This window comes from Rhizobium ruizarguesonis (assembly GCF_012349115.1).
GTDB classification, from domain to species: domain Bacteria; phylum Pseudomonadota; class Alphaproteobacteria; order Rhizobiales; family Rhizobiaceae; genus Rhizobium; species Rhizobium ruizarguesonis.
In genome coordinates this window covers 1-105,220 of the sequence record NZ_PQIG01000072.1, presented here as the reverse complement: position 1 = coordinate 105,220, position 105,220 = coordinate 1, and the positions used below count along the sequence as shown (strand labels likewise).

Sequence of the window (105,220 nt, the reverse complement as noted above, 5' to 3'; positions counted from 1 at the left end):
CCAAAGTGACACTTCTACTTTGCACACAAACGGACATTCCAACTTCCCCGCCACAATTTGTGTAGCCGGGTACATTCTATTTCCAAGTGCGACATGCTTATAAAAACAATGGCTTCGCCTTGGAGATATATGCATGTCCCTTTGCTATTCGCAGCTCACCTTGCCTGACCGCAGACGCCTATTTCACCTCAGAGAACGCAAGGTTCCCGTCTCGGAGATTGCCCACCAGCTCGGCCGTCATCGCTCGACGATCTATCGCGAGCTTAAGCGCAATACGTTCCAGGATCACGACTTTCCGGAATATAGCGGCTATTACAGCGGTATCGCCAACGACATGAGCAAAGAGCGCCGACGACGGTTGCGCAAACTCAGACGCCATCCGCATCTGCGCGACCTCGTCATCGACCGGCTGAAGGCGCATTGGTCACCCGAGCAGATCGCTGGCCGGCTTCTCGCAGATGGCGTCAGCCCCGTGCGTATTTGCCGGGAAACGATCTATCGCTTCATCTATTGCAAGGAAGACTATTCGCTCGGGCTGTATCAGCACCTGCCGGAACGACGTCGCAGGCGCCGGCGCCGCGGCGCACGCAAGTCACGCGACGGCTTGATCCCGCTTGACTGCAGAATCTCCCAACGCCCTGATTTTATTGATGATCGATCACAGTTCGGGCATTGGGAGGGCGATCTCCTGATCTTCCGGCGTGAACTCGGAGAGACCAACGTCACCTCGCTCGTCGAGCGCAAGAGCCGCTATACCGTGATGATCAAGAACCGCAGCCGGCACTCGCGGCCAATCATTGACAAGATCATCGATGCGTTCGCACCTTTGCCGGCCTTCGCCCGCCAGAGTTTCACCTTCGACCGCGGTACCGAGTTTCGCGGCTTTAGGGCTTTGGAAGATGGGATCGGCGCCAGAAGCTGGTTCTGCGATCCCAATTCGCCCTGGCAAAAAGGCGCTGTCGAGAACACCAACAAGCGCATTCGACGCTTCATGCCAGGCGATACGGATTTGTCCAACGTCGCTCAGCAGCAGCTCGTCGACCTCGCCCATCACCTGAATTCGCTCCCAAGAAAGTGCTTGGGCTACAAAACACCGGCGGAGGTCTTCATGGCGCATTTGCGTGAATGCGGCTAATCCCCTACCCTTCACACGCCCATGTTGCACTTGGCGTAGATTCTCGAAGCCGCAAAGTTAAAGTGTCCTGTTTCTGCAAAGTTGGAATGTCACACTTCCCAGGTTTGGTTACGCTGATGACGACCTCACGTTCACGACGATCCAAATGCGCTTCACACGCGCCTTGCAACCGGAGATCTGCGATGGCATTCTTCTTGACGTGCCCGACCTCGCGCTCGCCTATGGCACGCCGCCCGCGTGATGCGGTGCTGCGCAACCGAAGTGGTGGCTCAGCACCGCATCACGCAGTCAGCGCGCAAATGCAGCAACCAAAAACCGTCGGAGCGAGCTCGAATTGGTTAATCCTCAAGCTTGTGAAGCGAGTTCCGATTGCACGACCTCGAAACGAATCGTCGCGCCCACCCGTAAGCTGATCTCGTTTACAGAGTTTGCTACCAATTCTACGAGGCTCTCGAGCGAATGGATTCGTTGATTGTCTCCAACTAGTGTGAATTTTCCCAGGAACAACAAGGCGCACACTTTGTCGGGCCGAGCGCAGAAGACCAATTTACTGCCCTCGGCTTCTAGCACCAGGAATGCGTCATCGGATGCCATTCCGGGGAACATTTCGTAAGCTCGAGACAGTCTGGATCGGATTACAGCATATTGCTCTGATGTTTCAATGGCACCGACCAGGGACAGGTATGGCAATCTGGTCGAGCTCCGCAACCACACTTCAGTTCCGTCGGCTTTTAGAAACATAAATATCTCCGCCGTACCTTAGAAAGTAACAGGTCTTGAAGCACTCCGTGCTTCAGATCGAGAAGAACATGGTTGAGTACATGACTTTACCTCAAAGCATATTCGGCCACATGTCCTCATGTTGTTTCGTGCCTGTCCGGGTCCTTCCAGGTTCTCCATTCGTAGTTACGAAGGACGATATAGCCGGGGCCAGTTCCTATTACATAGTTTGGGTTTAGCGGTGTTTTGCCGAGCGGGGTGCAGATTACGTATTGCGGTACGGCAAAGCCGGTCGTGTGCCCACGCAGGCTTTCAATAATATGCATGCCAACATTGATTGAAGTTCGGAAGTGCTCAGCGCCTCGCACTAGGTCGGCGTGGTATAAATAGTATGGCCGCACGCGTGCAATAAGGAGTTTGTGGACCAACTCTTTCATAACCTCGACAGAGTCGTTAATTCCTTTCAAGAGCACCGACTGATTACCCACTGGCACTCCCGCTTCGAGCAGCCGTTCGATCGCCAATTTCGCTTCAGACGTGATTTCATTGGGGTGGTTAAAGTGTGTATTGATCCAGATGGGATGATACTTTTTGATCATCTGGCAGAACTGGGGCGTGATCCGCTGCGGCATCGTCACAGGTACTCGTGTGCCGATGCGAATAATCTGAACGTGAGGAATTTGCCTGAGGCGTGACAGTACATACTCTAGCTTTCTATCAGAGACGGTCAGCGGATCGCCTCCGCTTAGCAGTACGTCCCGAATCTCTGGACGCTCGGCAATGTACGCTATACCTCTGTCAATTAGCGCTTGGTCACTGACCATTGACTCTCGGCCCGCGCGAATCTTTCGTGAACAGTGCCTGCAAAAGGTGGGACATAAGTTCGTAAGATAAAAGAGAACGCGGTCGGGGTACCTGTGAACGATGCAAGCGACGTCAGTCTTTCCCTCCTTCCAAAGAGGATTTTCGGAATCAACGCCGGACTTGTGGAACGAAGGAAGTTGGTCAATATGGAAGATGTCGTCGAGTTCCTTGATGCTCGGAATTGCCTGTAGCCGGATGGGATCGTTCGGATTGTCCTTTTCTATCAGCGATAGGTAATAGGGTGTTGCCCGGAAAGAATATCGCTCACCCACCTTATGGAAAGCTTCTACTTCATCGGGAGTGATGTTTAGCTGCTCCTTGAGCGCCTCCAATGTGGTGGCGCTGTTTGCAAGCTGCCAACGCCAATCATCCCAAGCCGTCGGGTCCGTCGTCAACATATGATATCTCCGGTTTGAGTTTCTGTTGGTGGTATTGAGCATCCAGGACGAAGGGTCCCTTCCGCAGTGAGGTCTGGAGCAAACCTAACATTTTCCTTCGTTCCTCAGTTCAAAGTTACCGCCACCTGGACCTACTCAGCTGCATCTCGTGCGGCATCTAGTCGAACGACCACAATCGTTTTTTTCAGTCACGTCGCTCGACGGAGAAGAGATTGTTACACGACCGTCAAGTTCCAAGCAGCCTCCCGCTACCCTGTTCACCCGGGGATGGCGCGACTGCCCAATCAACTAGGTTCAACGCGCGGTGAAGTATCGCTTCGGCTTCTGCGTGGTTGGTCGAAGCGGCAATAACATGTCCAATTATGTCTAGATAATCACCTTTCCTGACAAGAGAGACTCCCGGGTCAACATAGAATCTAACCTCAGCAATACCTGGTACAATCTCCGCCAGATCGGTACCTCTGATGTGAGCCAGCGTGCCGTCCCGATCAGGTACGAAAAAATGGGCTGCCGCGACGCGGGATCGGCTTTTATGCAGGTCGCACTTTTCCCCAATAACAAGGCTGATGTGTTGTTCGATGACATCTAAACCGTAGGCCAACTGAACCAGCCGAGAAGTGGTCCAACCCGGAAGCCGTGGGTTGACTTCCATCACGACCGGGCCTCGTTTTGTCCCGCGGAGTTCAACATTTGCTGGCCCCCAGCCGAGGCCGAGTGCTTGCAAGCATCTCAACGAGACATCCGTGATACCCTCGTGCTCCTCGTCAGTTAGCTGGGCTGGAAACATGCTTTTACGAGGAACGAAATGAGGCGGGGGCCCAAATTCGCCTGAACCAATCGCAATGACTGCGTTCCCCATTGTAACAACGTCATAAAAAGGCCCTTCTACGAACTCCTCGACAAGTATTGTCGGCGAAGACCGCCAAGGGAAAGCCCCTCCCAGCAGATAGGTTGTGTGTTCGGCTAACTCAGCGGCATCGCGACATAATCGGACACCGCTGCTTCCGTTTCCAACTGCGGGCTTAACAATAACCGGGAACCCGATGTTAGCGGCAGCCCTATCCACAGTCATTGCACTAGCTGCCCATCGAAAGGTCGGCACTGGCAGGCCATTTTGCGTCAGGAGCTGACGTTGATTAAATTTGTCGCAGCAACGTTCGATCAAAACGGGGTCCGGGCCTGGTCGGTCGAAGCACCGGCATAGCTTTCCGACCGTCACGTTAACCGACTCGCCGCGGGTCGCAAAACCGACAAACCCGGCAATATCATAGGTCGTAGCCAGATTGAGGCACTCACGCCTCACCGCATCGAAATCGTCAGTATCGACCATTATCGCCTTACCGCCTTCCGCCATAAGGTAGTCATACTGCGTTGGATCAGCCGCCAGGGTAATCGGTTGAAGTCCACGACGTCGGGCGGCCTGGACGTACAGCAGACCATTACTTCTCGACCCTTCAATGAGTACGAGTGCTTTTGTTCGCATTGGGCGTTGACCCTCCATCCGTCCGAGGCTGTATCCGAGGGCAAATTCGCACTGAATTGTCTCTAGAGGTTCCCATTTTTCCAAGGTTCGCGTATTGCATCGCAATTTACTGGCCACAAGAGTGTCCTCTGCGTGAGTAAATAGATGACGTAGTCTAGAACACCTCAGCTGTCGGTAGCGTTCTCTCGATATCGGAAAGAAGTAGCGGCAGTTTAGACGCCAAATGCTGATTGTTCAGATCTATAAGCCTGAGAAAATCTTGGTCGTACATAGTCACATAGTTGAGTTTCGGGACCGCGCATTTCGACAGCACCGGAATTGACGAAAGGTCCACTATGGTGCGTGGCTCCAGTCGCAGGAGGGCGCCTTTTACAGCCGCTTTGTAATCTTCATTTAAATCGGCGGTTGCGATAACAGCGCATGATTGCAGCTCTCGCACGCCCCCAATCTCTTCTGGACGCATGATGGCGATTCCCCTGTCAGAGGAGGTCCGGAGGCGTCTGCGGAGTTTTTTAGGATTCCGCGTTACGACTACAGTGGAACAGAACCGATCTGCCACTCTAGTACTGATCAAGTCGCGCCCCAGCATACCTGCCCCAATCATGTAAAGACGGCCGGGTTCCTCTATCCCCTTAAATTGCTCGGCTATTAAGTCGTAAACAATTCGATCATAGTTGAACGGTGCGATGAAGTGCTGTCGCACTCGCGATGCGCGACCCACACCTAGTGCCAGCCGTGCGATCCGAGAAATTGGAAGCGCCGGATCAAGGAGCGCGACAGCATTCGAAACTTGCTCGCTAACATAGGGCTCCCCCAGGATCTGGGATTTAGCACCGGAAGAGATCTCCGCGAGACGCTTAGCAACAGCCCTCGCACCTTTGACAAGCGCGCGCGGAAAACCAGAGAACAAAAGATCTATATTTCCGAGCGCAGACTCTTCGCCATAGACTTCAACGCGCAGGCAGGTTGTAATTAAAAGGATCCCGCTTTTCGCTAAATCGATCGCCATTGGTTTGATCTTCGCTGAATGCTGCGCCATTTGAGATGGCGACGTCATTTCGTGATCAACGTAGTGCCCAACGATATCGGTCATCGTTTCAATCCTGATCTCGGCTGAGGGTCTAGGGTTATCAGAGGCGCTTGACTCGAAACTCCAATGGACCGCGCCTCTGATGTAGATGTTTTCTCAAGCTGTCACTTCGCGCAGCGGTGGCTCGTGTTGGTCTCCTTTCAGGCATCAGTTGGCAAAGAACTGCTAGGTCCCCTTCGCCTCAATAGCGTCTACAAGTCGCGAGAGCGCGTGGACGTAGGCGGCGCATCGCAGGGTTATGTTCTTGTCCTTCGCACACGCCCATATTGCGGCTCCTTCCTCTTCCATTTTCGTCTTCAGCCGGGCATGTATGTCCTCGATGGGCCAGTAATAGCCTTGGCGGTTCTGTACCCATTCGAAATACGAGACAGCGACCCCACCCGCATTCGCGAGGATATCCGGAAGAACGACGACGCCCCTGTTCTTGAGGATGTCATCGGCCTCCAGCGTGATCGGGCTGTTGGCGAGTTCGAGAATGGTCGGAGCCTTTACATTGGCAGCGTTGCCCGCGTGGACCATGTCCTCCAGGGCCGCCAAAACGAGCAGGTCGCAATCGACCGGAACCAGTTCGTCGGCAGCAATTCTCGAGACACCGTCTGAACCCGCGAAGCTGGTAACGCTTCCGTGGCGCTCTTTAGCACCAATCAGCTTTTTGATATCGAGGCCAGCCGGGCAATAGATCGCACCCTTTGAGTCAGAAACAGCCACGACTTTGTATCCGGCGGCTTCGAGCAAACGCGCTATGTGATATCCGGCGTTGCCGAAGCCTTGGACTGCCACTCGCGCTCCCGGCACTAGTCCGAGCTTCTTCGCCAGGAATTGGAGGAGATAATAGCCGCCACGGGCTGTCGCATCATCACGCCCAAGTGAGCCGCCAAGGCTGATCGGCTTACCGGTGATGACCGCAGGGGTCACCTCGCCCACGATGGAATCGTATTCGTTCGCCATCCACGCCATGGTCATCGCATTGGTGTTGACGTCAGGCGCCGGGATGTCCCGGTTTGGTCCGATGACCTTGGCGAAGATCTGGACATAGCCACGTGCAAGGCGCTCCAGTTCAGTCTCGGATAGACAGTGAGGATCAATCTGGACGCCGCCCTTGCCGCCACCAAACGGCAGGTTCACCACTGCGCACTTGATAGTCATCAGGAAGGCGAGCGTCTCTACTTCATCTGCCGTTACACTTTGGTGATATCGGATGCCTCCCTTGGTTGGGCCGCGGGTATCGTCATAGCGGGAACGCCAAGCCCGTAAGTGCTTGTGGGAGCCGTCGTCCATGCGAATCGTCAGACGAGCGTGCGTGGTCTCTAGCGGGAACTCCAATCTTTCGAGAATTTTCGGGTCGACGTTGAGGTGCTTGGCCGCTTCAACAAGACGTGTCAGGGCCTGCTGCAACATGGTCTTCGAGCTCATTGGGCGTATCCCCCAATTCGGATGATCATGGGTATCCGTGGTACGTGATGGTCCACGAGGGCCGCTAGCGTGTTTTGGGACGTAGTGGACTTGCCAATTCCGCCCTTTCCATAGAATGCGATCTGACGCAGAGCTGCCATGCTTAGAGTTCCTTCATGTGTTCGAAGCAATGCGGTTATCCCGCAACGCGGATGCGGCGGCCGTTCCGCTGCCTCGCAATAGCTCTCAAGATTCGTGCCAAGCAGGCCGATTGAGATGACGGACAATAATTTGCTGCGATTCCAGTTATGTGGGCGGAAAAGGCGCGCGAACGAGGAGGCAGCCTTTGTCGCCGATCTGACAAAGGTGACGACAGTGTCGCAAATTATTCATGCGTCTGAAGGACCACAGCTGGCGCTGGCTCAATGCAGCAAGTCGCGTCAGATAAAGTGGCTTCGGCTTGTTCATTTGGGGATACGGTAGCCCAACCGATCAGAACGGCGTTGATACGACGATTGAGGCGCGGAAAAGCCAAGACCTCGACGCGCTGCGGCAGCGTTCGTGAACGGCCTTCGATTGATATTTCCAGCAAGGGTTTCTCCACGCTTCTGGCAATGATTCTGGTGGCGCCGCAACAGCAGCTAAAACGCTTGTCCAACCTCACTAGGCGCCCGCAGCGTTATTTTCTCGATCGCTCTGCTTCTGATCGCGCATACGGGTGTCGCTAGTCAGATTATCAACGGTAAACCGAAGCTCGATACACGCCCACCGCACCAGAACTTCAGTCCCCGTGCTATCTCCCGGGGCCGGCTCGTATCGCAGCTATCATGGAGTTGTCCGACCTGAAGCCTATCGAACCGCCATCCGTTCGCGGTGGTGATCGGGGCGGATTGCGACACGACATGTCGGCAACCCTACAAAACCCTCCGCATAGCGACAACGAAACATGTGCAATCTCGAAGGCTTACCGGCGCAACCTGATTGGCACGAGTAGTGCTCAGAGTAAGCCGGGTCCCTAAAGCCCAAATCCGATTGGGAGCTTAAACGACTATGCACATCGTGGTCTGTATCAAACAAGTCCCGGGCTTCGGACGCCTGGTATCGTCTTCGTCGGGACGCAGACAATTGACGGCGACACGGCCCCGGTCTGACCGGCATCGGAAGGAGGCCGAACCTCCAGCAATCGACTTACATGGCGAGGAGCTCTGGAATGGCCTCGTGCTGCATCTGCATTAGACCTCGGCATCTTCCCGTCACGACGGTGACTATCGTCACGCTCTCAGAAGAAAGAATTCGCAATGTCACGCACCCGCAGAAGCCATTTCAGAAGACGAGATCACCAGCGTTTGTTGTCCAACCGATGGAACGAGCGCCGCTCTTCGAAATCGGAGCAACTCGAGCTGATACTTGGCCGGAAGGGCTCATTCCTCGAGCACGAAGCGGCCCATAAAATACTGTGGAGCATAAAACATGGCCTCTAGTTTAAATCTCGGCTCTCCAGCCCCGCCTATCAAAGTGCAGAACTGGCTGCGCGGCGATCCGCTTTCCAACTTCCAGCTCGGCAAGATATACGTCGTTGAGTTCTTTTCGACTACCTGCGGTTATTGCGCGCCGGAGCTATCCGACCTGGCGAAGTTGCACAAGAAATTCATCGACATGAGAGTTGAGTTCATTGGGATCGCAGCAAGTGAGGAAGCTGCAACGGCTGACGACGCCCGAGCCCAGGTGGACGCGTCCATAACCAAATCGCTTCCGAATACGAACATCCGGATGGGATTCGACCACTCAGGCGAAATGGATGAGGATTGGCTCAAAGCCAGCTTGTCGTTCCACGTTCCAAAGACGTTCGTTGTCGACCGAGACGGTAGCATCGCCTTTATCGGTGATCTGGTTATGCTCCAGGACGTTTTACCAAAAGTGATTGACGGCAACTGGCGCGCCAGCGCGGAAGCAAAGAATGCCGAAGAGGAGCGGATTGCTGAAGGCGAAACTTATGCTGCGCAGATTGTTTCATGATCGAGTCTCGGCGGCGATTGAGATTAAGAATTGGAAGGCGGCGCTCTCGGCGATTGAGGAGGGCATCAACCTGAACCCGGACAGCATCTTCTTGCGGCGCAACTTTATTGGCACGAGTAGTGCTCAGAGTTAGCCGGGTCCCTAAAACCCATATTCGACTGGGAGCTTAAACGACTATGCACATTGTAGTCTGTATCAAACAGGTGCCGGACTCTGCGCAGATACGCGTCCACCCGGTGACAAATACGATCATGCGCCAAGGCGTACCGACCATCATTAACCCTTACGACCTGTTTGCTCTCGAAGAGGCACTACAAGTTCGTAACCGCTATGGGGGCGAGGTGACTGTTCTCACGATGGGGCCGCCCATGGCTGAGCAAGCGCTACGCAAAGCCCTCACCCACGGCGCAGATCGCGCAGTGCTTCTCACCGACCGCCACTTTGCTGGATCTGACACGCTGGCGACCTCGTATGCTCTTTCTCAAGCAGTAGCGAAGATTGGCGAGAGCTATGGGGCGCCAGATATCGTCTTTACCGGAAAGCAGACAATTGACGGCGACACGGCCCAGGTCGGGCCCGGAATTGCAAAGAGGCTGAACCTCCAGCAACTGACTTACGTAACGAAGATTGTCTCCATTGATCCCACTTCGCGCGAGCTCATGGTTGAACGACACGCGGAGAGCGGCACGCAGATGCTGAAGAGCACGTTGCCGTGTCTCATCACCGTCGTGGAAGGTGTCAATGCAATCCGCCGGGGCTCTCTCGATGACGCCTTCCGTGCCGCGCGAAGCCCGGTTCTTAAATGGGGGGCCGCTGACGCCGGCATTGGGGAGTTGACCAAATGCGGCCTAAGGGGATCGCCGACGGTCGTGAAGCGAGTATTCGCTCCTGGTCCTCGCGCCGAAAAAGCTATGCAAATGGACATTAACGACAAAACGTTGGCCGAGGTCGCCGCGGACACGGTCGCTGCAGTTTTTGCCCGCGAGCCTGTTTTGGAACGCAAGCTCACGTCCCATGGCAATCGGTGAGCAGCGAGGAGTAGATTTTGGTCGCTAGAAAAAATGAAACGCCGGCAAACGCGGTCGGCCGCGCCAGCTCAGGGAAAAAGCTGCTTAAGTGTTTCGAAGATCACCGGCACGTCTGGGTCTTCATGGAACTTGAGCGCGGCAAGGTTCATCCCGTATCGATTGAACTCCTCGGCGAAGGCCGCAGACTAGCCGATAAGCTGGGCGTCCAACTGGCCGGGGTAATCCTCGGTTCGTCTGAAGGCGTGGGGACCAAGCCGGCGATCGAAGAGGCCTTCGCTTACGGAGCCGATATCGCCTATCTGGTAGAGTCGCCCCTCCTCGCAAACTATCGAAACGAACCCTTCACCAAGGCTTTGACGGATCTGGTCACTACTCACAAACCAGAAATTCTCCTTCTCGGCGCGACCACGCTCGGCCGCGACCTCGCCGGTGCTGTAGCAACGACCTTACAAACGGGGCTTACGGCTGATTGCACCGAGCTGGATGTTGATGGAGATGGTTCACTCGCAGCGACGCGGCCAACTTTCGGCGGGTCCTTGTTGTGCACGATCTACACGCTGAACAGCCGGCCACAAATGGCAACGGTGCGGTCCAGGGTCATGGCGACGCCGCAACGTGCGGATAAGCCAATTGGGCGCGTTATCCAGCACGAACTCACAATGGTCGAGGAAGCGATCGTCACCAAAGTCCTCGCATTCCTCTGCAACGACGGTTCTGAGCAATCCAATCTGGCCAACTCCGACATCGTGGTTGGGGGCGGACTCGGCCTCGGCGCTGCAGGAAACCTGCAGCACTTGAGAAACCTTGCAACGACGATCGGCGGGGGAGTCGGGTGCTCGCGGCCACTGGTCCAAAAAGGCTGGATGCCTGCTGATCGACAAATTGGTCAGTCCGGCCATACCATTAGACCTAAGCTCTACATCGCGGCGGGAATATCTGGCGCGGTCCAGCATCGCGTTGGCGTCGAAGGAGCCGATCTGATTGTCGCTATCAACCTCGACCAGAACGCTCCGATCTTTGACTTCGCCCACATCGGCGTTGTCGCTTGCGCGCTGGAGTTCTTGCCGGCGTTGACAGAAGCTTTCGCCAGGCGAATGCCACCGCACAACTCTATCAAGGGTATGGATCGAGGAAGGCTAGATGACCAAGAGTAAGTTCGACGCGATCGTCATTGGTGCCGGTATGTCCGGCAACGCCGCAGCGTATTCGATGGCTCGTCGCGGTCTAAAAGTGCTGCAACTGGAGCGCGGAGAACATTCGGGCTCTAAGAATGTTCAGGGGGCTATATTATATGCGAACATGTTGGAGGCGATTATCCCAAACTTCCGAGATGACGCTCCCCTGGAACGGCATCTGGTCGAGCAACGATTCTGGCTAATGGATGACTCGTCGCACACGGGCGTGCACTATCGCTCTGATGACTTTAATGAACTGAAGCCAAACCGGTATACGATCATCCGTGCCCAGTTTGACAAATGGTTCTCATCCAAGGTGCGCGAGGCGGGCGGCACAGTCCTTTGTGAAACGACAGCGACGAAACTTGCTCGAGATCGGAGCGGTAGTGTAATAGGCGTTTACACGGACCGAGAGGGCGGTGTGATCCTCGCGGACGTAGTCGTCCTCGCTGAGGGCGTGAACGGACTGCTTGGAACACGAGCCGGCTTGCGCGATATGCCGAAGCCAGAAAATGTGGCACTCGCTGTCAAGGAAATGCATTTTATGCCGGAAGAGGTCATCGCAGAGCGCTTCGGCCTCAACGGTAGCGAAGGCTGTGTGATCGAAGCCGGCGGCACGATCTCACGCGGAATGGCCGGACTGGGCTTCCTTTATACCAACAAGGAGTCGATCTCGGTGGGGATCGGCTGCCTCGTCTCCGGTTTAGCGGAAGGCATGGAAAATCCGTACCGCCTTCTTGACGCCTTCAAGCATCATCCCTCGATCCGACCATTACTGGCCGGATCAGAGATCAAAGAATACGCCGCGCATCTTATTCCTGAGGGGGGCTTCAAGGCAATCCCCCAGCTCTTTGGCAACGGGTGGGTCGTCGTGGGCGACGCGGCGCAACTAAACAATGCCGTGCATAGGGAGGGGTCGAACCTTGCGATGACATCCGGCCTCATGGCGGGTGAAGCGATCTTCCAGATAAAGAGCCGTGGCGGTCTGATGACGAAACGCAATCTCTCTCTCTATAAGGGCATACTGGACAAGTCGTTCGTCATGAAAGACCTGATCAAACACAAAGATCTTCCAAGCCTCCTCCACACCGACAGTCACAATTTTTTCATGACGTATCCAACGCTTATATCTCAGGCGGCGCAAAATTTTGTGCGCGTCGACGGTGCACCTAAAATCAACAGGGAGAAGGCCACAGCTGCCTCCTTTATCAACGCACGATCCCGTTGGGGGTTGATTAGCGACGCGGTCCGCTCCGCCGTATCTTGGCGTTAAAAGGAAAATTCGATGAAGGCGACCACCATTGAGCGCATTGAGGATAAGCTGTACCAAAACCGATATCTCGTCGATACTGGACGCCCACACATTACGGTGCGGCCGCATCGGTCGCCAAGCCCAAGCCTGCTCGCCTTGACGCAAATCTGTCCGGCCAAATGCTACGAGGTGAACGAAATTGGTCAAGTGGCGATTGTTTCGGATGGCTGCTTGGAATGCGGCACATGCAGAGTGTTATGCGAAGCGAGTGGCGACATAAAGTGGAATTATCCCCGGGGAGGGTTCGGGGTCCTCTTCAAATTCGGATGAGGAGTCCCTACCTCCGGCGGGATAGCAGCGATCGATGCAGCTGCATTAGCGGCGGCGATTGAATGTGCATCCACTCAACCTTTCGAAAGGCTAATTTTTGCGCCGTCGATAACACGTATTTTTAACCTAGGAATATGCGTTAGCATATTTCGCGCACCAGGGTAAAAAGCAGTGCACCCTCCCCTGTTTGTAGGCATGATTAAACCAGAGGCGCGGCTCCATATTCTCTACGACATCTCCAAAGAGCTTATCTCTTCTTTTCCTCTAGACAACTTGCTGAAGGCTGCCATGAACGCCCTCGTCGAGCATCTGCGATTGCGCGACGGCGGAATCGTGATTCACGGCTCCGGAGGAGAGCCTTGGATAAACGTACGGGCTCCCATTGGGGACGACGTTCGCTCACGTTCTCTGACGATTGAACAGGCGGACGCAATAAATCGTGTCATCGCTAGCGGTGAGAAGCACTTTGGGAAAAATTCTGTCGTTCTCCCCGTTAAAGTAAACCGGAAAGCAATCGGCGCGTTGTGGATTGATTTCGCGCAGAAAAGCGGAGCTCAGGACGAAAGCCTTCTGGCAATGATTGCCGTCCTGATCGGCTTAACCTGCCAGCGCGATCGCGAATTGTGCAGCGACGGCGGCTCAGTCGCCGAGGAACAACAAGCGGGACAGATTCCGAAAATCAAGCCGAAGCCTCATCCCGCCCAACTCGATAAAATCGACTGGATCGTCGGGGAGAGCCCCGCGCTCAAGAGGGTATTAGCCACCACCAAGATCGTGGCCGCGACGAACTCCGCGGTGCTCTTGAGAGGAGAGAGCGGCACTGGCAAGGAATGCTTTGCAAGAGCAATACACGCGTTATCGATACGGAAAAGCAAGGCGTTTATTAAGTTGAATTGCGCCGCGCTGTCGGAAACCGTTCTGGAATCCGAATTGTTTGGCCATGAGAAGGGGGCTTTCACTGGCGCTCTCCTTCAACGAGCTGGACGTTTCGAGCTGGCCAATGGCGGAACGCTATTGCTTGATGAAATTGGCGATGTATCACCACAATTCCAGGCGAAGTTATTGCGCGTGTTACAGGAAGGCGAATTCGAACGTCTCGGCGGAACGAAGACATTGAAAGTAGACGTTCGAGTTATATGCGCTACCAACAAAAACCTTGAAGTGGCCGTCCTTCGAGGGGAGTTCAGAGCCGACCTCTATTACCGGATCAATGTGGTGCCGATCATTTTGCCGCCACTTCGGCAGCGCGACGGAGACATTTCGCTTCTAGCGCAAGTGTTCCTCGATCAATTCAACAAGGCAAATGATCGAAATTGCGACTTCGGGCCGTCGGCAATAGACATTTTGTCGAAATGCGCCTTCCCCGGCAATGTTCGCGAGCTGGACAACTGCGTTCAAAGGACCGCCACTCTCGCCAGTTCAAATACCATCACTTCATCGGATTTTGCCTGTCAGCAAGACCAGTGTTCTTCGGCGCTCCTCCGGAAAGCCGACGGTGACGGTATTGGCAACGACGCGATGCATGGTCTCAACCCGCGAGATACAGTGTCGGGTGGACTGGGCGCCCGCGCAGGCACTCCCAGCGGTGCCGCAGCCACAATCGAGGCAGCGGGCCTCACTGAGCGTGATCGGCTGATCAAGGCAATGGAGAGGGCTGGTTGGGTACAGGCCAAAGCGGCTCGTATCCTGGGTAAGACGCCGCGGCAGGTCGGCTATGCGCTACGCCGGCATCGTATCGATGTGAAGAAAGACTAAGCGGAGAACGATATGAAGAACGTCGTAAGCTTTGGTTGAGTCGCCCTAACGACTTCGGGCGCGATCCTGTCTTGATTTCTACAAAACATCTCCGGCAGCAAGCGGGAAAAAGGGCGGTAAAGGCGACATAAGCGCTGAAACAACAATGTCGCGTCGACCGGAATCTCTCTTGCTTTTGGAGTTGTAACCTTTCCTCAACAGTGGAACAGTGCGATGTGGGAACCGGAAATAAAGGTCGGGACGACCAGCAGTGCCCCCTCCCACCGGACGCCGATGGCTCCCGCTATGCCCGGTGGCCGCGTATCTTCGTCCTGTGGCCTTCCGGTGACGGATGACAAAGATGCGCGGATCTGGGAGAGAATTAAAGATCATCCCTGCTTTTCAGAGCAAGCCCATCACTATTTCGCGCGCATGCATGTCGCGGTCGCACCTGCGTGCAACATCCAGTGCAACTACTGCAATCGCAAATATGATTGCACCAACGAAAGCCGTCCCGGGGTCGCATCGGTAAAGCTAACTCCCGACCAGGCACTACGCAAGGTGCTTGCCGTCGCCAGCAAAGTGCCCGAGCTTTCCGTAATCGGCGTTGCCGGACCGGGCGACGCTTGTTACGACTGGAGGAAGACCGTAGCGACGTTTGAAGGAGTTGCGAGAGAAATACCTGACATCAAACTATGCATCTCCACCAATGGATTGGCGCTTCCGGATCATGTCGATGAGCTAGCTGACATGAATATCGATCACGTGACGATCACTATCAACATGGTGGATCCGGAGGTAGGGGCGAAGATCTATCCATGGATAATTCACGGACATCGTCGATACACTGGCATAGAAGCTGCCAGGATCCTTCACGAGCGCCAAATGTTGGGTTTGGAATTGCTGACCAAGCGCGGCATCCTCACCAAAATCAATTCGGTTATGATTCCAGGCGTCAATGACACGCACCTCGTCGAAGTTAACCGATGGATCAGAGACCGCGGCGCATTCATGCACAATGTGGTGCCCCTGATTTCCAAGCCTTCGCACGGTACTTATTACGGTCTTACGGGTCAGCGTTGCCCGGAGCCGTTCGAACTGAAGGCACTTCAAGATTGTCTCGATGGCAACGTTAAGCTTATGCGCCACTGCCAACAATGCCGGGCCGACGCCATCGGTTTGCTGGGCGATGATCGCGAGCGAGAGTTTGCCCTCGACCAGATCTCCACCAAAGTCGAATTCGACACCAGCAAGCGCCAGGCCTATCGCAAGCTGGTCCAGCACGAGCGAGGGGATCAACTGTCAGCAAAATTGGACGCGAACAAAGCAGTCCAGTCACTGGGTTCTTCGGGAACCCTTGCTGTTGCCGTGGCGACTAAAGGTGGCGGCCGGATCAACGAACATTTCGGTCAGGCAAGGGAACTCCAAGAGTATGCAGTCTCACGAAAGGGGATCAACTTGGTGGGACACCGCAAGGTCGAGCAGTATTGCCTCGGTGGTTTAGGCGAGAAGGCCACTCTCGATCACACTATCGTTGCACTCGACGGCATCGACATTCTGCTTTCTTCCAAAATCGGCGATTGCCCAAAGAAGCGGTTGGCAGAAACTGGCGTGCGAGCCAGTGACGCATTTTCCTATGATTACATCGAGACTGCGATTGGCTCGCTATACGCCGCCGAGTTTGGCGGCAAACCGGCGATGCCGACGGCTTTAGACCCCTCTAATTGAATCAGGAGCTAAAACATGACCTTCAAGATCATTATATCCCAATGCACCCAGTGCGGCGCTTGCGAATTTGAATGTCCCTCAGATGCGATCAGTTTCAAAGGTGAGGGATATGTTGTGGATTCGAAAAAATGTACCGAGTGCAGGGGTGAGTTCGACACGCAACAATGCGCTTCGGTGTGTCCGATGCCGAAGACCTGCGTCCCTGCCTGATCGTCACCGGACTAAAGCGCGAAGAATGGGAAGAGCGCTCAGTGGTCTCCTAGGCGAACATGAGGTTAAAAATTCACGTACCACCAATATCCCATCCAGTGAGCGATGCGCGCAACCTGAGTAGCCGACGTGGGCCCCGGAACGGATGCCGTCCAAATCTCAGACAGAGCAATAAGGGAGATATCTGCCTGGGCGTATGTCGTACTGAACTAACAGGCTTTGATAACGCTCGACGTCCGGAGCTCCAAAGCCGCCGCAACGAGAAGGGACATGCATGAGAGTGACAATCAGCAGAACTGATGTCGGCTTATCGGTCTATATTCACAAGAAAGACCTTGAGGAACCGATCATTTCGGTTGAGCACAAAAACCTATGGGGCGGCTTTATTTTGCTGAAAAATGGATGGCGGATAGCCCTCCCCGAGCTATCGCAGAACAGGCGCCTGCCCGTTACTGTCGACGCGAGGAGGCTATCCGGTTAGCGTGTGGGCCGGTTGATAGATGAGCGTCGATGCCAAGCGCAAGCGGGCATACACCCCGAATAGGGGGCATCGAGTTCCCGATCCTTTGAAGGCGGCCATCGGCAAGAGGCCGCCCGTAAACCAGGAGGAATCCGACATGACCCAACTCAACGACACAACACTTGAGAAGCTCGTGGACCGCATCTTTGGCGACCTTGGCGGTGCATTCAGCGTGCCGCTGGTGCGGATCGGCGATGACCTCGGCCTCTACAAGACGCTGAAGGAGATCGGACCCGCGACGGCCGAGGAGGTTGCCGTGGCCGCTAGATGCGCGCCTCGCTATGTGCGCGAGTGGCTGGCAGCGCAGGCGGCTTCGGGCTATGTGCACTACGAGAATGGCCAGTTCTCGCTCACGCCGGAGCAGGCCTATGTGTTTGCTGAACCCGACAGCCCGTTCAACCTGATTGGCGCGTTCGATACCGCTGCCGCGATGGTCGGAAATCAGCCGAAGGTGCAGTCTGCCTTCAAGACCGGTGAAGGCGTTGCCTGGGACGACCAGGCTGACTGCATGTTCTGCGCTGTCGCGCGGCTGTTCCGCCCTGGTTACGTCAATGCGCTGGTCCAGGAGTGGCTGCCGGCGCTCGATGGCGTGATCGCCAAGTTAAAATCGGGTGCAACGGTCGCCGACGTCGGATGCGGGCACGGGGTATCAACGGTGCTGATGGCGCAGGCCTTTCCCAACTCCCGGTTCACGGGTTACGACTTTCATTTGGGCTCGATCGCGGCTGCGAAAGCGCACGCTGAAGCGCACGGTTTGGCGAACGTGCAGTTTGAAGTGGGCCGGGCGCAGGACTTCGACGGTAGGGACTTCGATCTGATCACCTGCTTCGACTGCCTGCACGACATGGGCGACCCGGAAGCCGCGGCGTCTCATATCAGAAAAGCGCTGAAGGAAGGCGGCACCTGGATGGTCGTCGAGCCTTTGGCGGGAGATACCCTTGAGGAGAATATCAACCCGGTTGGGCGGCTCTACTACTCCGCCTCGACGATGATCTGCGTTCCCACCTCCCTGGCGCAGGAGACGGGATTAGCACTTGGCGCACAGGCGGGAGAGAAGCGATTGACGGAGGTGATCCGGTCAGGCGGGTTCACACATGTCAGACGAGCAGCCCAGACCCCGCTGAACATGGTTCTCGAGGCGACCTGATGATAAGGAGTGGCGCGTCGGGGTCCAGCCAGATGGGTAGGCTCTCGGTGCAAATATGACGCCGAAAAACGGATAGCCCTTGAAATTCGGGCTATTTTTGCACGTTTGAGGCAGATCCGGTTGTCGCTCTCCAATTCCCTGCTGGACGAGCGAAAGAGCGGGCGAGCCCGCCTCATTGGCCGCACGCGCTTCCGGGGATTGTTCCCTCTTCGCGCACAGCTTCCGTTGGAGTTGCGATCTTTTAACAGGAGCTTTCCGTTTAAGCGACGGAAAGCCTTCTGGCGACTAGCGATGTGCGAAGTTTCATGGCCGGCTTTTCAATCAGCGCCCATGATAGAGCGGCTAATGCCACGGTTCCGACCGGCTCGACGATCCAGAGCCACCAGTGGCCGACCCGTCCGATGGCGATCAGCGTGTGCATGACGAACATATGGTAGAGGTAGATCCCGTAAGAGAGATCCTGCCTGCGCAACAGGTTGGGGCGCGGAAATGAGTACGCTGCCGACAGGACTAGACCGGCGAGAACAGCGATTCGGAATGCATCGACAGGCGCCGCATTGTTGATGGAGATGAATGCAGCGGACGTTCCTGCTACCCACCACGTTATCGCGAGATGAGTTGCCAGCCACCACAAGAGCTTGCCTTCAAAGATCTTGCTGACGCGATGCCAGTATAGCCGAGCAAGAACTCCCATCGAAAAAATCCAGAAAGTCGGGCCCGCTGTCACCGACAGGAACGGATTGTACTTGTCAGTTATGTTGAAGTGCTGCGCCAAGACCCAAGACCCGAGAGCGGCGACGGCAACGACTAGCGCCCCTGCTCGTTTCCACCGCCGCCAAATTTCCAACAGCGCTGGCAGGGTGAGGTAGAACGTCAGTTCCACCGTCAGCGTCCACAGCACCCCACTTGGGTCCGAGGCGCCGTAAAAGCCGCTCATCGTGTAGGGCTCGTAGGTGAAGTAGACCGCCCAGATTCGTGCAGCTGTCAGGATGTAGACCGTGAAGTAAGACAGATACTGCAAGATGCCAGTGACATTTAATCCCCCAGTCACCAGCAGGGCAAATTCCATCATGGCGATGTTGACGAACAGTGCAGGAAAGATCCGGAGCGACCGCTTGACGAAAAAAGAGGCCGCAGACGATGAGCGGATGTAAGAATCCGTTACTAAAAAGCCGCTGATTACAAAGAAGATCGCAACACCCGGCGCCGAAAACAACAGATTGAAGACGGATGTGCCGTCTAAAGAATCGCCCAGGTGAAGCCAATTCCACGCGTGGCTAAGCATCACTTGGCAGGCGGCAAAGAGCCTTAACAGGTCAAAGTTGTTCCGGTGGCCGGATGAGTGTTCATTGGATGGTCCCATGAATGTCCATTAGCGCCGGCAGATGCCGCGCAACCTTTTGGCGTTTATTGAGAACAGAACTCGGTGTAGCGGTGGACGGCTTTGTTGTCTGCAGCTCTGCCGTCAGATCGGTTGCCCTCGTTCGGCAACAACATCAACGATTACATGCTGATCCGGACGGTGGGGTCAAGGCACCGCTTACAGTCAAGTGGCATTCATCACCGCATTAGTCGCCGCCGAAGCAATGTGGTCGACACGAGGAATGGTACGACTATGTAGATGCAGAGAACGCCGATATGCAGGCAGACATTGGCGATTGGTTGGCCCAGCATTGTCGGGCGGATAAGATCTATCGAATGTGCCAAGGGCAAGAAGGCGGCTATCTGTTGGAATGCTACGGGCAATTGGTCTACGGGAAACACTGCGCCTGACAAAAACAACATCGGTGTGATGACAAGGGTTTGGTAAAATATGAAGTAATCGTAACTGGGCGCGAGGGCAGTAACGACCATTCCAAGGCTCGCAAACGCTAAGCCAGTGAGGGCGATGACCGGAAGCGCATAGAGAAGACACAACCAGTGAGTGTATCCCAGCATGGCGGCGACGATACCAATACCGGTGCCCGCTAGCGCCGCCTTAGTTGCTGCCCATGCCATTTCCCCAACGACGATATCCCCTAGCGTGAGCTGTGTGTATAACATTGCTTCCCAGGTGCGCTGGCCCTGCATTCGGCCAAAGGCCGCATAGATAGTCTCGAAGGTTGCAGCAGTCATCGCGCTTGTCGCGATCATTCCAGCCGCCAAAAATGCAGTGTACGATACGCCGTCAACGCGCCCCACCATCACTCCCAATCCAGCGCCGAGCCCGAATAGGTATATTATAGGATCGGCTAGATTTCCGAGAATGGATGCCAGCGCCGCTTTTTTCCAAGCCAGATAGTTTCTGCGCCAAACTGCGAGCCAGTTCAAACCGCCGGCGGGTAATGTTGCTACGCCCATCGTCTACTTCTCCATCTCGCGTCCGGTTAGCCGCAAGAAGACATCCTCTAGATTTGGTGGACGCTCCAGCAAGCGCAGGCCCGAATATCCACGCAGTTGCGCGCGCACCTGCTCTGGATCAGGCGTGTAGCAGAACAGGGTCTCTCCGCTGATTTCCAGTCGCCTAGCGTTTGGCCTGATCAAAAGACTAAGCTCCTGCGGATCGCCACCATAAATTTCGATCACGGGACAGCCAATCTGCTCCTCGATCAGGGCATGCGGTCGGCCTTCGGCGATCTTTTGCCCAGCTTCAAGTACGCACAGCCGGTCGCACAACCGCTCAGCCTCTTCCATGATATGGGTGGTCAGAAGAATTGTCTTACCTCGTGCCAACAGCGATCGAAGTCGTTCCCAGATCAAGTGGCGCGCGTGTGGGTCGAGACCAGTGGTCGGCTCGTCCAAAATGAGTAGCTGCGGGTCATTAATGAGCGCACGCGCCAAAGTGAGGCGCCGCTTCATCCCTCCAGATAGGTCTGCCACACGCATATTCGCCTTGCTCTCAAGTCTCGCAAATTCAAGCAGCGACGGGATGACCGCTTCGATTTCTCGGGTGCTCATGCGGAAGTAGCGGCCGTATACTAAAAGGTTTTCGCGGACCGTGAATTCCAGATCGAGATTATCGAACTGAGACACGATCCCGATTTTCGCTCGTGCCAAGCGAACTTGACCCGGTTCCCGTGCTCCGAGTACAGTGATTGTGCCTGCACTTGGCGACGTCATCCCTAGGATCATACGGGTGATCGTACTTTTACCTGCGCCGTTCGGCCCTAAAAGACCAAAACATTCTCCGGCGGCGATAGTAAACGACAAGTCATTGACGACGACTTTACCACCATATGACTTCGAAACGCCGGCCAGATCGATTGCAACTGGGGACAATGCGCCAGAAGGCGAATTCACTGCCTTGCATTTCGAACTGCCCTGCCGCTCCGATAGGATGAGATGATCCTGGTGCGGATCAGCGATCGTCGTCGTCAAATTCGCTAATTGCCCGTTCATTTCTTGTCCCAAATTTTGAGCTGCGGCGGCGCGATCATCACTCGCCACTATAGGCAATTTCAGATGTCGCCCGCCCTGGCATTTTGGTGGCGCCCTGCTGACCAACAGTGGGCGCAGTAGCGACTGATCCGCGCGACAGCCAGTCGCTATTGGACAAGGTACAAAGGGCATAGGCCTTCAAGGGAATTAAGAGAAAGATGTTCACGAGCGTGTGGAGAGCAAAACCCAGAAACCTAAGTTCGCGGGCGCGATAGGCAGCCACGCTGCATCGTACAAGAGTCATGGATCCGATCACCAGGATCGTCCACCATGGTACTGTGGCGGTCAGCGCAAACTGGCCAATACCCGTCAATACCGACAGCGCAAGAAGCAGAAGGCCGCCATTTTGCCCGATTACGTCCAGAGTGAGATACCGATCGAGGCCAGGCAGTATGGGGAGCGCAAGCAATGTATCCCGAAAAGTGCTGCGTGCCCACCGTAGTTGTTGACGCAAATAAACACCCATTGTGTCAGGAACGACTGTCGCCGCGATGGCGCTCGGAACATACTCAGTTCGAAAGCCTGCGCTCAGCATGAGAATCGTCAAATGGCGATCTTCACCGAAGTCACTCGGCTTGCCGCGATAAAGCTGCGTCTCGTACTGATCGAGCAGCGAAAGCATAGCAGACCGACGGTACATCGCACATGGGCCGCAGCAACACATAACTGCACCGAAGCGAGCTTGTGCCGCGCGCTCCTCGTTACAGGCAAGCCAGTACTCCATGTCAATCAAGCGAGTTAGCCAGGTGTCCGCCTGGTTACTGGCTTTCATTTGGCCCATCACCGCACCGACCGTTGGATCGCGCATCTTGTGGGAGAGCTTCGAAACGACGTCGGGGGCGATCGTCGTGTCTGAGTCCACATTCAAGATGAGGTCCCCAGAGGACTGGGTTATAGCGGCGATTTGCGCTTTGCGCTTTCCAACATTTTTAGCGAGAATTGTGAAGTTGAATCTCTCATCGTCTGCATAGGCAGCGCGCTGAGCCTCCACCGCGTCGCGATTTTTGGAACCGTCGTCGACTACATAAAAACGCAATTTTCCAGCGTAATCCTGTTCCGCGAGAGACGCGAGGCATTCGGAGAGAACGATTGGGTCCTCATTGAAGCACGGCACAATGACATCAACGCTTGGTAGACGGGTGGTTTCGACGTCTTTCGCAGGTGTTGTTGGGATCGTTGTCCGCCTAGCATGAAAGACCTGCGCGCTCTTGTAAACGGTGGAGAGCATTGCATAAAGTGAAACGGCGGCGATGCTGGTTGTTGCGAGCAGGGTCATGGTTTCTCGTTTGTCCAGTGTTTCAGGGAAGTGAACGAATTTCGAATCCGCGGCTATGCAGTGCCGGAATAATTCGAGAGAGTGCTAACAGCGTCTGGTCCCGCAGTCCGGCAAGCGAGCATTGCTCAACCTCATCGGGAGGACACCCGTCGTGCAAAAGCACGATTGCCCCAGGCCGAGCAGCATCAAGCACCTCATCAACGATCACGTCGACGCCCGGGCAAGACCAATCTCTAGGGTCGGCCGACCAGTGCACGGCTCCAAGTCCAGCCCTCAACGATGCTGAAAGAACGTCTTCAGTCCAAACCCCGTAAGGCGCTCGTAAGTGCCGGACCAAGGCTTGGGGACAGGCCGAGACAATGGCTTGATGCGCCTCGTCTATTTCACGTTTAACATCCTCGGGACCGCAGGTGGCAAGATCGGGATGCGTCATGGTATGATTGGCGACATCGTGACCTTCCGCCACAATACGTCGGATGAGTTCTGGGTGATCCTTCACGTATGAACCGATGGCAAAAAATGTCGCCGGGACGCGGTGCTCAGCTAGAACATCCAGGATTTGCGGCGTGCAGAATGGATTAGGACCATCATCGAACGTCAAGTAAACGCAGCGATCTTCCTGGCCGCTTGTGTGATTGACCAATACTTCGCTCATATAGGCAGGCCGCTTCATAGTTCCGACCCGTTTCGTTCAATCAACGAGCCCGCAGGCCACTCCGTCATTGGACGGTCGAGGGGAACTACCAAAACGAGGACATCTTCAGTGCGCGTGGCTGGCAGGTCGGAATGCGCGTCTGGAAGCGTTGAGCGCACACGTAGCCCGGTCATCATATTGGCGGTACCGTCTCGGCAGTATCTTTCCATATGATTCCGCATGGCGTGGCGAACTGTTCCAAAGGCAAATGGAACGCTCAACTCGCGCAGAACCGGAAACATAGCGCGGACCGAGTGGGCGATGCCTAATCCCTCTAGATCAGGCCGCACTCCGTACAGACCTAGCTCGGCCACAAGCAAATCAGTCGTGCCGACCTTTATGAAACGTCGTAACACGCCCATGTGGCTAGCTACGCCGCGAGAGTCGTATGCGATTGCGCGGCGTTCGGGCCTCGCACCACCCCAGCTTCGCCCAGTCTCGAACGGCTTGGCATTGAAAGCTCCCGTCGGCCCATAGGTCTTGCAAAAAAACTCAGCGAGTTCCGCGTGGTCTGAGGCTTCCAGCTCATTTTCCCAGCATATTTTCCATCGCACTTCAGAAGACATGCAAAAAGCTCCACATTGTTTCTTCACCCAGCCACGATCAAAGGTGCGCGTGATTGTTGCGCATCACTATTGGATTGCCGGTTTGACAATCGAGCGGTTAAGAGAATTAAGAATTCAAATCGGGCCCCTGCCCGGCATTTCGTTTTTTCGTTCGCGGCCTTGATATTGATCAAGTTCCGGCTTTTCTATAAGCGATCCGAAAGATTGGTAAAATTGATTGTTTGGATGGCAATCATCTATGGAATGGATATAAACTTATGCGTTTTAAAGGCCTAGATCTTAATCTTCTTGTAGCGCTCGACGCTCTAATGACCGAGCGCAAGCTCACAGCAGCGGCACGCAGCATCAACCTCAGTCAACCCGCGATGAGCGCTGCTATCTCTAGGTTGCGCGACTATTTCCGCGACGACCTTTTTATCATGCAGAGACGGGAGCTAATTCCGACCCCGCGTGCAGAGGCACTTGCCCCCGCTGTTCGCGAGGCCCTCTTGCATATTCAGCTTTCCGTCATCGCATGGGATCCAATAAACCCTGCGGAGTCCGACCGCCGATTCAGAATTATCCTTTCAGATTTCATGGCCTTGGTCTTCTTCGAAAAAATCATAGTGCGCTTAGCTCGGGAGGCGCCAGGGGTCAGCTTCGAGTTGCTGCCACTTGACGACGATCCCGAGGAGCTTCTCCGCCGCGGGGATGTTGATTTTCTGATCCTACCCGATCTATTCATGTCTGGCGCCCATCCGAAGGCAAGGCTTTTCGAAGAGAGACTGGTGTGCGTCGGCTGCTCCACGAACGAGCAGTTGCAAGGGAAGCTCTCCCTGGAGCAATATATGTCCATGGGACATGTTGCGGCTAAGTTCGGACGTGGTCTTAAGCCTTCCGTTGAGCAATGGTTATTGCTGCAGCACGGCCTCAAGAGGCGTATTGAACTCGTCGTCCCGGGGTTTAACTTGATCCCGCCGTTGCTGTCAGGCACTAATCGAATAGCAACCATCCCCCTGCGGCTGGTCAAACATTACGAACAAACTATCCCCCTGCGGATTATTGAGCATCCTTTGCCACTTCTTTCGTTCACTGAGGCTGTCCAATGGCCGGCTCTTCACAACTCTGATCCTGGAAACATATGGATGCGCGAGATTATGATCCAAGAGGCTTCGCGCATGGAATCCGAGGCCGAAAGTTGTACGTCTTAAGCGACCCCCGGGGTCATTTCACAGCCGCAGTAGTTAGACGGGCGCTGATCATTGGAACCTATGCATTCGGTCCCCAAACGAGGCATCACGTTACAGGCAGGCCCCGCTGCCTCAGCTCATCTAGCGATCGAAGCCATTGTGCCGAGAGCCATCGTTTCTACCTGAAAAGGTGCCACTTGTTTGCTTTCCCTGGCTTAATGCAAAAGTGATCAGAACTTTATTACTGTCACTTATGTTCGGCTCATTGCTGAAAACCAGCATCACGTCGCGGCGACTTCACCGACCTCCCGCACATGCTTCCGGCGCCGCACTGACAACGCGCCGGCCCGGGAAAGCGGCCAAAGCTCAATACTTTCGAACCGCGTAATCACGCTTTTCCTGGAGGGTTTGCAACTGCGCCGGCGCATGAATTCAGCTGCGGCAATGCCCGAGCCACAATCCATAGCGTGGATGCTTTTGATCCACACAATCAATTTTACCAATTATTCCATATGATCCATAGCAGGGCAACCGCGCGGTGACGTTCCGGTAAGTTTATCGGTTTCTGTCGTCACTTCGCAGACGAGCCGGAACATCTTCCGATGTTAGCAGCAATTAGATCGAGCCTTCTCGCAAGGCCGTCGGCTTGTCGAAATTAGGCATGATGGAAAGGAATACAAATGGCTGATCAACTCACACTGGAAATTATCAGTGCGATCAATAAGCTCGTCAAAGCTGAAAACGCCGAGAGAACGACCGTAGCGCTCGGCGAAATAACGACTGACACTGAGTTGACTTCGCTTGGCATCGATTCGCTGGGTTTGGCCGATGTCCTTTGGGATCTGGAGCAAATCTACGGCATTAAGATCGAGATGAATACGGCCGATGCCTGGTCGAACCTCAACAATATCGGCGACGTGGTGGAAGCCGTCCGTGGCTTGCTCACCAAGGAGGTCTGAATGGACAGGCGCGTCGTTATCACCGGATTGGGCGGACTGTGCGGACTGGGCACCGATGCTTCCTCTATCTGGACGGAGATGCGCGAAGGCCGCTCCGCCATCGGCCCGATCTCAAACTCAGAGATTCATGAGCTGAAGGGGATGATCGGGACCGAGATCAAGGTGCTGCCTCAACACGACATTGATCGCAAACAGCTCATCTCCATGGACCGTTTCAGCCTGCTTGCCGTGCTTGCAGCTAAAGAAGCCATGCTACAGGCCGGCCTTTCGTGCAATGAAGGAAATGCCCACCGTTTCGGCGCGACAGTGGGCGTTGGCTTTGGCGGCTGGGACGCTACCGAGAAGGCCTACCGCACCCTCCTATTGGGCGGCGCGACCCGCACTGAGCTATTCACTGGGGTAAAGGCAATGCCTAGCGCGGCTGCCTGTCAGGTAAGCATGAACCTCGGGCTGCGGGGGCCAGTCTTCGGTGCCACCTCTGCCTGCGCCTCGGCCAACCATGCGATCGCTTCAGCGGTAGATCAGATCAAGCTCGGTAGGGCGGACGTTATGCTAGCTGGAGGAAGCGACGCGCCACTCGTGTGGATCGTGCTTAAGGCATGGGAAGCAATGCGCGTACTCGCTCCAGATACTTGCCGGCCATTCTCCGCCGACAGGAAAGGACTAGTTTTGGGCGAGGGTGCGGGCATGGCCGTGCTGGAAAGCTATGAGCATGCCGCCGCCCGCGGTGCAACGATGCTTGCCGAGGTCGCCGGCATCGGCCTTTCCGCCGATGCCTACCACATCGCTGCACCAGCTGTGCATGGGCCGGAGGCGGCGATGCGCGCCTGCCTTGTTGATGCGGGCCTAAATGCTGAGGACGTGGACTACCTCAACGCCCATGGCACCGGCACCAAGGCCAACGATCAGATCGAAACGATGGCGATTAAGCGCGTCTTTGGTGACCATGCTCGATCGATGTCCATCTCTTCCACCAAATCCACTCACGCGCACTGCCTCGGGGCAGCAAGTGCGCTCGAAATGATTGCTTGCGTGATGGCGATCCAAGAAGATGTCGTGCCGCCGACTGCCAACTATCGCGAGCCAGATCCTGATTGTGACCTGGACATCACGCCAAATGTGCCCCGGGAGCGTAGGGTGCGCGTGGCCATGAGCAACGCCTTCGCCATGGGCGGCATGAATGCTGTCCTTGCGTTCAAGCAGGTGCAATGAAGTGGGATCGTCACGATTGACCCCTTGTAAGGCCAGCTTCAAATGCCTGAAGCAGGCGCCGCCGATTCCCGTCAGCAAGGTTTCGCTGCAATTCCCCAGATACTCTCGCGTCTGAAAGATGTTCCTCCGCGCAGCCACGTTACTCCGCTTTCACCACGTGTCGCGGGGAGCTGGTGCCTGGCTATTTTCGTCGCCGGAGCTCTCACTCGGCTCGCCGGTCGACTAAAGTTGATGCCTCATCCTTTTCTGCCACGAACAAGGAGTGTTACTATCAATTCCACCTCCGCCTGCGCCCGACATCGTGCCAGGTGCTAGCTAGCTTGATCGCGAAGTAGTCGCACTCAAGTACCGTCATCCCACGAACAAGATCTGAGAAGAGACGATGACACGCAGCCAAAAAGAAAAAATGCTGGCAGGCGAAATGTACAACGCAGCGGACCCCGAGATCCAAGCCGAGCTGCTCCTCACCGGGGCTTGGCTGAAGCGGTACAATGACACGCTGGGCGACACCGCCGAGCGGTGGAATGCGCTCCTTTTAGAACGATTGGGAGCAGTCGGGCTTGGAGCTGTTATTCGTCCGCCGTTCCACTGTGATTACGGGTTTAACATCCGGATCGGAGCTTGGGTTTACATCAATTACAACTGCGTCATTCTTGACGTGGCAGCGGTGACTATCGGTGACGGAACCGCAATAGGCCCTGCTGTGCAGATTTATACCGCGGACCATCCACATGATCCAGAGCAGCGCCAGGCTGGACTGCAGTTGGGACGACCTGTCAGCATTGGCAGGCACGCCTGGATTGGCGGTGGAGCAATCATTCTCCCGGGGGTGACGATTGGCGATCACGCTGTCATTGGCGCTGGTAGTGTGGTGACGCGAGATGTTCCTGCAGGAAGCACGGCCATGGGAAATCCAGCTCGGGTCAGGGCTGGTGGACGATCGCCGAAATCATAAAAGCAGGCGTTGGGGTAAATCCGGCCGTAAGGGGGTAGTTTCTTTGCTTGTGCGAACGGAACTTCTGGGCCGCCATGGCCCTTGCGGTTCCAACTGTCGGCACTTTCACTCCGACGCAAATCTCTTTGCAAATGCGGCTGGGCAGTCGAGCTGACCGGTTCGTGATCACGTTTGCAGGCAAAGGGGCAATTACGACTTAGGGTCAACCCGTAGACGCAGACCGCTTCACCTGTAGAAAAACGAATTGTTTTTTCAGTCCGTGGGCACAATGAAAGACAATTCGTCGTGTCGAATGGACATGCGCGCGCGGCATGTCGTCGGCAAATCCCAATTCCTGTTGACTGGAACATCTTTGTCAGAGGCTACGCCCATCATCAGGGCGTAGCCTATCTGTCGACACTTTGCAGAAGGCATCATTCGCTGCGTGCAGCGTTTATCGAACCTATGAGTACGCCGCATCCATGACGTGGATGATAGCTATCGCAACAATCAATTTTACTAATCTGTTTAGATTTATTAGCACGCGCTGGAGGACACGCACCGAGCGGCGTCCGCCTTCCTGATTACCGGTCGGGGGCTCTTTGGCAGATGGGTGACGAGCATGTGTGGGATTGTTGGCATAGTGGGACGGAAGCCCGTGTCGGAGCGGCTGATCGAAGCCTTGGAGCGACTGGAATATCGCGGCTATGATTCAGCCGGCGTTGCTACGATCTTCGAGGGAGAATTGCACCGACGCCGCGCAGAAGGCAAGCTCGTGAACCTTAAAACGAGATTGAAAAAAGAGCCCCTGAGCGGCACCGTCGGCATCGCCCACACGCGCTGGGCGACCCATGGCGCACCGACAGAATGCAACGCTCACCCGCACTTTGCCGATGGCGTAGCCGTTGTTCATAACGGCATCATCGAAAATTTTTCCGAGCTGAAGGACGGATTGGCGGAAGTAGGGGTCAAGTTTACGACCGATACGGACACCGAGGTGATTGCACATCTCCTGACAAAATTCCGTCGGGATGGCATGGGATGTCTTGAGGCCATGCAAGCCATGCTGAAGTGCGTCAAGGGCGCATTCGCTCTTGCCATTTTGTTTGAGGAGGATCCCGCAACCATTATGGTGGCGCGCAATGGGCCACCGTTAGTGATAGGCCATGGCGACGGTGAGATGTTTCTAGGCTCCGACGCGATCGCTCTTGCTCCGTTCACCAATGACATCACTTATCTGCACGATGGCGATTGGGCTGTTGTAGGCAAAGCGAGTGTCCAAGTTTTCGATACGGAAGGCAAAGTCGTTACGCGCCCGCGGCACATATCGATCGCTACCGCCGAGGTGATCGGCAAGGGCGGTCACCGGCATTTTATGGAGAAGGAAATCCACGAGCAACCCGAGGTCCTCGCCCGTGCTCTTGGTCACTACATCAATGTCAACGAAAATCATGTCAAAGCCATTTCGCCCGACATCGGGTTTGCCAGGGTTGAGAGCCTCGCAATTTCTGCCTGCGGCACTGCATACCTTGCGGGACTGATTGGCAAATATTGGTTCGAGCGCTACGCACGCTTGACGGTAGAGATTGATGTGGCCTCCGAATTCCGCTATCGAGAAATCCCATTGTCGCCACGGTCGGCAGCGCTCTTCATCTCTCAATCTGGTGAGACGGCAGACACGCTTGCATCGCTCCGGTATTGCAAAGCACAAGGTCTGAGAATTGGTGCTGTCGTCAATACCCCAGAATCAACAATTGCCCGCGAGGCAGATGCCATCTTTCCGATCCTCGCCGGGCCAGAGATCGGCGTTGCTTCTACCAAGGCATTCACATGCCAGCTTGCTGTTCTCGCTGCGCTAGCCATCGGCGCGGGCAAGGCGCGGGGCACAATCACGGACGACGAGGAACAAGTGCTCGTCCAAAGTTTGGCGACGTTGCCGGGCGTTATGCGACGGGTGCTGAACGACATCAAGCCGAAGATCGAGCTCTTGTCACGGGAATTGTCGAATTACCGCGACGTGCTCTATCTCGGCCGCGGCACGAGTTTCCCATTGGCTATGGAAGGTGCGCTGAAGCTCAAGGAGGTCTCCTATATCCATGCTGAAGGTTATGCAGCAGGAGAATTGAAACACGGTCCGATCGCCCTGATCGATGAAAATATGCCAGTCATCGTCATCGCGCCACATGATCGGTTCTTCGATAAGACTGTCTCCAATATGCAGGAAGTGGCCGCCCGCGGCGGCCGCATCATTCTGATCACCGACGAGACGGGAGCTTCGATGTCGAAACTCCCCACCATGCACACTATCGTATTACCCAATGTCGAGGAGATTATCGCGCCGATGATCTTTTCTCTGCCGCTACAGCTTCTTGCGTATCACACGGCGGTGGTCATGGGGGCAGATGTGGACCAGCCGCGGAATCTAGCTAAGTCAGTCACAGTCGAATGATTGTGACGATTGGTTAAATCGCAACTCGCTCCGAGAAAATCCACGACTTGATCAGTCATCAAATAAGTGAGGTCGAATGCACGAACTTTCGCTCGCCGACGTGCCGTCGCGAATTGGCCAGGAACTCGGCAAATCCGAATGGATCACCGTTGATCAAACTACAATCGATCTCTTTGCCGACGCGACACACGATCATCAATTCATCCACGTGCACCCGGAACGCGCGGCAGTCGAAAGCCCGTTTGGTGGCACGATCGCTCATGGCTTCTTAACACTCTCGCTTCTGTCGGCGATGAACTTCAGCGGCATGCCAAGGATCCGCGAGCAGACCATGGGCCTTAACTACGGCTTAGACCGGGTGCGTTTCATGTCACCGGTCAAGACCGGCAGTCGTGTGCGCGGTCGCTTCGTTCTCTCTGAATGTCAATTTCGCGGCGCAAGCATGCTGGTGACCACCTACGAGGTGACGGTCGAGATCGAGAACGAGAACCGACCGGCACTCACTGCCAATTGGATCACGATCATTCAGTTTGACCCGAACGACAGGCCTAAAGGGATTTGACGCCAGCCCGCGCCAGTTGCCTGGTCTACGGATAGCATCGCCATGGACCTACGCGCTGTTTTGCATTAAGCGTCTGTTTTCCCTTACGATCGTGCCTTGCGAACGCCTATTGCTTTCGGCAGGTTGATTAGACTTGCGCCGCAAGCAAAGCGGCAGACTGCATGATGCGCAACATCTTGGAAAGCGTTGTCAGCGAGATGACTAGGCTCGTTCAACGTAAATGATTGTTGAAGTAACGGCGGTTGCTCATTTCCGGCCGAGCAGATCACCGAAGCCTGTTGCCAACGCCAGTATGTTGACGACAGTACTGGTAACGGCAATGCCAACCTTCCTCGACGGAAGACGCACCGCCACCGAGAGGATGTGACCGCGTGGGCCCCTCGCCATGCGCAGCCATCAAACGGGAAATAATCCTGCTAAGGCCCTCAACGCGGACTTTCACTAAGATGGAATTGCTTCGCGGGCCTGTACAGAAGACGGACGCTACGCCGGCGTCGCTCCTGATACCACGCCGGTCTTCAGCAGCAGGGCCAACTCCGCCAGCATCTCACGATCCTCTCGACCAGGGTCACGTCTTTGCGGTTGAACAACGCCGACATTGGACAGCACGCGACCGGCCATTGGACCTTGTTCACGTGCCGGTGCATTCGATCAAAAACTACGTCGTTTCTATTTTAGGTACCGCGCCACGTTAGAAAAGAGAAGCGCCCCAAGGGTGGAACGCTCCTCGGATCTTCGAATTAAATGAAGCCGAAATTTTCCGCCGTAAGCGAGGTAAGATCCGACATGTCGTGCAGATTGTCGACATGAGCGAAGGCATGCGCGTGGTTCGCAGAATCGACATAGGCTAGTGTCGCACCGTGAGTTTTGCCTTCCTGACCGAGAGTTTTTTCATCATGGTAGACAATGATGTCACCGCGGGCTTCGCCGTGAATAGCGGTCGCGGCGGCAGAGCTAGACGTGAACCCTCGATCAGTGATTACCACAACGTGCTCACCGTGCGCGTTCGCGGCCTCGCCATTGTAGAAAGTGTCCACAAATTCGCCTGGGAAACCCTTCGAATGGTTGACGAAATTTGCGCCAAACAGATCCCCTTTACCAAAGTCACCGGCGTCCAGGACAAAACGGTCTTGCTTCGGCTCGAAATCCATCACGGTCGTATAGCAGTGCGTTGTGCCAACCATAGGGTCGTGGAACCGAAACACGAAGGCGTCACCGTCTTCGCCGCCATTCAAAATGTCTGCGCCGTCACCAGCCACAAGGGTATCCCTCCCGGGGCCGCCGTCGAGCCGGTCGTCGCTCTCGCCGCTATGCGGTATTACGCGGGGCGCGTAGGTGGTGTCGCTAAACAACAGGTCGTCATCATCACCAGCAAGGATTGTGTCGGAGCCATCACCGGCTCGGATAATGTCATGGCCCCGACCGGCCTCGATCCTGTCGTGGCCGTCATGAGCCCGAATCAGATCATCGCCGCCGCCGGCTTTAATCCAGTCATTGAAATTGCTTCCATCGATTATGTCATTGTCATCGGATCCGTAAATAAAGGGGCTGTTATCAGTGCCTTTGAACATCATCGCATATACTCCTTATGAGGCAGCCTGCGCTGCCAGCACCCCTTATGTTTTCCAGGAGCGAATTAGTGAAATCCATTGTTTTGATATGAACGATTTGAGTGACGGATGCCGCAATGTTTATCTCGGCCGAACGGTGCGCCTTTTTTCGTGGGCCGGCAGAATATGAAAACTACTTGGGGCTGTGACAATCGGCGGCCAAGCAGCGGCAACAATGTCCGCGACACCTCGTTGACGAAGGCGAAAGCTTCCTCCCTCGTATAAGCTGCAGACGTAATCTGCACAGCACCTGATCTCAAGGTGCTTTACAGATCGAAAACCTCAGCTCCAGGCATGGAGCGGTGGCTTCTCACCATTCAGGAAATACTTACCCAAAATGGCGTACTTCCAGCGGACCGGGTCGTGCAGAGTATGGGTGCGGGCGTTGCGCCAGTGGCGATCAAGCCCGTGCTCTGCAAGGGTCGAGCGCGTTCCTGCCAGTTCGAACAACTTGTTGGTAGCCGCAATCGCGATTTCAGTTGAGAGGATCTTCGCTTCGGCGGTAACGATCTGGGCTTCCGCAACGGTTCCCGCGTTCGGATCGATGATCGCCCGGTCAATGGCATAACCTGCCTTTTCAAGCAGCGCCTGCGCCGCATGCAGTCTTAACGTCAAGTCCCCGATCGCCTGGATTGTGTAGGGATCGTCCCAAGCGTTGTCGACGCCGGAATCCACCCAGGCGCGGCTCTTGGTGCGCACAAAGCTGACGGTCTCGTCAATCGCGGCTTGCGCGATGCCGGTATCGACAGCCACTTGGATAATCTGGAAGATCGCTCCGTCGGCGGTCGGCACTTCATATCCCTTGTAGCCAGGCACGAGATGCGTCTTCGGCACTTTGACATTGTCAAGCAGGACCGTGCCCGACAGCGTGGTACGCTGGCCGAAGGAGGACCAGTCGTCGATGACGGTCAGACCAGGCGCACCGCGCTCGGCAATTGCGTACCAGGCCCTGCCCTCGTCATCCAGTGCCACGATTGGCACCAGATGCGCGAGCAGCGCCCCTGACGAATAGAATTTCTTGCCGTTGACGACGACATGATCGCCGGCATCGACGAATTTGGTCTCGAAATCCACCGCACGCTTGGATCCAAATTCGGAGAAGGCATTGCCGAAGCGGGTTCCTTTCAGCACTTCCGCGAATAACAGTTGTTGCTGAGCTGGGTCGGAAACCGTGCGGATTGCTGCCACGACGCCAAGATGGTTCTGCGCAATCTGTCCGATCGACGAATCGGCCGCCGAGATGACCTCGACCACCTTCGCAAGCGTCGCATAAGAAACTTCGGGACCGCCGAAGGCCTTGGGCACGTTGATAGACCAAAGCCCGCTCTGGGAAAAGGCGTCCAGTTCCTTGACCGGCCAGATGCGGTCGCGGTCGCGCGCTGCTGATTCCTTGATGAACTCGGTCGCTAGTGTCTTGGCGATGGCAATCGCCTCTGCGTCAGTCTTGATAATATGGGCTGGCTGCGACGGGCGTGGGACAGGTGGCACGGCCTTTGTTGCATTTTCGGTATTTATGGTGGGAAGGGTCATAGTGGTTTCTCCTCTTGGATTGGATTAGCTGACAACAGCCGGGATGGAGGGAGCCACGGCCTTTTGGCCGAGGTAGAAGGACTTGATGTCGTCGCGCGCCCGCAGATCGTTCGCATTGCCAGTGAGGACGGCAACGCCGTTTTCGAGAATGATGGCGCGATCGGCATATTTCAGAGCGACGGCAGAGTTCTGCTCCGCCACAAGGATGGAAAGACCCTCTTTTCGATTGAGGTGGCGAAGTGTTCGGAAAATGTCCTGGACGACGAGCGGCGCCAATCCCATGGATGGCTCGTCGAGAACCAGGAGGCGCGGCCGTGACATGAGGGCCCGGCCGATCGCCGTCATCTGTTGCTCGCCGCCCGAGGTCAGGCCGGAGAACGCGCGGCGCTTTTCCTTCAATCTGGGAAAATGCGCGTAGACTTTCTCGATATCTTCGGCGATCCGCGCGCGTGTGCTGCCACGGCCCAACCCACCAGAGATAAGGTTTTCCTCGACCGTCAGACTGCGAAAGCAATGGCGACCTTCAAGTACCTGCACGAGACCAGCGCGTACCAAGGTACCGGGGCTTGTGCGTAGGACATCGAGCCCGTCAAACCGGATACTGCCTGAAACGACCTGCCCACGTTCGGCTGGAAGCAGGTTGGACAGCGCCTTGAGCGTTGTCGTCTTGCCGGCGCCGTTGGCGCCGAGGAGTGCCAGGATTTCACCGCGCACCAGATGGAGGTCGACGCCATCGAGGGCCGTGATGGCATGATTGTACGTTGCTTTCAGACCATCGACGGCAAGCAGAGCAGTGTCGTGACCCATGATCGTGTTCCTGTCCATGCCTGAGAGCTGCAATTGAAAAAGGAGAAGGCGCGAGGCTGGTTGAGAGGGAACAACATCCATTCCCGCGCCTTTGCTTGAAGCCGCGCCGGCCGCGCGCGGCTTCAAAGGATCAGTTGGTCGCTGTTTCGGCGTCTGCCGCCGTACGAAGCTTGATGCCCTTTTCCGCAGCGTAAGCCTCCGACGACTTTTCGATGATCGGACGTAGCAATGCCCAGTCCGGCGCGATCCAGTCAGAGACGACGTTCCACTTCTTCCCATTCCACTGCTGGAACGTCACGTAGCCGTTGCCCTCGTGGTTGTCCCAGGTGACATTGATTGAGTGGAACAGGCCCTTGGCGCCGAGCGCCTCGACACGCGCCGGATCGAGCTGCAGGTGTTCAAACCCCCAGCGGACCTCGTCGCCGGTCAGCGTCCGCTTGCCGAACTTCTCCTGGGCGATACGGATCGCTTCGACATTGAGGATGCCGTTGACGATACCGAGATTGTGATAGACCGAGCCAATGCGGTTCTTATCTTCGAGATCGCCCTTGCCGGCGTCGTAGATCGTTTTGACGATCTCCTGAACGACCGGATATTCGGCTCCCGACGCCTGGGTGGTAATTGCCGTATAGCCCTTGGCGGCCTCGCCAGCGGGGATGACGTCTTCTTCTGAATTGGACCAGACATTGCCGATAATGTGGTCTGCCGGGAAGCCGACCTTCGCTGCGGTCTTCAGCGCGACCGGGTTCATCACGCCCCACCCGCGCAGGACGACGTAGTCCGGCTTGGCGCGCCGGATCGTGAGCCACTGCGACTGCTGTTCGTTGCCGGGATGCGGCACCTCGATCTGCTGCAGTTCGAAACCGTATTTCTTCGCCAGCAGTTCATAGATCGGAATGGTTTCCTTGCCATAGGGCGAGCCGTGATAGAGAACGACGATCTTCTTGCCTTTCAAGCTTTCGAGTCCACCCTCCTTTCCCGCGATATAGTTCACGATGCCGGACGTTTCGCTGTAGGGATTGAGAAGCAGCGGAAAGACGTAAGGGAAAACGCGGCCGTCGGTCGAATCGGTGCGACCATGGTTGATGGTGATCAGCGGCACCTTGTCTGCGGTGATGCGATCGATCATCGCATAGGCAATGCCGACGGAGAGCGGGTTCCAGGCAGCCACGCTCGGGTTGCTCTTGAGGCGCTCGTACGCTTCGACGCCACGCTCGACCTCATACTGCGTTTCAGCTTCCGACCATGTCAACTTGACGCCGTTGACGCCGCCGTCCCGCGTGTTGATCAGATTCAGATAATCAATGAAGCCACCGAAGAAGCCGGTGCCGCCGGCAGCATAGGGGCCGACGCGATAGCTCTGGAGCGGGAAGTATTGTTCATCCGCGTGGGCCATCGGCAGCGCCACCGTAATGGCGAGGCTGGCGGCAAGAGCCACGATCTTGAATTTGGCAAGGATCGTCATTTTTGGACATACTCCGGGTATCGACCGGGCAAGGCGCCGGTTCGGGTTGATCTGATGAAGGCTGTTGGTATTTCAGAGCTTTGAAGGCTCCGTTTCGATCAGGACCGCACGATCGCGGCGCCGATGCGTTTTCGAACCCGGTCCCAAAGCGCGACAAGCCCATCCGGTTCGAGGATCAGAAAGAGAATGATGAGAGCGCCGAGCACGATGCGCTGGCTCATATCGAGCACGCCCGAATTGAAGATGTCGCCGAGCAGGAACGAACCAAGCCGCGACAGGACTAGTGGAAAAACAACGATCAACGCCGCTCCAAAAAAGGCCCCCCGGATCGAGGCAAGCCCACCGATGATGACGATGAACAGGATCTGGAATGAGCGGTCGAGATTGAAGCCGGCAGGCTCGACCGTGCGGAGATAGGCGAAGGCCCACAGGACGCCGGCAATTCCGATGATGAAGGAGGAGACCGCGAAGGCCAGAAGCTTGGTCTTCAGCACCGGCACGCCAAAGATCCGCGCCGCTGTCTCGTTGTCGCGCACGGCAATGAAATTGCGGCCGGTCTGCGAATTCATCAATCGATAGGTCAGCACCGTGAGGACGGTGACCACCGTCAGCGCTAAATAATATCGTCCGACCGGACCATCGAAGACAAGGCCGGAGACCGAAAGCTGCGGCGCATCGATCACGCCGGATGCGGAATCGTTGGAGAACCAGCTGAATTTGGTCAGCGCCCACTGTACGAAAAACTGCGCGGCGAGGGTCGAAACCGCAAGGTAAAAGCCCTTGAGGCGCAGGCTTGGGAGGCCGAACACCAGGCCGATACCGGCGGCTGCGAAACCCGCAAGAACCATGCTGACGATCAAAGGCAGACCGTCAACGCGAAGGTTGAAATTGAACGCGGCGAAGGCGCCAACCGCCATGAAGGCAGCACTTCCAAGCGACACCTGCCCCGCATAACCCGTCAGGACATTGAGACCGAGGCCGGCGAGGCTGAGCGCCAGGAACGGCAGCAGGATAGCCTCGAACAGATAGTCGGACCCGAGAAGCGGCACAACGACATAGGCAATGGCAAGCCAGGCCAGTGGCGTCGCCCAGCGGGCGGGGAAACTGTATGCCGGAAGATCATGAGTGATCGTGGACATCGGTCAGACCCTTTCCACGAGCTTCTGGCCAAACAGGCCGGAAGGTCGCACGAGGAGGAAGGCGAGCGCGATGACATAGGCAAACCAGCCCTCGATACCGCCGCCAAAATATTCACCAATATAGACCTCGGCCAGCTTCTCGGACGCACCGATCAACAGTCCGCCGACGATCGCACCGAGGATCGAGTCAAAGCCGCCGAGCACAAGAACAGGCAGAGCCTTCAGGACGATCAGCGACAGGGAGAATTGCACTCCGACGCGGGCTCCCCACAACAGGCCGGCGACCAGCGCCACTAGGCCTGCAGCCGCCCACACCGTCGCCCAGATCCAGGGGAGCCTCAATCCGACGGTGAGCGCCGCGAACTGGTCGTCGGCGACGGCGCGAAAACCAAGCCCGATGCGGGTGTAACGGAAGAAGAGAGAAAGCAGCAGCACCATGGAGGCGGCAACGACGGCTGCGAAGATGTCGAACTGACTGATGTAGACACCACCGACGTCGAACGGCACGTCCTCGATACCGAGGTCAAGGCCGTGCACCTGCGTGCCCCAGATCAGCTGCGCCGCCCCCTCGATGATATAGGAGAGGCCAAGCGTCGCCATGAAGAGCGTGATCGGCGGCTTGTTGGTCAGCGGCCTTAACACGGTGCGCTCGACTGCTATTCCGATAACGACCATGATCGCGAAGGTAATAGTGAATGCCAGCGGGAAGGAAATGCCGCGTTCCGTCAGGCTGACGAAGGTCAGCGCCGCGAACAGAAGCATCGCCCCTTGCGCAAAATTAAGAACGCCGGATGTCTTGTAGATCAGCACGAAGCCGATCGCGACCAGCGAATACATGACGCCGGACAGAAGGCCGCCGACGAGGACCTCGGTGAAGAACAGCCAGTCGAAATCAGCCATTAGATGCCCTCCCCGTTTTCGTTCTCAGGGGCGACACCGAGATAGGCATCGATCACGCGCTGGTCGCGCTGGACCTCGTGGGGCGTTCCATCGGCGATCTTGCGGCCGTAGTCGAGCACGGCGACGCGGTCGGAGAGATCCATCACGACCCCGATATCGTGCTCGATCAGCACGACGGTGGTACCGAACCTGTCACGGGCGGCGCGCACGAAACCGGCCATCTCGTTCTTTTCCGTCGCCGTCATGCCGGCCATCGGCTCATCGAGCAGCAGGATATCGGGCTCGGCCACCAGCGCGCGTGCCAATTCCACCCGCTTTTGCAACCCATAAGGCAGTGTACCGGCCAGACGATCGCCGACATGCGAGAGGTGGAGGAACTCGAGCACGTTCAAGGCCCGACTGCGGGCATCCGTCTGTTCCGTGCGGGCACGACCGAGGCCGACGATCTGTTCGATGAAGCTCGACCGCGTCGTGTGCGCCCGGCCAATGACGACATTTTCTAGAACGCTCAAGCCCTTGAACAAGGCCAGATTTTGAAACGTGCGGGCAATACCCAAACGGGCGAGCTTCTGTGTCGGGACCTGGGTGTAGAGGCGCCCGGAGAGCCGCATATGACCACGATCCGGTCGGTACACGCCGCTGATCACGTTGATGATTGAGCTCTTGCCCGCGCCGTTCGGCCCGATAATGGCGAGGATTTCTCCCCGACGCGCTGACAGATCGATGTCCGTCAGGGCGACGACACCGCCGAAGGACAAGGTCACCCCGACAAGATCTAGAATTGTCTCACTTGTGGTCGCTTGCCGCTCGCCGTCCTGGCGCGGCTGACCGTCAAGTCCAGCCAAGTGCTCCTGTATCTCCGGCGGAAAAGGCGCGGAACCCAGCGATCCAAAAGCCAATGTCATCGTGCGCATGCCCCCGTTTTCCATTACGCCCAACCGGTAGCTTGTTGCGCAATGTCCCGCCCGCAGGTGTCGCCATCTGCGGCTCCGTTATTCCCCGTGGCGGCCGAAAACCGGCCGCCTGTCTCATGCTGACTTATTCTGCAGCAATTGCGCTCGAAGCTTCGGCCTCTTCGATCGCCCGCACCAGCGGGATCACGTGTTTGCCGAAATACTCGACCTCTTCCTGGAAATGCAGGAAGCCGAGCAGGATGAGATCGGCCCCGGCACGCTTTAGATCGACCACACGCCGCGCCACCTGCTCCGGCGTACCGATCAGGTTGGAGCGGAAGCCGTCATTATACTGGACCAGATCTTCGAAGGAGGATTTCGCCCAGTTGCCCTCGCCTTCAGGCGATGCCTTTCCGGCATTCTTGACCTCGTGGCCAAAGGCATTGACCGCGTCCGGATTGGCCTTCTCGATGATCTCGGCAAGGACGGACCTTGCCTCTTCCTCGGTCTCGCGGACGATGGCGAAAGCGTTGACGCCAACGCGGACGGAATGACCGTTGCCCTTGGCCTTGCCCTGAATGTCAGCTACCTGCTTGCCGATTTCCTCTGGCGTGTTGCCATTGGTGAAGTACCAGTCGGAAACGCGCGATGCCATGTCGCGCGCGGCGCGCGAGGAGCCCCCCTGGAAGATTTCCGGCTGCGGATCGATCGGCTTGGGCTTCAGCGAATAATTGTTGAAGCGATAGAAATCGCCGTGGAACGTGAAATTATCCTCGGTCCAGATACCACGTAGCGCGCGGATGAATTCCTCCGAGCGGCGGTAGCGCTCGTCATGATCTAACCAGTGCTCGCCGATCGCGTGGAACTCGCCGCGGAACCAGCCACTCACGACATTGACGGCGACACGGCCATTGGTGAGGTGATTGATCGTGGCAATCTGCTTGGCCGCCAGCGTTGGGTTCCACGGTCCCGGCAGAATGGCCGCGATCACCTTTAGTGTCGTCGTGGATTCCAGCAGTGCATGGCTAAAGGAGACCGATTCATGCTGGAACTCGGCGCCGTAACCGGCGGTGAAGCGAATCTGGCTCAGTGCGTAATCGAAGCCGCTGGCCTCGGCGATCTGCGCCAGCTTTCTGTTGTACTCGATCGTCCAGGTGGTGCGTTGCTCGATGTTGGAAATGACGAGGCCGCCCGAAACATTGGGCACCCAGTATGCAAATTTGACCGGCTCTCTACTGGCATAGGACATGGCACTCTCCCTTAAAATGACTAAGCTGACGCGGCGACGGCCGCTGGGCGGTTTCCATGGGCGCGGTCGGCAGCGGCGTTATTGGAGACCGGCAGCACCTGCGCGAGTTCTGAAACGGCGCGCTCGATGCGCTCGCGAACCGCAGGGCTGGTGATCTCATAATTCGCGAAATCGATTTCTGTGGCGTAAATAGCAGTCGGCAGCGTCAGCGCGTTGAAGAAGCCGAACAGCGGGCGCAACTGATGTTCAATCATCAAACCGTGCAGCGGCGTGCCGCCTGTGGCAGCTAGAATAACCCGCTTGCCGGTCAGTGCGCGGTAGTCAACAAGATCGAAAAGATGTTTGAGAGCGCCGGCATACGATGCCCGGTAGACCGGCGACCCGACAACCAGGACATCAGCCGCCTCGACGGCGTCGATAATCGCACGCCCCGCGGCATCCAGCTGGTCGGATCGAAGCGCCCTGAAGAGAATGGGAGCAGCGTCAAACAGCTCTATGGTTCGGCTTTCGAGGCCCAGCTTCGATGCCGCTGCAACGACGACGGCCTCCACAACAGAGGCAGTTCGCGACGGCTGCTTGACATTGCCCGATAGACCCAGAATTTTCATTTCGCAACACCTCATTTGTTGTCATAGTCTATATATTTAATATACTAATGATAACGACGGGATGCTAATATTCCTTCCAGTTGTGGAATTCTGATCCTGAAATCGAGCATGCGGCCAAAATAATAACTAAGCTGCCCGTGCGCGGCGCCCTATGTGGCGTGACTTCGGCGCGCCATTGGCCACGAACCGGTGTGCTGAAGATAATCGTCTTATAGGAATTCGAACCACCGCCAAAAGTCTAAGCGGACGATTTCCCCTTAGGTGCCTCCGTTCCCTCGAACTGACATTTGAGATCTGATCTGCTGGTCTTGAAGGGAGTCGAACCGGTGGCTCGTTAGAAGAATTTCAAGGCACTAATTAATTGGGTTATATTGAGATGGACAGGCAACACGATGTCGACTTAAAATTGACCCGGCGCCGGGTCAATTCATAGCGGATATCAACATCGTAGCTTGAAGGCGCTACCTCCGCGCCACCATATCGCTGAAGTACCTTTGGCCGCAGCAATCGCGTCCGTTGGCCACAATAGCTTGAACCACCTTCCCCGTTCGATGCGGGCTCTGCGGTAAGGGTACGTTCGCGCTGATAACGGCTTGCTGCCGCACAGTCTTGCGAGCAGCCGAGCTACGCCATCCAGGATAGCCTATGTGCTCGACGAAATCGTGCAGGTTCGCCGCAATACCAAGGCTGCCAGACGTTTGTTGATGCGTCTGCTAAAAAACCAGGGCATGGTGCCGAGGCGCATGATCACTGACAAGCTCCGCTCGAATGGAGCGGCAAAACGTCAGGTCATGCCGGGTGTTGAGCATCGCTCACACAAGAGCTTGAACAACCGGGCGGAGAACTCGCATCTGCCGTTTCGAAAACGGGAACGAATGCGCCAGGGATTCCGATCAATCGGGAGCCTGCAACATTTTGTTTCGCTGTTCTCCGCCGTTCGCAATCTCTTCGTTCCAGATCACACAAAACCTTCTGCCAACCAAATTCGCAATCACCGACCGCATGCCATGGCCCATGGGAAAAGCCGTCAGCGGCCAGCTCGTCTGAAAACTGTCCGCACGGGCCTTGATTCGTGCCCATGCTCAAGGCTTCAGACGAGTTCGTCAGAAGCGAAAGTTGAGGCCCGCCTTGATTACATTATCGTTGAGGTCGGACTTCGAGCCGATGCCTGCGCTCGGGGTCGGGACGGCGTTGTTAATGACGTAGTTGTACTCGATCTTTGCCGACACGCCGCCCGAAAACGCGTGCTCGACGCCGCCGCCGAAGAGGTAGCCCTGTTTCCAGCTATCCGGTCCGGATTTCCACTTGTCCGATCCGGATGCGGGGCGGCGGCCCTCGAACTCGGTCGTTGTGACGCCCGCGGTGCCGTAGACGAAAGTGCGGTCAAAGCCCAGACCAGCCTTCGCCTTCGCGGCACCGCGGAAGCGGCTTTCCACCTTACCGCCAGGCACACGCACATCGTTGTTCATGTAAGAGCCTTCCAGTTCTGCGCCGAAAACGCCTGGTCCGGCCTGGAAATTGTAACCTACCTGAGCGCCCACCGCTGGGGCGCGATCATTGTTGAACGGGTTGAATTTGGAGGCCGCGACACCTCCGTGAAGACCGGCGTAAGCCCCGGCCCACGAGAAGGTTCGCGGTGCGTCATAAGAGGGGGCGCTCGGAACGCTGTGGTCAGCTAGATCGGCCGCCGACGCGCCGCATGCCAATAGGATCGAGACGCCCACGGAGAAGATTTTTCTTTTAATTAGCGACATATATAACTCCATAACGAGCGGAAACTAACATCCGGTGCTGGGCTGGACGCCCAAAGGTCTGCAAACCCCGCCCGACCCGCGATAGCCGCGGAGAGGGCATCATGAGCTTCCATGAGAAGAGCCAGATCGCTCGACTGGATCAAGTTTCGCATCGCGTCCGTTGGGTCTTGTGTCGACCCGACGCTTTTTGGGACATAGGGGCGTTGTCCCCTGCTGTGCCGGAGCCTACCTCCTGGACCATAGCCCCGGACGTTCTTCCCTGCGACAGCCCTTCGCCTGTTGAATATTCCAGCGTTGTCACCTTCATAAGCAGACTCTCTACAAATACGTGATTCAAGACAAGGGACGCAGAGGATATATTTAATATTATATTCGTGTAGTCTATGTAAAAGAACGGTAATGCATTGATAGTTCACCAATAATTGGAAAAATATACAAAAATATATTTACAAATATATTCTGGTTTATTTTCCAGCTGGTGGCACTGGCGCCAAACGGTTTGCCGACGACGATCCCGTTGGCGAAAACGCGCACGTTTATTCGGGCGACCAACTTGACCTGAAAGATGCGCTTTTTGGTTGTATGTATCAAGGGTATCTAATATGGTTTTTAGAGTTTAGCCGCCCACCGAACTGGGCACTCACTGCTTAGATGTGACGACGTTAATCTTGCGCCGAACCGGGAGGTTGTCGTGAAGGAAGAATCCTCAACGGTCTCGAATCTGGTGTTCGATTTCCTGTCAGAGTCAGCCAGTGCAAAGAGCAAAGACGATGTGTTACTCTTACTTGGCAAAATTTCACAATATTTCGGGTTTAGTTATTTCGCGATATCCGGAATCCCCTCGCCTCCGGAGCGAATTGATCCCTATTTCGTTTTGGGCAATTGGTCCGCCGGGTGGTTTGATCGCTATCGTGAAAACAACTATGTCCACGCCGACCCCATTGTACAGCTTAGCAAGACATGTGATCACGCATTTGTTTGGTCGGAAGCTCTGCGAGATCAAAAACTCGATCGGCAGAGCCGTCGCGTCATGAATGAGGCACGCGAATTCAAGTTGATTGACGGCTTTAGCGTTCCTTTACACACTGCCGCTGGGTTTCAATCGATTGTCAGTTTTGGAGCGGAAAAGGTAGAGCTCTCAACCTGCGACCGAAGCGCGCTCTATGTGATGGCGGCTTACGCGCACAGCTTGCTCCGCGCCCAAATTGGGAATGATGCCAGTCGAAAAATTCAGGCCTTACCCATGATCACAACGCGAGAGCGCGAAATCATCCATTGGTGTGCCGCAGGCAAAACAGCAATAGAGATTGCAACGATTCTCGGACGATCCCATCGAACCATCCAAAATGTCATTTTGAACATCCAGCGAAAGCTCAATGTGGTTAATACACCTCAGATGATTGCCGAAAGCTTTCGTCTCAGAATCATTCGCTGAAATATATGGAGTTTTCGGGCACTTCAAAGATCGGGCCTATTGGATCACGACAGCCATCACGATCAGATAGTAGCCCCGTTGAAATGCAGAGCTAAATTTGCGCCTGAATTGATAGACAGGCGCAACACAGTTTTCGGTAGGTCGAGCAGACAGGATCCATTGGGTGGCTGCGAGGACGTGCTTTGAATTTGTTTCCTCAGAAGTCGTCCAATGACCACCTACCGCCAGACGGCCCCCCCGAATTGACCAGTCGCGTCTTTTGGGGTGATCCCCGACAGATCGCAGTGGCTGGCATTTTCTGGTCGGGCAGCTTGGATTAGCCGCGCACTTTTGACCGGCGCATTTATCATGCAATACGCGTTAAAGCGTGCAGGTAGCCCAGGCAATGTATTCGCCAGGTTACCATTTGGTCTGCAGTTGACGCTTGCCCCCTCCAAACGTCCGGATGGATCCACGGGCTCACCGCTGAAGTCGCATGTTTTCCCGGTTGACGTTCCCGGATTTCCAAGCGGGCCGGCAAGCGTGACGCCGCGGATCACAACGCCAGTTTCTACGGGCTTCGCCGCGACCTTGCCTTTTTGGTGCTCCTCAGCCGCGGCTCCCTGCGCGAAGGTGACGGTCAGGGCGAAAGCAGCTAGGTATCCGAAAGCTCTCAAAGTGGCGGTCATTAAGCTTCTCCTCTTTTGCCGGCCGGCAAGATGTCGCTTCCGGACCGATGTCTCTGAATCGAATGAAAGGATCTGCGACCCTCTTAAGTTACCGAAACTTGATCAGGTAGTTCACGGCCACGTTCTTGGGACGCGTCTCAAGAGCTGTGCGTGCCGGATTTTCCGGTGAGCCTGTCGATTTGCTTGAAATGGAAGTTCCGGCGGCACTGCCCTGTTGCGAAATTCCCGCCGGCGTCGTTATCTCATAGGGATGCGCATGAACTTGCAGAGCATCGCATTGGAGTGATCCAACAACATTTGCAACATTATTGCCAGTTGGATCTAGCCGTCGTTTCGCGTCAGGGTCCATACCGGCACCGGCATCGAAACCACGCAGGAACAGCCCACGGTAGTCTGGAATCCGAAATTCCAGATCGGCCGTAGAATTCCGCTCTCCATAGAGTCCGCCGAGAACGGCGTAGAGTTCTGGATAGGCGGCTGCCCTAAGATAACGTCCGTCGCAAAGCATCCATCCCTGGGCTTCGATGTAGCTGATAGGAGCTTCCGCATTTGTACCCGCAGCCACGCCAGAGCTCGCGCAGGATGTATTGCTCCAGATTGTATTGACCGAGCTCGAGATAGGGGCAACTTGCCCCGCAAACGAACACACCGCACCGATTGGAGGCCCTGCAAACATCTATGGTTCCTCGGTCAAGATTGATGTGTGAGTGAAGGAGTGCCACTTATCAGCAACAAGAGGCACTCCCATGCATCAGTTCCGACCTGACCGGCGGAGCTGAAGCCAATTCACCTTGCCATCAAGCCGGGTTGACATCCCAGGTATTGTCCTCGTGGAGCACGCCTACGAGATTGAAGACGGCAGAGGGAAACTTGGCTTCACTGGTCTGGGTGATCGTGTCGATACTGAGCACCGAGCCGATAGACACATTCGTTCCCGCCGCAATCCAATAGCTCGGAGTCGGCGTGAACGTGTGGAACAGATTGGTGCCCGCTTGTACAACATAAGTTCCTGTTCCGGACATGCCGATGCCCACGGAGAACCGATTGTTTGGCACATTGCCAGCATCGTTGATGACCAGTGATCCTGCAGGATCCGCCTTGATCGGCACGGTCAGGCCGGGTCCACCACTTAATGAAAAAGTAGTGGTGTTTTTCCCGCTGGGGCTGCAGTCCTCCACCCCGGAGGCAAAAAAGTCCACGCCAGGAATCAGTTGTCCCGTGTCGCTCCAGACGAAATTATAGGCGAGCTCCCAAGTGAACTTGATTTGATTGCCAACCCGAATTTGATACGGAGAGCAGAACCATGCCAAGGAGAAGACATTGGCAACAGGTTGAGGCATCTTTTGATAGACATAGAAGGTCCAAGGTTGCGCCGATTGATTCTTCAACAATAACGAATATTGCGTTCCTTGGGCAAGCGCCGCGCTTCCCGGCTGTGATGCACGGGCATGATCCGTCATTTCCTTGTCTACGTAGCTGACATGCAAGGACATTTGATTCTCCCTTTCCGCTGATTTTCTGTCTTGACGCCAGGACTGATCCAATCGTTTGGACCGCTTCTTGGCCCAGCTCCAACTGAGGCGAGTGTTATTGGAGACACCAATTCAGCTATAATCATTTCTAGGTGACGTAAATGAGTAGATATACTCCCTGACAGGCCGCCACTAACCCATAGGCATGCCCCCGAGACCCGGGACGGTAAGAGCGGTGGAAGCCTATTTGGTCGGTAGCGGATAAGCATCGGCCGAGATGGTTTTCTAACGTGATCCCATCAACGAAAAGCGGCCTGAGAGGCGGCTTGATCGAGCCTTAGGCGTCTTTGACGCACACCGTATGCTCTGCAAATTTACTCTAGAGCGTTTCAGGTTTTGACGGAAGCGTATCCGGCATTGGCGAAGTAGTTGCTGCATTCGCTGGGCTCGATGGTTGTGACGAGGTGTCCGATATGGCGCCAGGTGTCATTGATGGTTCGCTTCTGAGCCAGGCGCATCCAGTGCTTGATTTTGGCGAAAGCCTGTTCGATCGGATTGAGGTCGGGGGAGTATGGCGGCAAGTACCAGAGCCGTGCACCAGCGTTGCGGATCATCTGACGGATGGCGACCGACTTGTGGGAGCCGAGATTATCCATCACGACGATGTCGCCGGGTTTGAGCACCGGTACGAGTTGCTGCTCGACATAGGCGCGAAAGCACTCACCGTTGATTGGTCCATCGAAGACACAGGGTGCGGTGAGCCGATCGCAACGCAACGCGCCGAGGAAAGTCAGGGTGCGCCAATGTCCGTGCGGCGCGAAGCTGCGCAGGCGTTTGCCCTTCGGCCCCCACCCTCGAAGCGGCGCCATGTTGGTCTTGATCCAGGTTTCATCGATGAAGACCAGCCGTCTTGGATCGAGGCCAGCCTGCCAGGATCGCCAGCGCTGTCGCCGTCGCGCGACGTCAGCGCGCGCCTGCTCAAGGGCGAACAGTGTTTTTTTTGAACCGCAATCCCTCACGCCGCAGGAACTGCCACACCGTATCGTGGGATACCTTCACCCCTCGCGCGGCCAGCTCTTCCTTCAACCTGTGCAGTGACACATGCGGCGTCTGGTTGATCCGCTCCACGATAAACGCCCGATGCGGCTCCAGAACCCGCTTGCGGTGGCCGCCCATCTTCCCAGGCGCCACAGATCCGCTCGAACGATAACGCTGCGACCACTTTACCGCTGAAGACACGGCAATACCGAACCGCGCCGCAACCGACCGGCAGCTCTCACCGGCTTCGATTGCAGCAACAACACGCTCACGAAGATCATTGGAAAGAGGTCGCGTCATTCGATGCTGGCCTCCACTCCAGCCAGCATCTTGAATCACAAAACACACAAAAACGGAATCCCTTCCGATTCAACTAAATCCGGATACGCTCTAGCGGTATGAGATGATGGCATTCTTAAGCCCGTTTTGGCCGATCTTTCCGTTACCGCTATTTCCCATGCCGCGGGGGATTGTTTGGTTTCAAACCATGGTAGCGCGACGAACGACGTTAATCATCCGCGACCTAGCTCAGAAATGAGTATTTCTACTCATTTTGAAGGACAGAAAGATCGCGCATAGTGATCCCCGGGGGTCAGGAAGCGATGATGAAGATTTGCATTGGGGACTCTCGGGCTAACGCCGTAATCATGGAGAAAATCTGGCGATTTCGACACCAGCAATTTGTGGAGCGACGTGGGTGGCAGGCATTACGCAAGAGTGACAGACGGGAAATAGATCAGTTTGATCACGATTGCGCTATTCATTTTAGCGTTCTCAAGAACGATACGGTGATCGGGTATTCTCGGCTCCTTCCTACGGTGCAGCCACATCTTCTTTCAACCGTCTACCCGCAAATCATGCGGGGCCAAAAGTGGCCAAGGTCGCACGACGTTTTCGAATGGACGCGGTGGGCGGTTGCAAGCGGTGATGAAAAGATTGACGGGGTTCCAGTATCGCGTGTTTTGATGATCGGGTTGATGGAGTTTTGCCGCGTTGCTGGCATCACCTCGCTTATCGGCGAGACGCACCCAAAGCTGATAAACACCTTGCGCGCCAACGGGTGGCAAACACACATCCTCTCAGAGCCTAGCATTTTCGAAAACGAGTTAGTCGTGCCACTCGAAGTCATCCCCTCGTCCGCCCCCCAGACGTTGTAGGCAACTAGCTAGCATAGGAAATTCCGCTCGATGTTTGAACCTTACGGCTCAGGAAGTTTTGGTCACCAATTCGCCGCCAGTCCGGCTCATAAGCGCACACAAGTCACCGCCTGGAATTCTTTTGCACAAGCGGTGCTACATCGCAATCAATGCTTAGGTCAGAGAGCCAGTCACGTAGCCGCCCGGATCGATTGTAGCCTAATGATTCCGCAGCCTATGCCACCCTAGAACGGTATGGGACAGTCAGTGTAACTCAGTCACTCGCGTCATTGGCACCCCTTTAGGGGAACGGCGAGGAAAGCAACCAACGGAGAATCATAACATGGAAACGATAACTACCCGCAAGCCCGTTAAACTCATCGGTGGCGAGTTGAGCGTGTTTGCCAAGGCGCCGCGCGTCGGACCGACCCCTTCGACCACAGAAATTGCTGCCATGATCAAGGGGGGGAAACCGGGCGACATGGACAAACTCGACGTCTAAGTCTCATCCGTGTGACCGTCGCCAAGGCGGCGGTCACTGCCCCTTTAGATTTTCATCAACTAGGCGATCACCCATGTTCAAGGGAACGATTGACCGAGGTCATCTCGAGTGCGTGGATGAACCGCTGATCCCGTCGTCATATCCCAACATCTCTATCAAGATCCTGGACCATCCTTTACTCGAAAGCTTCCGTTGGGACACCACTGATCAAATCATCCTGATCTGCCGCGAGCGTTCCGCCGAAGCGAGTGGGCAGGTTGTGGCACTCAGGGATTGGCCGATAGAACGAGCACATGATTTCTGTGCTTTTGGGCAATGGCCATTGGACTATCAGACAATTTCGATCAATCGCCATTCCGGCACGGTGACCTTCAGCGCCGGACATGGAGGTGTTGCGCCACTTTATCTGAAGGTCAGCGGTGAGCGCATTGATCTCTCCTGGTCGATAGCGGACTTTTATTCGGGCATGACTCTCGCTGACGTCGACACGGACCGAACTGGCCTGCGTCTTGTCGGGACGCTCCCCTATGCAACAACCACGATGTTTCGCTGTGTTTTCATGCTGACGGAGCGCGCGTCACTTTGCATCAGCAGGACGGGAGCCGTCGAGACGAAATATCCCCCTCCGGCACCGTATTTCATCCCGACCCCGCTTGTGGATGGGGCCGATGTTGCCGCCGCAGCATGCCGTTTGATCGACGCCCTGCTGCGTCGCTGGCCGCTCACGCCCGCCCTCACGGCTAGCGAATTCAGCGGAGGATTGGATTCGGCAGTCGTTGCCGCCATTTTGGCGGAGCAGCATCCTGACGCCCTGCAAACCTATGCCTTGGAGGTCGAGGGGCCAGCTCGAAGTCAACAGACTTCGAGGCGCGAAATAGCAATCGAGCACTTTGGCTTCCACGATCAAACGCTGCGTGTTGACACGATACCAATGGTTCCGTGTGGGTTCAAGGTGAGTAGCGACTACGTCCCAGCTCCCTACAATGCCGATCTGCAGCGGCCTCTCCATCAACTATTGAAGTCGCTCGCAACTGCCTCAGCTCCACGGGCGGTCGCAACTGGTACAGGCGGTGATGAGTTGCTAATGGCCCATGCTTTCGAGCAAAATCACGAGCAATTCGCTCGTAATATTAGCGATGCATTCCTTCCTGAGATCCTTCCCTCCGCCATGACACTGGTGCTCAAAAGCCGATTGCCCGACTATGCAGCAAGCTGCGATCGGGCACCCTTTCCTATTCTGCCGATTTCGGTACTGGAGGCACACGCCGCGCGGGCTCCTTTGTTTGCGAGCCATGGCATATGGCCAATTAGCCCATTCGCCCAGCCGGAAGCCGTACGATTTTATCGGAGTTTACCTTTAGCCTGGAGGCACGAAAAGGCGCTGCATCGCCGGATGTTGGAACGGCTTGGATATCCCAAACGGTTCTTCGGCGTTTCTATAAGAGAAAATTTCGAACACTATCTGACCGGCTCGCTGATTATCGGTGCTAGCGAGATCACTAGTCAATTATCCCGTCGTTGCCTGCTGCATGAACTGGGACTGATCGATGCTGACCGCCTGATCGCCACAATAGACGACATCCGATACGATTCTCCGCTTAGCGAGCTCGGCTCTATCTTCCACGCGATTAACGTTGAACACATGCTTCGGCGAATTGACGGAACTTGAAGGAGATCACCCGCTAACGCAGCGGGGACTTCAACACGCCTGCAATTAGAAATCCGTGTATCGCCACGGAACAAGGCGGATGGGTTCGCCGGCACTTTGAAAATGTCGGGCTTCTGGAGCGAGACTTATATGAACATTTGCCATTGCTTTATGGCGTTGCGTGGGCGGGATTGGCAGATGCGCCTGCCATGATCTGCCTAACAGGACCGAACAGTTAGGGCTTGATCTTAGCATGCAGTCACGACTTGATGTAAGGTCGCATCAACTGCTTTGCCTTTTGAAAAGATCCGCTCGTTCGTCAGGCGAGCAAATCAGCTACGAGGCAATACTAGCAATCGCCTCCAGGAATGCATCGATCTCTTCCTCGGTATTGTAATAATGTGGCGACGCTCGCACCACGGGGGGGAGTTGTCGCGTATAGGCGTCGACGGGTGTACTAGAAGGAGGGGAAACTGAGACGTTGATTCCCTTGCCAGTCAGATAAGCCATGACCGATGACGAGTCCCAGTCGTTGACAGTGAATGAGATGATGGAAGCAAGGGGCCTCCCGAGATCATGCACGGACACGGCTCGTATACCCCGCAAGCCTTCGCGAAGCTTTGACGAAAGGTGATTGCAGCGCTCTTCGATATTTTCGAGCCCAATGTCGAGCGCGTAGTCCACTGCTGCCCGCAGGCCGAGACGAACCGAACAGTTCTTCTCCCATGTTTCAAAACGCCTGGCATCAGGGCGCAATTCGTATCGATCCGGACCAGTCCAGGGCGCGCCATAGAGGTCGATCATCGCTGGCTCGATCTTATCCACGAGTGATTTACGCATGTACATGAATCCCGTTCCGCGTGGCGCTCGGAGAAACTTCCTGCCGGTAGCAGTCAGGATGTCGCAGCCGAGCGCGTTGACATCGATCGGGATTTGACCCGCAGCTTGGCATGCGTCGAGAAGATAGAGGATGCCGTTTTTTCGCGCTATTCGACCGATCGCTGCTGCTGGATTGATAAGCCCGCCGTTGGTCGGGATCCAGGTAACCGCTATCAACCGAACGCGATCATCGATCATTTTCGCCAGTGCGTTCGGATCGAGGACCCCAGAAGCGTCATTCGGAATGACTTCGATCGATACGCCGGTGCGTTTGGCAACCTGCAGAAAGGCGATGTAGTTGGCTGCAAATTCGACACTTGCCGTCAGGATCCGGTCTCCAGGTCGGAAAGAGAGGGAATAGAAGGCGCGTTGCCAGGCGATCGTCGCATTTTCAGATATCGCAATCTCGTCGCGGCCACAGTTTACGAATGTAGCCAAGCTGTCATATGTCCCCTCCAGTAGAGAGTTGGACTCAGCTGCGGCTTCGTATCCGCCGATCTCGCCTTCCCGGCTTAGGTACCCAACCACCGCTTCAATAACAGGGCTCGGCATCAGCGCAGCACCAGCATTGTTAAGGTGGTTTCTGTTTTTTGTGCCGGGGGTATCAGCACGCAAGCGAAGAAGGTCCAAAGTCTTGCGAGCGTCGCGGCTGATTTGCGACATGAGGGGTTCCTTCCTTTGATCGAGCGTCAATCTTGTTGACGCAATCGGCGTTGTCACGGAAGCTGACAACTTCGCAACCCGATGTGCAGAATTGAGCGACGGGACGTAAGCGTCCGCCAATTCGGCCGGCAAGAGCGCTCCGCGCAGTCCGATTTGCGAAACTTCACGAAGACCAAGGTGAGTTTCTCAGAAGGCGTTGTTCGTCTCGACGTACCAGCTCTTTCACGAATTGCTTTACGGCTCTCACTCTTGGAAGATAAGCTAGATCCTGGTGTGCTGACATCCAGATCTCGCGCTCGCCGCTCAGTTCGTCGAGCACTGGAACGAGACCCAGGTTTAGACTGAGTGCGAATTCGGGAAGCGCTACGATGCCTGCGCCCGCAGACGCCGCGAACATCTGCGACATCATGCTATTTGAGCTGAACGCAATTTTTGGGGTGGGTACGAGTTCCTCTAGCCAGAGCACGCTTTCAAGCTGAATCAGCTCCTCGATATAGCCAACAAAGCGGTGCTCGCGAAGATCCGCCGCTTGAGAGGGAACTCCATTGCGCTCAAGATAAGCCTGCGAAGCGAATAAGCCAGTCTTGAAACGTCCGATCAGCTGACTGTCCAGAGAAGTTCCATGGGGCTTGAAGAAGCTTAGGAATAAATCCGCTTCCCGGCGAGCGACCCGAACCGTTTGCGGCGACGTTACAAGCTCGAGGTCAAGATCAGGGTGCCGGCTACTGAGTTCAACGAGGCGCTCGGAGAGATAAAGCGTTGCGATGCCTTCCATGGTGGCTAATCTGACTGTGCCGCGTATTTCGTCACGATTGCTTACGTCGCTGCGAAGAGCATTCACGCCGTTCTCGATTTCCTCCGCTCGCCGCATTGTAACCAGGCCGGCCGGTGTCAGCAGAAGTCCATCTTTGGTCCGTTCGACGAGTGCACTGCCAACCGTATATTCCAGACGAGCAAGTCGACGAGATACGGTGGAGTGGCTGACTTTCAGTTCGCGAGCGGCGCCGGTCATGCTCTTGCACCGGACAACGATGAGGAAGAGTTTGAGATCGTCCCAATCAAGATGATCGATTGCAGTCGCCATGCTACCTCCGTCTATTTTTGCACAGGGTAGTGCATCCTATTCGGGTTGGCTCGCAAATTCGTTTTGATAGTTTCAAACGTGCTGTGCCGCTATGTGTGGTGCGCAGTGAAGCAAAATATCTTGCGGAAACGCTTATCGCCAGCAGGTCGCACTACTTGAACCTACCTTGGGAGAACGCATGTCCAGACGAACTGTGAATGCTTCAAACGCTGCGGCAGTGGGACCGTATTCGCACGCGACATGGGCCGGCGATCTTCTGTTCTGCTCCGGCCAGACACCGCTAGACCCCGGCACCGGCAAACTTGTCGACGGAAATGTAGCCGACCAGACACGCCAGTGTTTCGATAATCTGTTTCAAGTCCTTGAGGCAGCGGGCCTGGGGTCGGATGATGTCGTATCCGTCAATGTCTATCTCACCGACATGGGTGACTTTGGCCAGATGAATGAGATTTACGCGACGCGTTTTTCATCGCCCTACCCGGCCCGCACCACAATCGGCTGCGCCAGCCTGCCGCTTGGAGCACGCATTGAAATCGGTCTAACAGCAAAACGGCAATCTTGAGCCTGCTTTTGCCGAGCTAGTCGAGATGGCTGATGGCGAGCCTTGATCAGTAGAGGAATATAGATGGGAAACATGAAATTCTGGGCCGCCGCTGCTCATATTGCCCCCGTCTATCTCGATCCTGGGGCCAGCGGGGAAAAAGCTTGCTCGGTGATAGCAGAGGCTGCCCGAAACGGCGCATCGCTCGTGGTATTTTCGGAGAGCTTTCTTCCCGGTTTCCCTGTCTGGGCAGCACTTTACCCGCCCATTCAATCGCACGAACATTTCAAACGCTTCTTGAAAGCTTCGGTGTACATTGACGGCCCGGAAATTGAGCGTGTGCGAAAGGCCGCCTCCGATAACGGTGTTTTCGTTTCAATCGGTTTTTCCGAGCGCAACCCGGCAAGTGTCGGAGGTTTGTGGAATAGTAATGTTCTGATTTCCGATACCGGCCAAATCCTGATCCACCATCGAAAACTGGTCGCAACCTTCTTTGAAAAACTAGTTTGGGATCCGGGCGATGGCGCAGGATTGGTCGTCGCAAACACGAGAATCGGTCGCATTGGCGGCCTAATTTGCGGGGAAAATACAAATCCGCTCGCGCGCTATAGTCTGATGACGCAGGGCGAGCAAGTTCATATAAGTAGCTATCCGCCGATCTGGCCCACTCGCGTTCCCACAGAAAGCGACAACTACGACAACCGAGCAGCCAACCGCATCCGTGCCTCAGCGCACTGCTTCGAGGCCAAGTGCTTCGGGATCATCGTGGCGGGGCACCTGGACGAAGTCGCACGCAAATCCATTGCCTTGCATGATCCTGCGATCGAAGCGATCATGGATGCCAGTCCGCGGGCCACTAGCTTTTTCCTAGGGCCGACTGGAGCGGCAACTGGTGACGAAATGACCGACGAAGGTATCGGCTATGCCCAAATCGATCTGGACGACTGTGTTGAGCCGAAACGATTTCACGACGTCGTTGCTGGTTACAACCGATTCGATATTTTCGACGTCACCGTGAACCGGATGCGTCGAAACCCAATCAGATTTTTGGAAGGCCGCGCTGAGGACGCTCTAACGAGCCCTGAGGCCGTGGCCATGCCGGAGTAAAGGTGATGGCGCGGACGGGTATGCACATGACCAAGAAGGGTTTCTCCTTCCAGGGCCCTGCCGACGGCGTTCATGCCCTTAAATCGTGGATCACCCCTGAAGATGATCTTTTTCTGGTAACGCATATGGGGTTCCTGGAGATCGACCCCGAGCATTGGCATTTGGATGTCGATGGCCTCGTGGGTAACCCGACGAGATTGCATCTGTCTGACCTTCAAGCAATGCCACAGCGCGAGTACATGTCGGTTCACGAATGCGCTGGAAGTCCGCTTGCTCCGACAGTGCCTAAACGCAGGATCGGAAATGTAATTTGGAAAGGTGTGCCGCTGTCGCTTGTTCTGGAACGCGCAAAGATCAGCAGCCATGCGTCCTACATCTGGACTTCCGGCCTCGAGTGGGGCGAATACGCAGATGTTGGAGAAGCTTATCAAAAAGACCTGCCGATCGGCAAAGCACTTGCAGAAGAAGTTATCCTCGCACTTGAGATCAACGGTCGGCCACTCACTCCCGAGCGCGGAGGACCGGTTCGACTGGTCGTGCCAGGTTGGTATGGTACAAACTCCGTAAAATGGGTTGGTTCGATCACGGCTGCGGATCGGCGCGCAAGCGGCGCCTATACGACGCGCTTCTACAATGACCCTGCGGCGTCGGGGATGAAGCCGGTTTGGGGCGTCGCCCCGGAGTCCGTTATCGTATCGCCGTCCCCAAATGATCTGCTGTCAGCGGACATGCCAACGAAAATATGGGGCTGGGCTTGGGGAGATCACCAGATCTCCAGCGTCGAGGTCAGCGTGGACGGTGGAGGCTCCTGGCGGACTGCCTCAGTAGGGCCGCGCGAAGGAAGGAGTTGGCAACGGTTCGAGTTGTCGTGGACCCCAACATCAGGCCAGAATATCTTGCTATGTCGGTGCACGGATGAATGTGGGGCGGGACAGCCGCTGACTGACGCGAGAAATGCGGTGCACACGGTTAAAGTTGAAGTTGATCCTTGACCCGGAGCCCACTGCGACATTGGGATGGGCGTCCACCGACGCACGAAAAAATCGAGATTTCTCGATGAGCCAGCGGCACTACGGTCTGCCAGATCGACAGGACAAGAGCTTTCCTGCGATCGGGTGGAACAGAGGCGGTAGCCCGCCGTCACACCGGCCCACGCATGACAAAAACCGCCTATTGAACGGCCGAGGCGATGATCGCGATCATCGCTATAGATCAGCAGTTGTCGCAGCACCTGTCCGCGCTTGTCATCCGATCATTGGCGACACCAGGGCGCTTGTTTTGGAATGCGGACTGGTATCGTCATCATGGCCACCCGTCTTTCCCCTAGTCATCACGGGGTGCATTTCGTTTGTGACTCGATTGAGAAAACCATGCGCAAGAGCCCTCACTCCTGCCAAATCTGGGAGGCTCGCTGCCACGACCTCTTCGCCGATGTCCTCGGACTACCTACAATCTGGATACCTCATTCGTACGCCGATTGTGGGCAATATGGGCCCGACGAACACGCCTCGCTTTCTGTCACTCGCAAAGAAATTATGAAAATGACCGGTATTTTTCTCGACATCGGCGAATGTGCGTCGGCTCGTAGCTGCCATGGGGGAGTAGGACATTAATCGGATGTACCTTTGCTGAATCTGCTGCGAGACTGTTCACCTCTGTAGGTACGCAACCGCCGGCGCGATAGTCTAGCGTCGCGCGCCCAACGATTCTCGCGGCGACAATTGCGTTCGTCGAATGTGCACGAATAGTAGCTGACCCTGCTACCTCATCCGGAAGACCAGATTCTCGGGAAAACCTTTCGCCTCCCAAGGCAGCGTGGTTGTCGTCGAACTTGTTTCGACGGCAGCCACGTGTTGTGGCTATGAGACCGCCTGTGTCGCGGGGATAAAAGTATCAATGGTCCGGGAGCGAGCGCCGGTGACTGGCGCGATAAGAATGCCGTTCGTTGTTGCTTTGCGGTGTGTCGCTCGCCCAGCGAAACTAGTCGGATCCACCGCAAGGGAGCCAGAATGTCATCGTTTCCGACCTGCCGAGAACGCTTTTTGTGCCGGCCGAATATAATGGTGGCCCGAGTAAGCCGACTTCGGCGTAACCGGTGTTCTTCCCACGCGTTCTCCTGTCAGCGATCTGTGTTCGACTTTCAATACAAGAGCGAAGGAAGTGTCTTCGAGACTCCGATTCTGCCAATAAATTCAACTCACTGGCGATCGGCGCGATGGTGACGAAATACTCAATCCGACCAACTTTTCGGAGTTGTCAGATAGAGGGGAACTTTTCGTGCTGCTTGAGGGAGTCATAGCCGTACATGACCACTTCGAGCTTTGGCCATCACCAACGGAGATTGTCAGCTCGAACATTCGCGGACTCAATCAAATCTTGAGCTCGCATGAGAAAGACTATATTGTTTCGAGTTTTTTATTTGACGATTAAAGTATAAAGTTACGCTAGTGCGATTGGCCAAATATATAAAAAAATATATTATTGCTATATATTGATCTATGGCGGAGCGCCGTCTAGACCTGCTCAACACGCGCCAGGGGGACTACCCTGGTCAGCGACGGGAGGCTTAGATGAACCGACGTGACAAAATGCATCCAAACAAAGCCAGGCGTGATAGCCCGGAAATGAGGCTCGCCTTCCTCGATTGCGTACGTGTGGTTGCTCCACGGGGTGCCATACGCTGGCCGGCCGCACGGAACGACCATCTGAATGCGCTTCGCGAAGTCGCAGATAGCGGAAGATATTATCGGATTAACCGTCCGGTGGTGACCGGCACGGAGCCGAGCCTTGAAAAATTGCCGACATTGCAACAACCATCTGCCGAATACGAGGCAAGCATAGGCCTGGGCCTAACCAAGGCACTTCTCGCCACCAACCACGAACCGGAACGAATGGGTCAGATCACATGGTCTCTTTCAAAATCTGAACGTGTCTTTGATTGCGCTGGAGGTGATTCTGACAACGGCGAAACCATCGCTACTGATGGACAAGTCGAGGCTCTCGCGAGCCGCGGATACATCAAACCCGCCGATGCCTATTGTCGGCTGGTTGATAGGGATAACCGATCGGCAAAATTACTCATTGACGATGAGGCCGACGCACGTCCACCGAAGAGCTGCCATGAACATGTAGATTTCGAAAACTGCCACCACATTGATGGCACTTGCAGGCCTTGGAGACACGGTTCGCTTAAAGCCGGCCGCTTACGCGAAATACGACAGGCGGTAGACATCGGACCAGCGCGCCATCCCGAGGCAGCCTTGTGCCTATGGCATTGAAATTAGCGGCAGAATGCGATAGCTGCCAATTACGGCCGCGGCTGTAATACAGGTGGTTGATGCCGTATCTGGTTCGGGCGCGAAACGCGGTGCCGGTGTTGGAAGGGCCGACTAATTCGACCTTCAATTCGAAGCGACCGTCCGGTCTCAATGCAAGAAGCTCCTGTAGGGTCCTTGAAGGATATCGACAGAGGAAAACTATCAAATGCGGTGTTGCAAGAACGCCCCCCAAGGTCGTGGGGGTGACCCAAATTTTTCTACTGAACCAGAACCTGCAAAGGCCGATATTGCCTACGAGGCTATTCGACGAATTCTCCACAGTAACGGTCGTGTGCCGGGGCAACATCTCAGGGAACAGGATCTAGCGTCTAAGCTCGATCTTGGTCGAACGCCAGTTCGCGAAGCACTTCAGCGGCTTGCAGCTGAAGGGAAGATCCAATACATCCCTCAAAGAGGCTTTTTCACGAGGCCGATGTCGGAAAGAGCTCTGTTAGATTTTTATGTTGTCGGACGTGAGACCCTGATCTCGGCATTAAATCGAATGCGGCCGCAGGTCCCAGAGAGCTGGACCGTGACGGATAAATTGTCCCCTGACGAACTTGCCTTAAGGGCAGAAGCGATATTCACTAAAATCGCCCAAGAAGCATCGAATTGCGAGGCTTGCAAAATCGTCCACCGATTCTGTTTTTGCACTCACCCTTTACGAATGGAAATAACTGCGTCGGAACTTCGGCCCGCGTTTGTCGAAAGCCTCGAGAAGCTAATTGCCGCAATGTCTGAACTAGGCACGGCAACGACCCTGGTGGAGTCCGCGTTGGTGAACCACCTTGATCTAGAACAGGGTGCCGTCTCAAGGATTGTACAAGAGGTGAACGAACGTGGATTAACAGGGTTTCCGGGGCCTGCGAAAAGTTTGTGACATCGCAACCGTCATCTCGACGAAATGATCCTAATCAACGAGCTTGAAGAATTTTGTCGAGTGCCGCGCATATCTGCGGCTGCTGCGGGCAATCCAAAAGCCGACGTCGGCATCACCTACCAGCATTTTAATGATGTTGCCAAATCAAAGAGGCTGCCGCCATCGCTTCAGCATTCCAGAATACAGCGCCGGCAAAGCGAAAGGTGCTTGTGTCCTATCGAGCGACGCCCTCCGCAGGTTTCCATTTGCCGCGGCTGCCCAGGCCAGCTATGATGATCGAGCGACGTTTTCAGCCGAAGTGCTAAAGGAGATCGTGCCAAAGATCATAACAGCCAACGGGATCGACGCTGCGACCTTGAGGACAGAGGTTATGCCAGGCGGGTATCTCCTCAAAACCAATGCATCGCTTCAGACCGAGGGTGATCTCGATGACGCCGGGGCGGGTCGACTTGCCGGCTCCCTGGGCTACGTCTTCCGCCAATATCGCGTCCTTACCTCTCGCCTCAACGACACGACAGGTAAGACAGGCTTTGTTGTCGTGCGGTTTCCGCAGGGCAGCCTTAACGCCACCGTCGCGCAGAGATTCTTCGAGGCAGCGGACGCAACGAAAAAAGGCTTGGGCGGCGGATATGCCGTGTTCGGTGACGAGCAGATCTTCCTTAATGCAACGAATTCCGAAGGAAAGCCTTATAGCGGACTCGATGACGCAAGCTTCCAAGACGGATTGAGCCGCGCAGCCGTATCGTTTGGCAGCCCCAAACCAATGGTTTCTTCCCTCGGCAATGCGACCGCGCGCTTTATTGGGAATGATTGGCAGAGGTCAACAAGAGGCGAGGACTATCAAACCTTGCTCGGTGGATCGGACGGCGAGTTAGTGAGAAAGCTCGACGAGATCAGCAGGTGTTATGCATTCCTCCTCGCGAAGACAGCCGACAGCAAGGGCTGGGCCAAAGATGAATAAGGGCCGGACGAGGACCTACGCTCAAGTCGCTTAGCGAGTTCAAATGGCATTTCGCAAAACGGATCTCGCGGTCGATACGATTTTGAGTGATCGTACGCTGGCCACCTGGGGCCGCGCCGGAGAGAATCTCACTGCTGCAATGCTCGAGAAATTCAAGACGGCTTAATCCTGCTTTGGTTCTGGAATATCTTAGCGCGGCGACGTCACAGCTTGAGTGGTCACCATCTTTGCTCGATCTGGCTCAGACATTCGCTGCGCAAGCAGCCGGGATTGCGGCATCGCGGTAGCTGAAACTGATGGCGTCTGATCGCCGTTGGAACAAATGAGAGTCGTCCAACATCGCTATTCAAAGCGTTCGATATTGATGCGGATCGCATCACCAGCCACCGATTTTACATTCGACGGAGGATTGCCAGGACGAGCCGTGCCGCAGGGAGTCCTTATCTCGCCGGAAAGGTACTGGCCGCTGTTGCAGGGCAGCATGGTGACGTCGAGAAAGTCGCTCCTCTTCAGGGAATTCTGATACGCTATGACTTCTTTCATCGACAAGGGGTTCGAGAAGATCGTCACGCCCTCAAATCCCGGTAGCGCCTCAATTGGCTCAATCATGGGCGATGTCTGACCGGGCACTGCTGCAGCGCCAATAACCCATGGTCCAACCGATCCGAAAATGACAGATTTCGGACGATCGGCTGGCGTACCAGAGCTGAAAGGAGAATGCGGGAACCCGCTGTCGAGCACTGCCTCATCCCATTGGTAAGCTGTAAAAGCTAGAAAATAGGTATACGGCGCAAAACGGTCGATGCGCACTTTGCCGTCTGGAGTAAAGGTATAGTAAATCCACTCTGTGCCGGAGAATGCCCCTGTTGGCCCCACGACGTTCATATCCCAGGGCTTCTGCCACCATGCAATAGACGCCATGTCGCTTTGAAGCAGGCTTTTCGCAAAAGACCACTTTTGACCATTCGGATTGGGCGTGGCTCCCAACGCGAATGATAGGTAAGCATCGTTCGAATTAGAACTTAGAAGCGATAGGGCGCTACCGCCATTAGGAGCGGTATTTTCACGGGTCTTTTCGACCAAAAGGACAGTGAACCCCGTGTCCGGTCTGATCGACGCGCTTTGACTAGTCACGATTGACGCGTGCGGTGGAAAGTTGAAGGAAGTCTTGTTGGTATAGAAGTCAAATGCCTGCCTCGTATCTTCGGGCACCGGATAATCCGCTTCTGCCGCCGAGTCGTGGATGTACAGCTTTGGAAATTCCCAGAAAATTGGCAATACCTTCGGTGTGAGCGTCTGAGATACTTTGTCCGACGCGCTTCTAAGACAATTGGCTTCATTGGTGCATAATGCCCCTTGCCCTTCGCCAGCGACAAGACAGCCCAGCGTGGAAAACAATAGGAAGAATTTCATTCCATTATTCATCAAAACAATCCCGTTTTTGGAAGCGGAGGTCTTGCTCTAGCGCGTGAGCTCGGTGGTGTTGCGGCGCCCTATCTGGCGCAACATATCGCCGACAACGTCGGGCCAATCAGTGGTGATAAGATTGGTACGATTGACGATCGCCATCTCCGGATCTCCTCGGTAATCTGGTACGATCCCTCGTTGAGCGGTCGATTTCGGATCCGTGTTGTGGTCGAAGCAGCATTTTCCGGCGCTGTTGGCGACGCCCTCTGGAAAGTAGTTACTTTCATGATAGGTGGCGAAGCCCTGCTTCTGGTCGATATAGTCGAAATATGCCTGCAGACCGTCACCTTTATAGAATTGGTTCATTTCAAACTGAATGGAGAACGGCGCCACATTCCATTGATCGTAGATTGAGTCCTCGTGGGGATCGTAGCTGGAATCCTTCACATTCTCGTCATCCGGGTTTTCGACGACAATTAGCCCGCCAATGAGGTTGGGGTCGTAGGTCGTCCGATTTAAAATCGTGCCGACATCCACCGCATCCTTTGCTTTGAGCTTGAATACAACGGCTTTGCTGAGTTTCGCATTTCCCTTGGTCGCGAGAATGTCAAGGCAGCGTTGCATGAGCTCGATGGGATCAGTAGGGTCCTGATCATCGACTGCCGCCTTGATATCGACGATCATCACGTAGCCATGACCATCATCGGAGACATATTGGGCGAGTAGATCGAGCGCGGCAGAGAACGTTAGGAACTTCGCCTTTCGCCCTTGTGAATCCGTAAAAACGCGGCCATGTCGGTCCCGTAGATCGGCCTGTCGTAGCTGCGAAAAGTTCTGATTATATAATAGGCCGCTTCCAGTTGACTCGCGCTCAATCCTGTAGTCGTGAGATAGAACGACTTCATTGTCAGCGGTGAAGCGGGCATCGACTTCCACGCTCTCGATCTGCGAATTCCAGGCGTCTTGCAAGGCATAGGCTGAATTCTCGGGATAGATCTCCCAAGATCCGCGGTGCGCAGATAGCAGGACCAAGTCATCGTCGGGTTTCGGCAGCTTAAACATGTTTCTTGTAATCGCACTTACAAGATATGGTGAAGGCTTTACCGGAAGCAGCGCCTCTGCTTCGGCATAGGATGGAATAGCGAAAGCAAAAAAAGAAGTCAAAATGAGCGATGCCCGCAGATCCCGTCGGCCGCCGAGGTAACCAAAACGCGAGGCGTAAGAATTTAGGATCGCTGATGCTACGTTGTTGCTGGTGTGCATAAGGTTTCAGAACCTTTCGATGAGAATTTGGGTAGCTCGCTACGTTGTACGGCCTGTTCCTGGGGCTTTTTGCAACAGCACGAACCGCCTCAGCAGTGGCTAAGGCCTGGGCTGGGAACGAAAGAGGGGAGATGGCCTCGCTACGCGATGGGATTTGTTAGCCGACCGCCTGGTTCCCCCCTTGCTCTATGGCTGTAATAACAGGCTGTTCGACATCAAGATGATCCATAAAAGCGGAGCCTAACAAAGGCGTTGCGTTGCCGGGTCGCGACATAGCGTACTCAAGGGTTGAGAGAGTTTCGGTGAAAGCAGCTTGGAGCTCGACACGATTATTTTCATCCTGGTGCAGCGGTTCTCAGGTGAGGAGGCGTTGGCAGGGTTTTCTCCATCAAAGCTGCTGCGCCATAGGGTGTTTGGACGCAATCAATTGCCTGCCAGCCGCTCTTTTCGTAAAGAACTCGCGCGTCCTCCGTTATCAAGAAAAGGCTTTTGTAACCGAGGCGCGATGCTTCGTGCTCCAGCCGCTCGATCAACAACGTGGCTATCCCTTTCTTGCGGTGAAATGGATGGACAAAGAGCGACTTAAGCCACGGGGATAGATGAGATTTTCCATCGAAATCACGATCAGCCAACGTGACCATCCCAACCGGCAATGCGTTTTCAATGGCAATCAATGTTAGCGGTATCGAATTTTTTGTTGCTGCTTCAAACTCGCCCCACGTTTGTTCGTACGAGCCATTTGATTGACAACCCCATTGTCCGAAAGTCCAACTTGCGCAAATGGAAATGAATTTCGGAAGTCTTTCTAGGTACTCGATCGTTACCGGAGTTGCAGCTACCATTGGTTTCGCGGTCATAGTATCTCCATTCTTCTGGCGGGCCGAGCAATCGAGCGAGGATCGGTCAATTTGAGGTGAAGCCCGTGCACCAACCGATGCTATCGGATGCCACGATATATCCTGGACGGTGACGCTGCGATTCAAGACGCTTCGCCTGAGCGCAACTGCGTGATCACAAAGCTGCTAAGATTTGTGGCAACGCCGTCATGCGGCTAAACAGCTTTGTGGCACCTGCCTCCATCAGTTTGTCTCCATGCCCAGCAAGGCAATGAGAGCCACCCACGAAGCCAATCACCATCATCCCGGCTGCCACTGCCGCCTGAGTTCCAGCAACGCTGTCTTCAATAACGAGACAACTGCCAGCCGGTGTGTTCATATTCTGTGCTGCAAACAGAAAGAGATCCGGCGCTGGCTTACCACGCGCAACTTGCGATGCGCTGAAGACATGGGGCCAAAAGAAATCATGCAGGTCTGTGACTTTAAGAGCCAAGCAGAGCTTCGCAGCATCACTGTTCGACGCCACGCACTTCCTTAAATTGATAGCTTCCAAGGTTTGCCGAACGCCGCTGGTTGCACGCAGATCACGAGCATATCGATTTGCAACTTCGGCCATCACACGTTCATGATGATCCTCCGGTAGGCGCAAGCCGCCCTCGGATTCTATGACTGAATAACTTTGCTGGTCAGTCATTCCTATGAAGCGATCGTTATACTCTTCAGCGGATATGATATAGCCACATTTCGCCAAAGCTTCGATGTGCACCCTGGTTGCGATAAGCTCGCTATCGACGAGAACCCCGTCGCAGTCGAAGATCAGTAATTCCGGACTTTTTGAAAAAGACATACAAGGAGTCCTCGTTGTAGAATCGCTCTGAGTTTTGTCCCAGCGCAGCTTTCAATCTTCCGGGCATTGAGCAAAGTATGATTGAAAAGGATCGGATGTTGACCATTGCGGCACTGGGAAATTGGTGCGACGCGCGAGGCTCAGCCAGAAATTGCTCCTGCGGCGACCTTCGGACCTTGCTTATGAAGAGCATTCCAAACCTTGTGAAACGCCTCTGCATAAAGCTTCATCAATTCGCCATCGTTGGGTGGCGCAATCTCGGAAACGTAAAACATCGTATCCAAGAGTTTCACTGTATTCGGAAAATCGGCGGCCTTCCAGTTGTCGCGAATGTCTGGAAGATATTCGAATACGGGCTTCGTGAGCCAAACACAGATAGGCACGCCTTCGGCCTGCAGCGATTTCACCACGAAATCCCTTGCAGCCGGGCCTGGCGCGAAGCCAAGTGCCGCAGGTTCGATCCGGAGGGGAAAGTTGAGCATCGAATGGTCGCAGTCAGATGGGTTGAAAAGAGGAAATATACCCACAAGCTCGCTGATCATCTCCCATAAAAGCTTGCTATTGTCTCTTCGGATTTGCAGTTGCGTATCCATCTCAGTGACCCGCAAGTTCGCTATAGATGAAGAGAATACGTTGGGCCTGTAGTTGTACCCTTGGGAATAGGGCGAGAATATTCGCGCTCCGCTCCGAGACGAGCTGGACAGCGATACGCGATCAACATGTGCAATCAAGTTGGCGTCTTCCGTGATGACAAATCCTAGCTCCCCAGCCCCAAGGTGCTTGGCGCCGTTTCCGGATAGAGCGAGTGCGTCTGCATCAAGATGCGCACCGTCGACGATTGGTTTCGCGGCGCCGATCGATTGGCAGATGTCGTCGATCACAGCAATGCCTTGAGCTCGCGCTGCAGACCTCGCGTCGGGGACGAGAACATTGTTTCCGAAAAGGTGAGTGACTAAAACTGCAGCCACGTTGGGGCCGAACTCTTCAGCGGCGGCGCGCTGATCAATCCCGGCCAAGTTCATGTCGACATCAACGAAGACGGGTTGAAGACCGCTGATCGTGATTGGCCCTACCGCTCCCGGCCAATTCAATGCTGCGGTAACAACTTGCTCGCCTCGCTCTTTGACGTAGTCGAGCTCGATGTGAATGGCTGCCGTTCCGCTGCCGACAGCGCGCACTTGCCACTTCCCGGTCCACCTTGCAAGGCTTTCCTCCAAACCGCTCACAATTGGATGATTAACGCGGTGATATCTTCCACCATCCACAACTCCACGCAGGGCATCCGAGTGCTTCTTCTCCGCGGCGGGCCAAGGTGTAACACGTCCCTGGGGGACCACAGGCTTCCCACCGAAAACGGCGAGCTTCTCGACTGAGAAAGCACCAGTTGCGTTGCGAGTTATGAGCCGTAGTGCACCGAATCCGTTCATCTCGATCTCCAATCATGCTCATTAGAATGCTGATCAGCCCACACAAACGCTAGCACTGCTTTCCCAGGTATGATAGCTCAAAATAAGTATATAAAAAAGTATATGCTAAATTATATTCAAGATACGCGAGATAAAATAAGTATAATATTCGATTCTGTCGTGTATGGTCAGGCAGCTGCTTGGGCGTCACCTTGGTCAGCTTCTGCACGGAGCGCTTGGGATATTTCAATAGTTTTTAACGATTGGGCGGACAACTAAGATCACTGAATGAAGGCTTGGGACGGGAACCGGCCAAAGTTTCCCGTAAACGCCAGGTGCCGATCATAAGATGCGTTGGAAGAACAGCACATGGCCCCCAGATCATAACCCGAGCCTCACCAGATTGCGAAGAAGCGGTTAGCCCCCTGATAGTGCTGGCCGTTGGCGGCGCAATTGGTTCGGCCAACAGGATTGGATGCTATGGACTCTTTGATAAGAAGACTCGAAGCTCACCGACTGGGAGAAAGTGAGGGCAGTTCTGACGATCGCCATAAAGATGAGAGCGCTAAGGGTATAGTACCGGCCCAAAAACTGATTCCAACGCGAACCTTGGGCCCTGCGAATCGGGGCCGATTGCTGCAGGCCTTGTACGACATAGGGCCATCCAGCAGGGCGGACCTGGCCCGCCTTGCGGGTGTGACTCGAGGGACTATCGGAGGGATTGTGCAGCCCCTGATCGATCAGGGTGTTCTTGCGGAAGGAGAGGTGATCCCTCCCAACGAAGCAGGCGGCAAGCCGGCTACCAAGTTGTGGTTTTCCAAGGATGCAAGGCCAATATGCGCGGTGCTCCTGATGCACGACCGCGTGAGTGCTTGTTTGGTCTCTTTGGAGGGCAAGGTCTATGCTCAACACGCCGCCGATTTTCCGAAGAACCTTACACACCCCACCGACGCATTCCGAATTATAAGCACCTGTGTCGAAGAAACCATCGCATCTGGCAAACCGATCTTAGGGATAGGTGTAGCAGTTGCAGGAATGATCAATACGGAGACGGGCACAATCGTGACCGCCAGTCTCGGGCCATTCCTGGACGGCTTACCGCTCGAAGCCGAGTTGCACAAAAGGTTCGGCGTTACCGTGTGTGTCGATCAGGATACCAGAGCCTTGCTGGTTGGGGACCGATGGTTTGGACAAGGCCGCGGTCGGAGAAACTTCGCCTCCGTCCATATCGGCGAGACTTTGGGTGGAGCGCTTTACCTTGATGGGCATCTCTATCGGGGACCCGCAGGTGCAGGCGGCGAAATCGGTCATACGACCGTAGACATCAAAGGTCGGATATGCCAGTGCGGCCGACGTGGATGCTGGGAAACAATCGCCGGCTCGAAGTGGTTAACGGACGAGGCCAAGGTTAGGCGGTTGCCACAACCGCACTCCCTGGATGTGAGCCGATTATTGACTCTGGCCAACCACGACGTCCCAGGCGCACGAGAATTACTTCGCGACTACGCGTTCAACATTTCGGTCGGCCTGGCGAACCTCCAGCAGTTCATGGCGCCCAATTTTATCGTTATTCACGGCGACATCGTACGAGGGGGAAACCCCATGCTTCATTTAATCCAGGAAAGCTTCCGGGAATTGGTATTCCATCGCCCGGGCGATGAAATTGCCCTTGCTTTCGGAGATAGCGAATGCCTGGCGGCTTTACGCGGTGCCGCCAGTCTGCTTCTTTCTGAATTGCTGAATTTTGTCATCTAATGGCCTCCGCAATACGATCCTCAGGAAACGTCTTAAGTGGCGCCAAGGTGGGCTGCCTTTGAAAGCATCTGGCAGACGGTAGGTAGTTCTTATAGGTGGCTTTCGAACCTAAAGCACCGTCCGCTTAATCGGACGCATATCCTGGGGCTTTGAGATAGTTCCAGCATTCGGTTCTGTTGAAGAGATTGCAGATTGAGCGAGAGCGTCGGAGAGGGAATCGAAGGTTCTTGCGGCTGCGGCGCGCAGGTCAGCCTTGATCTTGGAAAATGCATCTCCATGGGATTGAGATCGGGCTGTAGGGCGGCAGAAACAGTAGCCCGGCTCCTCGTTTAACGGCCTGTGCCGCGCTGTGTGCTTTTGTGAACGACGAGGTTGTCGAGAATGACGAGATCACCGGGTTCAAGTGTTGGCGAGAGCTGTGTCTGGACATAGGTCTCGGACGAGACGCGGTTCATGGCGTGATGGATGATCCACGGCGCGGTCAGGCCGTAACAGCGCAATGCTGCGATGAAGGTCTGCGTCCCCCAATGCGCGAACGGAGCATCCATTCGCAATCGTTCGCCGCGCAGGCAGCGTGACCACGTAGCCGGACCATCTTCGTGTTCACGGATGTTTCGTCAATGAACAAAAGACGATGCGGTTCCAGTCGCATTCGTGGCTGACGCTTGCCGATCCAGACGTCACGGTCCAGCCGCACCGTCGCGCGTGCGCGTTCGACGCCATCAGGGCTTGTTTAATATGTGAGCCCGTGGGCCACCAGGACACGCGACAGTGACGAGTGGAACCCGAACACCATCCGTGCCATCAAGCTTGTCAGCCGGTTCCGGCATGGTGATGTCGGGCTTGCGCTCGACCTCAGCGGTAACCGGCGTTCCACTCCCACATTCCTCCCTTCGCCCTAATCTGTGATCGGCTTTCCATGGACGAGCGAAGGGAGTTTCTCCATGGAGAGTACAGCTCGCGCACATTACCCGGCCACCCGTAAGCCGTCATGAGGTCGAGTGTCCGGGGGTGGAAGCCGGCGACTTGCCGGTTGAACGACTGGTTGATCTGGGTAAGGATCCGCGCTGCGATCGCGGGAATGTCCTCCACCCGGTCCTTGAGCGCCGGCATGTGGATCGGAAAGGCCGCGAGCCGGTAATGAGGTCGCGACGAAACCGGCCGGCCGCCACCTCGGCGAGCAGGTTGCGGTTGGTGGCCGAGATCACCCGGACATTGACCTTGCGTGGCCGCAGGGCGCCCAGCGGCCGGATCCCGCCCTCCTGCAATACGCGCAGCAGCTTGACCTGGAAGGCGGGCGAGGTTTTCGCCGATCTCGTCGAGAAAGATCGTGCCGCTGTCGGCGAGTTCGAAAAGGCCGATACGATCCTGATAGGCGCCGGTATAGGCGCCCTTCTTGCAGCCAAAGAGCTCGCTTTCGAGCAGGTCATCCGGAAGGGCGCCGCAATTCTCCACAACAAAGGATTTTTCGGCTCGGGCCGATTCCTGATGGATGGCGCGCGCCAGCAATTCCTTGCCGGTCCCCGAGGCACCGGTAATGAGGACCGAGACATCGTAGCGCGCGGCGCGGCGGGCGAGTGTGATGGGGCCGACCAGCGGGCTGTCGCCGCGGTGAACGATGCGGTCGAAGCCGAAGGACTGGCTCTGGCTGCGGCGGCGATCGCTGATGACCTTCTTGAGCGCCTCGCTCGCCGGCTTCACCTCGATGCGCATATCGGTGACTCGTGCTGCAGACGCCAGAGATTGGCGCTTTCGCGAACGCAGTCGATCAGTTTGTCGGGGCTCCACGGCTTGGTGATATATTGGTAGATGCCGGCATTGTTGACGCCCTCGATAATGTCGCTGGAATCGGTGTAGCCGGAAATGATGATGCGGATCGTGTCAGGCCAGAGTTCGCGCACGCGCTTCAAGAATTCGACGCCGGATTCGCCGGGCATGCGCTGGTCGCACAAGATCACCTGCACCATCTCGCCTTCCAGCACTTCCTCGGCTTCCTTGGCGTTGCGCGCGCCGATGACCTCGAATTCGTCGGACAGAACCCGCTGAATCGCCTCGATCGAGCGCACCTCGTCATCGACGACGAGAACGGTAGCGTGCGGGTTCGTCATCGCATGGTCCTCCCGCGGTCAGCCTCGTCGCCGGTTGCACGGTGGATCGCGAGCGTGAGGGGCGTGCGCGACTTGGGCGTCTTGCGGATAAAGTTGTAGCGCGCCACGTGATAGCTCGGATCGAAGCCGTAGAAATTGCGCCGCATGCGCCGCAATTCCTCCTCGCGATAGGCGGCAAGCGGTTTCTCGGCCTCGTCGCGGCCGCGCCGTGCCTGCTTGGCGGCAATGCGTCCGGCAAGTTCGGGAGACGCCGCGAGTTCCGCGACGGCGCGGTGCAATACCTGCTCGGCAGCGTCGATATTGCCCGGCAGGCGCCGAGTCGCGAGCCCAAACTCAAGGGCCTCGTCGATCCCCATCGGCAGCCTCGCCTGCATTACGCGGCGGGCGCGATCCTCGCCGACGCGGGCGGGCAGGAGATAGGTCCAGTATTCCGAACCGTAAAGATTGCCCATGTCCTTGTAATGCGGATTAAGAATGACGCCCTCGCGCATCCACACCTCGTCGGCAGCGAGCGAAAGGAAGACGCCGCCGGCGCCGGCATTGCCGAGCACGGCGGCGATCACCAGCCGATCGTCGGTCACGATGATCTCGCGCACCAGCTCGTTCATCGCGTTAATGTTGCGCCAAGATTCGTCGGCGGCGCTGTCGGCGCTCTCGATGATGCCGAGATGGATGCCGTTCGACCAGCAATCCGCGTCGCCCTGCAGCACAAGAACCGGAAGCGCACGCGCCTTCGCCGTCACGATCGCTTCCCGCAAAATATCACAATCCTCCGACGACATCGCACCGTTGTGGAAGCGGAACTCGAGGACGCCGACACCATTCTCCTCGCGGTAGCGGCAGGGTTGCGGCCGCGCCACGATCGGCAGAACGTCCGCGTCTACCCCAAGAAGCCGCAGCGCCGGCAGTTTCAGGCTCCGCGCTTCCGGCCGGCGAAGATGGGCGACCCAAAGCGCGCCTTCGCGGAAGGCCATGGCCACCGCCTGCCGTGACCGTCCGACCAGAGTGCCGGGCGGCCCCGCAAGCCCCTCCGCTGGCTCGGCGTCGAACACCAGGAATGTCTGGCCGACGATCGTCAGCAACGCGCCGGGATCTCCGTCCGAGGCCCGGATTATCCGGAGCGCTTCCTCGGCGGAATGAAGCGCGGGATCGAGCATGCGGTCGGACTTCCGGCAAGCGGACCGCTCGCGCCCGCGGCCCCAATTGGCCGGCATGACCGGACCTTCCCCGCGCTCGATGCGACCGAGCGCCTCGAAGACGCAGGCGGTGGCCGCCTCCGTTACCTCGCGGCGATAGAGGCTCGATTTCCGCGCGGGGCGCATCGGGAACTCCCGCCACGCCCAGACGGGGCCGGCATCCATTTCTTCCCGGGCCTCGATCAGCGTCACGCCCCAGCGCGCCTCGCTTTCGAGGATCGCCCAGTCAAGCGCACTCGGTCCCTTGTCGCCCCGGATGCCTGGATGAACGATCAGACAGAGCGTCCGGCGCCAGACGTCGGCCGGGATCGGCCGCTTGAGGAAGGGGGCAATTATGAGATGCGGCGAGAAGAGTGCGACGGCCTCGCGGGTGAGGTCGTCATGGATGTCAAGTTCGACCGACACTTCGTGTCCTGCCCGCCTCAGATCGACATGCAAGCGCTGGGAGAGCGAGTTGAAGCTGTGGCAGAGAAGCAGGATGCGCATCGTCCGCCCTCAACAGATCCGGGGCAGTTGTTCGCCCGAAAGCCAATCGACGATCCGGCCGCCGCCGAACGAGGTCACCATCTGCACGAAGTAATTGTCATCGGCCACGACATGGCCGATCAACGCCGCCTCGGCTCCCAGCGGATGGGCGTGGATCGCCGCGAGCACGGCGTCCGCGCCCTCCGGCGCGACAACCGCCACCAGTTTGCCCTCGTTGGCGACATTGAGCGGATCGAGGCCGAGGAACTCGCAGGCGGCCGCCACCTCGGGCTTCATGGGAATGGCTTCCTCGTCGATCCGGAAGCCGACCCGCGACTGGCTGGCGATCTCGTTCAGCGTCGCTGCGATGCCGCCGCGCGTCGGGTCGCGCATCAGCCGGATATGCGCGCCGCCGGCTGCGACCATGTCCGCCACCAGCCCGTGCAGCGCCGCGCTGTCGGAGACAATGTCCGTGTCGAATTCGAGGTTCTCGCGCTTCGACATGACGGCGACGCCGTGGTCGCCGATCGAGCCGGATATGATCACCGCATCGCCGGGCCGGGCGGCGTCCGAGCGGAGGTCGAGCCCATCCGGAGCCATGCCGATGCCGGCCGTCGAGATGAAGACGCCGTCGGCCTTGCCGCGCTCAACCACCTTTGTGTCGCCGGTGATAATCGGCACCCCCGCCTCGCGGGAGGCCGCGCCCATGCTGTCGGCGATGCGTTCGAGATCGACGAGCGGGAAGCCTTCCTCGATGATGAAGCTCGCCGAAAGATAAAGCGGCACGGCGCCCGCCATGGCGATATCGTTGATCGTGCCGTGGACGGCAAGCGTGCCGATATTGCCGCCAGGGAAAAACAGCGGAGAGACGACATACCCGTCCGTCGTCATCACCATGCGGCCGCCCGGCACCGAAAAGGCCGACTGGTCATTGCCGGCCCGCAGCCAGTCATTGTCGAAGGCCTTGTGGAAGATGCCCTCGATCAGTTGGCCCATGGCGCGCCCGCCCGCGCCATGCGAGAGATCGATGCGGCCGTTCGCGACATCAAGCTTGCGTTTGTAGGCCTTGATCATCATGTTCATGCGACCGCTCTCCGCGCATCAACCTGCCGCACCTTTTCGCGGAAGCGGCCATAGGCCCAGTGCGCCGCGCAGGCGCCTTCCGACGAGACCATGCAGGAACCCATGGGTGTGTCCGGCGTGCAGACCGTACCGAACAGCTTGCAGTCGGCCGGCTTCTTGACGCCGCGCAGGATCGCGCCGCATTCGCAGGCCGGATTGTCCTTCGCGGCGGGCGTGACCATCGAGAAGCGTTTTTCGGCATCATAGGCCGCATATTGTGGCCTGAGCCGCAGCGCGCCATAGGGCACTTCGCCGAGCCCCCGCCATTCGAAGCTCTCCCGGAGTTCGAAGAAATTTGCGACCTCCGCCTGGGCCTTCTCGTTGCCGAGGGCGGTGACCGCGCGGATATACTGGTTTTCCACCTCATGGCGGCCATCGTTGACCTGCCGCACCAGCATCAGGATCGCCTGGATAACGTCGAGCGGTTCGAAACCCGCCACCACCACCGGCTTGCGGAACTCCTCGGCGAAGAACTCATAAGGCTCGGTGCCGATCACCGTCGAGACATGGGCGGGACCGATAAATCCATCGATCTTGATCGTGCCGAGCTTTCGGACATCCGGGCTTTCGAGGATGTTCTGGATCGCCGCGGGCGTCAGAACGTGATTGCAGAAGATCGAGAAATTGCCGAGCCCCCTGGCGATTGCCGCCTTGAGCGCGAGCGCGGTCGTCGGTGTCGTCGTCTCGAAGCCGATCGCGAAGAATACGACCTCGCGGTCGGGTTCGGCATCGGCGATCCGCAACGCATCGAGCGTCGAATAGACCATGCGGATGTCCGCACCGGCCGCCTTGGCCTTCAACAAGCTCGAACCGTTGGAGCCCGGTACTCGCATCAGGTCGCCATAGGTGCCGAGCGTGATTTCCGGCCGCATGGCAAGCGCGATCGCAGCATCAATGCGGCCGATCGGCAGGACACAGACGGGACATCCCGGCCCGTGGATCATCCGCACATTGGCGGGCAGCAGGTCCTCAAGGCCGTAGCGGGAGATGGCATGCGTGTGGCCACCGCAGAATTCCATGAAGTGATAGGAGCGCGCGGGGTCGGCGAGCGCGGTGATTTGCCGGGCAACGTCCTTGGCGAGGCTGCCGTCGCGATATTCGTCGATATATTTCATGCCGCATCTCCCATCGCAGCTTCGCGGATCAAAGCCAGCGTCCTCTCCGCCTCCTCTGGATCGATCTTCGCCAGGGCATAACCGACATGGAGGACGACATAATCGCCCACCTTCACATCATCGACGAGCGCCGTCGAAACGATTTTCGAGACGCCGTCGAGCGTGACCTTCGCCATGTTGTCGGGCAGCAATTCCTTAACCTGGACAGGTATGGCTAGGCACATGTCCGGTTCTCCTCGATTGATGCATGTTCGTTCATGATGACCTGCCGCGCATAGGCGGCCTGGCCGAGCGCGATACCGCCGTCATTGGCGGGCGCGAGACGCGGCAGGCTGGGCTCGAGGCCACGCTCCCTCAGAGCCCGCGCGAGGCCCGCCGCAAGGACGCGGTTCATCATGCATCCGCCGCCGAGCGCGACCTGCCGGGTGCCGCGCGCGGCCGCGCCCCTGGCCGCCCAATCCGCGAGACCCGCGATCAGCGTGCCGTGAAAGACGTCGGCGGCATCGGCGCCGCAAGGACGACCTTGTTCAGCGAGGTGCAGGATGAGCGGCCGGAAATCGAGCGTACCATCCCCAATCGAATATCCGCCGGCAAGGCAGCGCGGTGCCCGAACCAGCGCCTCGAACTCCATCGCGGCCTGCCCCTCGTAATCTTGCACGAGGCGAACACCCGCTATCGCCGCGGCTGCGTCGAACAGCCTGCCGAGGCTGCTGGTGACCGGAGTGCGCATGCTGCGCGAAAACATCGCCGTCAATTGCGTTACGCCTGAATGACCCGGCCAGAGCTGTGGCGCGAGATCGATGCGGCCGGCCGCCTGAAGCGCCGCGACACCCATGCGCCAAGGCTCCCGCGCCGCGCGATCGCCACTCGGCAGCGGAAGGGGCATGAGTGATCCCGCCCGCTGCCAGCGATGGTGGTCAATCACGACTATTTCGCCGCCCCAACTCGTGCCGTCGGTGCCGAAGCCGTGACCGTCGAGCGCAAGTCCTAGAACCGGCCCGGAAAGGCGATGCTCCGCCACCACGGCAGCGACATGGGCAAGATGATGCTGGACCGGCACAATCGGCAGGTTCAAGCCTTCCGCCGTTCGCACCGAACGGAAATCCGGATGCAGGTCGCAGGCGGCGAATTCCGGCTTCACGTCGAGGATCGAACAGAGATGGGCGATTACCTCGCGCTGGAAGCGGATCGCTTCGGCATTGTCGAGGCCGCCGATATGCTGCGACAGAAACGCCTCCCGGCCACGTGTAACGCAGATAGTGTTCTTGAGGTCCGCGCCGGTGGCGATCACGGAGGGGCCGTCCGCGCCAAGATCGACCGGCTCCGGCACGAAGCCGCGGGCGCGGCGAATGAAGGCCGGGGCGCCATCGATCACCTGCATGACGGAGTCGTCAGCGCGGACGACGATGTCGCGGTCATGGGTAACGACCAGGTCGGCGATCGCGACAAGGCGCCGCCCGGCGTCGTCATTATCGGCTACCAGCGGCTCGCCGCCGGGATTGGCGCTGGTCGCGACCAGCGCGGCGTGACAGTGCGGCGAAGAGCGGGAGAGCTCGTCGAGCAGCAGGTGATGCACCGGGGCATAAGCGAGCATGAGTCCTACCCGCGTGAGCCCGGGCGCGATCAGGCCAGAGAGTTCGCCAGCACGGGCCGCGACGAGAACGATCGGGCGTGCTGGCGAGATCAGCAACGCCTCTTCGGCTTCGTTCGGCCGTGCAAGCTGCCGCGCCGCCTCGATGTCGCGAACCATGACGGCGAATGGCTTCTGGTCGCGCGCCTTGCGCAGCCGCAACAGGCCGATCGCCCCATCGTTGCGGGCGTCGCAAAGCAAGTGGAAACCGCCGACGCCCTTGAGCGCAACGATCGCGCCGCCTTCGAGCCGCGCGGAGATTTCCTTGATCGGATGACTGAGCCTCGGCCCGCAATTAGGACATGCGACAGGCTCGGCATGGAAACGCCGGTTCTCCGGATCGACATAGTCCGCGGCGCAAGTCCGGCACATCGGAAACGACGCCATCGAGGTGTGAGCCCGGTCATAAGGCAGGGCGCGGGTGATGGTGAAGCGCGGGCCGCAATGGGTGCAGTTGACGAAGGGATAGCCGAAGAAGCGGCTCGCCGGATCCGTCAACTCCCGACGGCATCCGTCACAGGTTGCGGCGTCGGCGCCGATCCTGGTCGCACTCCGACCGCCCAGGCTTTCGAGTATCTCGAACCGCTCGCCGCCAGCAGGGACCAGTTCGAGGACATCGATCGAATCGATGCGGGCGAGCGGCGGCGCCTGCGTCCTGACCGCTTCGGGGAAGTGGTTCGCGTCCCTACCCTCGATCTCGATCAGCACGCCCGCGCTGTCGTTCAGCACGAAGCCGGAGAGCCGCATTGCCCGAGCGAGCCGATAGGCAAAAGGCCGGAAACCGACGCCCTGCACGGCGCCGCGCACCCGGAGCCTAAGCCGCCGGACCGGGCTTTCGATCTGTCGTGCAAGCGACGGCGTCATACTTCAAGCCACCTTCGAACGAATTGCCCGGCGCGCCGCGGACACTTCGAGCCAGGCGTAGAACGCCTCCATGCCCTCTCCGGTGCGAGCCGACACGGTTAATGTCTGCAGGCGCGGATTGACGCGCAGCGCGTTGGCGATGCAGAACCCGGTATTGAAATCGAGATGAGGCAGCAGGTCGGCCTTGTTGAGGATCATCAGGTCGGCGGCGGCGAACATGTCGGGATATTTGAGCGGCTTGTCCTCGCCTTCAGTGACCGACAGCACAACCACCTTGTGCGCCTCGCCGAGATCAAAGGCGGCGGGACAGACGAGATTGCCGACATTCTCGATAAAGAGCGCCGAGCCGGGCTCGGGCGCGAGATCCTCGACCGCGTGGCCGACCATATGGGCGTCGAGATGGCAGCCCTTGCCGGTATTGATCTGGATCGCCCGCGCGCCGGTCTCACGGATACGCGCCGCGTCGTTCGAGGTCTGCTGGTCGCCCTCGATGACGGAGATCGAGAGGCGGTCCTTGAGGTCTTTGATTGTCCGAACCAGCAGGCTGGTCTTGCCTGAGCCGGGACTGGAGACAAAATTCAGCGCGAAGACGCCCTGGCGCTCGAAATGTCTCCTGTTCTCGGCCGCATAGGCATCATTCTTGGAGAGGATGTCCTTCTCCACCTGGATGATCCGCTCCTGGCTCATGCCCGGCACATGCACGCCGGCGATGCCCTTGCTATAATGGACGCTGCCGTCCTCGGCGTGGTGGTGGTCATCATGTTCATGATCGCCACGGTGATGATCATGATCATGATCGTGATCGTGGTGACCATCGTGATGATGATGGCCGTGGCCATCATCTCCAACCTCATGCGTGTGGCCCTCAATGGCCGACGTTCCGCAGCCGCATACCGTGCACATCAGATCACCTCCATGTCTCTGATCTTCAATTCGTCGCCTGCCGTCATCTGGACGCGATGCCGTCCGCAGTCCGGGCAGGCGCCGAACCGCTCCTCCAAAGCTACCGTCTTGCCGCAATCGAGGCACCAACCCTCGCCAGCGATGCGATTGATCTCGAGTGTCGCGCTGTCGGCGACCGTACCATGCCGCACCGCCTCATAGCAGAAGATCAGCGCGTCGGGATTGACATGGCTCAATACGCCGACATCTAGCCGGACCGACTTGACCCGCGTCGCGCCGTTCTGCCGCGCCGTCTCACAGACGATTTCGATCACGCTCTCCATCAACGACATTTCATGCATCGGCAGCCTCGCGAACGTTGATTTCGAAGGCCACGCAGGGGTCGAACAGGACCGCGAGCCGGGATATCGATCGGACCGCGGCCTCGTCGGCGCCGACCGGTGACGACAACAGCGTCTCGACGAAAGGGCCAGCCGGATGAAAATTCCACTCGGTCGGAGCAAGAATGCGATAGGCTGCGAGCCTGCCGTCACCGCCGATTTCGATCTGATGATAGAGCCTGCCGCGCGCGCATTCCACCGCGCCATAGCCGCCCGCGCCCGGCGTCGGGCCGCTGCAAGCGAGTGAAGCGCAGTCGAAGTCGCCGGTCCTCGCGAGAGCGGTGAGCTGCGTGAGCGAGATGCGGACATCGCCGATCCGGGCCCGGAGGCGCCGCGCCAGATGGGGCGCCTCCGGGAGGCCGGCGGACGCGGATCGGGCATAGGCTCCTGTCTCCGCGATGCGGCCGGAAAGATGCGGCAGGCTGGCATAGCCGGCTTCGTCGCGAAGCCGCGCCACGACCTCCGCGTCGTCACTGATAGTCAGCGGGTCGGGTCGTCGACCGGCGAAGACGTGGTCGTCCTCGACATCGCGCAAAATCGCCGCGCAGGCCGTCTCCGGCAACGGCGTGTCGCCCCGGCCCGGAATCCCGAGCGCCGTGGCCGCCGCTGAAAGCCGCTCGGCCGCGGCCGCCAATCGCGGTCGGCTGGTTCTCCCAGCCTTGGCATGCGAGATGATCGCCAGCGAGGCGGCCAGCGCCTCCCGGAGATGTCTGCCGGCATCCGCTGCAAAGCGCTCTGGCAGCGGCGTCGGCCACTGAAGGATGAGCGCGCGCAAGGTTTCGAAAATCCGCTCGGCGAGCAAGCCGGCACTGGCGCCGAGACGCTCCTCGTCGTTCATCGCCAGATCCGCCGCGGCGAGGACGGCGAGCCGCGCCGCCACCGATTGCGCAAAGCCGCAAAGCGAAAAGACCTGGCCGGCGAGAACGGGCGCCTCCTCGGGCTGGCGGCCGACGAACATGCGCGTCAGCCCCCGCGGGCGGTTCGCCTTCACCGCAACGGAACAGGCGAGCGCCCGCGACACCGTCACGTCGATCCCTATCGTGCCGGCCCCGAGAAGGAATGTCATTCCGATGCCTCCTCGCGCCCGCGGAAATGTCCGCGCAGCAGGTCGCGCCGATTGACAGCCGCGGGTGGAGCCGGCGGCGGTTCGAGCGTGGCGGGATCGAAGAAGGCGCGGACGGCTTCCTCCGCGGTTTCCAGCGCGGCTTCCATGGTCGCGAACTCGAAGACCGGCGAAAACAGCGAGCAGGAATCGATCCGGCCGATCGCATCGAGTTGGCCAGCGATGAATTCGACCTCGCCCGCCGGCAGGTTGACGCGCAGGGTTGTGCCCGTGGCGGCTGGGCCGGTGGGCACGCCATCTGGCAGGTCGGCGGCCACGAGGTTCATGAACCAGGGCGTGGTGACGATGCCGAGGGCGCGTCCGCCATAGGTCCGGAAGCCGGTCGCGGCGACGCCAAGCGCGGGGTTGCAGATCGGCACGTCAGCCATCGCGGTCGGATAAATCTCCCGGTAGCGCATCTCGAGCTGCAGCCCGAGCGCCAAAGCCGGATCGATGGCCGCGACATCGTGCGACTCAGCGTCCATCGCCAAGCCTCATGAACTTCGACTGCAGGGCATCGCAATTTGGGCATCGCCAGTCCTCGGTCAGATTGGAGAACGGGGTGCCTGGCGGGATCTGCCAGACCGGGTCGCCTTCGGCGGGATCGTAGACATGCCAGCAGATCCCGCATTCCATCCGGTCGTCGGACACTGTCTCGCGCTTGCCGAAATTCTCGAAGGCGCTCATTTGAAATAGGCCTCCCAGATGTCCCGCAGTCGCGCCTCGGAGTCGCGGAAATCCTCCTCGGCGGCGATGGCGACCGAAGGAATGTTGCAGACCTCCAGCGTGTCGAGGATGATCGTGTCCATGGCGTTGTAGAACTGAACCGACCAGACATTGCGCGCGCCGGTCGCCACGACGCGGCAGGTGCCGTAGCCGCGCGAGGTAAGCTGCACCGGTCCGGCCCCCAACGCATCCTGCAGGAACGCCATGTCCTCCGGGCTCATCGGGAAAAGCGAGAAGGTGATGACATGGGCCGGATCGCCGTCGCGGTACCGGGCGATGCGGTCGCCGATCTCGGTCAGCACGGGCATGACGTTCATGGCGCCCGCCGGCGCCGGTCCGTGGCTAATCGATGCGGGCAGCCCCGAACACGCCTGCCGGACGGCGGCGGGAATGCTCGCCACCTCGATATAGTCGGCAATGAGCCGACCATCGACGTCGGTGAAGCGGATGCGCCAGACGCCAGCCATCACGGCCTCCTGCATCTGGGCCGTGACGCCGTTCGCCAACGCAGCGACGCCGGCCACCTCGCCTTCACCAAGGGTCTGGGTTATCAGTTCCCTGTCGTCGTCGGGGAAATCGGTGATGTCGAACAGCCGGCCCGGCTGCTCGGCCTTCTGAACCGCGAGCGCATCGGCGAGCTCCGGCAGGAGCATCGCCGTCCGCCGGCATCGACGGATCATTTCCTCGGCGCTGCTCGTGGCGAGAAAATTGAGCTTTCGGGCGCGAAGTGGCGGTTCGGCGCCGATCGGCATCACCGTCATGGCGGCGCCTTCGCCCTCGGGGGCAACCCAAAAACCAGCCTTCATCGCGCGATCTCCTTGCCGGCATGGGTGATCTCGACCTTCGGCCCGCCCGAGGACACCATGACCGGCACGTCGGGCGACAGCCATGCACTGATCTTCTCGACATATTCCGACCAGTCGCGGATCTTGCCGAGCACGCCGACCGGCTGGTCCCGCCGCGTCACGACGAGGCTCGGCATGACGACGACGTTGAAGCGCGCCTTAAGCTTGTCCTCCGTCGCACGGCGAACCACCGCGCCCCGCAGGCGGCCACGGAAGACCTGCATGAGTTCTGGAAGAACCACGGCGACATCATCGGCCTCGGGCCGTTGCGCCGGATCGCCGGTGAAGAACAGGACGGCATTGTCGGGCTCGCCCGCAGCCGGGGCGAGGAAGGCATCGATATTCGTCTCATCGACGACAGGTAGGTGCGCCCGCTCGCTCAGGGCGCGGACCAGGGCAGATGGCATTGTCTCCTCCACAAATCACGATGCAAAACATTGCGAATGATGATCTGCAAACGGCGTGCCAGACTGAGGAAAGTAGGATTCCATTGATCTGGAAGGGAAATTTTCGCTAGAGGAAAATATCGCCAACATCTGGGTGGAAACTCAAATTCCATTTTGGAAGTTCTCTTTTCACTCGCCGCGCAAATGCGGCGGCAATTCCGGCTCGCGGGAAATGAGATCGGCGAAGAGCATATCGAAGGCTCTTCCCTCCACCGCTTCGGCAAGTCCGGCGAGCGCGTCGTCGATTGCGCGGGCCTCGTCGGCATCGAGCACGCGGATGGCCGAGCCGAGATGGGTGAGCAGATGGGTTCCGGGCGCCTGCGGGCCGACCAGCATCAGGGAAATCGAGGAGATCGCGCCATGGCGCTCGCATTGCGCGATGAACTCGCTGCCGACGACGACCCGCATGGGAATGCCGATGCACATGACGCTCTATCTCCGTCCGAATCTAGTGAAATCGGGAGCCACGACGGAGCAGGGGTGCCCACGCGGCTCACGGAAGGCCTCAGCCTTGGGAGTGATTCAGCCGACCAGCAGTGCCGCGCCGGCCAGGGCGACGGCCCCGCCGGCCACCCGCGCGACCACCTGTCCGCCTTTGCCGAACCTCAGCGAAGCCAGCCCGATGCCGAGGACGTGCAGGATGACCGTCGCAGCCAGGAAGCCCGCCACGTAGCCCGTCGCGTTTGACATTGTCGGCAACTCGATGCCATGGACGTGGCCGTGGAAGAGCGCGCATATGCCGACGACGATCGCGGCCACCGGGGTGGGAATCTTCACCTCGAAGGCCACCAGCAAGCCGAGCATCGCCACGGTCAGCGCGATTGCAGTTTCGACCATCGGCAGCGCGATACCCTCGATACCCAGGACGCCGCCACCGGCCATGACGATGACGAAGGCGGAGGGCACGATCCAGACGGCCTTGCCGCCCAGCGTCGAGGCCCAGAAGCCGACCGCGACCATCGCCAGGATATGATCGAGGCCGCTGAACGGATGGTTGAGACCCGCAAGCGTGCCATCGGCGTGCAGCCCGACATGGGCGTGGGCGATGCTCGGTAGCGCCAGCGCGGCGAGCGTCGTCGTAATCTTACTATACTTCATGGATGTCCTCCTCAGCAGTTCAACGCGGCCGGTTCGGCACGGCGCTCGTAACGTTCGAAATCGATATCGTGTTCGAGGAGCGGCGGAACCGCCGCGCCTTCCGGGCGCGCCGTGACGGCGACACCCCAGCTTCTCAATACTCGGACCGCCGTTTCGATGGCCGCGGGTATGACTCCCCTGACCGGCGCCGTCAGCGGGCCACCCCAATCCTCGAGATCGAGTGGCTGGCAGCCAATCAGGGTCAACCGCTCCGGATAGTGCCCCATGAAGTCGGCGGCACTCAGCACCTCCTGGAAGCCGGTCTGGTGCAGGCTCATCTTCTTGGCGCCGGTGAATTTCGGCACTTCGTCGTCTTCCACCACCTTCATCGTGCCCGGCTCGAGGCCGTAGTCGATCGCATCGAAGACGATCAGCCGGTCGTGCTCGTTGACGAACTGCACGAGATAGAGCCCCTGCGTGCCGCCATCGAGAATGGTGACATTGTCGGACAGTTCATAGGCTTTGTGGAACGCCTCGACCGCGCGCACGCCAAAACCCTCGTCGGCCCAGAGGATATTGCCGATGCCAAGCACGAGAATACGAGGCGCCGGCGGAGGTCCCAGGGGATACGGGATGGTCATCTAATCCTCCCTGTCCTTGAAGAGCCGTTCACCCGAGATCATCGACGAGATGATGCTCTGCCGGCTCATAATGTCCTCGCGCACCGCCACATAGATGTGGACCATCACGAAGACGAGGATCACCCACATGCCGAGATGGTGGTAAGTGTGGATGTCCTGGCTGTTCGGCCAGATCGAGAACACCCAGCCGAAGAGCGAATATTCCCAACTGTCGCGGCCGGCACCTTCGCTATAGAGTGCAAAGCCGGTGATCGCCATGAACAAGAGCGGCAAAGTGAACATCAGGAACATGGTGAACTGGGGGAGCGGATTGTGGCCGACATATTTCTTCGGCTGCCGCACCAGAAATGTATACCAGCCCACCTCATGCAGCCATTCCTTCCAGAAACGGCCGCTCCAGAACGGCACGTAGAAGATCTGCCGGGCATGGACGTTGCCGACGAAGGCCCAGTAGACCCTGAGGATCAGGAACACGGCGAGGAGCTGCCCCGCCGCGAAGTGGATGAAACGGATATAGCCCATCAGGAAGTTGGCGCTCGCCTCGCCGGGCACGGAAGGAAGCGGCGAGCCGATGAAGTAGCCGGTCAGCGCGAGCGTAAGAATCGAGAAGGCGTTGATCCAGTGCCAGATGCGCACCGGAGCCTCGTAGACATAGACGCTCTGGCGCTCGATGGCCTTTTCGCCATGGGCGTCGGCGGCGAGTGTTTCGTGGATAGTCATGACCGAACCTCCCTTATCGGACCTGGACCCTGGCCATTTCTTGCCCATCCGGGCTCATGACATGCGTCGAGCACGCCAAGCACGGATCGAAGGAATGGATGGTCCTGAGGATTTCGAGCGGCTGGGTGGGATTGGACATCGGCGTATCCATCAGCGACGCCTCGAAGGCGCCGATATTGCCGGTCGGGTCGCGCGGGCTACCATTCCAGGTGGTGGGGACAACGCACTGGTAGTTGTCGATCTTGCCGTCCTTGATCCTGATCCAGTGCGCGAGCGCGCCGCGTGGCGCCTCGGTGAAGCCGACACCCTTGACCTCCTTCGGCCAGGTTTCCGGCTTCCACTTGTCGACAAAGGCGGTGTTCGAGTCTCCGGCCTTGATGTTGGCGATCAGCTTGTTCTGGAAATAGCGCATCTGGTAACCCGCCCACTGCGATTCCAGCGCGCGGGCCGCCGTGCGGCCAAGCGTCGAGAAGAGCGCCGTAACCGGCAGGCCGAGGTCCTTCAGCACCTTATCAACCGGGTCCTTGAACTCGGCCTTGTTTTGAGCATAGCCGATCACCCAGCGCGCCAGCGGCCCGACTTCCATGGCATTGCCGCGCCAGCGCGGCGCCTTGATCCACGAATATTTGGCGCCCTCGTCGAGCTGCTCGATGTTCGTCTTGGTGCCCTTGGCGTTGGGGCCGAGTTCGTAATGCGGCTCCGTGATGCCATCCCAGGGATGCAGGCCCTTGGACTCGTCGGGATACTTGTACCAGGAGTGGGTGACGAATTCCTGGATCTGCTCGGGATCTGCATGATCGACGGGGAAGACTTCCGCGAGGTTGCCGTTGATGATCGCGCCGCGCGGTAGCTTGAGGCTCGCCTCCGAATAATCATTGGCATGTTCCGGCACGTCGCCATAGGCAAGCACGTTCTTGCCCGAGAGACCGCCGCCATAGAGCCAGTCCTTATAGAACGAGCCGATGGCCATGATGTCGGGGACATAGACCTTGTCGTTGAACTCGATCAGTTGGTCGATGATCGAGGTGACCATGTTCAGCCGTTCCATGTTGATCGCGCCGACGGCACCGGTGCCATCGACGTTGATCGGACAGGGCACGCCGCCGACGAGCCAGTTCGGGTGCGGGTTCTTGCCGCCGAAGATCGTGTGGATCTTGACGATCTCCTTCTGGAAGTCGAGCGCCTCGAGATAGTGCGCCACCGCCATCAGGTTGGCCTCGGGCGGCAATTTGTAGGATGCGTTGCCCCAGTAGCCATTCTTAAACGGACCGAGCTGGCCCGACTCGACAAATTTCTTGAGCCGCGTCTGGATGTCCTTGAAATAGCCCGGCGACGAGAGTGGCCAGTCGGATATCGACTGTGCGAGCGCCGAGGTTGCCTTCGGATCGGCTGAGAGCGCCGAGACCACATCGACCCAGTCAAGCGCATGGAGGTGATAGAAATGCACCACGTGGTCATGGACCTGAAGCGCGAGCTGCATCAGGTTGCGTATCGAATTGGCATTGTCCGGAATGGTGATGCCGAGCGCGTTTTCGACCGCGCGCACCGAGGTCAGCGCATGCGTTCCCGTGCAGACGCCGCAGATGCGCTCGGTGAAAGCCCAGGCATCGCGCGGGTCCCGATTCTTCAGGATCACTTCGATGCCGCGCCACATCGTGCCGGTCGACACCGCGTTGCGGATGATGTTGTTCTCATCGACATTGACCTCGACCCGCATGTGACCTTCGATGCGGGTGACGGGATCGACGACGATGCGCTTGCCGGAATTGTCCAGCGTGAAGCCGTTCGGAGTTTGAATCGTCATGATGGTGTTTCCCGCCCAGAATGTTAAGCGTCAGCTTTTTCGCGCTTGGTGGTCAAGCGCTTGACGGCGGTCACCGCGGCATGTGCCGCGATCGCGCCGCCCACGACACCGGCGGCGGTCATGCCGACCTTGTCGGCGTTGGCCTCGATGCCGAACTGGTGGATGTTGGTCAGCCGGTCATAGAAGCTGCCATTGTCCCAGAAGCCATCCTCCGAGCAGCCGATGCAGCCGTGGCCCGACTGGATCGGGAAGGAAACGCCGCCGTTCCAGCGCACGGTTGAGCAGGCGTTGTAGGTAGTCGGGCCCTTGCAGCCCATCTTGTAGAGACAGTAGCCCTTGCGCGCGCCCTCGTCGTCCCACTCCTCGACGAACTGACCGGCGTCGAAATGCGGACGGCGATAGCACTTGTCGTGGATGCGCTGCGAATAGAACATCTTCGGCCGGCCCTGCCGGTCGAGTTCGGGGAGCTTGCCGAAGGTGGTGATGAAGGTGACGACGCCAGTCATCACCTCGGCGATCGGCGGACAACCTGGGACCTTGATGATCGGCTTGTCGAGGATGACCTTGTCGATCGGCGTCGCCTGGGTCGGGTTCGGCTTGGCCGCCTGGACACAGCCCCAGGAGGCGCAGGCGCCCCAGGCGATGATCGCCATGGCGTCCTCGGCCATCCATTTCAGCTTCTCGACGAAAGGCTTGCCACCGTCGATGCAGAACATGCCACCCTCGTTGAGCGGCGGATTGCCCTCGACGGCGAGGATGTACTTGCCCTTGTACTTCTCTTTGGTCTCCGCAAGGATCGACTCTGCCTGGTGGCCGGCCGCGGCCATGATCGTATCGTCATAGTCAAGCGAGATCATCGACAGCACGACGTCCTTGACCAACGGATGGGCCGATCGGATGAAGCTCTCCGAACAGCAGGTGCATTCGAGGCCATGCATCCAGATGACCGGAACACGTTCCTTGGTCTCAAGCGCCTCCGCCATAGCGGTCGCCGCACCCGGGCCGAAACCGAGGCTCGCGGCCGTCAGGCTGCAGAACTTGGTGAAACTGCGCCGGGTTATCCCCTGGCGGCGAATGACGTCATAAAAAGTCTCGGCAATTGCCATCTTGCTCCTCCAGCAATCCCATCCCCATCACATCGCTCAGGATGACATCCCGGCTCTGTCATGAGTGCTGCAAGAAGCGGACCAGTTCGAAAATGACCCTCAAATTTCGCGGTAAATAGTTGATATTTAATGTTTACCTTGAGGATGGCGGCGGCAAGAGAACCGGATAAGCGGGATTGAACTCGGCGCATCAAGCAGACAATGGCGACGTCACTTGTAGACTTTGTCATCGCCTTGCCTGTACCGGTCTGCAGCTCCCTACCTGATGCTGAGCCCTCCGGTCACCAAGGCTCGCGGAAGGGCCGCAATTCCGTCAAGAACGACCAGGCCGAACGCGGCTGATGGGTGACGTGCCAGACCTCTTCGGCGATGTCTGATGGCCGTATGAAAAAGTCATCTGGTTTGTCCGCGAACCGCGCGCGGGTCCAAGGCAAGTCGATAACCGCGTCGATCATCATGAAGGACGCATGTACACCCCGCGGGCCCATCTCGCGGGCAATGCACTCCGTCAGAACGCGTTGCGCCGCCTTGCTTGGCGCAAAGCCGGCAAAGGCGGCCTTGCCGCGGTATGCCGCGGTGTTGCCAGTCACCAGCAAGGCGCCGCCCCCTGCCACCTCCATTCGCGGTGCAGCCCACCTGGCCAGTTGTAGCAGTGCCATGACGTTGATCTGGAAATTCTGCTGAAGGACTTCCGGTTCGATGTCGAGGAAATTGCCGAAGGCCCCGCCCACGGCGTTGTGGATCACCACCTTGGGTGCGCCGGCGCGTTGCTCGATGGTTTCAAGGGCGGCTGCGAGCGCTGCAGGGTCGGCCACATCGCAGGGGACTGCAAAAGCGTTTGGAAGTTCGCTCTCAAGATCGCTCAAGCGTTCGGCTGTGCGGGCTAGCATGGCGACCTGGTAGCCGCCGTCATGGAACCGCCGAACCATTGCCGAGCCGGTACCTGGCCCCACCCCGGTGATGATAACGAGCGGGTTCATGCGGCGCGCGCCAGATGACCCTGCATGAAGTGCAGGCGGTCATTGCCGAAGAACATCTCGTCACCCACGAATAGGGTCGGCGCGCCAAAAACGCCGCGCGACACCGCGTTTGCGGTTGCCTCGTCCAGCAGGTCCTGCGCCGCCGGCTCGTCCATTCGCTCTGCAAGTTCCTCGGCGTCGAGACCGGCGGCGCCCAGCACGGCGGCGACCTCTGCTGCCGTCGCCAGCGGTGCCGGAGCCGACCATATCGCGTTGAAGATCGCTTCTACCGCCGTGGGCATAGCGCCCAGTTGCCCAGCCACCAGCGTGGCGCGCAATAGCCGGCTGGCATCGATCTCCAACAGCTGGTGATGCCAGTTAAGCGATACCCCATAATGGACCGCCCACCGCTGAATATCGGTCATCACATAGCGACCCTTGGGTGCGCAGGTGATGCTCGTTGGCACGTTCCCCACCTGTTTCATCAGGTCCCCGATTTCTAAAGGATGGAAGGCGATCTCGACATCCATCTTGCGAACGTGGGACAGGGCCAGGAAGCTGTAGGGACTGCGATAGTCGAAATAAAAGTCGAGCGTTCTCATCGAGGCTCCTTGAAGCAATCCGTCGTTATACAAAATGTTCATCGTCGAAGCCGGCTGCGATCTTGGCGAGATAGACGGAACGCCGGCCCAAGGCCGGTCGTAGAAAAAGATGGGCGTCTAGGGCAACTGACGGTCTGCCTTGGCCATTAGCATACAAATAAAGGAAGGGTTCAAGGCGGGTCGCCTGTAATACCGGACATTACCCATCGCTTTTATTACAAGCCGCACTCGCCGATTTTATCAGTGAAGGCTATTTTGCTATCCACCTTTGACGGATGAACCGACTTTACGGGGAGCGTCAAAAGGGTCTTTGTCGGCCTGTGTCAGCGTCATCGCGGCGGGTGGCTCTCTATCGAAGAGAATGACGCTGCCATGCAGCTTGTCGCCCGCGTCAATCTGAAACTCCGCCACAATCCCGCGCAACTGTTTTACCTCGATGGCAAGTGCCGTACTTGCAGCCGTGGATTCCTCGGACATGGCTGCATTTTGCTGCGTAACCTGATCCATTTGATTGACTGTCCGGTTGACCTCAAAAAGGGTTGCGGACTGCTCGTTGGAAGCGGCGGTGACGGCATCAAGCTGAGTGTTGATCAGGACTATCTGGTCCACGATGATCTTGAGCGCCTCGCCGGTATCGCGGACCAGCTTGACGCCACTGCTGACCTCATCAACCGAATTGAGGATAAGATCCTTGATCTCTTTTGCTGCATGCGCAGAGCGTTGAGCAAGCTCCCGCACCTCCTGGGCAACCACTGCGAAACCTTTTCCTGCCTCGCCGGATCGTGCCGCCTCGACGCCTGCGTTGAGCGCCAGAAGATTGGTCTGAAACGCGATTTCGTCGATGACCCCGACAATACTGGAGATCCGCGAGGATGACCGTTCGATGCGTTGCATTGCCGCGACAGCGCTGGAGACCACTTCCCCGGAGTGGCGCGCCGACTTGTTTGCCTCGATCGCAACATGTCGCGCCTCCGCTGTGCGCTTTGAGGAACTGGCGACGTTCTGGGTAATTTGATCCAGCGCGGCGGCGGTTTGCTCCAGTGAAGCAGCCTGATGCTCTGTGCGGCGTGACAGGTCCTGCGCGCTCAAACTGATTTCCTGAGCGCCATCATCTATCGATTCAGTTGCGTTCGACACAGCTCTCAAGCTCTCAGCGAGTTGGGCAACAGCAGCATTGAAGTTCGCCCGCAACGGTTCGAAGTCCTCGGCGAACTTGTCGTCGAGGCTGAACACGAGGTTCCCGTCGGCGAGATGCCTTAGGCCCTCTGCAAGCCCGGACGTTGCCTCCGCCATATCCCGCGCTCGCTGACGCTCGGTCTCGGCGAGACGCGCACGTTCAATCTCATTTGCGCCACGACTTGTCTCTGCATCCTTTCCGAGATCGCGCGCCCTTAATTCGTTGTCCTTGAAGATCTGTACTGCCCGGGCCATCGATCCGATCTCGTCGCGGCGAATCGTTCCCTCGACAGTCGAAGTGAGATCGCCGTCGGCTATGACCTTCATCGTCGTAACCATCTGCTTGATCGGTTTGACCAACCAGGCGCGAATTGCGAGAAAGCCGAAACACGAGACAGCGAAGAGTGCCGCAATAGCTGTTCCCAAACTCAGCACGGACGTGTCGCGGACAACGCTTGAAACGTCAGCACGCTTTTGCTCTGCGTCCGAAGCGAGTTTTTCCGTGACGGATGTGAATCTCGGTGAGATGGCAGCAAAGGCGGGTTGGCAAAGAGTGAGATAGAGTTGCTGCACCATGGCAAGCTCGGCTTCACTAGTTGCGCCGCGACCAACTGCGATGGCTGCACCACACGTATCGGTCAGGACGGAGAATCCATCCGCCTTCAATTTCGGCAGTTCGCTCTGCTCAGGAACGGCAGCGATCGCCAGATCCATGAACCTGACGAAGTTTTCTCGTGCGTCATTCAAGCCAAATTCTGCGCGCGCCCTCGCCTCTTTCGACCGCGTCATCACCATGTCGCTGATGCTGGCACGCGCTATTTCCAGACTTCGGTTCGACTGGGTCAAGCGAAGTGCTGCAGATGCATCTTTGTCGAGAAGCTCCTGATAGCTGTCGTTAACTTTCAACATTTGCCGGCTCTGATAGAACGTCAGACCGAGTGCCATGACGCCAAAGACGGCCATGATGATAAAGAACTTACCGACAATGGAAATGTGTTTCACGGGCCACTCCTCTAAGCTCGGTGTCACTTACGGCGGATGGATGTTCAGATTCTGATGGTTTGATGTCTCGAGTTTTAAAAAAATGGCTGCCGCCGACCTCGTAATCGACGACAGCCAAGTTGCCTGGGAGGGCAGGAGAAAAGAGTTGAAACCACAGCTGGCGATATTTCGTGCACGTTCTGTCAGTCGCGGATCGCAGCCCCCGTTACTGGGTCGAACCAGTGCAATTTCTCCAGGTCGACTGTCAATGGCAGCACCTGATTGGGTCGAGGTGTCAGCGCCGGTGGTATACGCGCCACAAGCCGGTTCTTACCCTTATTGGGAAAGTCTTCGGTATCCTCAGCATTGTTGATATTGACCGGCGGTGAGGCGATGTCGAAAAACACGAAAGTGTCGGCTCCAAGCGCTTCGGCAACCGGGATCTGCTCATTGAACAACGCCTCGGCCTCGGGACAAACCTTGAACATCTCCGGGCGAATTCCAACAATGACTTGTCGCCCGGCAAAGACCGACAATGCTGGCTGGGCGGGGATGGAGAAGGATATATTCGTCCCGGTAATCGCAGCTTTCAGCGTCCCGGCTTCCGCTGTCAGCTCGATGCGTACGAAATTCATGGCGGGCGAACCGATGAACCCCGCGACGAACAGATTGGACGGCTTGTCGTAAAGCTTCTGCGGCGTGTCGATCTGCTGAAGATTACTCTCCTGTCCGTTAAACACCGGCTTCAGCACAGCCACGCGATCGCCCATGGTCATAGCCTCGACCTGATCGTGGGTCACATAAAGGGTTGTGACGCCGAGCCGCTGATTAAGCAGCTTCAGTTCACCGCGCATCTGCACGCGGAGCTTGGCATCCAGGTTGGAAAGAGGTTCGTCCATCAAGAAGGCCATGGGATGGCGAACGATCGCTCGACCCATCGCCACGCGTTGGCGTTGACCACCAGACAATGCCCCCGGTTTGCGCTCGAGATAGCGCGCGAGATCAAGCATTTCGGCTGCATCGCGCACCAGCTTGTCAATCTTGTCCTTGGGCATTTTGCGCTGCTGCAAGCCAAAAGCCATGTTGTCGTAAACAGTCATATGAGGGTAAAGCGCGTAGTTCTGAAAAACCATCGCAATATCCCGGTCCTGTGGCTCGGTCTCGGTGACATCGGCGTCATCCATGAGCAGCCGACCGCTGTTGAGCGTTTCAAGACCCGCAGCCATCCGCAATAAAGTTGACTTGCCACAACCCGACGGGCCGACCAAAACGACGAATTCTCCGTCCGCGACCGAAAAACTTACATTCGCAACAGCAACGGTTCCGTCCGGAAAGGTCTTGCCTATCCCATCAAAGGTCATGGACGCCATTTTTATGTACTCCCCGTATTTTCAAGCGAGGCAAGCCGCACCGTTATGCGGACATGCCCCGCGCCTTTGGTTCCGGCTTTATCCGATGTTCACAGCCTTGCCGGTCGCAACGGATTCCTCGATGGCGGCCAGGATCTTGGTGTTTGCCAGGCCGTCCTGCGCATCTGCCAGCAGCGGAGCGTCACGCACGACGCTATCGACAAAGCGAGCAATGGACTCCAGGACAAAGCCGCCGATACGCGTCGCGCCGGTGGGCGTTATGCCGATATAGTCATTGTATTTCAGTCCGCCGTCGACGATACGGCGCAGGCCGCCGCTATGGGTCGGGTCTGCCTGGATCTGGCCCTTTTCACCAACGAACTCGACCTTGAAATCGACGAGCGAGGGATTGTCGCGCGACAGGATCCAGCTGTTCTCCATGGTCACGACCGTGCCCTTGGAAAATTCAAGGATCGACGCATGGAAGTCTTTCGTATCCACGCCGCCGGCAGACAGTGTCCCAGAGCGGGCGACGGAATAAACACGCACGACCTCGTCTGCGAGAATGAAACGCAGGACATCAACGAGGTGGCTGCCCAGGAACCAGAGTGCCGAAGACTTTGCAGCCCAGCTCAGCATTTCGAACGGAACGAATGTCGTATTCGAAAGACGCGCGGTCCCGTGTTTGGCCAAGCCGATCTGACCGTCCTGGATCATGTCGCGAACCTGGGCGAGGATGGGATTTACACGGTTGTGGAAATCAATCATCAGCTTGCCCTTGGATTTTGCGGCAGCCGCCGCAATTTCCTCGGCTTCACTCACCGTCGTCGCAAGCGGCTTTTCGCTCAACACGTGTTTGTCAGCTTTCAGAGCGGCGAGGATTATCGGCGTGTGGGTAAAGTCGGGTGTCGCAACCGAGATCGCATCGATCTGATCGCTGGAGATCAGCTTCTGATAATCGGTGAAGGCCCGCGTTGCGCCGTAGGTTTCCTTCATCTTCAGCGCCCTGCCCTCATCGAGGTCGCAGACGCCGACCAGCTCGGTCTCCGGCAAGACATTAAAGGTGTGGGCGTGATTGCCGCCCCAAAGACCGGCGCCAATGACGCCCATTCGCAGTCTGCTCATTTCATTACTCCATTCATAAAGGGAAAGCTCAGCCCTTCACCGAACCAAAGGTGAGGCCTCGTACGACGTATCGATCGAAAACAAGGAAGATGATCATCGGAGGTATCATCGCGAGCACTGCTGCGGCGGCGATGTAGTTCCAGGTCACTCCGCTCGTTGCGAAATATCCAAGTGTTCCGATCGGAAGAGTGGCGGTCGAGCGTGAGCTCAGCACCAGCGGAAAAGCGGCATTGTTCCATGCGAACACGAAGGCGAACATCGACGTGACAATGATGCCGGGACGTACGATGGGCAGCGTGATCCGCAACATGATCGTGTACCAGCGGGCGCCGTCGACCCGGGCAGCCTCCTCCAGTTCCACCGGCACTTCATCGATGAAACTCTTCATCAACCAGACGGAAAACGGGATCGTCAGCGTCTGCAGGACCAGGATCATGGAGAAATAGGAACCCTGCAGACCGATGCGCGTGATGAGGATGAAATAAGGGATCAGGAATGCGACCGGCGGGGCCATCAACAGCCCGAGATACCACAACATGATGTTCTTCTTGCCGCGGAGCTTGAAACGGGACAACGCATAGGCCGCAGGAACCGAAAAGGGCAGATTGAGTAGCACAGCACCAATCGCGACGATGAGGCTGTTGACCAGTTGCCGCGCATTGGTGCCCGGATCGACGAGGATGTGCCGGAATGCGTCGAGATTGGGCTCGAATGTGAGTTGCGGCGGCATGGTGAACGCGGTCTCGGCCGGCCGGATCGCAAGGGCGATGAACCAGAGGATCGGACCGACGAAGATTGCCAGGAAGAGGAGGCCGGCGGCGTAGGTGAGTGCCGTGTTGAAGCTCGTGTGGCGCCGGGACATTTTACCACTCCTCGTTTCGGAACGCGAAGAAGACGTAGAGGGCAACGATGACGTTGACGATCAATACGGTGATCCAGGTCATGGCGCTGACCAGACCGATGTTGAAGTTCACAAGGCCCTGTTCGTAGAGAGAGTATCCAAGGGTGCGCGTCGACGTGCCCGGTCCGCCGCGGGTGAGCACAAGCACCGTGTCGAAGGTGTTGAAGATCTGCATGAAGCGCAGCATGACGATAATGATTGCGGTGCGTTTGATCAGCGGCAGCTTGATCCGCATCAGGATCGTCCATGCAGACGCGCGATCCAGGCGTGCGGCCTCCAAAATCTCGTCGGGCACGGCCAAAAGGCTCGCATAGAGAACGATTGCAAAGAACGGCGTCCACTGCCAGATGTCGACGAAGAGGATGGCCGCGAGTGCAGTCGATGGCGAGCCAAGAATTCCCTCTGCTGGAACGGGGAGCCAGAGCGACTGCAACAGCCAACTCAACAGTCCACCGCCGGGATCATAGAGGTAGCGGAACAAAAAGCCGACGACGATGGGTGCGATCGTTGTGGGCAGGATCAGCAGGGCCCGCACGATGTTCATGCCAGGCAAGGCCTTGAGCAGAATGAGCGCGATCGCCAGGCCGAATGTGAACTCAAGTGCCGTGCCAAGGATCGACAGGATCAGGGTGTTGGTGAGCGCGGCGCGAAAGTCGAATGCGTTGAAGGCCTGCACATAATTTTCGAACCCAACGAACTGGAGCGGTTCCGGGCCGATTTGCAGGTTCCAGAAGTAGAAGCTCGATCTGAGGGCAAACAGCAAAGGATAGGCGATGAGCGCGAGCAGCATCACGACCGAAGGCGCGATCAGAAAGTAGGGCAGGTTTCGTCGGATAAAGCTCTTCCGGGCAGGCCCGAAGGCTCGCGGAGAGCGAACAGTTGTCGTGTGCATTGCCAGATCCAGTTCTTCTTCAAGTGGATGCCGGCGCGATCGCTGTCGCGCCGGCCCGAGGAGAACCCTGTTACTTCTTGGCGATCAGGGCTTTGGCCCCATCAAGAGAATCCGCGTAGCTGTCCTTTTGATAAGGGATCATGAGATTGCCCTTCAGGATGCTCTCGAACAGGCTGTTGGCGCGCTCGAGGCCGGTCTTCGGCTCCTCGTTGCCGGTCAGAAGCTGGTTCAATGTGAGACCCAACACGCTTTCGACAGCCGTGTAACCAGGTACAGGTGGGCGTGTGACCTTGCCGTTGCCCTGCTTCATCATCGCATACTGCACATCGAGGTAGGGATAGATCGCCTTGACTTCCTCGTCTTGATAGAGCGAAACGCGCGCAAAGTCGGAGAACTGGTAGTTGAGGTCCGGCCAAAGAGCCATTTTCTTCTGCGTGGCCTTCGAGGTCGCCCATTTGATGAAGGCGTAGCCTGCCTCTTGCCTTTCGGAACTGGACGGGATGCCAAGGCTCCAGCCGCCGAGGCTGACCGTCTGAGGCACGCCCTCAGCTTTCGGTAAGGCTGCGGTTGCATACTTCTCCATGACGTCCGACTTCTTGCCGGTCATGTAGCCGGAATTCTTGATCAGATAGAAGTACGGGGTCCACCAGTAGAACATGCCGATGTCGCCCTTGGCGAAACGGGTGCCGGCGTCGAACCAGACATAATTGATGGCTTCAGGCGGAGACAACTTGTAGAGCTGCCTGTAGACTTCGACAGACTTGATCCAGGCGGGGCTTGTCAGTTGCGGGGAGAAATCCCACGGAGCGGCCGGGAACGATTTGAACCAGTTCGCCCCGTGGCTTGCTGAGACCTGCGTAAACATGTGGACGATCGGCGACGGCTGGGAACCGCAAACGACGGTTGGGAAGAGCGGCTTGCCGCCAAATGATTTGCCTTCCATCGACTTCAGGGTGTCAACGTATTTCGTCCAGGTCCAGCCTTCCGATGTCTCGGTCGGCGGTGCTGCAATGCCGAGTTCGTCAAAGACGTCCTTGCGGTACATAACCCCCTGGGCATAGGCGGCGACCGGCAATGTGCCGACCTGGCCGCGCCACATATTCGAGGAGTAGAGGACCTCCGGGATGAAGTCTGAGAGATCGAATTCGTTGTCCTTGGCAATAAAATCATTCAGCGCGATGATCCAGCCATTGTCGAGGTACTGCCCGAGCCACATCTGATCCACAACGATGACGTCGGCGTCTGAGGTTTTGGCGACAAAGGCAGAGACGAGGCGCGATTGCAGGGCGTCATACGAGAGGCTTTCCAGTTCCACCTTGATGCCGGTTTCCCTCTCGTATTCTGGCACCAGCGCCTTCATTGAGAAAAAGAATGGGTCTTCAACGGACAGGACGCGCACCGTGTTCGCATCCTGCGCGGCACCCCTCCGTGGAATGGCCAATGATCCCGCGCCAGCCACAAGAGCTGCGACGGAAGCGCTTTTCAGCAGGTCACGTCGCGACATATTTCCGATATCGATTGTCATAAACAGCCTCCTCAGTTGCTTCGTATCCCAACCCCGGCCCTTCAGCGCAGCCTTGGGCTTCCGCTTGTCGATACTGAGATTGTTACCCCTAATGTGCTTTTTGTAAGCAGTTAGTTTGTACCTCGCACAAACTTATGTTAGTGTCAAGAAGTTGTCGCGGCGAAAATTTCCGCGCAGTACCGCGGTTGTCATAGACGTCCTGCTTGCATCACCGGAAAGGGCCTTATGCTGTATGGCCGTTCGATAATGTACGGGCTAAAAGGGTCCGGTAGATTGGAGAAGAGAATTGAAGTTTGAGAGCCAGCCGTCCTATTCGTTGGGCCAGCGGACCCCTGCCAGCAGAGAAGTCGCCGCCGGCGAGAACGGCGGCAACGTGACACTTGTCTCCCAATCGGCACTTGGCGCGATAAACCGCGGTCGCGTCCTTCAGGCCTTATATGATAACGGACCCAAAAGCCGGGCAGATCTCGCTCGACTTGCAGGTGTCAACCGGACCACGATAACCGGTATTGTGCAGCCGATGATCGAAGACCAGCTTCTTGTTGAGGGAGATGCGTCACCTTCCGACGTCAAAGGCGGCAAGCCGGCTCGTCCGCTTTATTTTAACCCCGATGCACCGATGCTTGGCGCAGTCCTCCTTCTGCCCGGTACGATACAAACATGCCTCGTGGCGCTAACCGGTGAGATCAAGGCCGTTACGAAAGCTGAGTTTGATACGCATGGCGACACAGAAGCATTCATCGCGGTCATGACGGAGACGCTTACCGCCACACTGTCTCAGGCCCAGCAGGCGCCTTTCGGCATTGGCGTGGCCTCTGCTGGAATGATCGACAGTGACAATGGAACCATTCTTACCGTCAACCTTGCTCCCGTTCTAACGGGACTTCCCCTCGTAGCAATACTACAAGAACGCTTCTCTCTTCCGGTTGTCATCGATCACCACCCCCGTGCCTTGCTTGTTGGGGACAGATGGTTCGGACCCGGTCGCGGCCAACAAAATTTCGCAGCAGTCTATACTGGCGAGGTTCTCGGCGGCGCCTTCTTCATCGACGGCAAGGTCTATCGTGGACTCGCCGGATCCGGCGGTGAGCTCGGTCACAGCGTGGTGCAGATCGATGGTGCCCTTTGCAATTGCGGAAAGCACGGCTGCTGGGAGACCGTCGCTGCCCTTCCTTGGTTACGAAAGGAAGCCGCCCGATTGAGCTTTCCGCATCCCAAGAGCGTCACCTGTGCCAGGCTTGTCAAGGAAGCAGACGAAGGCTCGAAGGCGGCAGAGGAGCTTCTCGACCGTTATACGCGGAACGTAGCTTTCGGCATCGTCAATCTGCAGCAAACACTCTCCCTCAACTCCTACGTCCTTCATGGAGACGTCGCCGGAGGCGGAATGAAGGCAGCAGAGCTGATCAGGCAGCATGTCGAGCAACTGGTGGTGAAGAGACCTGGTCAGGAGATATCGATCACGGTGAATGGTATCGGCGAAGGCCATACGGCTCTGCGCGGCGCTGCGGGTCTAGTTTTATCCAGTCACCTCAAGCTGGTCATTTGAGGCTTTGTAGCGGCACCGATCTGCAAGGAAGGGCTTGCGGACCTGCAAGGTGCGGTTCGCGCCTGGGCCTGCCCCGTTTGACCTCTTAAAGAGACTCAGGCGCGCAATCAAATTTTCTAAGGTCGGGATTTGGGCTTGCGACCGTTAAGGTAAGGACTGCCATCGTCTGCGACGGCGGCGGAAAAGAGAGAGGCAAAGAACGGAATGCAGGCCGCCCCGATCGCGCCGGCGCGAGGGCCAAGTCGAGAGGCCTCGACTGCGGCAGCCTCCAAGCCGCGCGACGGGCCAAGGATTGGCTGACTGGAAATTGCGCGTACTAGCCTGTCTGTCACGAGTTCTGGCAGCCGTCCCCCAAGGACAATCAGCGCGGGGTCGAACATCGCCGTTGCTACACGTACCGTCTCGCTGAGCTGCTTTCCGGCGCGTTCAACCCAGATTTCTAACGCCGCTTCGGCGCTATCTGGCAACCGCTCGAGATCGATGAAGTCGTGGATGGCGAAGCCGGCGCCGTTGAGGGTGGCAAAGAGGTCTTGGCCGGATGGGCGCGGCTGGTCGTACGGGTAGAGAACTCCGGGCAGGCAGGCGTTTCCATTGACACCGCGGTACGGCCGTCCGTCGATAACCGCCCCTCCCCCGACGCCGTGTCCGATGTGAATGAAGAACATCGGATCAGGCTGCGGGATGCGTCCGCCGAACACATACTCTCCGAGCGCTGCAGCTGTTCCATCATTCTCGATGTAATAGGGCGCTTCGAAAGTCGCTTTAAAAGCTTGGTCCGCCTCACCATCATCGAAAGCCGGGAAGAAGCTGTGGGCCCTGAGGATGTTCGACATCGTGCCGAAATTGCCGGGTACCGAACACCCGACCCCGAGAAGACGATCCTTAGGCGTGCCAAGGTCGGCCAGCATCGTTGCGATAGCCGCCTGCGCCGCCTCCGCCACAGACAAAGCTGTGCTGGTTTCGATGTCGGCTGAGCGGGAGGTAAGAATCCTACCCGCTAGATCAACGATTGCTACCTCCATTCGGGACACCGAGAATGTTATCCCGGCAGAAAGATACCGATCAGCCCGCAAGCTCAGCAAGCGCCGGGGCTGGCCTTGGGCGCCAGTCCGCTCGGCCACCTCGACCAAAAGTCCGATGTCCAACAGGCGGCCTATCAGCCGAGTGATAGAAGCACCCGTCATGCCGGACCGTTCGGCCAGGTCGACGCGCGCAATCTTCTTGCCTACGAAAATCAGTTCGACCAGTCGTCGTTCGTTCCGTGAAAGGTCCAAGAGTGCCTCAAATCGCCAGTAGCCGCCAAAGAGCTATTGCAATATATATTAAATTACGCAATGTAATTAATCTGTCATGAAGCTCCTTTAAGAAGCCAAACCGGAATGACCGCCGAAATTGAAATGGGAGAACACCATGCACCAGATCACACGTTTGTTGACCTTCGCGGCCGTGCTGGTCGCGATCGCCTCTCCGGCCTTGGCAAAGAGTCTCGTCGTTTATTCACCTCAGGGAGAAGAGAACGTTCAGTGGATAATCGACCAGGCAAAAGCCGCCGGTCACGATGTGCAGTTTCTGCGCGCACCCGGAGGAGAACTTTTTGATCGGCTGGTCGCCGAGAAGAACAACCCCCAGGCCGATGTCGTACTCGGTATGGTCGACACGTCTATGGCTCTGCTCAAAAAGAACGGCCTGTTCCAGCCATACACACCAGCCTGGGCGGCGGACCTCCCTGCGCAATACAAGGACAAAGAAGGTATTGTCTACAAATTCTGGAGCACACCGATCGTCATCGCCTATGATCCCGAAAAGCTAGCCGCTGCGGAGGCCCCAAAAAGCTGGCTAGACCTGATAAAGGGCGAATACAAGGGCAAATACGTCATCGGCAACACTGCCTGGCAGACGACAAGGGTCTATCTGGCCGGCATCCTGGCGCGGTTCCTCGACGACAAGGGCGAAGTCACCCAGGCTGGATGGAATTTTCTTGGCGCATTCTATGCGAACGCGATCGTTGTCGATGACGCCGATGCGCGCAAGGAAGCCTTCAAATCGGGCGGTGCGGTCATCAATCTGAACTGGTTCGGCGGCGTCATCAAGGACGCCAGGGAACTCGGCATGCAAGTCAAGGTCATTGACCCGGAAGGTGGCACGCCCGTCATCTCCGAAGGCGTGGCGATCATGGCGAGAACCGATCAGCTGGAGCAGGCAAAGGCATTCGTCGACTGGTTCGGCTCTGCCGATGTCATGGCCGGCTACGCCAAAAAGTTCGGTCAGGTTCCGGTGCTGCCGGCGGCGCTGGCTAAATCACCGCCAGAGGTGCAGGCGAATGCGGAACTAGTCAACGCTCAGCCTATCGACTGGGATGCCGTCGCGCCCAAACTGGACGGCTGGTTGCAAAAGATCGAGCTTGAAATCCGGTGAGCATGTAGGACCGGGCGATGCAGATCGCCAGGCTTCACAGGAGTATGATCATGCCGGCCCCGATCCTCATCATCGATAAACTGCATATTGGCTATGGCGATAAGGTAGTCATCCGCGACCTCTCGCTTGAGATTCACGAAGGCGAGTTCGTTGCTCTGCTCGGGGCTTCCGGCAGTGGCAAATCCAGCGTTCTAAGGACCCTCGCCGGCTTTCATTCGGCCATGAGTGGGCGGATTATTCTTGAAGGAAAAGATATCACCAACGAGCCTCCGGAACGCCGCAATATCGGCATGGTATTCCAGAACTATGCACTGTTTCCAACGATGACGGCGTTCGAAAACATCGCCTTTGCTTTGCGTGTGGCGAAGAATTCGCAGAGCGAGATTGACAAGCGCGTCGCCCAGATCGCCGAAACATCCGGGATTACGGAGCAGCTGCACAAGAAGCCAGCGACCATGTCAGGCGGGCAACAACAGCGGGTCGCGATTGCGCGCGCGCTCGTCGCGGGCTCCAAGGTGCTTTTGTTCGACGAACCATTGTCCAATCTCGACGCCAAGGTGCGAGTGACGATGCGCCGCGAGATCAAGAGGCTCCAGCAGGAATTTGGCTTCACGGCAGTCTTTGTCACGCATGATCAGGAAGATGCACTCACGATGTCCGACACGATCGTCGTGCTGGCGAACGGTGGCGTTGAACAGATCGGTGACGGACGTACTCTTTACCGGAAGCCTGCGACGCCGTTCATCTGCGAGTTTATCGGCACCGCCAACGAACTGCCCACGCCGCTTGCCGGGCAAATCCTGGGCAGCGACGTTCGGGGGCGGATTTTTGTTCGCCACGAAGATGTACTCGTTGGGAAAGTGATACCAGCCGGGTTGCCGGCGACCGTCCGTCATGTGGAATTCCTTGGCGCCCACAGCCGCATCGACCTCGATGCCGGCGGATATTTCATTTCGGCCGCCAGGATGGGGCACGAGTTACCCGAAGTCGGTGAGACCGTGTCCTGGACGATCCGGCCGGGCTCGGCGCATATCTTCGAGGAAGCGGACAGATGAACCGCGCGGCTGCCGTCGAGCGCGTAGTCTATTGGATCGGGTTGGCGGCCCTGATCTGGATCGTCGTCGCCTTCCTGATCCTGCCGCTCGTCGCGTCACTTCATGCGGCATTTTTCAGGGACGGCAGCCTGGTGGTCGGTCAGACCCTAAGCGAACTTTCAAGATCACGAAGAGTGCGCGCTGCCCTTTGGAACACGGTTTGGATGACGTCAGCGACCATGGTCACGGTGACCATTGTCGGGATTTTCCAGGTAGTCGTCCTTGAATATTTTCACGTACGCGGTCGCGCACTCTTGAAAATCGCCTATGCAACGCCGCTGGTCTTCGGCGGTGTCGTTGCGGCGGCGGGCTATAACTTCACCTATGGTCCCGGCGGTGCGGTGACACATCTGGTGAAGGCGATCGTTTCCAGCCTCCCGCAAGACTGGTTCATCGGCTGGTTTGGCGTGCTCTTCACGCATACCTTTCTGATGACCAACTTTTACTATCTTTTTCTGCGTGCTGCGATGCGCCGCGTCGACTACGCAACCATCGAAGCCGCGCGCAGTATGGGTGCCTCGGAATATACGATCCTGTGGCGTGTGGTACTGCCCGCAATCATGCCGACGCTCCTCGCTGTCACCCTTCTCACCCTTTACACCGCGATCAGCTCTTTCGCCGCCCCTCAGGTGCTGGGCGGTCGCGATTTGCACATGCTGAGCCAGATGGTGCTGACTCTGAACAGCCTGCGCCGTCCCGACATGGCCGCCTTACTGGCGCTTATGATGGGACTGTGTCTCATGGCGCTTATCCTGCTGTCTCAATATTACGAAGCGCGCGGCTCCTATGTCGGCGGCGCGAAAGCGACTGCGCCCATCCAGCTACGCAAAATTTGCAGCCCGATCGGCAATGCAGTGCTACATTTTTTTGCCTATCTTCTCGTGGCTATTTATGCGGTGCCGATCGCTCTTGTCGTACTCTTCTCCTTCGCCCCGGCCGCGAGCATCGGCATCGAAGTGATCCCATCCAGCCTGACACTGAAGAACTATGCCCGCGTCTTTACCGAAGGCACCGCCTTTCTTCCGTTCTTCAACTCCATAGTGATGAGCCTTGTCGCGGTATCGGCGGCGCTCGTCGTTACACTGTTTGCCGTCCCGGTTATTCTTGGCCGGCGCAGTTGGCTGACGCGCCTTCTGGACATCACTTTCTTCCTGCCATGGGTAGTTCCTAGTATTCTGCTCGCAGTCGGGCTGATCGTCACCTTCGACACGCCAAACCCGCTCGTTGGAAACGCAGTCCTCCTTGGCGGCTACTGGCTCCTGCCGATTGGCTACGCCATCGTCGCCTTGCCGCTCATGGTGAGGTTCCTGCGGGCGGCCTTCGTAGGAATCGATCCGGCCTATAACGAGGCGGCCCGCTCGATGGGCGCCACCGGTCTTTATCGCTATCGCCGCATCATTCTGCCGATAGTGGCGCCGACAGTAATCCTCGTCGCCGGGATGGCCTTCAACGATCTCCTATCGGAATATCCCTTGTCGGCGTTTCTATACAACGTCAACAACAAACCGTTGCCGATTGCAATCGTAGACAGCTCGCTGTCTGTCGATCCTGAGCAGGCCGCGCTCAACCTCGTCTACGTCACTCTGATCATGGTGTTTTCAATGGCGATCATTCTGTTGGCCGAGCGCATCGGCCTTGGCAAAGGTCCAGAAACCACAACATTGTAGAACCGGAGACTGATCCATTGGATACCTGCATCACCGTCTGGCATTGGCCGCACCAGGAGCGTTGGTACGACGAAGGCATTCGCAACTCGCTGACCCTCATCAAGGAAGCTGGCTTCACACACATCAACTGGAATCCCGACTCCGGCAGTTCGTACTGGCTAGCCAACGCCGAGATTGAGTTTACAAGCAGGATCGTGGCCGATGCTGGGCTGAAAGTGCACTCGGTTCATGGCAGCAATGGCCGCAATCCTATCACCGAGATCGGCCACAAAAACCCGGGCCCTTTCGCGATGGAGACGCGCAAGGACTTCCTGTCGCCGCATGAATGGCAGCGCCGCAGCGGAGTCGAGCTGTTGCGTAACCGTGTCGACTTGGCGGCCGCGTTCCAGTCCCCAAATATTGTTCTGCACATAGATATCAACGACAACGTCTTCGGCAGCGAAGCCGCCGAACGAGCGTTCTTCGACCCCCTTTACCAGTCTCTCGACGAGATCAGGCCTTACTGCGTCGAAAAGGGCGTCCAGATTGCCGCGGAAACTCTCCTTTGCGCCAACGCCCAGAATTTCCTCAACCTCTATGATCGATTGTTCGCTCGATACGGCAAGGAGTTCATCGGCGTCTGCTTCGATTGTGGCCACTGGGAACTGATCGAGCCAGGCAAGCTCAGCGTGCTTGAGCGTTTCGCGGATCGCCTCATCGCTACTCACATTCACGACAATTTCGGAGCAATGGATAACCATCTCTTGCCATTTGACGGACGATTAGATTGGCACACGATCGCCTCGGCGATCGCCGCAACTCCTTATCAGACTCCGCTCAACTTCGAGACGCCGATGGACCGGTATGGGATTCCAGAATCCGCCTACTATCGCCGCGCTCACAGTGTTGCTGTTAGGCTCGAGGAGATGGTCGCCGAGGCGCGCGAGAGGAAAAGCACGTGATGGCGAATGCGCTTACCCTCGACATTTCTCCACTATGTCGTGACAAAGGTAGCAGCGTTGACGCTTGAACAGTTCCGGGGCGGAAGCCGAAACGGGTCTGCTGCCGGTCGAGCCTTGAGAGATAGACGATCGAGTCGTGGACATTGGCCGGCGTAACATGAGCATCGGTGATGATGGCGAGCTTGCCGTGCACCGTGCGATGATCGAGAGAGAAGAAGCCCTTCGGCTTGCCGTCGCGCACCATATAGTCGCTGTCTGGATCGCTGCGGGAGACCTTGGTCTTCTTCACCTCCGGCCGGCGTTCCTTGTCCTTCAAGGGCTTCTGGCCGTGCAGCTTGCGTTCGGCCTCGATCGCCGCATCCAGATCGGCCCAGTAGTCGGCGCGCGGCTTCTCGACCATCGCAAGATCGTATTTGCCCTTGTTGGCATTGGCCTTCAGATGGGGTGCCGTCGACCAGCCCGTGGCCGATCGCCTGTTCGACGATGTGATCGAAGATGTCCTGGGCAACCGATGTATCCTTGTAACTGCGGCGGTTCTGGGCTGAGCGTCGAGACGTCGAGCACTCCATCCGTCAGCTTCAACTGCAGAAACCAGCGATAGGCGACATTGACCTCAATCTCGCGCACCAGCTGCCGCTCCGAGCGGATGCCATAGAGATCGAGGAACAGCGCCTTGAACATCAAGGTCGGGTCGAGCGGAGGGCGGCCGTTGTCGGGGCAGTAAAGTCCCGCAACACGATCACGAATGAACGAAAAGTCGATAACAGCGTCGATCTTGCGAAGCAGGTGATCCTTCGGAACCAAGCTGTCGAGCGTCACCATCTCGAGAGCCCTCTGCTGCGGCGCGGGTTTCTTCAACATGTCCGACTGAATCATAAACCCGCAGCCAAGGCCAGGGGTTTGTCAGCAATCTGACGGCGGGGAAACCCCGCCGCTTCGAAGTTATCTTGGAAAGGCCGGCTTACGCCATGGCCTTCTGCAGGTTCTGGTCGATCTTGTCGAGGAAGGCAGTGGTCGAGAGCCATGGTTGGTCGGGGCCGATCAGCCGCGCCAGGTCCTTGGTCATGAAACCGGATTCGACGGTATCGACGCAGACCTTTTCGAGCGTCGCGGCGAAGCGGGCGAGCTCGGCATTGTCGTCGAGCTTGGCGCGGTGCGCCAGGCCGCGGGTCCAGGCGAAGATCGAGGCGATCGAGTTCGTCGAGGTTTCCTGGCCCTTCTGGTGCTGGCGGTAGTGGCGGGTGACCGTGCCGTGGGCAGCTTCGGCTTCCACCGTCTTGCCGTCGGGCGTGAGCAGTACCGAGGTCATCAGGCCGAGCGAGCCAAAACCCTGGGCGACCGTATCGGACTGGACATCGCCGTCATAATTCTTGCATGCCCAGACATAGCCGCCCGACCACTTGAGCGCAGAGGCGACCATGTCGTCGATCAGGCGGTGTTCGTAGGTGATGCCGGCGTCCTTGAACTGGTCCTTGAATTCGGTCTCGTAGACTTCCTCGAAGATGTCCTTGAAGCGGCCGTCATAGGCCTTGAGGAT

93 protein-coding genes and 4 pseudogenes are annotated in these 105,220 nt (G+C 57.3%); 34 read left to right on the top strand and 63 right to left on the bottom strand.

Annotated features, from left to right (window positions below; translation table 11 throughout):
* Positions 1-133 precede the first annotated feature (133 nt).
* Complete coding sequence (locus C3Y91_RS13620) at positions 134-1,135, top strand: IS30 family transposase (protein ID WP_168575445.1); 1,002 nt, start codon at positions 134-136, stop codon at positions 1,133-1,135.
* An 857-nt stretch (positions 1,136-1,992) separates the two neighbouring features.
* Here C3Y91_RS13620 and C3Y91_RS13615 read toward each other — a convergent pair.
* The 5 genes and pseudogenes from C3Y91_RS13615 to nifH form a co-directional block, all read right to left on the bottom strand.
* The gene (locus tag C3Y91_RS13615) at positions 1,993-3,117 is read right to left on the bottom strand and encodes a KamA family radical SAM protein (RefSeq protein WP_168575444.1); all 1,125 of its coding nucleotides are present in this window, start codon (positions 3,115-3,117) and stop codon (positions 1,993-1,995) included.
* Between the two features lie 226 nt (positions 3,118-3,343).
* Positions 3,344-4,600 (bottom strand): ATP-grasp domain-containing protein, encoded by a 1,257-nt coding sequence (locus C3Y91_RS13610; RefSeq protein ID WP_168575443.1) that lies wholly within the window; start codon positions 4,598-4,600, stop codon positions 3,344-3,346.
* A gap of 154 nt (positions 4,601-4,754) precedes the next feature.
* On the bottom strand, positions 4,755-5,693 hold the full coding sequence (locus C3Y91_RS13605; RefSeq protein ID WP_168575442.1) for a Rossmann-fold NAD(P)-binding domain-containing protein: 939 nt from the start codon (positions 5,691-5,693) through the stop codon (positions 4,755-4,757).
* A 162-nt stretch (positions 5,694-5,855) separates the two neighbouring features.
* On the bottom strand, positions 5,856-7,103 hold the full coding sequence (locus C3Y91_RS13600) for a Glu/Leu/Phe/Val family dehydrogenase (protein WP_168575441.1): 1,248 nt from the start codon (positions 7,101-7,103) through the stop codon (positions 5,856-5,858).
* Positions 7,104-7,153: 50 nt separating this feature from the next.
* Positions 7,154-7,243: pseudogene (gene nifH, locus C3Y91_RS13595) on the bottom strand (nitrogenase reductase); the annotation flags it as partial.
* Between the two features lie 1,309 nt (positions 7,244-8,552).
* On the opposite strand from nifH, the gene C3Y91_RS13590 reads away from it, so the two are divergent.
* From C3Y91_RS13590 to C3Y91_RS13545, 10 genes are all read left to right on the top strand, one after another.
* A complete protein-coding gene (locus C3Y91_RS13590) occupies positions 8,553-9,098 on the top strand; it encodes a TlpA disulfide reductase family protein (protein WP_168575440.1) in 546 nt (181 codons plus the stop codon).
* 176 nt (positions 9,099-9,274) lie between these two features.
* Positions 9,275-10,126 carry an electron transfer flavoprotein subunit beta/FixA family protein gene (locus tag C3Y91_RS13585; protein ID WP_168575439.1) on the top strand — a complete coding sequence of 284 codons (852 nt, stop codon included), beginning with the start codon at positions 9,275-9,277 and terminating at the stop codon, positions 10,124-10,126.
* 17 nt (positions 10,127-10,143) lie between these two features.
* Complete coding sequence (locus tag C3Y91_RS13580; RefSeq protein WP_027667867.1) at positions 10,144-11,280, top strand: electron transfer flavoprotein subunit alpha/FixB family protein; 1,137 nt, start codon at positions 10,144-10,146, stop codon at positions 11,278-11,280.
* Entirely contained in the window at positions 11,267-12,574 is a 1,308-nt protein-coding gene (locus C3Y91_RS13575; protein ID WP_168575438.1) for an FAD-dependent oxidoreductase, read from the top strand. The genes C3Y91_RS13580 and C3Y91_RS13575 overlap by 14 nt, the downstream gene beginning before the upstream one ends.
* A gap of 12 nt (positions 12,575-12,586) precedes the next feature.
* Positions 12,587-12,883, top strand: coding sequence for a ferredoxin family protein (locus C3Y91_RS13570; RefSeq protein WP_018517503.1), 297 nt, complete (start codon positions 12,587-12,589; stop codon positions 12,881-12,883).
* 195 nt (positions 12,884-13,078) lie between these two features.
* On the top strand, positions 13,079-14,638 hold the full coding sequence (gene nifA, locus C3Y91_RS13565; protein WP_168279303.1) for a nif-specific transcriptional activator NifA: 1,560 nt from the start codon (positions 13,079-13,081) through the stop codon (positions 14,636-14,638).
* Positions 14,639-14,851: 213 nt separating this feature from the next.
* Positions 14,852-16,345, top strand: a complete 1,494-nt coding sequence (gene nifB / locus C3Y91_RS13560) for a nitrogenase cofactor biosynthesis protein NifB (RefSeq protein ID WP_168279260.1) — start codon at positions 14,852-14,854, stop codon at positions 16,343-16,345.
* 15 nt (positions 16,346-16,360) lie between these two features.
* Positions 16,361-16,555 carry a 4Fe-4S dicluster domain-containing protein gene (locus C3Y91_RS13555; RefSeq protein ID WP_168575437.1) on the top strand — a complete coding sequence of 65 codons (195 nt, stop codon included), beginning with the start codon at positions 16,361-16,363 and terminating at the stop codon, positions 16,553-16,555.
* 274 nt (positions 16,556-16,829) lie between these two features.
* The gene (gene nifT / locus C3Y91_RS13550) at positions 16,830-17,036 is read left to right on the top strand and encodes a putative nitrogen fixation protein NifT (RefSeq protein WP_018484287.1); all 207 of its coding nucleotides are present in this window, start codon (positions 16,830-16,832) and stop codon (positions 17,034-17,036) included.
* Positions 17,037-17,172: 136 nt separating this feature from the next.
* A complete protein-coding gene (locus tag C3Y91_RS13545; RefSeq protein ID WP_168575436.1) occupies positions 17,173-18,222 on the top strand; it encodes a class I SAM-dependent methyltransferase in 1,050 nt (349 codons plus the stop codon).
* Positions 18,223-18,481: 259 nt separating this feature from the next.
* Here the strand turns inward: C3Y91_RS13545 and nodX are convergent, their stop codons facing one another.
* The 6 genes from nodX to C3Y91_RS13515 all read right to left on the bottom strand — a co-directional run bounded on the left by nodX (position 18,482) and on the right by C3Y91_RS13515 (position 24,175).
* Entirely contained in the window at positions 18,482-19,585 is a 1,104-nt protein-coding gene (nodX, locus tag C3Y91_RS13540; RefSeq protein WP_168575435.1) for a nodulation protein NodX, read from the bottom strand.
* 197 nt (positions 19,586-19,782) lie between these two features.
* Positions 19,783-20,562 carry an ABC transporter permease gene (locus tag C3Y91_RS13535; RefSeq protein ID WP_168575434.1) on the bottom strand — a complete coding sequence of 260 codons (780 nt, stop codon included), beginning with the start codon at positions 20,560-20,562 and terminating at the stop codon, positions 19,783-19,785.
* Between the two features lie 3 nt (positions 20,563-20,565).
* The gene (nodI, locus tag C3Y91_RS13530) at positions 20,566-21,600 is read right to left on the bottom strand and encodes a nodulation factor ABC transporter ATP-binding protein NodI (RefSeq protein WP_168575449.1); all 1,035 of its coding nucleotides are present in this window, start codon (positions 21,598-21,600) and stop codon (positions 20,566-20,568) included.
* 37 nt (positions 21,601-21,637) lie between these two features.
* Complete coding sequence (gene nodC / locus C3Y91_RS13525; RefSeq protein ID WP_131599292.1) at positions 21,638-22,915, bottom strand: chitooligosaccharide synthase NodC; 1,278 nt, start codon at positions 22,913-22,915, stop codon at positions 21,638-21,640.
* Positions 22,916-22,937: 22 nt separating this feature from the next.
* The gene (nodB, locus tag C3Y91_RS13520) at positions 22,938-23,588 is read right to left on the bottom strand and encodes a chitooligosaccharide deacetylase NodB (protein WP_131599290.1); all 651 of its coding nucleotides are present in this window, start codon (positions 23,586-23,588) and stop codon (positions 22,938-22,940) included.
* Positions 23,585-24,175: a NodA family N-acyltransferase gene (locus C3Y91_RS13515; protein WP_018068349.1), complete on the bottom strand. Its 591-nt coding sequence runs from the start codon at positions 24,173-24,175 to the stop codon at positions 23,585-23,587. Before C3Y91_RS13515 ends, nodB begins: the two co-directional genes overlap by 4 nt.
* Before the next feature lie 257 nt (positions 24,176-24,432).
* Here C3Y91_RS13515 and nodD1 point away from each other — a divergent pair, with 257 nt between their 5' ends.
* The 6 genes from nodD1 to C3Y91_RS13485 all read left to right on the top strand — a co-directional run bounded on the left by nodD1 (position 24,433) and on the right by C3Y91_RS13485 (position 31,460).
* Entirely contained in the window at positions 24,433-25,365 is a 933-nt protein-coding gene (nodD1, locus tag C3Y91_RS13510; RefSeq protein ID WP_018068348.1) for a transcriptional regulator NodD1, read from the top strand.
* 659 nt (positions 25,366-26,024) lie between these two features.
* Positions 26,025-26,303 (top strand): acyl carrier protein, encoded by a 279-nt coding sequence (locus C3Y91_RS13505; RefSeq protein WP_018068347.1) that lies wholly within the window; start codon positions 26,025-26,027, stop codon positions 26,301-26,303.
* The gene (locus tag C3Y91_RS13500; RefSeq protein WP_168278857.1) at positions 26,304-27,515 is read left to right on the top strand and encodes a beta-ketoacyl-[acyl-carrier-protein] synthase family protein; all 1,212 of its coding nucleotides are present in this window, start codon (positions 26,304-26,306) and stop codon (positions 27,513-27,515) included.
* A 382-nt stretch (positions 27,516-27,897) separates the two neighbouring features.
* Positions 27,898-28,470 (top strand): nodulation O-acetyltransferase NodL, encoded by a 573-nt coding sequence (gene nodL, locus C3Y91_RS13495; RefSeq protein WP_168319140.1) that lies wholly within the window; start codon positions 27,898-27,900, stop codon positions 28,468-28,470.
* Between the two features lie 601 nt (positions 28,471-29,071).
* Entirely contained in the window at positions 29,072-30,898 is a 1,827-nt protein-coding gene (gene glmS / locus C3Y91_RS13490; RefSeq protein ID WP_168575433.1) for a glutamine--fructose-6-phosphate transaminase (isomerizing), read from the top strand.
* A 76-nt stretch (positions 30,899-30,974) separates the two neighbouring features.
* Complete coding sequence (locus tag C3Y91_RS13485) at positions 30,975-31,460, top strand: MaoC family dehydratase (RefSeq protein ID WP_018068343.1); 486 nt, start codon at positions 30,975-30,977, stop codon at positions 31,458-31,460.
* A 740-nt stretch (positions 31,461-32,200) separates the two neighbouring features.
* On the opposite strand, the gene C3Y91_RS13480 is transcribed toward C3Y91_RS13485, so the two are convergent.
* From C3Y91_RS13480 to msuE, 9 genes are all read right to left on the bottom strand, one after another.
* Positions 32,201-33,034: a calcium-binding protein gene (locus C3Y91_RS13480; protein WP_131614724.1), complete on the bottom strand. Its 834-nt coding sequence runs from the start codon at positions 33,032-33,034 to the stop codon at positions 32,201-32,203.
* Positions 33,035-33,352: 318 nt separating this feature from the next.
* On the bottom strand, positions 33,353-34,600 hold the full coding sequence (locus tag C3Y91_RS13475; protein WP_164049629.1) for an SfnB family sulfur acquisition oxidoreductase: 1,248 nt from the start codon (positions 34,598-34,600) through the stop codon (positions 33,353-33,355).
* A gap of 24 nt (positions 34,601-34,624) precedes the next feature.
* Entirely contained in the window at positions 34,625-35,407 is a 783-nt protein-coding gene (locus C3Y91_RS13470) for an ABC transporter ATP-binding protein (RefSeq protein ID WP_164049628.1), read from the bottom strand.
* A gap of 130 nt (positions 35,408-35,537) precedes the next feature.
* Positions 35,538-36,872 carry an ABC transporter substrate-binding protein gene (locus C3Y91_RS13465; protein ID WP_164598224.1) on the bottom strand — a complete coding sequence of 445 codons (1,335 nt, stop codon included), beginning with the start codon at positions 36,870-36,872 and terminating at the stop codon, positions 35,538-35,540.
* A gap of 98 nt (positions 36,873-36,970) precedes the next feature.
* Positions 36,971-38,011, bottom strand: a complete 1,041-nt coding sequence (locus C3Y91_RS13460; protein ID WP_168575432.1) for a branched-chain amino acid ABC transporter permease — start codon at positions 38,009-38,011, stop codon at positions 36,971-36,973.
* A 3-nt stretch (positions 38,012-38,014) separates the two neighbouring features.
* Positions 38,015-38,911, bottom strand: a complete 897-nt coding sequence (locus tag C3Y91_RS13455; RefSeq protein ID WP_018517084.1) for a branched-chain amino acid ABC transporter permease — start codon at positions 38,909-38,911, stop codon at positions 38,015-38,017.
* Positions 38,911-39,825 (bottom strand): ABC transporter ATP-binding protein, encoded by a 915-nt coding sequence (locus C3Y91_RS13450; RefSeq protein ID WP_174827023.1) that lies wholly within the window; start codon positions 39,823-39,825, stop codon positions 38,911-38,913. Before C3Y91_RS13450 ends, C3Y91_RS13455 begins: the two co-directional genes overlap by 1 nt.
* A gap of 124 nt (positions 39,826-39,949) precedes the next feature.
* Complete coding sequence (gene sfnG / locus C3Y91_RS13445; RefSeq protein WP_018484267.1) at positions 39,950-41,053, bottom strand: dimethylsulfone monooxygenase SfnG; 1,104 nt, start codon at positions 41,051-41,053, stop codon at positions 39,950-39,952.
* 20 nt (positions 41,054-41,073) lie between these two features.
* Positions 41,074-41,661 carry an FMN reductase gene (gene msuE / locus C3Y91_RS13440; protein WP_018517081.1) on the bottom strand — a complete coding sequence of 196 codons (588 nt, stop codon included), beginning with the start codon at positions 41,659-41,661 and terminating at the stop codon, positions 41,074-41,076.
* Positions 41,662-42,305: 644 nt separating this feature from the next.
* Between msuE and C3Y91_RS13435 the strand changes: the two are divergent.
* A pseudogene (locus C3Y91_RS13435) lies at positions 42,306-42,686 on the top strand (DDE-type integrase/transposase/recombinase); the annotation flags it as partial.
* 78 nt (positions 42,687-42,764) lie between these two features.
* On the opposite strand, the gene C3Y91_RS13430 reads toward C3Y91_RS13435, so the two are convergent.
* Positions 42,765-43,415, bottom strand: coding sequence for an outer membrane protein (locus tag C3Y91_RS13430; RefSeq protein ID WP_168334827.1), 651 nt, complete (start codon positions 43,413-43,415; stop codon positions 42,765-42,767).
* A gap of 691 nt (positions 43,416-44,106) precedes the next feature.
* Between C3Y91_RS13430 and C3Y91_RS13425 the strand changes: the two genes are divergently transcribed.
* Entirely contained in the window at positions 44,107-44,850 is a 744-nt protein-coding gene (locus tag C3Y91_RS13425) for a helix-turn-helix transcriptional regulator (protein ID WP_131619131.1), read from the top strand.
* Positions 44,851-45,068: 218 nt separating this feature from the next.
* Here C3Y91_RS13425 and C3Y91_RS13420 read toward each other — a convergent pair whose 3' ends face one another.
* From C3Y91_RS13420 to C3Y91_RS13405, 4 genes are all read right to left on the bottom strand, one after another.
* Positions 45,069-45,518, bottom strand: coding sequence for a protein rhiC (locus tag C3Y91_RS13420; protein ID WP_131619132.1), 450 nt, complete (start codon positions 45,516-45,518; stop codon positions 45,069-45,071).
* 88 nt (positions 45,519-45,606) lie between these two features.
* On the bottom strand, positions 45,607-46,083 hold the full coding sequence (locus tag C3Y91_RS13415) for a tail fiber protein (protein ID WP_343227728.1): 477 nt from the start codon (positions 46,081-46,083) through the stop codon (positions 45,607-45,609).
* A 232-nt stretch (positions 46,084-46,315) separates the two neighbouring features.
* On the bottom strand, positions 46,316-47,011 hold the full coding sequence (locus tag C3Y91_RS13410; protein WP_018484262.1) for a RhiA family protein: 696 nt from the start codon (positions 47,009-47,011) through the stop codon (positions 46,316-46,318).
* Between the two features lie 368 nt (positions 47,012-47,379).
* Positions 47,380-48,328 (bottom strand): IS630 family transposase gene (locus tag C3Y91_RS13405; RefSeq protein WP_168575430.1). Its coding sequence is split into 2 segments (ribosomal slippage): positions 47,380-47,991 and positions 47,993-48,328, totalling 948 coding nucleotides; the frame shifts between segments, so codons are not numbered across the junction.
* A gap of 302 nt (positions 48,329-48,630) precedes the next feature.
* Here C3Y91_RS13405 and C3Y91_RS13400 point away from each other — a divergent pair.
* The 3 genes from C3Y91_RS13400 (at position 48,631) to C3Y91_RS13390 (ending at position 51,335) form a co-directional block, all read left to right on the top strand.
* Positions 48,631-49,185, top strand: a complete 555-nt coding sequence (locus C3Y91_RS13400; protein WP_028734672.1) for an acyl-homoserine-lactone synthase — start codon at positions 48,631-48,633, stop codon at positions 49,183-49,185.
* Between the two features lie 322 nt (positions 49,186-49,507).
* Positions 49,508-49,666, top strand: coding sequence for a hypothetical protein (locus C3Y91_RS13395; RefSeq protein ID WP_018484260.1), 159 nt, complete (start codon positions 49,508-49,510; stop codon positions 49,664-49,666).
* Positions 49,667-49,739: 73 nt separating this feature from the next.
* Positions 49,740-51,335, top strand: coding sequence for an asparagine synthase-related protein (locus C3Y91_RS13390; protein WP_168575429.1), 1,596 nt, complete (start codon positions 49,740-49,742; stop codon positions 51,333-51,335).
* A 315-nt stretch (positions 51,336-51,650) separates the two neighbouring features.
* Here the strand turns inward: C3Y91_RS13390 and C3Y91_RS13385 are convergent, their stop codons facing one another.
* Complete coding sequence (locus tag C3Y91_RS13385; RefSeq protein WP_168575428.1) at positions 51,651-52,856, bottom strand: aminotransferase class V-fold PLP-dependent enzyme; 1,206 nt, start codon at positions 52,854-52,856, stop codon at positions 51,651-51,653.
* Positions 52,857-53,019: 163 nt separating this feature from the next.
* Complete coding sequence (locus C3Y91_RS13380; protein ID WP_168278881.1) at positions 53,020-53,940, bottom strand: LysR family transcriptional regulator; 921 nt, start codon at positions 53,938-53,940, stop codon at positions 53,020-53,022.
* Positions 53,941-54,118: 178 nt separating this feature from the next.
* On the opposite strand from C3Y91_RS13380, the gene C3Y91_RS13375 reads away from it, so the two are divergent.
* From C3Y91_RS13375 to C3Y91_RS13350, 6 genes are all read left to right on the top strand, one after another.
* Positions 54,119-54,502, top strand: a complete 384-nt coding sequence (locus C3Y91_RS13375) for a RidA family protein (protein WP_131714257.1) — start codon at positions 54,119-54,121, stop codon at positions 54,500-54,502.
* A gap of 63 nt (positions 54,503-54,565) precedes the next feature.
* The gene (locus tag C3Y91_RS13370) at positions 54,566-55,588 is read left to right on the top strand and encodes a carbon-nitrogen hydrolase family protein (RefSeq protein WP_168575427.1); all 1,023 of its coding nucleotides are present in this window, start codon (positions 54,566-54,568) and stop codon (positions 55,586-55,588) included.
* Between the two features lie 5 nt (positions 55,589-55,593).
* A complete protein-coding gene (locus C3Y91_RS13365; protein ID WP_168278887.1) occupies positions 55,594-56,580 on the top strand; it encodes a molybdopterin-dependent oxidoreductase in 987 nt (328 codons plus the stop codon).
* 1,578 nt (positions 56,581-58,158) lie between these two features.
* Positions 58,159-58,866, top strand: a complete 708-nt coding sequence (locus C3Y91_RS13360; RefSeq protein WP_168575426.1) for a hypothetical protein — start codon at positions 58,159-58,161, stop codon at positions 58,864-58,866.
* Between the two features lie 205 nt (positions 58,867-59,071).
* Positions 59,072-59,785: a GntR family transcriptional regulator gene (locus C3Y91_RS13355; protein WP_168334834.1), complete on the top strand. Its 714-nt coding sequence runs from the start codon at positions 59,072-59,074 to the stop codon at positions 59,783-59,785.
* Positions 59,786-59,828: 43 nt separating this feature from the next.
* Complete coding sequence (locus C3Y91_RS13350; protein ID WP_246780193.1) at positions 59,829-60,746, top strand: hypothetical protein; 918 nt, start codon at positions 59,829-59,831, stop codon at positions 60,744-60,746.
* A gap of 342 nt (positions 60,747-61,088) precedes the next feature.
* On the opposite strand, the gene C3Y91_RS13345 is transcribed toward C3Y91_RS13350, so the two are convergent.
* The 5 genes from C3Y91_RS13345 to C3Y91_RS13325 all read right to left on the bottom strand — a co-directional run bounded on the left by C3Y91_RS13345 (position 61,089) and on the right by C3Y91_RS13325 (position 66,526).
* Entirely contained in the window at positions 61,089-62,171 is a 1,083-nt protein-coding gene (locus C3Y91_RS13345; protein ID WP_425523610.1) for a hypothetical protein, read from the bottom strand.
* A 36-nt stretch (positions 62,172-62,207) separates the two neighbouring features.
* A complete protein-coding gene (locus C3Y91_RS13340) occupies positions 62,208-63,416 on the bottom strand; it encodes a glycerophosphodiester phosphodiesterase family protein (RefSeq protein ID WP_020572027.1) in 1,209 nt (402 codons plus the stop codon).
* Positions 63,417-63,751: 335 nt separating this feature from the next.
* Entirely contained in the window at positions 63,752-64,273 is a 522-nt protein-coding gene (locus C3Y91_RS13335; protein ID WP_245511542.1) for a GNAT family N-acetyltransferase, read from the bottom strand.
* 154 nt (positions 64,274-64,427) lie between these two features.
* Positions 64,428-65,099: an HAD family hydrolase gene (locus tag C3Y91_RS13330; RefSeq protein WP_018517066.1), complete on the bottom strand. Its 672-nt coding sequence runs from the start codon at positions 65,097-65,099 to the stop codon at positions 64,428-64,430.
* 140 nt (positions 65,100-65,239) lie between these two features.
* Positions 65,240-66,526, bottom strand: coding sequence for a DegT/DnrJ/EryC1/StrS family aminotransferase (locus tag C3Y91_RS13325; protein WP_018482084.1), 1,287 nt, complete (start codon positions 66,524-66,526; stop codon positions 65,240-65,242).
* A 459-nt stretch (positions 66,527-66,985) separates the two neighbouring features.
* Here C3Y91_RS13325 and C3Y91_RS13320 point away from each other — a divergent pair, with 459 nt between their 5' ends.
* Entirely contained in the window at positions 66,986-68,260 is a 1,275-nt protein-coding gene (locus C3Y91_RS13320) for an ROK family protein (RefSeq protein WP_164598201.1), read from the top strand.
* Positions 68,261-68,589: 329 nt separating this feature from the next.
* Here C3Y91_RS13320 and C3Y91_RS13315 read toward each other — a convergent pair whose 3' ends face one another.
* The 28 genes and pseudogenes from C3Y91_RS13315 to C3Y91_RS13180 form a co-directional block, all read right to left on the bottom strand.
* Positions 68,590-68,808 carry a transposase gene (locus C3Y91_RS13315; RefSeq protein WP_246726406.1) on the bottom strand — a complete coding sequence of 73 codons (219 nt, stop codon included), beginning with the start codon at positions 68,806-68,808 and terminating at the stop codon, positions 68,590-68,592.
* Between the two features lie 406 nt (positions 68,809-69,214).
* A pseudogene (locus tag C3Y91_RS13310) lies at positions 69,215-70,368 on the bottom strand (sigma-54-dependent transcriptional regulator); the annotation flags it as partial.
* Complete coding sequence (locus C3Y91_RS13305) at positions 70,365-72,050, bottom strand: hydrogenase maturation protein (protein ID WP_018517063.1); 1,686 nt, start codon at positions 72,048-72,050, stop codon at positions 70,365-70,367. The pseudogene C3Y91_RS13310 and the gene C3Y91_RS13305, both read right to left, overlap by 4 nt.
* Before the next feature lie 9 nt (positions 72,051-72,059).
* A complete protein-coding gene (gene hypE / locus C3Y91_RS13300; protein ID WP_018517062.1) occupies positions 72,060-73,112 on the bottom strand; it encodes a hydrogenase expression/formation protein HypE in 1,053 nt (350 codons plus the stop codon).
* The gene (gene hypD, locus C3Y91_RS13295; RefSeq protein ID WP_168575425.1) at positions 73,109-74,266 is read right to left on the bottom strand and encodes a hydrogenase formation protein HypD; all 1,158 of its coding nucleotides are present in this window, start codon (positions 74,264-74,266) and stop codon (positions 73,109-73,111) included. The genes hypE and hypD overlap by 4 nt, the downstream gene beginning before the upstream one ends.
* The gene (locus tag C3Y91_RS13290; RefSeq protein ID WP_018517060.1) at positions 74,263-74,490 is read right to left on the bottom strand and encodes a HypC/HybG/HupF family hydrogenase formation chaperone; all 228 of its coding nucleotides are present in this window, start codon (positions 74,488-74,490) and stop codon (positions 74,263-74,265) included. Before C3Y91_RS13290 ends, hypD begins: the two co-directional genes overlap by 4 nt.
* Positions 74,481-76,760, bottom strand: coding sequence for a carbamoyltransferase HypF (hypF, locus tag C3Y91_RS13285; protein ID WP_018517059.1), 2,280 nt, complete (start codon positions 76,758-76,760; stop codon positions 74,481-74,483). The genes C3Y91_RS13290 and hypF overlap by 10 nt, the downstream gene beginning before the upstream one ends.
* Positions 76,761-76,763: 3 nt before the next feature.
* Positions 76,764-77,663 carry a hydrogenase nickel incorporation protein HypB gene (gene hypB / locus C3Y91_RS13280; protein ID WP_026242367.1) on the bottom strand — a complete coding sequence of 300 codons (900 nt, stop codon included), beginning with the start codon at positions 77,661-77,663 and terminating at the stop codon, positions 76,764-76,766.
* Positions 77,663-78,004, bottom strand: a complete 342-nt coding sequence (hypA, locus tag C3Y91_RS13275) for a hydrogenase maturation nickel metallochaperone HypA (protein ID WP_026242366.1) — start codon at positions 78,002-78,004, stop codon at positions 77,663-77,665. The genes hypB and hypA overlap by 1 nt, the downstream gene beginning before the upstream one ends.
* Positions 77,997-79,109: a nickel-dependent hydrogenase large subunit gene (locus C3Y91_RS13270; RefSeq protein WP_018517055.1), complete on the bottom strand. Its 1,113-nt coding sequence runs from the start codon at positions 79,107-79,109 to the stop codon at positions 77,997-77,999. The genes hypA and C3Y91_RS13270 overlap by 8 nt, the downstream gene beginning before the upstream one ends.
* Entirely contained in the window at positions 79,106-79,630 is a 525-nt protein-coding gene (gene hybE, locus C3Y91_RS13265; protein ID WP_168575424.1) for a [NiFe]-hydrogenase assembly chaperone HybE, read from the bottom strand. Before hybE ends, C3Y91_RS13270 begins: the two co-directional genes overlap by 4 nt.
* Positions 79,620-79,832, bottom strand: a complete 213-nt coding sequence (locus C3Y91_RS13260) for a rubredoxin (protein WP_018517053.1) — start codon at positions 79,830-79,832, stop codon at positions 79,620-79,622. The genes hybE and C3Y91_RS13260 overlap by 11 nt, the downstream gene beginning before the upstream one ends.
* Positions 79,829-80,677: a hydrogenase expression/formation protein gene (locus tag C3Y91_RS13255; protein ID WP_018517052.1), complete on the bottom strand. Its 849-nt coding sequence runs from the start codon at positions 80,675-80,677 to the stop codon at positions 79,829-79,831. The genes C3Y91_RS13260 and C3Y91_RS13255 overlap by 4 nt, the downstream gene beginning before the upstream one ends.
* On the bottom strand, positions 80,674-81,123 hold the full coding sequence (locus C3Y91_RS13250) for a thioredoxin domain-containing protein (protein WP_027667916.1): 450 nt from the start codon (positions 81,121-81,123) through the stop codon (positions 80,674-80,676). The genes C3Y91_RS13255 and C3Y91_RS13250 overlap by 4 nt, the downstream gene beginning before the upstream one ends.
* A gap of 168 nt (positions 81,124-81,291) precedes the next feature.
* On the bottom strand, positions 81,292-81,588 hold the full coding sequence (locus tag C3Y91_RS13245) for a HypC/HybG/HupF family hydrogenase formation chaperone (RefSeq protein ID WP_018517050.1): 297 nt from the start codon (positions 81,586-81,588) through the stop codon (positions 81,292-81,294).
* 96 nt (positions 81,589-81,684) lie between these two features.
* Positions 81,685-82,260, bottom strand: a complete 576-nt coding sequence (hupE, locus tag C3Y91_RS13240; RefSeq protein ID WP_168575423.1) for a nickel permease HupE — start codon at positions 82,258-82,260, stop codon at positions 81,685-81,687.
* 11 nt (positions 82,261-82,271) lie between these two features.
* Entirely contained in the window at positions 82,272-82,880 is a 609-nt protein-coding gene (locus C3Y91_RS13235) for a HyaD/HybD family hydrogenase maturation endopeptidase (protein ID WP_018517048.1), read from the bottom strand.
* Complete coding sequence (cybH, locus tag C3Y91_RS13230) at positions 82,881-83,600, bottom strand: Ni/Fe-hydrogenase, b-type cytochrome subunit (RefSeq protein WP_018517047.1); 720 nt, start codon at positions 83,598-83,600, stop codon at positions 82,881-82,883.
* Positions 83,601-83,613: 13 nt separating this feature from the next.
* On the bottom strand, positions 83,614-85,404 hold the full coding sequence (locus C3Y91_RS13225) for a nickel-dependent hydrogenase large subunit (protein ID WP_018517046.1): 1,791 nt from the start codon (positions 85,402-85,404) through the stop codon (positions 83,614-83,616).
* A gap of 23 nt (positions 85,405-85,427) precedes the next feature.
* Complete coding sequence (locus C3Y91_RS13220; protein WP_168575422.1) at positions 85,428-86,510, bottom strand: hydrogenase small subunit; 1,083 nt, start codon at positions 86,508-86,510, stop codon at positions 85,428-85,430.
* 281 nt (positions 86,511-86,791) lie between these two features.
* Complete coding sequence (locus C3Y91_RS13215; protein ID WP_065284337.1) at positions 86,792-87,490, bottom strand: SDR family NAD(P)-dependent oxidoreductase; 699 nt, start codon at positions 87,488-87,490, stop codon at positions 86,792-86,794.
* Positions 87,487-88,071: a 2-hydroxychromene-2-carboxylate isomerase gene (locus tag C3Y91_RS13210; protein ID WP_168575421.1), complete on the bottom strand. Its 585-nt coding sequence runs from the start codon at positions 88,069-88,071 to the stop codon at positions 87,487-87,489. The genes C3Y91_RS13215 and C3Y91_RS13210 overlap by 4 nt, the downstream gene beginning before the upstream one ends.
* Before the next feature lie 258 nt (positions 88,072-88,329).
* Entirely contained in the window at positions 88,330-90,249 is a 1,920-nt protein-coding gene (locus C3Y91_RS13205) for a methyl-accepting chemotaxis protein (RefSeq protein ID WP_050566336.1), read from the bottom strand.
* A gap of 182 nt (positions 90,250-90,431) precedes the next feature.
* Positions 90,432-91,598 carry an ABC transporter ATP-binding protein gene (locus tag C3Y91_RS13200; RefSeq protein ID WP_168575420.1) on the bottom strand — a complete coding sequence of 389 codons (1,167 nt, stop codon included), beginning with the start codon at positions 91,596-91,598 and terminating at the stop codon, positions 90,432-90,434.
* 78 nt (positions 91,599-91,676) lie between these two features.
* A complete protein-coding gene (locus tag C3Y91_RS13195; protein WP_028756217.1) occupies positions 91,677-92,702 on the bottom strand; it encodes a Gfo/Idh/MocA family protein in 1,026 nt (341 codons plus the stop codon).
* 28 nt (positions 92,703-92,730) lie between these two features.
* Positions 92,731-93,564 (bottom strand): carbohydrate ABC transporter permease, encoded by an 834-nt coding sequence (locus tag C3Y91_RS13190; protein ID WP_018517040.1) that lies wholly within the window; start codon positions 93,562-93,564, stop codon positions 92,731-92,733.
* Position 93,565: 1 nt separating this feature from the next.
* Positions 93,566-94,495, bottom strand: a complete 930-nt coding sequence (locus C3Y91_RS13185) for a carbohydrate ABC transporter permease (RefSeq protein WP_018517039.1) — start codon at positions 94,493-94,495, stop codon at positions 93,566-93,568.
* Between the two features lie 70 nt (positions 94,496-94,565).
* Positions 94,566-96,020, bottom strand: coding sequence for an ABC transporter substrate-binding protein (locus C3Y91_RS13180; RefSeq protein ID WP_168575419.1), 1,455 nt, complete (start codon positions 96,018-96,020; stop codon positions 94,566-94,568).
* A 286-nt stretch (positions 96,021-96,306) separates the two neighbouring features.
* On the opposite strand from C3Y91_RS13180, the gene C3Y91_RS13175 reads away from it, so the two are divergent.
* Entirely contained in the window at positions 96,307-97,566 is a 1,260-nt protein-coding gene (locus C3Y91_RS13175) for an ROK family transcriptional regulator (RefSeq protein ID WP_168575418.1), read from the top strand.
* A 116-nt stretch (positions 97,567-97,682) separates the two neighbouring features.
* On the opposite strand, the gene C3Y91_RS13170 is transcribed toward C3Y91_RS13175, so the two are convergent.
* A complete protein-coding gene (locus C3Y91_RS13170; protein WP_168575417.1) occupies positions 97,683-98,840 on the bottom strand; it encodes an ROK family protein in 1,158 nt (385 codons plus the stop codon).
* Positions 98,841-98,976: 136 nt separating this feature from the next.
* Here C3Y91_RS13170 and C3Y91_RS13165 point away from each other — a divergent pair, with 136 nt between their 5' ends.
* From C3Y91_RS13165 to C3Y91_RS13150, 4 genes are read left to right on the top strand one after another with little or no spacing between them, the layout of a single operon-like run.
* Entirely contained in the window at positions 98,977-99,981 is a 1,005-nt protein-coding gene (locus C3Y91_RS13165; RefSeq protein ID WP_168575416.1) for an extracellular solute-binding protein, read from the top strand.
* A gap of 50 nt (positions 99,982-100,031) precedes the next feature.
* A complete protein-coding gene (locus tag C3Y91_RS13160) occupies positions 100,032-101,036 on the top strand; it encodes an ABC transporter ATP-binding protein (protein WP_026242362.1) in 1,005 nt (334 codons plus the stop codon).
* Positions 101,033-102,742: an ABC transporter permease gene (locus C3Y91_RS13155; RefSeq protein WP_168575415.1), complete on the top strand. Its 1,710-nt coding sequence runs from the start codon at positions 101,033-101,035 to the stop codon at positions 102,740-102,742. The genes C3Y91_RS13160 and C3Y91_RS13155 overlap by 4 nt, the downstream gene beginning before the upstream one ends.
* Positions 102,743-102,759: 17 nt before the next feature.
* Positions 102,760-103,683: a sugar phosphate isomerase/epimerase family protein gene (locus C3Y91_RS13150; protein WP_168575414.1), complete on the top strand. Its 924-nt coding sequence runs from the start codon at positions 102,760-102,762 to the stop codon at positions 103,681-103,683.
* A gap of 79 nt (positions 103,684-103,762) precedes the next feature.
* Here the strand turns inward: C3Y91_RS13150 and C3Y91_RS13145 are convergent.
* Positions 103,763-104,544 (bottom strand): annotated as a pseudogene (locus C3Y91_RS13145) (transposase); the annotation flags it as partial.
* Positions 104,545-104,644: 100 nt separating this feature from the next.
* Positions 104,645-105,220 (bottom strand): NADP-dependent isocitrate dehydrogenase (locus C3Y91_RS13140; RefSeq protein WP_168575413.1); only part of this gene is annotated, 576 nt, incomplete at its 5' end.

Excerpts from the sequence above, each read along its gene's own strand:
- C3Y91_RS13620 (WP_168575445.1), top strand. The coding sequence starts at position 134 with ATGTCCCTTTGCTATTCGCAGCTCACCTTGCCTGACCGCAGACGCCTA.
- C3Y91_RS13615 (WP_168575444.1), bottom strand. The coding sequence starts at position 3,117 with ATGTTGACGACGGACCCGACGGCTTGGGATGATTGGCGTTGGCAGCTT.
- C3Y91_RS13610 (WP_168575443.1), bottom strand. The coding sequence starts at position 4,600 with ATGCGAACAAAAGCACTCGTACTCATTGAAGGGTCGAGAAGTAATGGT.
- C3Y91_RS13605 (WP_168575442.1), bottom strand. The coding sequence starts at position 5,693 with ATGACCGATATCGTTGGGCACTACGTTGATCACGAAATGACGTCGCCA.
- C3Y91_RS13600 (WP_168575441.1), bottom strand. The coding sequence starts at position 7,103 with ATGAGCTCGAAGACCATGTTGCAGCAGGCCCTGACACGTCTTGTTGAA.
- C3Y91_RS13590 (WP_168575440.1), top strand. The coding sequence starts at position 8,553 with ATGGCCTCTAGTTTAAATCTCGGCTCTCCAGCCCCGCCTATCAAAGTG.
- C3Y91_RS13585 (WP_168575439.1), top strand. The coding sequence starts at position 9,275 with ATGCACATTGTAGTCTGTATCAAACAGGTGCCGGACTCTGCGCAGATA.
- C3Y91_RS13575 (WP_168575438.1), top strand. The coding sequence starts at position 11,267 with ATGACCAAGAGTAAGTTCGACGCGATCGTCATTGGTGCCGGTATGTCC.
- C3Y91_RS13570 (WP_018517503.1), top strand. The coding sequence starts at position 12,587 with ATGAAGGCGACCACCATTGAGCGCATTGAGGATAAGCTGTACCAAAAC.
- nifA (WP_168279303.1), top strand. The coding sequence starts at position 13,079 with ATGATTAAACCAGAGGCGCGGCTCCATATTCTCTACGACATCTCCAAA.
- nifB (WP_168279260.1), top strand. The coding sequence starts at position 14,852 with ATGTGGGAACCGGAAATAAAGGTCGGGACGACCAGCAGTGCCCCCTCC.
- C3Y91_RS13555 (WP_168575437.1), top strand. The coding sequence starts at position 16,361 with ATGACCTTCAAGATCATTATATCCCAATGCACCCAGTGCGGCGCTTGC.
- nifT (WP_018484287.1), top strand. The coding sequence starts at position 16,830 with ATGAGAGTGACAATCAGCAGAACTGATGTCGGCTTATCGGTCTATATT.
- C3Y91_RS13545 (WP_168575436.1), top strand. The coding sequence starts at position 17,173 with ATGACCCAACTCAACGACACAACACTTGAGAAGCTCGTGGACCGCATC.
- nodX (WP_168575435.1), bottom strand. The coding sequence starts at position 19,585 with ATGGGACCATCCAATGAACACTCATCCGGCCACCGGAACAACTTTGAC.
- C3Y91_RS13535 (WP_168575434.1), bottom strand. The coding sequence starts at position 20,562 with ATGGGCGTAGCAACATTACCCGCCGGCGGTTTGAACTGGCTCGCAGTT.
- nodI (WP_168575449.1), bottom strand. The coding sequence starts at position 21,600 with ATGAACGGGCAATTAGCGAATTTGACGACGACGATCGCTGATCCGCAC.
- nodC (WP_131599292.1), bottom strand. The coding sequence starts at position 22,915 with ATGACCCTGCTCGCAACAACCAGCATCGCCGCCGTTTCACTTTATGCA.
- nodB (WP_131599290.1), bottom strand. The coding sequence starts at position 23,588 with ATGAAGCGGCCTGCCTATATGAGCGAAGTATTGGTCAATCACACAAGC.
- C3Y91_RS13515 (WP_018068349.1), bottom strand. The coding sequence starts at position 24,175 with ATGTCTTCTGAAGTGCGATGGAAAATATGCTGGGAAAATGAGCTGGAA.
- nodD1 (WP_018068348.1), top strand. The coding sequence starts at position 24,433 with ATGCGTTTTAAAGGCCTAGATCTTAATCTTCTTGTAGCGCTCGACGCT.
- C3Y91_RS13505 (WP_018068347.1), top strand. The coding sequence starts at position 26,025 with ATGGCTGATCAACTCACACTGGAAATTATCAGTGCGATCAATAAGCTC.
- C3Y91_RS13500 (WP_168278857.1), top strand. The coding sequence starts at position 26,304 with ATGGACAGGCGCGTCGTTATCACCGGATTGGGCGGACTGTGCGGACTG.
- nodL (WP_168319140.1), top strand. The coding sequence starts at position 27,898 with ATGACACGCAGCCAAAAAGAAAAAATGCTGGCAGGCGAAATGTACAAC.
- glmS (WP_168575433.1), top strand. The coding sequence starts at position 29,072 with ATGTGTGGGATTGTTGGCATAGTGGGACGGAAGCCCGTGTCGGAGCGG.
- C3Y91_RS13485 (WP_018068343.1), top strand. The coding sequence starts at position 30,975 with ATGCACGAACTTTCGCTCGCCGACGTGCCGTCGCGAATTGGCCAGGAA.
- C3Y91_RS13480 (WP_131614724.1), bottom strand. The coding sequence starts at position 33,034 with ATGATGTTCAAAGGCACTGATAACAGCCCCTTTATTTACGGATCCGAT.
- C3Y91_RS13475 (WP_164049629.1), bottom strand. The coding sequence starts at position 34,600 with ATGACCCTTCCCACCATAAATACCGAAAATGCAACAAAGGCCGTGCCA.
- C3Y91_RS13470 (WP_164049628.1), bottom strand. The coding sequence starts at position 35,407 with ATGGGTCACGACACTGCTCTGCTTGCCGTCGATGGTCTGAAAGCAACG.
- C3Y91_RS13465 (WP_164598224.1), bottom strand. The coding sequence starts at position 36,872 with ATGACGATCCTTGCCAAATTCAAGATCGTGGCTCTTGCCGCCAGCCTC.
- C3Y91_RS13460 (WP_168575432.1), bottom strand. The coding sequence starts at position 38,011 with ATGTCCACGATCACTCATGATCTTCCGGCATACAGTTTCCCCGCCCGC.
- C3Y91_RS13455 (WP_018517084.1), bottom strand. The coding sequence starts at position 38,911 with ATGGCTGATTTCGACTGGCTGTTCTTCACCGAGGTCCTCGTCGGCGGC.
- C3Y91_RS13450 (WP_174827023.1), bottom strand. The coding sequence starts at position 39,825 with ATGCGCACGATGACATTGGCTTTTGGATCGCTGGGTTCCGCGCCTTTT.
- sfnG (WP_018484267.1), bottom strand. The coding sequence starts at position 41,053 with ATGTCCTATGCCAGTAGAGAGCCGGTCAAATTTGCATACTGGGTGCCC.
- msuE (WP_018517081.1), bottom strand. The coding sequence starts at position 41,661 with ATGAAAATTCTGGGTCTATCGGGCAATGTCAAGCAGCCGTCGCGAACT.
- C3Y91_RS13430 (WP_168334827.1), bottom strand. The coding sequence starts at position 43,415 with ATGTCGCTAATTAAAAGAAAAATCTTCTCCGTGGGCGTCTCGATCCTA.
- C3Y91_RS13420 (WP_131619132.1), bottom strand. The coding sequence starts at position 45,518 with ATGACCGCCACTTTGAGAGCTTTCGGATACCTAGCTGCTTTCGCCCTG.
- C3Y91_RS13410 (WP_018484262.1), bottom strand. The coding sequence starts at position 47,011 with ATGTCCTTGCATGTCAGCTACGTAGACAAGGAAATGACGGATCATGCC.
- C3Y91_RS13400 (WP_028734672.1), top strand. The coding sequence starts at position 48,631 with ATGATGAAGATTTGCATTGGGGACTCTCGGGCTAACGCCGTAATCATG.
- C3Y91_RS13395 (WP_018484260.1), top strand. The coding sequence starts at position 49,508 with ATGGAAACGATAACTACCCGCAAGCCCGTTAAACTCATCGGTGGCGAG.
- C3Y91_RS13390 (WP_168575429.1), top strand. The coding sequence starts at position 49,740 with ATGTTCAAGGGAACGATTGACCGAGGTCATCTCGAGTGCGTGGATGAA.
- C3Y91_RS13385 (WP_168575428.1), bottom strand. The coding sequence starts at position 52,856 with ATGTCGCAAATCAGCCGCGACGCTCGCAAGACTTTGGACCTTCTTCGC.
- C3Y91_RS13380 (WP_168278881.1), bottom strand. The coding sequence starts at position 53,940 with ATGGCGACTGCAATCGATCATCTTGATTGGGACGATCTCAAACTCTTC.
- C3Y91_RS13375 (WP_131714257.1), top strand. The coding sequence starts at position 54,119 with ATGTCCAGACGAACTGTGAATGCTTCAAACGCTGCGGCAGTGGGACCG.
- C3Y91_RS13370 (WP_168575427.1), top strand. The coding sequence starts at position 54,566 with ATGGGAAACATGAAATTCTGGGCCGCCGCTGCTCATATTGCCCCCGTC.
- C3Y91_RS13365 (WP_168278887.1), top strand. The coding sequence starts at position 55,594 with ATGGCGCGGACGGGTATGCACATGACCAAGAAGGGTTTCTCCTTCCAG.
- C3Y91_RS13360 (WP_168575426.1), top strand. The coding sequence starts at position 58,159 with ATGAACCGACGTGACAAAATGCATCCAAACAAAGCCAGGCGTGATAGC.
- C3Y91_RS13355 (WP_168334834.1), top strand. The coding sequence starts at position 59,072 with ATGCGGTGTTGCAAGAACGCCCCCCAAGGTCGTGGGGGTGACCCAAAT.
- C3Y91_RS13345 (WP_425523610.1), bottom strand. The coding sequence starts at position 62,171 with ATGAATAATGGAATGAAATTCTTCCTATTGTTTTCCACGCTGGGCTGT.
- C3Y91_RS13340 (WP_020572027.1), bottom strand. The coding sequence starts at position 63,416 with ATGCACACCAGCAACAACGTAGCATCAGCGATCCTAAATTCTTACGCC.
- C3Y91_RS13335 (WP_245511542.1), bottom strand. The coding sequence starts at position 64,273 with ATGACCGCGAAACCAATGGTAGCTGCAACTCCGGTAACGATCGAGTAC.
- C3Y91_RS13330 (WP_018517066.1), bottom strand. The coding sequence starts at position 65,099 with ATGTCTTTTTCAAAAAGTCCGGAATTACTGATCTTCGACTGCGACGGG.
- C3Y91_RS13325 (WP_018482084.1), bottom strand. The coding sequence starts at position 66,526 with ATGAACGGATTCGGTGCACTACGGCTCATAACTCGCAACGCAACTGGT.
- C3Y91_RS13320 (WP_164598201.1), top strand. The coding sequence starts at position 66,986 with ATGGACTCTTTGATAAGAAGACTCGAAGCTCACCGACTGGGAGAAAGT.
- C3Y91_RS13315 (WP_246726406.1), bottom strand. The coding sequence starts at position 68,808 with ATGGATGCTCCGTTCGCGCATTGGGGGACGCAGACCTTCATCGCAGCA.
- C3Y91_RS13305 (WP_018517063.1), bottom strand. The coding sequence starts at position 72,050 with ATGCGCATCCTGCTTCTCTGCCACAGCTTCAACTCGCTCTCCCAGCGC.
- hypE (WP_018517062.1), bottom strand. The coding sequence starts at position 73,112 with ATGAACATGATGATCAAGGCCTACAAACGCAAGCTTGATGTCGCGAAC.
- hypD (WP_168575425.1), bottom strand. The coding sequence starts at position 74,266 with ATGAAATATATCGACGAATATCGCGACGGCAGCCTCGCCAAGGACGTT.
- C3Y91_RS13290 (WP_018517060.1), bottom strand. The coding sequence starts at position 74,490 with ATGTGCCTAGCCATACCTGTCCAGGTTAAGGAATTGCTGCCCGACAAC.
- hypF (WP_018517059.1), bottom strand. The coding sequence starts at position 76,760 with ATGACGCCGTCGCTTGCACGACAGATCGAAAGCCCGGTCCGGCGGCTT.
- hypB (WP_026242367.1), bottom strand. The coding sequence starts at position 77,663 with ATGTGCACGGTATGCGGCTGCGGAACGTCGGCCATTGAGGGCCACACG.
- hypA (WP_026242366.1), bottom strand. The coding sequence starts at position 78,004 with ATGCATGAAATGTCGTTGATGGAGAGCGTGATCGAAATCGTCTGTGAG.
- C3Y91_RS13270 (WP_018517055.1), bottom strand. The coding sequence starts at position 79,109 with ATGACATTCCTTCTCGGGGCCGGCACGATAGGGATCGACGTGACGGTG.
- hybE (WP_168575424.1), bottom strand. The coding sequence starts at position 79,630 with ATGGACGCTGAGTCGCACGATGTCGCGGCCATCGATCCGGCTTTGGCG.
- C3Y91_RS13260 (WP_018517053.1), bottom strand. The coding sequence starts at position 79,832 with ATGAGCGCCTTCGAGAATTTCGGCAAGCGCGAGACAGTGTCCGACGAC.
- C3Y91_RS13255 (WP_018517052.1), bottom strand. The coding sequence starts at position 80,677 with ATGAAGGCTGGTTTTTGGGTTGCCCCCGAGGGCGAAGGCGCCGCCATG.
- C3Y91_RS13250 (WP_027667916.1), bottom strand. The coding sequence starts at position 81,123 with ATGCCATCTGCCCTGGTCCGCGCCCTGAGCGAGCGGGCGCACCTACCT.
- C3Y91_RS13245 (WP_018517050.1), bottom strand. The coding sequence starts at position 81,588 with ATGTGCATCGGCATTCCCATGCGGGTCGTCGTCGGCAGCGAGTTCATC.
- hupE (WP_168575423.1), bottom strand. The coding sequence starts at position 82,260 with ATGAAGTATAGTAAGATTACGACGACGCTCGCCGCGCTGGCGCTACCG.
- C3Y91_RS13235 (WP_018517048.1), bottom strand. The coding sequence starts at position 82,880 with ATGACCATCCCGTATCCCCTGGGACCTCCGCCGGCGCCTCGTATTCTC.
- cybH (WP_018517047.1), bottom strand. The coding sequence starts at position 83,600 with ATGACTATCCACGAAACACTCGCCGCCGACGCCCATGGCGAAAAGGCC.
- C3Y91_RS13225 (WP_018517046.1), bottom strand. The coding sequence starts at position 85,404 with ATGACGATTCAAACTCCGAACGGCTTCACGCTGGACAATTCCGGCAAG.
- C3Y91_RS13220 (WP_168575422.1), bottom strand. The coding sequence starts at position 86,510 with ATGGCAATTGCCGAGACTTTTTATGACGTCATTCGCCGCCAGGGGATA.
- C3Y91_RS13215 (WP_065284337.1), bottom strand. The coding sequence starts at position 87,490 with ATGAACCCGCTCGTTATCATCACCGGGGTGGGGCCAGGTACCGGCTCG.
- C3Y91_RS13210 (WP_168575421.1), bottom strand. The coding sequence starts at position 88,071 with ATGAGAACGCTCGACTTTTATTTCGACTATCGCAGTCCCTACAGCTTC.
- C3Y91_RS13200 (WP_168575420.1), bottom strand. The coding sequence starts at position 91,598 with ATGGCGTCCATGACCTTTGATGGGATAGGCAAGACCTTTCCGGACGGA.
- C3Y91_RS13195 (WP_028756217.1), bottom strand. The coding sequence starts at position 92,702 with ATGAGCAGACTGCGAATGGGCGTCATTGGCGCCGGTCTTTGGGGCGGC.
- C3Y91_RS13190 (WP_018517040.1), bottom strand. The coding sequence starts at position 93,564 with ATGTCCCGGCGCCACACGAGCTTCAACACGGCACTCACCTACGCCGCC.
- C3Y91_RS13185 (WP_018517039.1), bottom strand. The coding sequence starts at position 94,495 with ATGCACACGACAACTGTTCGCTCTCCGCGAGCCTTCGGGCCTGCCCGG.
- C3Y91_RS13180 (WP_168575419.1), bottom strand. The coding sequence starts at position 96,020 with ATGACAATCGATATCGGAAATATGTCGCGACGTGACCTGCTGAAAAGC.
- C3Y91_RS13165 (WP_168575416.1), top strand. The coding sequence starts at position 98,977 with ATGCACCAGATCACACGTTTGTTGACCTTCGCGGCCGTGCTGGTCGCG.
- C3Y91_RS13160 (WP_026242362.1), top strand. The coding sequence starts at position 100,032 with ATGCCGGCCCCGATCCTCATCATCGATAAACTGCATATTGGCTATGGC.
- C3Y91_RS13155 (WP_168575415.1), top strand. The coding sequence starts at position 101,033 with ATGAACCGCGCGGCTGCCGTCGAGCGCGTAGTCTATTGGATCGGGTTG.